This window comes from Sphingobium sp. VMM, from assembly GCF_056790315.1.
Map to the genome: position 1 here is coordinate 57,672 of NZ_JBXGSI010000005.1, position 114,425 is coordinate 172,096.

Annotated in this window: 100 protein-coding genes, 2 tRNA genes and 1 pseudogene (1 of these 103 only partly in view); 40 read left to right on the forward strand and 63 right to left on the reverse strand. The window is 65.9% G+C overall.

The genetic code is table 11. The features are described 5' to 3' along the window. Positions 1-50: 50 nt before the first annotated feature. Together ACUCV3_RS08270 and ACUCV3_RS08275 are read right to left on the reverse strand one after the other, a co-directional pair. A complete protein-coding gene (locus ACUCV3_RS08270; RefSeq protein WP_279728367.1) occupies positions 51-818 on the reverse strand; it encodes an enoyl-CoA hydratase/isomerase family protein in 768 nt (255 codons plus the stop codon). Beyond that, the gene (locus ACUCV3_RS08275) at positions 815-2,260 is read right to left on the reverse strand and encodes a carboxylesterase/lipase family protein (protein ID WP_482240541.1); all 1,446 of its coding nucleotides are present in this window, start codon (positions 2,258-2,260) and stop codon (positions 815-817) included. The genes ACUCV3_RS08270 and ACUCV3_RS08275 overlap by 4 nt, the downstream gene beginning before the upstream one ends. A 247-nt stretch (positions 2,261-2,507) precedes the next feature. Between ACUCV3_RS08275 and ACUCV3_RS08280 the strand changes: the two genes are divergently transcribed. The 8 genes from ACUCV3_RS08280 to ACUCV3_RS08315 all read left to right on the forward strand — a co-directional run bounded on the left by ACUCV3_RS08280 (position 2,508) and on the right by ACUCV3_RS08315 (position 12,264). After that, a complete protein-coding gene (locus ACUCV3_RS08280; RefSeq protein ID WP_482240542.1) occupies positions 2,508-4,553 on the forward strand; it encodes a PQQ-dependent dehydrogenase, methanol/ethanol family in 2,046 nt (681 codons plus the stop codon). 202 nt (positions 4,554-4,755) lie between these two features. Then, positions 4,756-5,493, forward strand: a complete 738-nt coding sequence (locus ACUCV3_RS08285) for a TetR/AcrR family transcriptional regulator (RefSeq protein WP_097382884.1) — start codon at positions 4,756-4,758, stop codon at positions 5,491-5,493. A gap of 94 nt (positions 5,494-5,587) precedes the next feature. Then, positions 5,588-6,409, forward strand: coding sequence for an enoyl-CoA hydratase/isomerase family protein (locus tag ACUCV3_RS08290; protein WP_069338646.1), 822 nt, complete (start codon positions 5,588-5,590; stop codon positions 6,407-6,409). Between the two features lie 3 nt (positions 6,410-6,412). Next, entirely contained in the window at positions 6,413-7,054 is a 642-nt protein-coding gene (locus ACUCV3_RS08295; RefSeq protein WP_136187091.1) for a flavin reductase family protein, read from the forward strand. Positions 7,055-7,195: 141 nt separating this feature from the next. After that, complete coding sequence (locus ACUCV3_RS08300; RefSeq protein WP_279728364.1) at positions 7,196-9,595, forward strand: CaiB/BaiF CoA-transferase family protein; 2,400 nt, start codon at positions 7,196-7,198, stop codon at positions 9,593-9,595. Positions 9,596-9,631: 36 nt separating this feature from the next. After that, complete coding sequence (locus ACUCV3_RS08305; protein ID WP_279728363.1) at positions 9,632-10,639, forward strand: LLM class flavin-dependent oxidoreductase; 1,008 nt, start codon at positions 9,632-9,634, stop codon at positions 10,637-10,639. 2 nt (positions 10,640-10,641) lie between these two features. Then, positions 10,642-11,283 carry a nuclear transport factor 2 family protein gene (locus ACUCV3_RS08310; protein ID WP_279728362.1) on the forward strand — a complete coding sequence of 214 codons (642 nt, stop codon included), beginning with the start codon at positions 10,642-10,644 and terminating at the stop codon, positions 11,281-11,283. A gap of 3 nt (positions 11,284-11,286) precedes the next feature. Further along, positions 11,287-12,264 carry an NADPH:quinone oxidoreductase family protein gene (locus ACUCV3_RS08315; protein WP_279776157.1) on the forward strand — a complete coding sequence of 326 codons (978 nt, stop codon included), beginning with the start codon at positions 11,287-11,289 and terminating at the stop codon, positions 12,262-12,264. 255 nt (positions 12,265-12,519) lie between these two features. Here ACUCV3_RS08315 and ACUCV3_RS08320 read toward each other — a convergent pair. From ACUCV3_RS08320 to ACUCV3_RS08365, 10 genes and pseudogenes are all read right to left on the reverse strand, one after another. Continuing rightward, positions 12,520-13,659, reverse strand: a pseudogene (locus ACUCV3_RS08320) (SMP-30/gluconolactonase/LRE family protein). Continuing rightward, on the reverse strand, positions 13,562-13,978 hold the full coding sequence (locus tag ACUCV3_RS08325) for a Zn-ribbon domain-containing OB-fold protein (protein ID WP_048936623.1): 417 nt from the start codon (positions 13,976-13,978) through the stop codon (positions 13,562-13,564). The pseudogene ACUCV3_RS08320 and the gene ACUCV3_RS08325 overlap by 98 nt, the downstream one beginning before the upstream one ends. A gap of 2 nt (positions 13,979-13,980) precedes the next feature. Further along, positions 13,981-15,132: a thiolase family protein gene (locus ACUCV3_RS08330; protein ID WP_279728586.1), complete on the reverse strand. Its 1,152-nt coding sequence runs from the start codon at positions 15,130-15,132 to the stop codon at positions 13,981-13,983. Continuing rightward, positions 15,129-17,204 carry a 3-hydroxyacyl-CoA dehydrogenase NAD-binding domain-containing protein gene (locus tag ACUCV3_RS08335; protein ID WP_279728585.1) on the reverse strand — a complete coding sequence of 692 codons (2,076 nt, stop codon included), beginning with the start codon at positions 17,202-17,204 and terminating at the stop codon, positions 15,129-15,131. The genes ACUCV3_RS08330 and ACUCV3_RS08335 overlap by 4 nt, the downstream gene beginning before the upstream one ends. Next, positions 17,191-19,278 carry a PQQ-dependent dehydrogenase, methanol/ethanol family gene (locus tag ACUCV3_RS08340; RefSeq protein ID WP_279728584.1) on the reverse strand — a complete coding sequence of 696 codons (2,088 nt, stop codon included), beginning with the start codon at positions 19,276-19,278 and terminating at the stop codon, positions 17,191-17,193. The genes ACUCV3_RS08335 and ACUCV3_RS08340 overlap by 14 nt, the downstream gene beginning before the upstream one ends. A gap of 5 nt (positions 19,279-19,283) precedes the next feature. Next, a complete protein-coding gene (locus ACUCV3_RS08345) occupies positions 19,284-20,819 on the reverse strand; it encodes an AMP-binding protein (RefSeq protein WP_279728583.1) in 1,536 nt (511 codons plus the stop codon). 11 nt (positions 20,820-20,830) lie between these two features. Continuing rightward, complete coding sequence (locus ACUCV3_RS08350) at positions 20,831-22,177, reverse strand: MFS transporter (protein ID WP_279776155.1); 1,347 nt, start codon at positions 22,175-22,177, stop codon at positions 20,831-20,833. A 34-nt stretch (positions 22,178-22,211) separates the two neighbouring features. Then, positions 22,212-23,441 (reverse strand): acyl-CoA dehydrogenase family protein, encoded by a 1,230-nt coding sequence (locus ACUCV3_RS08355; RefSeq protein ID WP_279728580.1) that lies wholly within the window; start codon positions 23,439-23,441, stop codon positions 22,212-22,214. A gap of 42 nt (positions 23,442-23,483) precedes the next feature. After that, positions 23,484-24,224, reverse strand: a complete 741-nt coding sequence (locus tag ACUCV3_RS08360) for an SDR family NAD(P)-dependent oxidoreductase (RefSeq protein WP_482240543.1) — start codon at positions 24,222-24,224, stop codon at positions 23,484-23,486. 22 nt (positions 24,225-24,246) lie between these two features. Further along, positions 24,247-25,269 carry a phosphotransferase family protein gene (locus ACUCV3_RS08365; RefSeq protein WP_279728578.1) on the reverse strand — a complete coding sequence of 341 codons (1,023 nt, stop codon included), beginning with the start codon at positions 25,267-25,269 and terminating at the stop codon, positions 24,247-24,249. A gap of 95 nt (positions 25,270-25,364) precedes the next feature. On the opposite strand from ACUCV3_RS08365, the gene ACUCV3_RS08370 reads away from it, so the two are divergent. The 7 genes from ACUCV3_RS08370 to ACUCV3_RS08400 all read left to right on the forward strand — a co-directional run bounded on the left by ACUCV3_RS08370 (position 25,365) and on the right by ACUCV3_RS08400 (position 32,752). Then, on the forward strand, positions 25,365-26,084 hold the full coding sequence (locus ACUCV3_RS08370; RefSeq protein WP_482240544.1) for a TetR/AcrR family transcriptional regulator: 720 nt from the start codon (positions 25,365-25,367) through the stop codon (positions 26,082-26,084). 51 nt (positions 26,085-26,135) lie between these two features. Then, the gene (cofH, locus tag ACUCV3_RS08375; RefSeq protein WP_482240545.1) at positions 26,136-28,556 is read left to right on the forward strand and encodes a 5-amino-6-(D-ribitylamino)uracil--L-tyrosine 4-hydroxyphenyl transferase CofH; all 2,421 of its coding nucleotides are present in this window, start codon (positions 26,136-26,138) and stop codon (positions 28,554-28,556) included. Next, the gene (npdG, locus tag ACUCV3_RS08380; RefSeq protein ID WP_279728574.1) at positions 28,546-29,211 is read left to right on the forward strand and encodes an NADPH-dependent F420 reductase; all 666 of its coding nucleotides are present in this window, start codon (positions 28,546-28,548) and stop codon (positions 29,209-29,211) included. Before cofH ends, npdG begins: the two co-directional genes overlap by 11 nt. Before the next feature lie 9 nt (positions 29,212-29,220). Further along, the gene (gene cofE, locus ACUCV3_RS08385; protein ID WP_432215150.1) at positions 29,221-29,994 is read left to right on the forward strand and encodes a coenzyme F420-0:L-glutamate ligase; all 774 of its coding nucleotides are present in this window, start codon (positions 29,221-29,223) and stop codon (positions 29,992-29,994) included. Then, positions 29,991-30,932, forward strand: a complete 942-nt coding sequence (gene cofD / locus ACUCV3_RS08390) for a 2-phospho-L-lactate transferase (protein ID WP_279728571.1) — start codon at positions 29,991-29,993, stop codon at positions 30,930-30,932. The genes cofE and cofD overlap by 4 nt, the downstream gene beginning before the upstream one ends. Beyond that, a complete protein-coding gene (gene cofC / locus ACUCV3_RS08395) occupies positions 30,929-31,507 on the forward strand; it encodes a 2-phospho-L-lactate guanylyltransferase (protein WP_279728569.1) in 579 nt (192 codons plus the stop codon). The genes cofD and cofC overlap by 4 nt, the downstream gene beginning before the upstream one ends. Before the next feature lie 72 nt (positions 31,508-31,579). After that, positions 31,580-32,752, forward strand: coding sequence for an acetyl-CoA C-acetyltransferase (locus ACUCV3_RS08400; protein ID WP_482240546.1), 1,173 nt, complete (start codon positions 31,580-31,582; stop codon positions 32,750-32,752). Positions 32,753-32,798: 46 nt separating this feature from the next. On the opposite strand, the gene ACUCV3_RS08405 is transcribed toward ACUCV3_RS08400, so the two are convergent. From ACUCV3_RS08405 to ACUCV3_RS08425, 5 genes are all read right to left on the reverse strand, one after another. Further along, a complete protein-coding gene (locus ACUCV3_RS08405) occupies positions 32,799-34,481 on the reverse strand; it encodes an acyl-CoA dehydrogenase family protein (RefSeq protein WP_279728566.1) in 1,683 nt (560 codons plus the stop codon). After that, the gene (locus ACUCV3_RS08410; RefSeq protein ID WP_007707227.1) at positions 34,478-35,344 is read right to left on the reverse strand and encodes an enoyl-CoA hydratase; all 867 of its coding nucleotides are present in this window, start codon (positions 35,342-35,344) and stop codon (positions 34,478-34,480) included. The genes ACUCV3_RS08405 and ACUCV3_RS08410 overlap by 4 nt, the downstream gene beginning before the upstream one ends. Positions 35,345-35,356: 12 nt before the next feature. Further along, entirely contained in the window at positions 35,357-36,139 is a 783-nt protein-coding gene (locus ACUCV3_RS08415) for an SDR family NAD(P)-dependent oxidoreductase (RefSeq protein WP_279728565.1), read from the reverse strand. Then, a complete protein-coding gene (locus ACUCV3_RS08420) occupies positions 36,136-37,389 on the reverse strand; it encodes a CaiB/BaiF CoA transferase family protein (protein WP_279728564.1) in 1,254 nt (417 codons plus the stop codon). The genes ACUCV3_RS08415 and ACUCV3_RS08420 overlap by 4 nt, the downstream gene beginning before the upstream one ends. 141 nt (positions 37,390-37,530) lie before the next feature. Next, positions 37,531-37,917 carry a c-type cytochrome gene (locus ACUCV3_RS08425; protein ID WP_097382909.1) on the reverse strand — a complete coding sequence of 129 codons (387 nt, stop codon included), beginning with the start codon at positions 37,915-37,917 and terminating at the stop codon, positions 37,531-37,533. Between the two features lie 107 nt (positions 37,918-38,024). On the opposite strand from ACUCV3_RS08425, the gene ACUCV3_RS08430 reads away from it, so the two are divergent. Further along, entirely contained in the window at positions 38,025-38,921 is an 897-nt protein-coding gene (locus ACUCV3_RS08430) for a DMT family transporter (RefSeq protein ID WP_279776154.1), read from the forward strand. A 67-nt stretch (positions 38,922-38,988) separates the two neighbouring features. Here ACUCV3_RS08430 and ACUCV3_RS08435 read toward each other — a convergent pair whose 3' ends face one another. The 7 genes from ACUCV3_RS08435 to ACUCV3_RS08465 are packed head-to-tail and all read right to left on the reverse strand — an operon-like array spanning position 38,989 to position 46,831. Next, entirely contained in the window at positions 38,989-40,188 is a 1,200-nt protein-coding gene (locus ACUCV3_RS08435) for an acetyl-CoA C-acetyltransferase (RefSeq protein WP_482240547.1), read from the reverse strand. 28 nt (positions 40,189-40,216) lie between these two features. Beyond that, the gene (locus ACUCV3_RS08440; protein ID WP_169860590.1) at positions 40,217-41,371 is read right to left on the reverse strand and encodes an acyl-CoA dehydrogenase family protein; all 1,155 of its coding nucleotides are present in this window, start codon (positions 41,369-41,371) and stop codon (positions 40,217-40,219) included. 13 nt (positions 41,372-41,384) lie between these two features. Then, positions 41,385-42,209 (reverse strand): HTD2 family dehydratase, encoded by an 825-nt coding sequence (locus tag ACUCV3_RS08445; RefSeq protein WP_279728561.1) that lies wholly within the window; start codon positions 42,207-42,209, stop codon positions 41,385-41,387. Next, on the reverse strand, positions 42,206-43,414 hold the full coding sequence (locus ACUCV3_RS08450; RefSeq protein ID WP_279728560.1) for a CoA transferase: 1,209 nt from the start codon (positions 43,412-43,414) through the stop codon (positions 42,206-42,208). The genes ACUCV3_RS08445 and ACUCV3_RS08450 overlap by 4 nt, the downstream gene beginning before the upstream one ends. Before the next feature lie 10 nt (positions 43,415-43,424). Further along, positions 43,425-44,444 (reverse strand): NADP-dependent oxidoreductase, encoded by a 1,020-nt coding sequence (locus ACUCV3_RS08455; protein ID WP_482240548.1) that lies wholly within the window; start codon positions 44,442-44,444, stop codon positions 43,425-43,427. A gap of 7 nt (positions 44,445-44,451) precedes the next feature. Next, positions 44,452-45,603 carry an acyl-CoA dehydrogenase family protein gene (locus ACUCV3_RS08460; RefSeq protein WP_279728558.1) on the reverse strand — a complete coding sequence of 384 codons (1,152 nt, stop codon included), beginning with the start codon at positions 45,601-45,603 and terminating at the stop codon, positions 44,452-44,454. Between the two features lie 46 nt (positions 45,604-45,649). Beyond that, positions 45,650-46,831 (reverse strand): acyl-CoA dehydrogenase family protein, encoded by a 1,182-nt coding sequence (locus tag ACUCV3_RS08465; RefSeq protein ID WP_279728557.1) that lies wholly within the window; start codon positions 46,829-46,831, stop codon positions 45,650-45,652. 370 nt (positions 46,832-47,201) lie between these two features. Here ACUCV3_RS08465 and ACUCV3_RS08470 point away from each other — a divergent pair, with 370 nt between their 5' ends. Genes ACUCV3_RS08470 through ACUCV3_RS08480 form a run of 3 tightly spaced genes read left to right on the forward strand, consistent with a single transcriptional unit; the run spans position 47,202 to position 50,034 of the window. Next, complete coding sequence (locus ACUCV3_RS08470) at positions 47,202-48,443, forward strand: cytochrome P450 (RefSeq protein WP_482240549.1); 1,242 nt, start codon at positions 47,202-47,204, stop codon at positions 48,441-48,443. Then, a complete protein-coding gene (locus ACUCV3_RS08475) occupies positions 48,440-48,631 on the forward strand; it encodes a ferredoxin (protein ID WP_004212347.1) in 192 nt (63 codons plus the stop codon). Before ACUCV3_RS08470 ends, ACUCV3_RS08475 begins: the two co-directional genes overlap by 4 nt. Then, positions 48,628-50,034, forward strand: a complete 1,407-nt coding sequence (locus ACUCV3_RS08480; protein ID WP_279728556.1) for a M20/M25/M40 family metallo-hydrolase — start codon at positions 48,628-48,630, stop codon at positions 50,032-50,034. Before ACUCV3_RS08475 ends, ACUCV3_RS08480 begins: the two co-directional genes overlap by 4 nt. Before the next feature lie 22 nt (positions 50,035-50,056). Here the strand turns inward: ACUCV3_RS08480 and ACUCV3_RS08485 are convergent, their stop codons facing one another. Both ACUCV3_RS08485 and ACUCV3_RS08490 read right to left on the reverse strand, forming a co-directional pair. After that, entirely contained in the window at positions 50,057-51,532 is a 1,476-nt protein-coding gene (locus tag ACUCV3_RS08485; protein ID WP_482240550.1) for an aldehyde dehydrogenase family protein, read from the reverse strand. Between the two features lie 25 nt (positions 51,533-51,557). Further along, on the reverse strand, positions 51,558-52,940 hold the full coding sequence (locus ACUCV3_RS08490) for an MFS transporter (protein WP_279728554.1): 1,383 nt from the start codon (positions 52,938-52,940) through the stop codon (positions 51,558-51,560). 364 nt (positions 52,941-53,304) lie between these two features. Between ACUCV3_RS08490 and ACUCV3_RS08495 the strand changes: the two genes are divergently transcribed. Further along, the gene (locus ACUCV3_RS08495; RefSeq protein ID WP_482240551.1) at positions 53,305-56,310 is read left to right on the forward strand and encodes a TonB-dependent receptor domain-containing protein; all 3,006 of its coding nucleotides are present in this window, start codon (positions 53,305-53,307) and stop codon (positions 56,308-56,310) included. Between the two features lie 176 nt (positions 56,311-56,486). Here the strand turns inward: ACUCV3_RS08495 and ACUCV3_RS08500 are convergent. From ACUCV3_RS08500 to ACUCV3_RS08530, 7 genes are all read right to left on the reverse strand, one after another. Further along, a tRNA-Lys gene (locus ACUCV3_RS08500) sits at positions 56,487-56,562 on the reverse strand. Between the two features lie 59 nt (positions 56,563-56,621). Then, positions 56,622-56,697: transfer RNA gene (locus ACUCV3_RS08505), tRNA-Lys, on the reverse strand. A gap of 121 nt (positions 56,698-56,818) precedes the next feature. Beyond that, positions 56,819-57,931: a rod shape-determining protein RodA gene (gene rodA / locus ACUCV3_RS08510; protein WP_037522449.1), complete on the reverse strand. Its 1,113-nt coding sequence runs from the start codon at positions 57,929-57,931 to the stop codon at positions 56,819-56,821. Further along, positions 57,931-60,030, reverse strand: coding sequence for a penicillin-binding protein 2 (gene mrdA, locus ACUCV3_RS08515; RefSeq protein WP_279728483.1), 2,100 nt, complete (start codon positions 60,028-60,030; stop codon positions 57,931-57,933). The genes rodA and mrdA overlap by 1 nt, the downstream gene beginning before the upstream one ends. Further along, positions 60,027-60,554 (reverse strand): rod shape-determining protein MreD, encoded by a 528-nt coding sequence (gene mreD, locus ACUCV3_RS08520; protein ID WP_482240552.1) that lies wholly within the window; start codon positions 60,552-60,554, stop codon positions 60,027-60,029. Before mreD ends, mrdA begins: the two co-directional genes overlap by 4 nt. Next, positions 60,551-61,471, reverse strand: a complete 921-nt coding sequence (gene mreC, locus ACUCV3_RS08525; protein WP_279728484.1) for a rod shape-determining protein MreC — start codon at positions 61,469-61,471, stop codon at positions 60,551-60,553. The genes mreD and mreC overlap by 4 nt, the downstream gene beginning before the upstream one ends. Before the next feature lie 17 nt (positions 61,472-61,488). Next, on the reverse strand, positions 61,489-62,535 hold the full coding sequence (locus ACUCV3_RS08530) for a rod shape-determining protein (protein WP_004212359.1): 1,047 nt from the start codon (positions 62,533-62,535) through the stop codon (positions 61,489-61,491). Positions 62,536-62,669: 134 nt separating this feature from the next. On the opposite strand from ACUCV3_RS08530, the gene mutL reads away from it, so the two are divergent. Further along, complete coding sequence (gene mutL / locus ACUCV3_RS08535; protein ID WP_279728485.1) at positions 62,670-64,484, forward strand: DNA mismatch repair endonuclease MutL; 1,815 nt, start codon at positions 62,670-62,672, stop codon at positions 64,482-64,484. Between the two features lie 10 nt (positions 64,485-64,494). Here the strand turns inward: mutL and sppA are convergent, their stop codons facing one another. After that, the gene (sppA, locus tag ACUCV3_RS08540) at positions 64,495-66,378 is read right to left on the reverse strand and encodes a signal peptide peptidase SppA (protein ID WP_279728486.1); all 1,884 of its coding nucleotides are present in this window, start codon (positions 66,376-66,378) and stop codon (positions 64,495-64,497) included. Between the two features lie 154 nt (positions 66,379-66,532). Between sppA and gpmA the strand changes: the two genes are divergently transcribed. The 8 genes from gpmA (at position 66,533) to ACUCV3_RS08580 (ending at position 74,588) form a co-directional block, all read left to right on the forward strand. Next, positions 66,533-67,219, forward strand: a complete 687-nt coding sequence (gpmA, locus tag ACUCV3_RS08545) for a 2,3-diphosphoglycerate-dependent phosphoglycerate mutase (RefSeq protein ID WP_017499252.1) — start codon at positions 66,533-66,535, stop codon at positions 67,217-67,219. A 252-nt stretch (positions 67,220-67,471) separates the two neighbouring features. Continuing rightward, on the forward strand, positions 67,472-67,960 hold the full coding sequence (gene purE / locus ACUCV3_RS08550) for a 5-(carboxyamino)imidazole ribonucleotide mutase (protein WP_010339039.1): 489 nt from the start codon (positions 67,472-67,474) through the stop codon (positions 67,958-67,960). 8 nt (positions 67,961-67,968) lie between these two features. Further along, the gene (locus ACUCV3_RS08555; RefSeq protein WP_482240553.1) at positions 67,969-69,039 is read left to right on the forward strand and encodes a 5-(carboxyamino)imidazole ribonucleotide synthase; all 1,071 of its coding nucleotides are present in this window, start codon (positions 67,969-67,971) and stop codon (positions 69,037-69,039) included. Between the two features lie 124 nt (positions 69,040-69,163). Next, the gene (locus tag ACUCV3_RS08560; protein WP_279728489.1) at positions 69,164-69,652 is read left to right on the forward strand and encodes a dihydrofolate reductase; all 489 of its coding nucleotides are present in this window, start codon (positions 69,164-69,166) and stop codon (positions 69,650-69,652) included. Between the two features lie 53 nt (positions 69,653-69,705). Beyond that, a complete protein-coding gene (locus tag ACUCV3_RS08565; protein WP_279728490.1) occupies positions 69,706-70,623 on the forward strand; it encodes a bifunctional riboflavin kinase/FAD synthetase in 918 nt (305 codons plus the stop codon). Positions 70,624-70,783: 160 nt separating this feature from the next. Then, complete coding sequence (ileS, locus tag ACUCV3_RS08570) at positions 70,784-73,645, forward strand: isoleucine--tRNA ligase (RefSeq protein WP_279728491.1); 2,862 nt, start codon at positions 70,784-70,786, stop codon at positions 73,643-73,645. Next, complete coding sequence (gene lspA, locus ACUCV3_RS08575; protein WP_004212370.1) at positions 73,642-74,154, forward strand: signal peptidase II; 513 nt, start codon at positions 73,642-73,644, stop codon at positions 74,152-74,154. Before ileS ends, lspA begins: the two co-directional genes overlap by 4 nt. After that, a complete protein-coding gene (locus ACUCV3_RS08580) occupies positions 74,154-74,588 on the forward strand; it encodes a DUF3035 domain-containing protein (RefSeq protein WP_004212371.1) in 435 nt (144 codons plus the stop codon). Before lspA ends, ACUCV3_RS08580 begins: the two co-directional genes overlap by 1 nt. Before the next feature lies 1 nt (position 74,589). Here ACUCV3_RS08580 and ACUCV3_RS08585 read toward each other — a convergent pair whose 3' ends face one another. The 11 genes from ACUCV3_RS08585 to ACUCV3_RS08635 all read right to left on the reverse strand — a co-directional run bounded on the left by ACUCV3_RS08585 (position 74,590) and on the right by ACUCV3_RS08635 (position 84,672). Further along, positions 74,590-74,922 carry an ArsR/SmtB family transcription factor gene (locus ACUCV3_RS08585; protein WP_279728493.1) on the reverse strand — a complete coding sequence of 111 codons (333 nt, stop codon included), beginning with the start codon at positions 74,920-74,922 and terminating at the stop codon, positions 74,590-74,592. Further along, entirely contained in the window at positions 74,909-75,364 is a 456-nt protein-coding gene (locus ACUCV3_RS08590) for an SRPBCC family protein (RefSeq protein WP_279728494.1), read from the reverse strand. Before ACUCV3_RS08590 ends, ACUCV3_RS08585 begins: the two co-directional genes overlap by 14 nt. A gap of 64 nt (positions 75,365-75,428) precedes the next feature. Beyond that, on the reverse strand, positions 75,429-76,916 hold the full coding sequence (locus ACUCV3_RS08595; protein WP_279728495.1) for a DUF4403 family protein: 1,488 nt from the start codon (positions 76,914-76,916) through the stop codon (positions 75,429-75,431). A gap of 72 nt (positions 76,917-76,988) precedes the next feature. Continuing rightward, entirely contained in the window at positions 76,989-78,908 is a 1,920-nt protein-coding gene (gene dxs / locus ACUCV3_RS08600) for a 1-deoxy-D-xylulose-5-phosphate synthase (RefSeq protein ID WP_279728496.1), read from the reverse strand. A 10-nt stretch (positions 78,909-78,918) separates the two neighbouring features. Further along, positions 78,919-79,941, reverse strand: coding sequence for an AAA family ATPase (locus tag ACUCV3_RS08605; protein WP_482240554.1), 1,023 nt, complete (start codon positions 79,939-79,941; stop codon positions 78,919-78,921). Beyond that, a complete protein-coding gene (gene pnuC / locus ACUCV3_RS08610; protein WP_482240555.1) occupies positions 79,938-80,507 on the reverse strand; it encodes a nicotinamide riboside transporter PnuC in 570 nt (189 codons plus the stop codon). Before pnuC ends, ACUCV3_RS08605 begins: the two co-directional genes overlap by 4 nt. Positions 80,508-80,517: 10 nt before the next feature. Further along, positions 80,518-80,985 carry a Fur family transcriptional regulator gene (locus tag ACUCV3_RS08615; protein ID WP_004212378.1) on the reverse strand — a complete coding sequence of 156 codons (468 nt, stop codon included), beginning with the start codon at positions 80,983-80,985 and terminating at the stop codon, positions 80,518-80,520. A 44-nt stretch (positions 80,986-81,029) separates the two neighbouring features. Then, positions 81,030-81,359, reverse strand: coding sequence for a DUF423 domain-containing protein (locus ACUCV3_RS08620; protein ID WP_004212379.1), 330 nt, complete (start codon positions 81,357-81,359; stop codon positions 81,030-81,032). After that, on the reverse strand, positions 81,356-83,158 hold the full coding sequence (locus ACUCV3_RS08625; protein WP_482240556.1) for a cation:proton antiporter domain-containing protein: 1,803 nt from the start codon (positions 83,156-83,158) through the stop codon (positions 81,356-81,358). Before ACUCV3_RS08625 ends, ACUCV3_RS08620 begins: the two co-directional genes overlap by 4 nt. Then, positions 83,158-83,580, reverse strand: a complete 423-nt coding sequence (locus tag ACUCV3_RS08630) for an iron-sulfur cluster assembly scaffold protein (protein ID WP_278986872.1) — start codon at positions 83,578-83,580, stop codon at positions 83,158-83,160. Before ACUCV3_RS08630 ends, ACUCV3_RS08625 begins: the two co-directional genes overlap by 1 nt. Positions 83,581-83,775: 195 nt before the next feature. Then, positions 83,776-84,672: a LysR family transcriptional regulator gene (locus ACUCV3_RS08635; RefSeq protein ID WP_279728500.1), complete on the reverse strand. Its 897-nt coding sequence runs from the start codon at positions 84,670-84,672 to the stop codon at positions 83,776-83,778. Positions 84,673-84,771: 99 nt separating this feature from the next. Between ACUCV3_RS08635 and ACUCV3_RS08640 the strand changes: the two genes are divergently transcribed. The 3 genes from ACUCV3_RS08640 (at position 84,772) to ACUCV3_RS08650 (ending at position 87,483) form a co-directional block, all read left to right on the forward strand. Beyond that, positions 84,772-85,758 carry an aldo/keto reductase gene (locus ACUCV3_RS08640; protein WP_482240557.1) on the forward strand — a complete coding sequence of 329 codons (987 nt, stop codon included), beginning with the start codon at positions 84,772-84,774 and terminating at the stop codon, positions 85,756-85,758. 97 nt (positions 85,759-85,855) lie between these two features. Continuing rightward, entirely contained in the window at positions 85,856-86,311 is a 456-nt protein-coding gene (locus ACUCV3_RS08645) for a YaiI/YqxD family protein (protein WP_279776128.1), read from the forward strand. After that, positions 86,311-87,483, forward strand: coding sequence for a BaiN/RdsA family NAD(P)/FAD-dependent oxidoreductase (locus ACUCV3_RS08650; protein WP_279731881.1), 1,173 nt, complete (start codon positions 86,311-86,313; stop codon positions 87,481-87,483). The genes ACUCV3_RS08645 and ACUCV3_RS08650 overlap by 1 nt, the downstream gene beginning before the upstream one ends. A gap of 140 nt (positions 87,484-87,623) precedes the next feature. Here the strand turns inward: ACUCV3_RS08650 and ACUCV3_RS08655 are convergent, their stop codons facing one another. Together ACUCV3_RS08655 and ACUCV3_RS08660 are read right to left on the reverse strand one after the other, a co-directional pair. Continuing rightward, the gene (locus ACUCV3_RS08655; protein WP_279731880.1) at positions 87,624-89,342 is read right to left on the reverse strand and encodes an ATP-binding protein; all 1,719 of its coding nucleotides are present in this window, start codon (positions 89,340-89,342) and stop codon (positions 87,624-87,626) included. Positions 89,343-89,512: 170 nt separating this feature from the next. Continuing rightward, positions 89,513-91,588: a transglycosylase domain-containing protein gene (locus ACUCV3_RS08660; protein ID WP_279776129.1), complete on the reverse strand. Its 2,076-nt coding sequence runs from the start codon at positions 91,586-91,588 to the stop codon at positions 89,513-89,515. Positions 91,589-91,695: 107 nt separating this feature from the next. Here ACUCV3_RS08660 and ACUCV3_RS08665 point away from each other — a divergent pair, with 107 nt between their 5' ends. Then, entirely contained in the window at positions 91,696-91,905 is a 210-nt protein-coding gene (locus ACUCV3_RS08665) for a hypothetical protein (RefSeq protein ID WP_004212393.1), read from the forward strand. Here ACUCV3_RS08665 and ACUCV3_RS08670 read toward each other — a convergent pair. Continuing rightward, entirely contained in the window at positions 91,902-93,221 is a 1,320-nt protein-coding gene (locus ACUCV3_RS08670; protein ID WP_097382938.1) for an MFS transporter, read from the reverse strand. The two genes, ACUCV3_RS08665 and ACUCV3_RS08670, sit on opposite strands and share 4 nt — an antisense overlap. Positions 93,222-93,352: 131 nt before the next feature. Between ACUCV3_RS08670 and pgsA the strand changes: the two genes are divergently transcribed. From pgsA to ACUCV3_RS08685, 3 genes are read left to right on the forward strand one after another with little or no spacing between them, the layout of a single operon-like run. Then, positions 93,353-93,916: a CDP-diacylglycerol--glycerol-3-phosphate 3-phosphatidyltransferase gene (gene pgsA / locus ACUCV3_RS08675; protein WP_004212395.1), complete on the forward strand. Its 564-nt coding sequence runs from the start codon at positions 93,353-93,355 to the stop codon at positions 93,914-93,916. A gap of 5 nt (positions 93,917-93,921) precedes the next feature. Further along, a complete protein-coding gene (gene moaD, locus ACUCV3_RS08680; protein ID WP_279731067.1) occupies positions 93,922-94,182 on the forward strand; it encodes a molybdopterin converting factor subunit 1 in 261 nt (86 codons plus the stop codon). After that, complete coding sequence (locus ACUCV3_RS08685; protein WP_279731068.1) at positions 94,179-94,622, forward strand: molybdenum cofactor biosynthesis protein MoaE; 444 nt, start codon at positions 94,179-94,181, stop codon at positions 94,620-94,622. Before moaD ends, ACUCV3_RS08685 begins: the two co-directional genes overlap by 4 nt. A 4-nt stretch (positions 94,623-94,626) precedes the next feature. On the opposite strand, the gene ACUCV3_RS08690 is transcribed toward ACUCV3_RS08685, so the two are convergent. Together ACUCV3_RS08690 and ACUCV3_RS08695 are read right to left on the reverse strand one after the other, a co-directional pair. Continuing rightward, positions 94,627-95,556: a hydrogen peroxide-inducible genes activator gene (locus ACUCV3_RS08690; protein WP_004212401.1), complete on the reverse strand. Its 930-nt coding sequence runs from the start codon at positions 95,554-95,556 to the stop codon at positions 94,627-94,629. A gap of 39 nt (positions 95,557-95,595) precedes the next feature. Continuing rightward, positions 95,596-96,369, reverse strand: a complete 774-nt coding sequence (locus ACUCV3_RS08695; RefSeq protein WP_279731069.1) for a sulfite exporter TauE/SafE family protein — start codon at positions 96,367-96,369, stop codon at positions 95,596-95,598. A gap of 188 nt (positions 96,370-96,557) precedes the next feature. Here ACUCV3_RS08695 and epsC point away from each other — a divergent pair, with 188 nt between their 5' ends. From epsC to ACUCV3_RS08715, 4 genes are all read left to right on the forward strand, one after another. Then, positions 96,558-97,274, forward strand: a complete 717-nt coding sequence (gene epsC, locus ACUCV3_RS08700; protein WP_010339066.1) for a serine O-acetyltransferase EpsC — start codon at positions 96,558-96,560, stop codon at positions 97,272-97,274. Continuing rightward, entirely contained in the window at positions 97,274-97,621 is a 348-nt protein-coding gene (locus ACUCV3_RS08705) for a DUF2794 domain-containing protein (protein WP_069338373.1), read from the forward strand. The genes epsC and ACUCV3_RS08705 overlap by 1 nt, the downstream gene beginning before the upstream one ends. A 321-nt stretch (positions 97,622-97,942) precedes the next feature. Further along, positions 97,943-99,286 carry a UDP-glucose dehydrogenase family protein gene (locus tag ACUCV3_RS08710; protein WP_004212408.1) on the forward strand — a complete coding sequence of 448 codons (1,344 nt, stop codon included), beginning with the start codon at positions 97,943-97,945 and terminating at the stop codon, positions 99,284-99,286. Positions 99,287-99,400: 114 nt separating this feature from the next. Next, positions 99,401-100,795, forward strand: a complete 1,395-nt coding sequence (locus ACUCV3_RS08715; RefSeq protein ID WP_482240558.1) for a glycoside hydrolase family 16 protein — start codon at positions 99,401-99,403, stop codon at positions 100,793-100,795. Here the strand turns inward: ACUCV3_RS08715 and ACUCV3_RS08720 are convergent. The 13 genes in view from ACUCV3_RS08720 to ACUCV3_RS08780 are tightly spaced (at most 5 nt apart) and all read right to left on the reverse strand, a layout consistent with a single transcriptional unit that may run on beyond the window. Then, complete coding sequence (locus ACUCV3_RS08720) at positions 100,780-101,715, reverse strand: glycosyltransferase family 2 protein (RefSeq protein ID WP_279731070.1); 936 nt, start codon at positions 101,713-101,715, stop codon at positions 100,780-100,782. The genes ACUCV3_RS08715 and ACUCV3_RS08720 overlap by 16 nt on opposite strands. Beyond that, the gene (locus ACUCV3_RS08725) at positions 101,715-102,800 is read right to left on the reverse strand and encodes an acyltransferase family protein (protein WP_279731071.1); all 1,086 of its coding nucleotides are present in this window, start codon (positions 102,798-102,800) and stop codon (positions 101,715-101,717) included. The genes ACUCV3_RS08720 and ACUCV3_RS08725 overlap by 1 nt, the downstream gene beginning before the upstream one ends. Continuing rightward, a complete protein-coding gene (locus ACUCV3_RS08730) occupies positions 102,797-103,918 on the reverse strand; it encodes an endo-1,4-beta-xylanase (RefSeq protein WP_279731072.1) in 1,122 nt (373 codons plus the stop codon). Before ACUCV3_RS08730 ends, ACUCV3_RS08725 begins: the two co-directional genes overlap by 4 nt. Next, positions 103,915-104,880 (reverse strand): glycosyltransferase family 2 protein, encoded by a 966-nt coding sequence (locus tag ACUCV3_RS08735; RefSeq protein WP_279731079.1) that lies wholly within the window; start codon positions 104,878-104,880, stop codon positions 103,915-103,917. Before ACUCV3_RS08735 ends, ACUCV3_RS08730 begins: the two co-directional genes overlap by 4 nt. Continuing rightward, positions 104,880-105,821, reverse strand: a complete 942-nt coding sequence (locus ACUCV3_RS08740) for a glycosyltransferase family 2 protein (RefSeq protein ID WP_279731073.1) — start codon at positions 105,819-105,821, stop codon at positions 104,880-104,882. The genes ACUCV3_RS08735 and ACUCV3_RS08740 overlap by 1 nt, the downstream gene beginning before the upstream one ends. Further along, the gene (locus ACUCV3_RS08745) at positions 105,818-106,747 is read right to left on the reverse strand and encodes a glycosyltransferase family 2 protein (RefSeq protein WP_279731074.1); all 930 of its coding nucleotides are present in this window, start codon (positions 106,745-106,747) and stop codon (positions 105,818-105,820) included. The genes ACUCV3_RS08740 and ACUCV3_RS08745 overlap by 4 nt, the downstream gene beginning before the upstream one ends. Next, a complete protein-coding gene (locus ACUCV3_RS08750) occupies positions 106,740-108,122 on the reverse strand; it encodes an O-antigen ligase family protein (RefSeq protein WP_279731075.1) in 1,383 nt (460 codons plus the stop codon). Before ACUCV3_RS08750 ends, ACUCV3_RS08745 begins: the two co-directional genes overlap by 8 nt. Positions 108,123-108,125: 3 nt before the next feature. Beyond that, a complete protein-coding gene (locus tag ACUCV3_RS08755) occupies positions 108,126-109,400 on the reverse strand; it encodes a polysaccharide biosynthesis protein (protein WP_279731076.1) in 1,275 nt (424 codons plus the stop codon). Further along, positions 109,393-110,199, reverse strand: a complete 807-nt coding sequence (locus ACUCV3_RS08760; RefSeq protein ID WP_136187152.1) for a WecB/TagA/CpsF family glycosyltransferase — start codon at positions 110,197-110,199, stop codon at positions 109,393-109,395. The genes ACUCV3_RS08755 and ACUCV3_RS08760 overlap by 8 nt, the downstream gene beginning before the upstream one ends. Then, positions 110,196-111,101: a P-loop NTPase family protein gene (locus ACUCV3_RS08765; protein WP_099232688.1), complete on the reverse strand. Its 906-nt coding sequence runs from the start codon at positions 111,099-111,101 to the stop codon at positions 110,196-110,198. Before ACUCV3_RS08765 ends, ACUCV3_RS08760 begins: the two co-directional genes overlap by 4 nt. Next, the gene (locus tag ACUCV3_RS08770) at positions 111,098-112,453 is read right to left on the reverse strand and encodes a GNVR domain-containing protein (protein ID WP_017499212.1); all 1,356 of its coding nucleotides are present in this window, start codon (positions 112,451-112,453) and stop codon (positions 111,098-111,100) included. The genes ACUCV3_RS08765 and ACUCV3_RS08770 overlap by 4 nt, the downstream gene beginning before the upstream one ends. Next, positions 112,450-113,862, reverse strand: coding sequence for an AAA family ATPase (locus tag ACUCV3_RS08775; protein ID WP_482240582.1), 1,413 nt, complete (start codon positions 113,860-113,862; stop codon positions 112,450-112,452). Before ACUCV3_RS08775 ends, ACUCV3_RS08770 begins: the two co-directional genes overlap by 4 nt. A 5-nt stretch (positions 113,863-113,867) precedes the next feature. Next, a protein-coding gene (locus ACUCV3_RS08780) for a polysaccharide biosynthesis/export family protein (RefSeq protein WP_279731112.1) crosses the window boundary here: on the reverse strand, positions 113,868-114,425 show its 3' portion. It continues 282 nt past the right edge of the window; the window shows 558 of its 840 coding nt (coding positions 283-840); its start codon lies beyond the right edge, outside the window; its stop codon occupies positions 113,868-113,870.

The following is a 114,425-nucleotide window of genomic DNA, read 5'->3' on the forward strand; positions in this document are numbered from 1 at the left end:
GTGCTGCACCGTTCCCCATGGAGATCATGATGGCAAGGCTGATGAAGGGATTATCGGCCGATGAAGTTCGGGGTGCGCTTGTCTCGCGCGGCGGCCAGCCCCTCGCGATGATCGGCGGTGGTGGCGAGCAAGGGCTGGACCATGAACTCGCGGTCGAGGAACTGGTCGAAGGATAGCGTGGTCGCTTCGAACAATTGCTTGCTCATCGCCTGCGCGACAGGCGGCCCCTTCGCAATGCGGGTGGCGAGGTCGATCGCCGCGTCTCGGACCGGTCGTTCCGCCTCGATCGAGAGGATGAGGCCGAGCTGCAAGGCTTCATCGGCGGTCAGCGTCCGGCCGCTATATACGATTTCCTTGGCGCGCATCGGGCCGACCAGCCGGGTCAATTGCCAGATGGCGCCAGCGTCCGGCGCGTAGCCGATCCGGCCGAAGAGTTGGGCAAAGCTGGCATTCGGGCTGGCGAGGATCAGATCGCAGGCGAGCGCCAGGCTCCAGCCGGCACCGACGCAGACACCGTCGACCGCTGCGATGACGGGCTTGGGCGTGGCCATGATGGCGCGGATCATGCGGTGGAGCGCGCGCATCCGCTTGAGGAAAGCAGCACTGTCGGCGGCGCCCATCTCGCCGGTATCGGCGCCCGAGCAGAAATGACCGCCTGCACCGGTCAGGACGACCGCGCGAACCCCGTCATCCTGCGCCAGATTGTCGAACAGCGTGGCGATCTCGCCGCGCATCGCCATGGTGAAGGCATTGCGCCGGTCGGGGCGATCGAGCGTCACGATCGCCACTGCGCCGTCATGCTCCAGCCGCAGGCTCATGGCGTGGGCGTCCAGCCGAAGGACTGGCTGCTTTCCCGCTGCCATTTGTCGAACCAGGGGGCGAGCTGGCGGGCGCGGAAGTCGGGGGTGGCGGCGATATGCTGGCCGATGACCAGCGGGTTGGTGCGACCGTCCTGGCTGGCGGGCCATGGCGGCAGGCCGGGGCCGTTGGGATCGCCGTTCCGCACATAGTTCATCATCCAGCCTGACATGGTCCTGGCGAGCGCCCGGCTTTCCGTATCAGCCGAGGGAGACTGGCCGAGCCAGAACAGGCGGTCGGCGCAATGGTCCGCGCCGGGCTTCGAACTGCGCTGGTCGGGCGGCACGAAATCGAACTGATAGGCGCGTGTCGGCAGGCCGGCGCGGGCCGCCAGCTGGGTCATGCCGAGCGCCGCCGAGGTGAACAGGAAGTCGGTCTGAACCTGGCGCAGCAATTCCGCCTCGTCGGTCAGGCCATAGCTGGCGGACACGGCCGACAGATCGATGCCGAAGCGCCGTGCCATTTCCGCCCGGCCAAAGCCCATCAGGCCAAAGACGCTGGCTTCGTTGCTGGTCGATCCGCTGATCAACGGGACATGCGCGATCTGGCCCCTTGCGAACAGGGTGGAAAGGGGAGCGGGTAGCCAGCTGCCGTCGACGGTTGCGCCAAAGTCCGGCGCGCCGCTGTCACCGGCCAGCACCTGCGCGACACTGAGCCTGCGCAGGGCAGCGAGCGATGGCGCGCCATCGCCGGTCACGCCGGTGCGCTGGGCAAAGGCCAGTCCCTGTTCCTGCGCCTGGGGCAGGGGGCGGTTGGCGTTGAACAGGCCGCCGGCCGAATGGGCGCTGGCGCGGGCTAACAGGCCCCTGGCCATCGGCGTCGCCATCAGCGCATTGATGCTGGAGCCGCCCGCCGAACAGCCGATGATGGTCACATTGTCGGGATCGCCGCCGAAGCGGGCGATGTTCTGCCTGACCCAGCGCAGCGCTGCGACCTGGTCCATCAGCCAGAAATTGGCCGTCGCCTTGGGCGCCTCGGCGGTCAGGGCGGGATGGGCGAAGAAGCCGAGCCGCCCGATGCGGTAATTGGGGGCGACAAGGACGACACCCTGCTTGACCAGCGGCGGCATACCGTTGCGGAACGGCTCCCGACCCGAGCCGACGAAATAGGCGCCGCCATGGACGACGAACAGCACCGGCAATTTGCGGGCGCTAAGGTCAGGCGAGGCGACGTTGAGGGTCAGGCAATTTTCATCCTGGGGGAAGGCGGCGTCCTCTTTGCGCTGTGGCTGGGGGCAATCGGCCGCAAAGCCTGTAGCGTCACGCTCGGTCTTCCAGGCGCGGACCGGTTGCGGTGCGCGCCAGCGATTGGCGCCGACCGGGGGGACGGCATAGGGAATGCCGCCGAAGAAGCGGACATCGTCGCGCACCACGCCGCGGATCGGACCGGACGCGGTGGACAATCGGGGCGGTGCCGAAGAAGGGGCGGCATTTCCAAGGCTTGCCCATAAAGCGACGGCCGTAGCCGCGCAGGCGACAGGACGCTGCACCATCTCCATCATCCCCTCACCAATTTTGCTCTATGGTGCATAATAATGTTGGAGAGGATTATCGCTGTCAAGCGCGCAGGCGCGTTGACAGGGTCATGAATCTGCACCAATGTGCAATATAAAGAGGCGCGAACAGGGGCGCACGGAGAAGGATGAGAACATGAAGGGAAGAGTGTCGACGGCCGTGGCGATCCTGGCCCTGGCAAGCGGGCTGGTCGCCTGCGGCGCGGACAGCGCAGCGCCGGGCGGTCCGACCGCCAACTGGTCCAGCTTTGGCGGCGACGACAAGGAGCAGCATTATAGCGCGCTCGACCAGATCGGCGCCGACAATGTCGGCAAGCTTGGCCTCGCCTGGTCCTATGATATTGACACCTATGACAGCTATACCCAGCCGTTGGCGATAGATGGCGTCCTCTATTTTGCGGTGGGCCTGTCGGTCGTCCATGCGCTCGACGCCAAGACCGGCAAGCTGTTGTGGCAATATGATCCCGACGTGGCGAGCCAGCCCGAGGCGAAATGGCGGATGCGCGCCGGCTGGGGTACGCGCGGCATCGCCTATAAGGACGGGCTGATCTATACCGCCACGCGCGAAGGCCGGCTGATCGCGGTCGACGCCAAGACCGGCAAGCCGCGCTGGTCGGTCCAGACGCTCGACGAGGCGGAAAATGGCTATATCACCGGCCCGCCATGGGTCGCCGGCGACAAGGTCGTGGTCGGCTTTGGCGGCGCGGATTACAGCCCCACCCGCGGCTATGTGACCGCCTATGATGCCAAGACCGGCAAGAAGGCGTGGCGCTGGTTCGTGGTGCCGGGCGATCCGGCCAAGGGCTTCGAGAACAAGGCGATGGAGGCGGCGGCCAAGACCTGGACCGGTGAATGGTGGAAGTTCGGCGGGGGCGGCACGGTGTGGCATGCCATGGCCTATGACGCCAAATATGACCGCATCTACCTCGGCACCGGCAATGGCTGGCCGTGGAATCAGAAGATCCGTTCGCCCGGCGGCGGCGACAATCTCTATCTCGCCTCGATCGTGGCGATCGACGTGAAGACCGGCGAATATGCCTGGCACTATCAGGTGAACCCGGAAAACAGCCACGATTTCAACGATGCGATGGATATCGAGCTGGCCGATATCGAGATTGGCGGCAAGATGCGGTCGGTGCTGATGCACGCGCCCAAGAATGGCTTCTTCTATGCGCTGGACCGCGAGACCGGAAAGTTCATCTCGGCCGGCGAGTTCGCCAAGCAGAATTGGGCCAAGCGGATCGATCCGGTCACCGGCCGGCCCGAGATCAATCCCGAGGCGCAATATCCGAATGGCAAGCCGTTCATGATGTATCCCTTCCCCAATGGCGCGCATGGCGTCCAGGCGATGGCGTTCAGTCCCAAGACGAACCTCAGCTATATTCCGGTGATGGAGGGCGGCCGCGTGTTCGTCGATCCGGCCAATGTGAAGGACTGGACCTACAAGCCGGGGATGATGGTCAATACCGGGCTGGGCGCGCCGCCGCCCAATCTGGTGCCGCCCGCTGCGGTGAGCAAGCTGGTCGCCTTTGACGTCGCCAACAACAAGGTCGCCTGGTCGGTGCCGCAACCTGGCGTGTTCAACGGCGGCATCATGGCGACGGGTGGCGGCCTGCTGTTCCAGGGCACGAATGACGGCAATTTCAACGCCTATTCGGCCGCCGACGGGCGCAAGCTCTGGTCCTTCCCGGCGCAGAACGGGATATTGTCCGCGCCGATCAGCTATACGGTCGGCGGCAAGCAATATGTGTCGGTGATCACCGGTTTCCGCAGCAGCTTCCCCAATGTGCCCAACTGGGATTATCGCCAGCAGCAGCGCCGGGTGCTGACCTTCGCGATCGGCGGCACCAAGGCGCTGCCCAAGTTCGAGCCGGTGGACGAGCCGATCCAGGATGATCCGGGCTTCACCGTCGACGCCGCCAAGGCCAAGGTCGGCGGCGGCATCTACAATAGCAGCTGCGTCATCTGTCATGGCGCGGGCATGATGGCGGGCGGCGCCGCGCCCGACCTGCGCAAGTCGGCGGTGCCGCTGGACGCCGAGACGTTCAAGTCGGTGGTGCATGACGGGGCGCTGATGGCGCGCGGCATGGGCGCCTTCGAGCAGTTGAGCGACGCCGATCTGGAAGGGCTGCGCCACTATATCCGCCAGCGCGCGCGGGAAACCGCGCCCAAGGCGAACTGACCTCCCATGGCATCCGTCCCCTTGTGGCGGATGCTGCTTCGCCCCGCTTCCTTTCATCGGGAGGCGGGGCTCCTTGTCTGCGCCGAGCGGGGGCTTGCACAAAGTCCAGCTGTGCGGCATCAAATTTGCACGTTCATGCAATTGCGTTATGATCGTCGGTTACGTGCCCCCGCCGGGCGCGCCTCGGGGAGGATGAGCGAATTTGACGACGGACAAGGACATGGCTGACCTCAAGGAAAATGGCGATCGGCCGCAGACCTATTCCAGTCCGGCGATCATCGAACGCCGTCGCCGGATATTGGAGGAAACGCGCAAGGTGATCGCCGAACAGGGGATCGCGGCGCTGAGCATGAACGAGATTGGCCAGCGCGCGGGCGTCGCCAAGCGGACGCTCTACAACGCCTTCCAGACCCGCGAGCGGATGATCGCCACCGCGATCCAGGAATATTTCGACGAATATGTCAGCCGCATCGTCTATTCGAGCCCGCCCGGCACGATGCAGCATAATCTGGAGCGGATGATCTCGGTCGTCCAGCGCAACCGGAAGATCCGTAATTATATCAAGGCGATCATGGCGCTCTATTTCAGTTCGGATGTCGACCGCGACATCTGGACCGCGATGCACTCGCCGGCCATCCATCATAACAAGCAGTGGATCGAGGCGCTCGACGCCACGAAGCAGTTGCAGCCCTGGGTGCAGGTCGACAAGCTGGTCGATGATCTGGTGCGCTTCGAATATGCGACCATCAACGATTGGGCGCAGGGCCGCATTCCCGATGACGAGGTGATCGTCCGGCTGGTCAGCAGCTATCTGTCCTGCCTGCTCGGTTCGCTGAAGGGCGCGGCGCGCAAGGAAGTCGAGGCGCTGATCAAGGATATTGCCGAGCGCGGGATGGACGCGCTGCCGATGTCGCCCAAGACCAAGACGAAAGCGACTTGAATCTGCACCATGATGCAAATTTTCTTGCATCATGGTGTGCGCCTCGTCTAGGCATGCCCCAGGCCCGACATGGGTATCAGCATGGGAGAGTGAGATGAGCGCGCCGAGCGAAGACCCCGAACTGTTGTTCGAACTGCGCGCGGATGGCGTGGCCGTCATCACCCTCAACCGGCCGCGTGCGAAGAACACCGTCTCCTTCACCATGTGGGAGCAGTTTTCCGCTGCGCTCGACCGGCTGGAAAATGCGACGCCGGCGCGGATGCTGCTGCTCTGCGGGGCAGAAGGCTATTTCAGCAATGGCGGCGACGTGAAGCTGCCGCCGGCGCGGGGCGAGGGCGCGTTGCGGCTCGCCGCTCGGCTGGAGATGGGGCAGCGGATCATCCGCCGGTTGCGCGCGCTGCCGATCCCGACCGTGGCAGCAGTGGAGGGGGGCGCCTATGGCGTGTCCTGGAGCCTGGCGATGGCCTGCGACATGATCTTCGCTGCCGAGGATGCGCGGTTCGGTGCGCCATTTCTGGATTTCGGGCTGGTACCCGATGGCGGCGCGGCCTGGTTCCTGACCCGGCAACTGGGGCGGGCACGCGCGGCCGAGATCATCTTTTCGGGGCGGACATTGGAGGCGGCCGAGGCATTGAGCCTGGGGTTGGTCAGCCGGCTGGTCCCGCCGGGCGAGGCGGTCGCGCAGGCGCTGGCGCTGGGCGCGACGATCGGTGGTGGCAATGCCCATGCGGTCGAACTGACCAAGCGGCTGCTGGATCAGGCGGAAAGCGGCGACCTGTCGGCCAATCATGCGCTGGAACTGGTCTATTGCCACACCTGTCAGGCGGGGGAGGAAGTGCCCCGCGCCCGCGAGGCGTTCAAGGCACGCGCAGCGGCAAAGGCTGCCGCGAAGGTCGCAACTGGGGCGAAGGAATAAGTCATGCAGTTCGACATGCGCAGCCTGCCGATGGCGACCCGCTACAAGATCGTCAATTCGACCATCACCCCGCGCCCGATCGCGTGGATCACCACCCGCTCCGAAGCGGGCGTGGTCAATGCCGCGCCCTACAGCTTCTTCAACTGCGTCGGCACCGAGCCGCCGCTGGTCGCGCTGGGCCTGCTGAAGGAGCCGGTATCGCGCGGCCTGAAGAACACTGCGACCAACATCATCGCCACCGGCGAGTTCGTTGTGAACCTGGTGTGCGAGGATGATGCCGAGAAGATGAACCATTGCAGCGTCGATGCGCCGGCCGATGTCAGCGAGATCGACTATGCCGGGATCGAGACCGCGCCGTCGGTGCTGGTCGCACCGCCGCTGATAGCCAGCAGCCCGGTCAGTTTCGAGTGTCGCAAGGTCGCGGCGATGGACATCGGCACGATGCAGACGGTGATCATCGGCGAGATACTGATGGCGCATATCCGCGACGAGTTCATCACCGATCGCGAGCGGGTCTATTTCGACACGCCGGCGATGAAATTGATCGGCCGCACCCATGGCAGCGGCTGGTATGTGCGCAACGGCGACAGTTTTCAGATGGACCGGCCACGCTATGATCCGGCACGGCTGACGAGCAAGGAATGAATTTGAACCTATAGTGCAATATTACTTGCACTGCCGGGAAAAAGCGTGTCTGTTTCAAGGGAAAGGTCGGAGGCGCGATTCCGCGCACTACCGGCCAGATCCGAACAAGAGGCGGCGCAGACCGCCAAACAGGAGTGCGTGATGCCCGGCCCTCTGGACCATCTTGTCGTTATCGAGCTGTCGACCGAAATGCCGGTCGCGATTGCGGGCATGCTGCTCGCCGACCATGGCGCCGATGTGCTGAAGGTCGAGCCCAGGGGCGGCGCCTATTTCGCCCATGAGCTGACCCGCAAGAGCTGGGACCGGTCCAAGCGCAGTGTCGAGCTGGACATCGCCGATGCGGACGACCGGGCGGCGCTGCGCGGACTGCTCGGCGGAGCGGACATCTTCATCCATGCACTGGAGGAGGGAGAAGCCAAGGCACTTGGCCTGGACGGTGAGAGCCTGGCGCGCGACTATCCGGAACTGATCGTGTCGGCGCTGACCGCCTATGGCGCGGACACGCCCTTTGCCGACCGGCCGCGCGGCGAGGGGCTGGCGGCCGCGCTGCTGGGCACGATGATCGACAAGTCCAGCCCGTTCCGCGAAGGGCCGGTCTATCTGGGGCATCCCGCGCTTCATTATGGTCAGGCGTTTCTGGGCGTGATCGGCGCGCTGACGGCGATCCGTGCGCGACGATCGAGCGGCAAGGGGCAGAAGGTCGAATCCTCGCTGCTCGACGCGATGCTGGCCCAGTCTCCGATGAACAACTGGTGGCAGGAAGAGGGTATTTCCTACATCAAGGCGGGGGATTCCGGCGCGGTCGACCGCTTTGGCCGGACCCGGCTGGTGACCGGCATGTTCGAATGCGGCGACGGCCTGTTCCTGCAGATCCATACCGGCGGCCAGGGCGGTTTCAAGGCGGCGATGGACCAGCTGGGCTTTGGCGACCGGGTCTCGGTGGTCAAGGGCGCGGCGGAAATGTCGGTACCGCTGAGCGATGACGAATATCATATCGCCCGCGTCGAGATTTTCGATGCGTTCAAGGCGCGGCCGCGCGCCGAATGGATCGCGCTGTTCCAGGCGGCCGATGTGGCGGCTCTGCCGGTGCTGGAACCGGCCGAAGTGCTGCTGGACGAGCAGGTGGAGTTTGTCGGGCAGCGGATTGCGCTGCCGGACGCGGAATTCGGCACCATCTATCAGGCGGCGCCTGCCGTGCGGTTCGATCGCACGCCCTGCGCCGCGCCGCGACCGGCGCCGATGATCGGCGCCGACAATGGCTTGCTGGCCGATCTGATCGCGCGCAAGCGGGGCGAACTGGCGGCGGCGGGCAAGCCGATCGACCGGCCGCTTGAAGGCATCAGGGTGGTGGACTTCTCCTCCTTCTTCGCGGTGGGCTTTGGCGGGCGGCTGCTGTCGGACCTGGGCGCCGACGTCATCAAGGTGGAGACGCCCGACGGCGACCAGATGCGCCCGCTGCCCGACTGTTTCGACGCAGCGCAGCGCGGCAAGCGCGACATCGTGCTGAACCTGAAGCAGCCCGAGGCGCTGGAGGCGGCGCTGAAGCTGGTGGCGCAGGCCGATGTCGTCACCCATAATCTGCGCCCCGGCAAGGCTGACAAGCTGGGCATCGGCTATGAGGCGCTGTCGAAGATCAATCCGCGCCTGCTCTATGTCTATCTGCCCGGCTATGGCTCCAGGGGGCCAAAGTCGCTGCTCAAGAGCTTTGCGCCGTTGGTATCGGGCTGGACCGGCCTGCTCTACGAAGGCGGCGGCGCGGGCAATCCGCCGACCCGATCGGTGTTCGGCAATGAGGATTATAATAACGGCTTCCTGGGCGCGGCGGGCATATTGATGGGGCTGGAGCGGCGCGCGATCAGCGGCGTCGGCGACTATATGGAGATACCCCAGCTCCATTCGAGCCTGTGGACCACGTCCGAGCATTTCCTGGATGCCGACAAGCAGGTCGTCTACGGCTTCCGCCTCGACAAGGATCAGGCCGGCTATAATGCGCTCGACCGGCTCTATCGCACCAGCGACGGCTGGATCTGCATTGCGTGTCGGCAGGATGATCGCTTCGCGGCGCTGGCGCGGGCGGTGGGGCAGGCCGGGCTGATCGACGATCCGCGCTTTGCTTCGCCAAAGGAACGGTCGCTGCATGACGCGGCGCTGCTGGCGGCGCTGGAGCCCTGGTTTGCCGACAAGACGAGCGCGGAGGCCTTCGCCCTGCTCGATGCGGCGGGTGTGCCGTGCGAGATACCCGCGGCGAAGAGCTGGGTGCGCGAGGCGCTGTGGCAGGACTGGGCGGTGGCCAGCAACCGGGTGATCGAGAATTTCGATTCCATGTATGGCCATGTCCGCCAGTTCGGTAGCTTCATCCATCTGAGCGACACGCCGGGCCATGCGCGCAAGTCCGCGCCGCGCCTGGGCGAGCATACGCGGCAGATATTGGCCGAGATCGGCTATGCGCCGGACGCGATCGACGCGCTGATCGACAGCGGCAAGGCGATGCAGGCGGCGGACGTGACCGGCCGCATCCAGTCGCGCGTCTCGGCCGCCTGAACCAACAGCCAATAATCGGGAAGAGGAACCCAAAGGGTGCAGTTGAACCTTCGTTACGACATGAACCGGCCGGATTTCGGTGCGCCGCATCCCGTGCTTTACCGCACCGCGATCGAGCAGGCGCAATGGGCCGACAAGCTGGGCTTCACCCAGGTGTTCCTGGCCGAGCATCATGGCGCGGAGGGCGGCTATTGCCCGTCCTCCATGGTGCAGGCGGCGTCTATTCTGGGGGCGACGGACAACATCGTCGCGCATCTTTCGGCGCTGGTCGTCACCATGCATGATCCGCTGCGGCTGGCCGAGGATCTGGCGGTGCTGGACAATATTGCGCCCGGCCGGGTGTGGCTGACCGCCGGCATGGGCTATCGCCCGCATGAGTTCGAGATGTTCGGCAAGGACATCAGCAAGCGGCTGGCGATCATGAACGAGGCGATGGCCACTCTGAAGCAGGCCTGGACCGGCGAGCCGTTCGAGTTTCGCGAGCGCACCGTGCGGGTGACGCCGGCGCCGGCGACGCCGGGCGGCCCCAAAATCTACATGGGCGGGTCGACCGACAAGTCGGCGATCCGCGCGGCCAAGGGCGGCTATCAATATTTTCCCGGTCATCCCGACCTGTTCACCCTCTACAAGGAGGAGCGGGAAAAGGCCGGCTTCCCGCCGCCCGAGGAACTGCGCACGCCGGCGGCGAGCTTCCTCTATGTCTCCGACGATCCCGACCGCGACTGGCCGCTGGTGGCGCCGCATGTCGCCTATGCGACCAACGCCTATGCCGAATGGGCCAAGGAGCGGGGCACCGGCCAGACCCGCTATCAGCCCGCCGAGACGATCGAGGGGCTGAAGGCGATGCCGAACATCAAGGTGCTGACGCCCGACGAATGTTTCGAATATCTCAAGGGGCTGGGCCGGGGCACCGCCGTCACCTTCCACGCGCTGCTGGGTGGGCTCGACCCCGAAGTATCGTGGCGCAGCCTGCGCCTGTTCGAAAAGGAAGTGCTGCCGCGCCTGCGCGCCGAGCCGGGCCTGCTGGAAAATCCGGGAGAATGAGCATGGAAGAACGCAATCGTCGCGGCACGCTGGCCGCCATGCTGGCGCTGCCGATCGGCATGGCCGCCGCCGCCGAAGCATCGGCCGCCGCGCCCAGGGGAAAGGGGAGCGGCATGGACATGGCCCAGCGGCTGGACATCATCGAGTCCAAGCAGGCGATCACCGAACTCCTCTATGCCTATGCGCGGGCCAATGATCGGGCGGACGAGGCGCTGCTGCGGTCGCTCTTCTGGCCGGAATCGACGCACAAGCATGGCAAGTTCGAAGGCAAGTCGTCCGATTTCGTCGGCTTCGCCTTCAAGATCGTGTCGACGCTCAAATATGCCTGCCACCACATCACCAATGTCTCGGTCGAGGTGAAGGGGGACAAGGCTTTTTCCGAATGCTATTATTTTGCGCAGCATCGGCGCGACCGCAAGGAAGGCGGGGGTGAGGAGGATGTGTTCTTCCAGGGCCGCTATCTCGACGATCTGGAGCGGCGAAACGGGGTGTGGAAGATCATCCGCCGCCGGGGCCTGTCCGACTATACCTCGCCGCCCGAACCGGCGCTGACGCCCTATGCCGACTGGCCGGCGGGACAGCATAGCGAGAAATATCCGAGCGACGATTATTACAAGATGCGCCAGCAGTTTCTGGGCAGCTGATCCGTGCGGGCGCTGATGTGCGAGGCGCATGGCGCGCCCGAGCAACTGGCGTTCCGCGACGTGCCCGTGCCCCAGCCGGGGCCGGGCGAGATCAGGCTGGCGGTGCGGGCGGCGAGCGTCAATTTCCCCGACGCGCTGATGATCCAGAATCTCTACCAGACCAAGCCGCCCTTGCCCTTCATCCCCGGCGGTGAGGCGGCCGGGGTGGTCGATGCGATCGGCGAGGGCGTCAGCGGTTTTCGGATCGGCGACCGGGTGGCGGCGATCCCGTTCCAGGGCGCCTTTGCCGAGCAGGCGGTGGCGCCGGCTTTCCGCACCAGCATCATTCCCGATGCGATGGGCTTCGACGTCGCGGCCGGCTTCACCATGGTCTATGCGACGGCGCTGCACGGGCTGCGCCAGCGCGGGCGGTTGCAGGCCGGCGAGACGCTGCTGGTGCTGGGCGCGGCGGGCGGCGTGGGACTGGCGGCGGTGGAGATCGGCAAGCGCATGGGCGCGCGGGTGATCGCGGCGGCCTCCAGCGCGGAAAAGCTGGATCTGGCGCGGGCGCATGGCGCGGACGAGACGGTCAATTATGCTGAGGTTGACATCAAGCAGGCGGTGAAGGCGCTGGCCGGGGAGCGCGGCGTCGATGTGATCTTCGATCCGGTCGGTGGCGATCTGGCCGAGCCGGCCTTTCGCACCATGGGCTGGGACGGGCGCTATCTGGTGGTCGGCTTTGCCGCCGGGACCATTCCCGCGATCCCGTTGAACCTGCCGCTGGTGAAGACGGCGTCGATCGTCGGCGTGACATGGGGGATGCACAGCCGGCGCGAGCCGGACATCCATGCCGCCAATATGGCGCAGCTTTATGACTGGTATGAACAAGGCGGATTGCGGCCGGCGATCGGCGCGCGGTTCGCCTTTGACGAGAGCCGGGAAGCGATCCGCTGGATCATGGATCGCAAGGCGCAGGGCAAGGTGGTGATCGAAATGGCCTGATCGGGTCATTACAGGGTCATGCTCAGGTCATCGTCGCGAAGTTCACACCGTTGATCATCGAAAATCTGGGCGGTTTGCGGCGCAAACGCGCCGCCAAAGTCATGCCAACGCGACAGCCACGCGACATTGGGGTCACGCCCGCGCGTCTGTGACGCGACACGAACGCGCCCCTTGGGTCACGCCTGGCATTGAAGCAGATCGGCAATTCCATCGCGGAGTATGGAGCAGAAAAGCGCCATGTAGGAAAGTGGTGCGTCAGCCGGTCGGCCAGTTGGCGAGCGGGGCGCCGGCGATCGTAGTCCGCGCCTGGACGATCATGCCCTTGCCGCGCGAGACCACATAGAGGGTGCGGCGATCGGGGCCGCCCCAGCAGAGATTGGTGGGCATCGCGATCTTTTCGCCGGCGGGATCGTGGAGGATGTCGATCTGGCGGCCCTGCGGCGTCAGCGCGACCAGCCGGTTGGAAAAGGGCAGGGTGATCCAGAGATTGTCGGCCATGTCGAAGGCGATGCCGTCACAATAGCCCAGCGCCGCCTTGTCCTGCGGGGACAGGGTCAAGATCGCCTTGACCGTCTGGTCGGGGACGACGGTGCCCAGTTACGGGCCGAAATCCTGCGGGTCGGCAAGGGTGCCGTCGGCGTTGCGGCGCCAGCGGCGGATGCGCCCTTCGGCGGTCAGCGAGGCATAGAGATGGCGCTCATCGCGGTCGAGGCAGAGGCCGTTGACCCCGCGCAGGTCGCGCGCGACGATCGCGGCGCTGCCGTCGGGCCGGACCATGTAGATGAAGCCGGCCGGCGTGGTGGTTCCGATATTGGCGACCGGCCCCCAACTGCTGTGGGTGCAATAGATGCTGCCATCACGCGCGGTGGCGGGACCGTTGGAGGCGACAAGTTGGCGTCCCTCCAGTTCCGAGACGAGCGTTTCGACTGCGCCGGTTTCGAGGGTGATGCGCTGGAGCGGGCCGGGCTGCTGCTTGAGCAGGCCCATATTCGCGACGATCACGCGGCCCTGCGCATCGACGGCGACGCCATTGGCGGCGAGCGGGGCGCCGACCTGCCGCAGCGACTGGCCGGGCGTCAGGACACCGATTGCGCCGCCGCTGTTGGACAGGAACAGGCGGCCGTCGGGGGCGCTGGCGACACCCTCGGCATGGTCGAGGCCGTCGATGACCAGGCTGAAATCGGCCGGGGTCAGGGGCGCCGGGGCCGTAGATGCGCGCGGCGTGCCGGCGCGGGTGCAGCCGGCGAGCGCGAGCGCCGCGCCGCCAAGCATGGCCGTGCGCCGGTCCACCCGCATGTCAGCGAACCGGCGCAAAGCCGGCGATGCGATGATCGCCCGCCTCGACCGGGCGGAAGCGCAGGCGCATGTCGCAGGCCGGATCGACGCCGTCGTCATCGACCAATATGCCCGCGATCCGCACGCCCGGCGCATCGTCGGGTTCGAACAGGATGACGGTGTAGGGGACTTCGGCCTTGTGGTCGCCGGGCAGCAGGCTGCGGATCACGGTGGTGAAGCTATAGGCCTTGCCCTCCGGCGAGACCGGGCGCCATTCCAGCACGGCATCGGGCTTTCCGGGGACGACCTCGGGCGGATACCAGACCCATTCGCCGGTTTCGGCGTCGGCGGTGATGCGCAGTTCGCCGGCGTCGAGGCCGTCGTAGAAGCCCTGGAACAGCGGGTCTTCCAGATGGACGGGATAGATGGGAATACCCATGGTCAGTCCCTCGCAAGGATGGTGGTGGAATGATTATTGCCGCCCAGGCCCGCGACCGCGCAGAGGCGGGCGTCGGGCACCTGGCGATCGCCTTCCTGCCCGCGCAGCTGGCGCACCGCCTCGATCAGCAGGTTGATGCCGGGGACATAGCCGCCCGACATATGGCCGCCGCTGGTGTTGACCGGCATCCGGCCGCCCGGTTTTGCATGGCCGGCGGCGTAGAAGCGCGCGCCTTCGCCGCGATCGCACAGGCCCAGCATCTCGGTCTGGACGATCGCCGAAATGGAGAAGCCGTCATAGACCTGAGCCAGGTTCAGATCCTTGGGATCGACGCCGGCCATGGCATAGGCCTGCGTCGCCGAGTCCCAGCCGGGATAGTCGAAGGTGCAGGGCTTCTGCGTGAACAGCACGCCATGGGGGTAATTATTGTAGCCGATGCCGACGCCCTGCACCGATATGACCGGATGGGGCAGGTTGCGGGCGGCCTCCACCGCGCTCACCACATAGGCGCCGCCGCCATCGGTGGTGAGGCAGCAGTCGGCGACCCGCAGCGGGGTCGAGATCATCGGCGTCTGGCGATAGGCGTCGAGGTCCATCGGATCGCGCTTCTGCGCGCTCGGCGTCAGCGCCGCCCAGGCACGGTAGGTCATCGAGACGGAGGCCAGTTCCGCCTCGCTCATGCCGAATTCATGGGCGTAGCGATTGGCCATGGTGGCGAAATAGGTGGGCTGGCCGAAGAAGCCGGCGGGCATTTCCAGCCCGGCCTTCTGCGGCTCGCGCGCGTGGAAGCCGTAGACGCCGCCCGGCTTGGTCGAGCGGATTGCATAGGGGACGAGGACATGGCGGGCGAGCCCGGCCTCGATCGCCAGTTGCGCCAGCCGCAGCGCGTCACCGGTGGTGGCGGTGCCGCCCGCCGTGTCGGCAACGGCAGTGAAGCGCCGGGTGGCGGCGCCGATCGCATGGGCGACCTCCTCCGAGGGGTGGCCGACATATTTGTTGCTGACATGGCCGTCGATATCGGCGGGGGTAAGGCCCGCATCGGCGATCGCGGCCAGGCTGGCGCGGGTCATCATCTGCATCACCGTTTCCTCGCCCTTGCGCAGGAACGCGGTTTCGCCAATGCCGGTGATGGCGATTTTATTGCCCTTCATCATGCGTCCTTGAACCCCTTGCCCTGTGCCACAAGTCGCTCGATCAGCGGCGACGGGGTGAAGGCGGCGCCATGCGCGGCCTCCAGCGCCTTCAATCGGTCGAGGACGGTGGGAAGCCCCTGGAGATCGGCCCAGAACATCGGGCCGCCGCGATATTTGGGCCAGCCATAGCCGGTGATCCAGACGATATCGACGTCGGACGCGCGCGAGGCGATGCCTTCGTCGAGGATGCGGGCGCCTTCATTCACCATGGCGAAGAGGATGCGGTCCTGGATTTCCGCGTCGCTGACATCGCGGCGGACGATGCCCTGCTTCGCGGCGAAATCCTCGATCACCTGCATCGCGACCGGCGAGGGGGTCTGTTTGCGGTTCTCGTCATAATCGTAGAAGCCGCCCTTCGTCTTTTGCCCATGGCGGCCCATTTCGTTGAGGATTTCGCGGACATTGGCGGAGCTGGTCGTCTTGGGATTCCAGCCGACATCGAGCCCGACCAGGTCGCGCATCTGGAAATGGCCCATGGCAAAGCCGAAGTCATAGAGCACCTTGTCGACCGCCCAGGGCGTGGCCCCTTCGAGGATCAGCTGGTCCGCTTGCGTATTGCGGGCGGCGAGGATGCGGTTGCCGACGAAACCATAGCCATTGCCGACCAGCACGCCGATCTTGCCGATCGTCTTGGCGAGCTTCATGGCGGTGGCGATGATTTCCGGCTTCGTGTCTTTGGTGCGGACCACCTCCAGCAGCTTCATGACATTGGCGGGCGAGAAGAAATGGAGGCCGACGACGCTGTCGGGCCGGCTGGTGGCGGCGGCGATGTCGTCAATGTCGAGATAGGAGGTGTTGGTGGCGAGGATGGCGCCCGGCTTGGCGATCTTGTCCAATTTGCCGAAGACTTCGCGCTTCACGTCGATCTGCTCGAACACCGCTTCGATGATGAGGTCGCAATCGGCCAGATCCTCCATCGCGATCGACCCGGTGAGCAGGCCCATGCGGGTGTCGACATCCTCGGGCTTCATCTTGCCCTTCTTGGCGGTCGTATCATAATTGCCGCGGATGATGCGCAGGCCGCGGAACAGCGCCTCCTCGTTGGTTTCGACCAGGGTGACGGGGATGCCGGCATTGGCGAAGTTCATCGCGATGCCGCCGCCCATGGTGCCGGCGCCGATGACGCCGACCTTGGCGATCGGCAGGACGGCGGTGTCGGCGGGCAGGCTGTCGACCTTGGCGGCCTGACGCTCGGCGAAGAAGACATGGCGCTGGGCGGCGGACTGGCTGTCGGCCTGAAGCTCGTTGAACAATTGGCGCTCGAAGGTCATGCCTTCGTCAAAGGGCAGTTCGAGGGACGCCTCGACGCAGCGGATGATCGCTTCGGGGGCGTTGAAACCACGGAATTTGCGGGCATTGGCCTTGCGAAAATCGGCGAAGATTTCGGGCTTGCCGCGTGCCTCGTCCAGCTTCTCGGTGCGGTCGCGGACCTTGAGCAGCGGGCGGCCTTCGTCGAGCACGCGCTGGGCAAGGGCGATGGCGTCGGCGCGCAACTGGCCTTCGGCGGCGAGTTCGTCGATCAGGCCCATATCCTTGGCGGCCTTGGCCGAGACCGGGCTGCCGGCGGTCATGAGGTCCAGCGCCTTTTCGACGCCGACGATGCGGGGCAGGCGCTGGGTGCCGCCAGCGCCGGGCAGCAGGCCCAGATTGACTTCGGGCAGGCCGCATTTGGCCGAGGGAACGGCGATGCGATAATGGGCGACGAGCGCGAGTTCCAGGCCCCCGCCCAGCGCCGTGCCGTGGATGGCGGCTATCACCGGCTTGGTGGCATTCTCCACCACCAGCTGCAGGTTGCGCAGCGTGGGTTCGACCGGCGGCTTGCCAAATTCGGTGATGTCCGCGCCGGCGAAGAAGGTGCGGCCTTCGCAGATCAGCACCATGGCGCCGACCGCCGGATCGCCGATGGCGGTCTCGACCGCGCTGGCGACGCCCTGGCGCACGGCGTTGGAGAGGGCGTTCACCGGCGGCGAGTTGACCGTGATGACCGCGATGGAGCCTTCCACCGCATAGGTGACGACGTCATTGACCTTCATTCAAGCCTCTGTGCGTTTGGGCGCCCGGCTGGCCGGCGGATTGCGCGGCCAGCACCTGACGGGCGCGTTGGCGGAAATAATGCTGGAGCCCGGCGATCTCTTCGTCGGTCAGTTCCTGGAAGCGCGGCATGGCCCGTTCGCGCAGGATGCCGTTGTGCAGCACATCCTTCATGCTGGCGGTGTCGAGCGGGACGCCCGACTGGAGCAGGTCCGGCGCGGCGCCGCCCGATACGGCGTTGGCGCCATGGCAGATGGAGCAGCGCTGGCCAAAGACGGTGGCGCCGATGGCGGCCTTTGCCGGATCGACGGCGAAGGCGGGATCGTCGATCACCGGCATGTCGACGGGATCGACCCTGGGCAGCGCCGCCTTGCCATCGAGGGCGAAGGTCAGGACGCGCCATTGCTGGGTGCGGTAATTCCATTCGCGCGGCAGGCCGATGGCGCTGGGGAAGCGGGAGCCGGCGATCACCGTCACATATTGCCGGCCGCGCGCGCGATAGCTGATCGGCTGGGCCATCACCGCGGTCTGGGCGTCGAACGACCAGAGCGGCTTGCCGCTGGTGGCGGCATAGGCGACGAACTTGCCGCCGGCATTGCCCTGGAACAGCAGGTTGCCGGCCGTGGTCGCGGTGCCGCCGCCGCCGCGCAGGCCGGGCATGGGAATGCGCCAGGCTTCGCTCTGCGTCACCGGGTTCCAGGCGAGCAGGAAGCTGGTGGCGGGGCGATCGGGCGTCACGCCGGGCGGCGGCGCGCCGGTGCCGACGCTGAGACGCTGACCATCGAGATGCTTCCAGCCCTTTAGTGGTTCGGCCGGGTCGATATAGACGCGGCCCTGATCCATCGTCGGGATATAGACGAGGCCGCTGTCCGGATTGAAGGACATCGCCTCGATATTATGGGCGCCGAAGGGCGAGGGGTAGACGACCGCCGCCTTGCCGCCGGGATAGCGGGCGGCGGGGTTCTCGATCGGCCGGCCGCTCTTCACGTCGATGCCGCTGGCCCAGTTGACCGGGACGATGTTGCGGGCGGAGATCAGCTTTCCTGTGGCGCGGTCGATGACGTAGAAGAAGCCGTTCTTGGGCGCGTGCATCAGCACGTCGCGCTCCTGTCCGTCGATCTTCAGCCGGGCGAGTTCCATGTCCATCGCCGAGTTGAAGTCCCAGGTTTCGCCGGGATTGGTCTGATAATGCCAGACATATTCGCCGGTGTCGGCGTCGAGCGCGACAATCGAGCAGAGGAAGAGATTGTCGCCGCCGCCCGGACTGCGGATCTTCTGGTTCCAGGGCGAGCCATTGCCGACGCCGATATAGATGCGGTTATATTTGGGGTCATAGGCCATGGCATTCCAGGCGGTGCCGCCGCCGCCATATTTCCACCATTCGCCGGTCCAGGTCTTGGCGGCCATCGCCATCGCCTTGTTCTCGAAGCCGAGCTTCGGGTCACCGGGCACGGTGTAGAAGCGCCAGAGCTGCTTGCCGGTCTTCTGGTCATAGGCGGTGACATAGCCGCGGATCGGGGCGAAATCGGCGCCGCCATGGCCGATCAGCACCTTGCCGTTGAACACCCAGGGCGCACCGCTGATATAGCGTTCGTCATCCTTGCCGATGGTCTGGGTCGACCAGAGCTTGTGCCCGGTGCGGGCATTGATGGCGATCAGCCGGCCGTCGATCGTGCCGACATAGACGGCGCCATTGTCATAGGCGATGCCGCGACTGCCCCAGGCGCCGCGCATCTTCTGGTCGGCGACCTTCCAGCTTTGCGGGTCATAGGTCCATAGTTCATGGCCGGTGGCAGCGTCGACCGCATGAACGACGCTGTAGCCCGAGGCATAATAAAGGATGCCGTCGACCGCGATCGGCGCGGTCAGGCTGGAGCCGCCGCCGTCGATATCCTGATACCAGGCGAGGCCGAGCCGGCCGACATTATGGTCGTTGATGTCCTTCAGCGGGCTGTAGTGATTTTCGTCGATGCCGCCATAGCCGGGCCAGTCGGTGCCGTCGCGCCGGGCCTGGCCGGAGGGCGCGCAGGCGGCGAGCAGGGCGAGAAACGGCAGAGTGAGGGACGCAAGACGCATGAAGATCAGCCCCCGATCGTCCGGTCGGACGGCCAGAAACGCTGGCGCAGCGCCTTCTTGTTGACCTTGCCCATGATTGTGCGGCCGATATCGTCGACCATTTCGTAGCCGCGCGGGCATTTATAACCGGCAAGGCTGGCGCGGCAGAAGGCGTTGAGTTCGTCGGCGCTCGGCGGATCGGCCGGATCGCGCGGGATCACCAGCGCGCGGGCTTCCTCGCCCATTTCCGCATTGGGGGCAGCGACCACGGCGATGTCGGCCACCTTGGGATGGCGCAGCAGCACATGTTCGGATTCCGCCGGATAGATGTTGACGCCGCCCGACACGATCATGTCGGACACGCGATCGGTGATGAAGAGATAGCCCGCATCATCGACATAGCCCATCTCCCCCAGGGTGAAGATGCCCGGCGCGATATGGGCGGCGGCGGTCTTTTCCGGGTCGCCGCGATAGACGATGCCATGGCCGCTGGTGTCGCGGAAATAGACCTGGCCAACCTCGTGGGCGCCCAGCACCGCGCCGTCGTCGCCATAGATAACGGTTTCGAACGGGGCCAAGGCGCGGCCGACCGATCCGGGACGCTCCAGCCATTCGGGCGAGGTGATGAAGGTGGTGGAGCCGGCCTCGGTGCCGCCATAGGCCTCCACCAGCACCGGGCCGAACCAGTCGATCATCGCCTGCTTGACGGCGCGCGGGCAGGCCGCGCCGGTATGGGCGAGGCGCTGGATGCTGGAGACGTCATATTTTGCGCGCACCTCTTCCGGCAGGGCGAGCATGCGCTGGAAATGGGTGGGAACCATGACCGATCCGGCGACCCGATATTTCTCGATCAGGGCCAGCGCCCTTTCCGCGTCGAAATGCTCGACCGTGATGAGGCTCATGCCGCCGAAGACGTTGCGGGCCATGCCGAGCGGGCCGGTATGGTAGAGCGGACCGACGGCGATGCCCGGCGAGGGCGTGATGCGGGCGCGCACCGTTTCCGCCAGCGCCTGCACCGTGGCGACGCGCGGGAAATATTGCGGTGGGGTCTCGGTCGCCTTGGGCCGGCCGGTGGTGCCGGAGGTATAATGGAGATGGGGCAGCGGTGGCACGCTGGGGTCCGGCTCCGCGGTCGAGGCGGCGGCGAGCCACGCTTCCCAATGGATCACCCCTTCGCGATCGGGGCAGCGCCAGCCGATGACGGTGGCGACGCCGGCTTCGGTCGCAGCGGCGAGGCCCGCCTCCATCGTTTCCGGGCCGACCAGCAGGGCGACGGCGCCGCTGTCCTTGAGGATATAGGCGGCCTCCGACGGGGTGAGGTGGAAGCTGACCGGGACGCTGGAAATGCCGGCCTCCAGACAGGCGACATAGGCGATCACGGTTTCGGCGCTGTTGGGCGCGAAGACGGCGACCCGGCGTTCGCGCAGGTCAAGACCGTTCAAGGCATTGGCAGCGCGGTTCAGCAGGTCATCCAGTTGCAGCCAGTCGAGCGAGACACGCTCGTCCGTCAGCGCCATGTCGGTGCGACGGTCAGGCGCGACAGCCTGGAGGGTGAGAGACATGCAGCGTCCTTTCAGGCGGCCGGCGCGTGGACGGCACGCGCGGCGATGGTGGGGGCGAGGTAGCGCAGGGCCATGCGGAAGGAGAGGAGGGCGACGACCGAGCAGACGGTGACGACCACGGCCAGCGACTGGCCCAGCGCGGCTTCGGACCGGAAGACATATTGGGTGAGCGCGGCGACGATCGCCGGGCCGGCGCCCAGGCCCAATATGGTGAAGACGAACAGGAAGAAGGCCAGCATCCGTGCGCGGATCGTGGCCGGCGCGATCAGCCCCATGATCGAGGAGACATAGACCATGAAGGGCACGGTGATGAACTGCGCCACGCAGTAGCAGACCAGGAAGACATAGACGTTGGTGGCGAAGAACATATAGGCGATCACCGGCAGGAAGCCGAGGATCAGCCAGCTGTAGAAACGCAGATGCGCGTCCGTCATGCCGCGCGTGAACAGGCGGTCGACGATCCAGCCATTGATGACCAGCGACACGGCCGAAACGATGTTCATCAGGCTCAACGCCACGCCATATTGCACCGGCTTCCAGCCGAAATGCCGTTCGATATAGGCGGGCACCCAGTTGGTCATCGAATAGCCGCACATGGCAAGGCAGGAGGTGCCGACCAGCATCAGCGCCAGCAGCCGCCAGTTCTGGCGCACGAAACCGGCGATCGCGCCCTTTTCCGCGACCGGGCGCGCGGCCCTGGTCGCGCCGCGGCGGCCGGGTTCGGGGAAGGTGAAGACCAGCAGGGCGATGAGCAGGCCGGGCACGCCGACCATCATCATCACCAGTTGCCAGGGCTGGGCGGGGCCATGGAAGGGAATATGGATGCCGCTATGCGCGGCGGCGAAGGCGATCGCGACGCCGCCCAGTGCGAAGGCGGTGGCCGACCCCACTTTGCCGGCCATCTGGAAGGTGGAGGTGGCGCGGGTCAGCAGGCGCGGCGGGAAGGCGTCGGCAATCAGCGAATAGGCGGCGGGCAGCAGCGCCGCCTCCCCCACGCCGACGAAGATGCGGCCGACCAGCAGCGCCTCATAGCTTTGCGCGAAGCCGCAGGCGGTGGTGGCGACGGCCCAGAGCGCGACGCCGCCGAAGATGATCCAGCGGCGCGAATAACGGTCCGCAGCCCAGCCGAGCGGCAGGCCGAAAATGGCATAGAAGATGGCGAAGGAGGTCGAGGTGATCATGCTGACCTGGACATCGCTGAGCAGCAGATGCGCCTTGATCGGCGTGACCAGCATCGACACGATCAGCCGGTCGACCCAGGACAGGACATAGAGGCCGAACAGCACCGCCACCATCCACCAGGCGGTGCCCAGTTGCTGGGTGTCGCCACCGTCCGGGGCTTTCTCCTGGCTGGTCATCAGCATGATCCTTCCCTTCGCCCTCTTGCGTCTCTCAGCGTTGCGGCAATGCGTTGAGTTCGGCGATCTTGAGCTTGCCAAGCTGGGCCATGTGCACCTCGTCCGGCCCGTCGGCGAGGCGCAGATAGCGCGCATTCATGAAGGCGGCGGCAGGCGGGAAGTCGCTGGCCATGCCGATGCCGCCGAACACCTGCATCGCCCGGTCGGCGACCGTCTGGGTCATGCGCGGCGCGACGATCTTGATCGCGGCGATCAGATCCTTGGCGACCTTGTTGCCGTGGCGGTCCATCGCGTCGGCGGCCTTGAGCGTCAGCAGCCGGGCCTGCTCGATCTCGCAGAAGGACAAGGCGATATCCTGGCGGATGCTGCCCTGGTCGGCGAGCTTGCGGCCGAAGGCGACCCGGCTGTCGACGCGGCGGGCCATATATTCGAGCGCGCGCTGGGCCTGGCCGATGAGGCGCATGCAATGGTGGATGCGGCCCGGCCCCAGGCGCCCCTGGGCGATCTCGAACCCGCGTCCTTCGCCCAGGATCAGATTTTCCCTGGGCACGCGCACATCCTTGAAGACCATCTCGGCATGGCCGCCGGGCGAGTGGACGGCGTTCATCACGTCGAGCGGGCGGACGATCTCTATCCCCGGCGTGTCGGCCGGGACCAAGATCTGCGAATGCTGCTGGTGGCGCGGCCGATCCGCATTAGGGGTGCGGCCGAGCAGGATATAGACTTTGGTCAGCGGGTCGAGCGCGCCCGAAATCCACCATTTGCGGCCATTGATGACATAGTCGTCGCCATCCGCGACGATCGTCGTCTCGACATTGGTGGCGTCGGACGAGGCGACGCCCGGCTCGGTCATGACATAGCAGGAGCGGATATCGCCGGCGAGCAGGGGCTTGAGCCACTTCTCCTGCTGCTCGGGCGTGCCGTAGCGGGCGAGCACTTCCATATTGCCGGTGTCGGGCGCGGAGCAGTTATAATATTCGGACGATCCGATCACCCGGCCCATCAGCTCGGCCAGCGGCGCATATTCTAGGTTGGTGAGGCCGGGGCTCCATGCCCCATATTCATGCGGCAGGAACAGGTTCCACAGGCCCGCTTCCTTCGCCTTGGCCTTGATCGTCTCGGTGCCCGGCCAGCGCTGCCACAGATGGGCGGGATCATGGTGGAAATGATCCCGTTCCTTCTCGATCGGATAGACATGGGCGTCCATGAAATCGGTGAGCTGCGCCCGCAGCGCCTGCACCTTGTCGGAATATTCGAAATCCATGCGATCGGTCCTTTTGGGAAATGGGCGAAGGCGGGCAGGGGATCAGGTCAGCGTGAGGCCGCCGTCCACGATCAGCGTCTGCCCGCAGATGTAGGTGGAGAGGGGGGAGGCGAGGAACAGGGCGACGCCAGCCATCTCCTCCACTGAGCCGAAGCGGCCGAGCGGGATGCGCGACAGCGCACGGTCGCGCCGCTCGTCATTGTCCATCGTCACCTTGGTCATCTTGGTATCGACCAGGCTGGGGGCGATGCCGTTGACGCGGATGCCCTCGCCCGCCCAGGCGATGGCGAGCGCGCGGACCAGATTGACGGCGCCGGCCTTCGACGCGGCATAGGCGGGGTTGCCGAAGGTCGCCTTGAACCCGCCGATCGAGCTGACGACGATGACGGCGCCTTTCGTGGCGGCCAGCGCATCCTTGAAGCGGTTGGAGATGTGGAGGATGGAGTCGAGATTGACCGCCATCACCTTGTTCCAGCCGTCGACCTCGAACTCCTGGCGGCGATAGAGGACGGCGCCCTGCGAATGGATGAGGACGTCCAGCGCATCGAACGGCGCGGGTGCGGCGGCGATCGCGGCGGGATCGCGGACATCGACCTGGGTATAGCCGATGCCGTCCAGATCCGATCCTTCCTCGCCGGCATAGTCGGCGGCGCTGGCGCGGGTACCCCAGACATGGACGCGGGCGCCGCGTTTCAGGAAGGCCTGGGCCATGCCATTGCCGATGCCGCTCGATCCGCCGACCACCAGCACCGTCTTTCCGGTGAAGTCCAGTTCATTGCCCAAGGGGGAACATCCTTCCTGCATGTCAGCGGATCAGCGCCTGGGCGCGGTCGAAAAGGTGGATGGCGCGGCTGTGCAGCCGGTCGCCGGTGTCGCGGGGTGCCTTGCCGGCGCAGGCGCGGGCATGGGTGCCCTCCAGCAGAATGCCGAGCTTGTAGCAGGCGAGGACATGATACCAGTCGACCGCCGACAGATCGCGCGCGGAGCCGGCGCCATAGCGCGCGACCAGTTCGGCGGGCGTCGGGAAACCCTCCCACGGGGTGACCGACACGGTGCTGGCGCCGCTGCCGTCGGGCCAGGTTGCCAGCACCCAGCCCAGGTCGAGCAGTGGATCGCCGATCGTCGCCAGTTCCCAGTCGATGATCGCGGCAAGATCGCCGCTGTCGGGGCGGTACATGACATTGGCGAGATGATAGTCGCCATGCATGATGCCGGGCGTGAAATCGGCTGGGCGGTGCCGTTCCAGCCAGGCGGCGATGGCGTCGACGCTGGGCAGCGCCTGCGGCCCGGTCCAGTCGGCAAATTCGCCATAGCCGGCAAGCTGACTGCGCCAGCGATCGACCTGGCGGCCGAGGAAATTGTCGGGCCGGCCGAAATCGGCGAGGCCCAGCGCCTGATGATCGAGCGCGCCCAATGCGGCGATGCCGTCGACCAGGGCCAGGCCCATGGCGTGACGCATCGTGGGCGAACCGGCATGGGGCATGGGCAGCTTGCCGACCGGATTGAAGCCGTCGACCGGCTCCATCAGGTAGAAGGCGACGCCCAGCACGCTTTCGTCGCCGCAATCGGCGATCAGCGCGGGATGGGGGACATTGGTGTCGGCGATGGCGCGCAGCAGCCGCGCCTCGCGCCGCATGGTTTCATTGCTGTTGGGGCGGGGGTGTGCCGGCGGGCGACGGAAGATATAGTCGCGGCCGTCGCGGGTCAGGCGCAGCAGGATATTCTGCGTCCCCCCGGCAAGCGGCGTCACGTTATCGATCGGACCGGAGCCAAGCCCCTGATCCGTCATCCACGCCGCCAGCGACTCGATGTCGACCGCTGATTCCACTTAGGCATCCCTCGCTTTTTTCGACTGTTAGCCGTCGATTAGGTCAATTGGATAATGCACTTGACGAACCATCATTGCAATGAGAAATTGCACTCATGGTCAGACTTCAACTCGCCAAGGCCGACGATGCCAGCCGCGGATCTGCTGCCGAGCAGATCAAGCAGGTGGCGTTGCGCCTGTTCGCCGAGAAGGGCGTGGATGGCGTGACCGTGCGCGAAATCGCGGCGGCGGCGGGGCAGAAGAATCACGGTGCCGTCAGTTACTATTTCGGATCGAAGGAGGCGCTGGTCCGGGCGCTGGTGATGGATGGGGCGATGGCGCTGGAGCGGGAGCGCAATGCGGCGCTCGACGGGCTGGAGGCGCAGGGCGGGCCGCGCTCGATCCGCGAAGTGGTGGAGATATTGGTGCGGCCGGTGCTGGCGCTGCCCGACAGCCATTATGTCCAGTTCATCGTCATCTTTGCCATGACCCATCGCGACATGATGCTGGATGCGATCGATCCGGCCTGGAACAATGCCTATGGCCGGTGCCTGGACCATTTGCGGGGGATGATGGCGGACCTGCCGGTGGCGTTGCAGAACCAGCGCTTCGTGTTCATGGGGGCGTATCTGAGCGCCGTGCTGTCGGCCCGGCAGCGCGCGCTGGCCGACGAGAGCCGGGCGCATCCGATGTGGGGCAGCGAGGCGAGCGTCGAGCATTTCCTGCAGACGCTGGTGGCGTTGCTGGAAGCGCCGGCGGACCTGCCGGCGGAGATGCTCAGGCAATTGGGACAACGCGGCGGCGCTATTCCGGATCGACCTGGCCCTGTCGGTTGAACCGGGGCGCAATCACAATCAGAACATAGAAGACGAAACAAGCGGAGCGGGATGATGGCAGTTACGGAAAGGATCGGCGAAGCGGAGCACGCGCGCACGGCAGAGCTGCTGGCGATGCCGCTGGCCGAACTGATGGCGCAGGCGGCGGCGCTGCGCGACGAAGGCCATGGCCGGGTGCAGAGCTGGTCGCGCAAGATCTTCATCCCGCTGACCCAGCTATGCCGCAATCTCTGCCATTATTGCACCTTCTCGCAGCCGCCCCGGCCGGGCGAGAATGCCTATATGACGCGCGAGGAAGTGCTGGCGGTGGCACGCGCCGGCAAGGCGGCGGGCTGCACCGAAGCGCTGTTCACGCTGGGCGACAAACCGGAATTGCGCTTTGCTGCCGCGCGCGAGGAACTGGCGCGGCTGGGCCATGACAGCACCCTGTCCTATCTGGCGGAGATGGCGGCGCTGGTGCGCGACGAGACCGGGCTGCTGCCGCACATCAATGCCGGGGTCATGACCCGCGAGGAAATGGCCGGTCTGCGCCGGGTTTCGGTGTCGCAGGGGCTGATGCTGGAGTCGGTGTCCGACCGGCTGTGCCGCAAGGGCGGCGCCCATTATCGCTCGCCCGACAAGGAACCGGCGGCGCGGCTGGAGACGATCCGGCTGGCGGGGGAACTCGCCATCCCCTTCACCACCGGCATCCTGATCGGCATCGGCGAGACGCGCGAGGAACGGATCGAGGCGCTGGAGGCGATCCGCGACCTGCAGGATGGCTATGGCCATATCCAGGAGGTGATCGTCCAGAATTTCCGGGCCAAGGAACGGACGGTGATGGCCAACGCGCCCGAACCGGACATGGACGACCTGCTGTGGACGATCGCGGTGGCGCGGCTGATCCTGGGGCCGGAGATGAATATCCAGGCACCGCCCAACCTGTCGGCGGCGGACTTCCCCCGGCTGATGGCGGCGGGGATCAATGATTGGGGCGGCGTGTCGCCGGTGACGCCCGACCATGTGAACCCGGAAGCCCCCTGGCCGGCGGTCGAGCGGCTGCGCGCCGCGACGGAAGGCGAAGGGCGGATGCTGGTCGCCCGGCTGCCGGTCTATCCCGCCTATGCGCAGGATAATGACCGCTGGCAGGACCAGGCGATGGTCCGCCATGTGCTGGCCCATGCCGATGCGATGGGCTTTGCGCGCGAGGATGACTGGTCGCCGGGCATCGCACTGGAGCCGCGCATCACGCGCCCGTCGGCGCTGCCGGTCGATCCGGTGATCGCGGCGATCGTCGATCGGGCGATGGCCGGGGCGCTGCTGGAAGAAGCCGAAATCGAGGCACTGTTCACCGCGCGCGAGACCGACCTGGAGCATGTCTGCGCCAGCGCGGACGCGCTGCGGATGCAGGAGGTGGGCGACACGATCAGCTATGTCGTCAACCGCAACATCAACTACACCAATATCTGCGCCTATAAATGCAGCTTCTGCGCCTTTTCCAAGGGCGACAAGGCGGAGGCGCTGCGCGGCAAGCCCTATGACCTGGACCTGGAGGAAGTGGTCCGTCGCACCCGCGAGGCGTGGGAGCGGGGCGGCACCGAAGTCTGCCTGCAGGGTGGCATCCACCCCCATTATACCGGCGACATCTATCTGAACCTGGCCCGCGCGGTGAAGGCGGCGGTGCCCGAAATGCACATCCACGCCTTTTCCCCGCTGGAAGTGTGGCAGGGGGCGGCGACGCTGGGCCTGCCGGTCGAGGATTTCCTGCGCCGGCTGAAGGCGGTGGGCCTCGACACGCTGCCCGGCACGGCGGCCGAGATACTGGATGACGAGGTGCGGGCGATCATCTGCCCCGACAAGCTGGACACGGCGCAATGGCTGGAGGTGATCGAGACCGCGCATCGCGTCGGCTTCACCACCACCGCGACGATCATGTTCGGCCATGTCGACACGCCGCGCCACTGGGCAAGGCACCTGATCCGCATCCGTGACCTGCAGCGGCGGACCGGCGGCTTCACCGAATTCGTGCCCTTGCCCTTCGTCCATATGGAGGCGCCGATGGGCGTGCGCGGCCAGTCGCGCCATGGCCCGACCTTCCGCGAGGTGCGGCTGATGCATGCGGTCGCGCGGCTGGCGCTGCACCCGCACATCCGGTCGATCCAGACCAGCTGGGTCAAGCTGGGGCCGGAAGGGGTGAAGGCCTGCCTGGAGGGCGGCGCCAATGACCTGGGCGGCACGCTGATGAACGAGAGCATCTCGCGCGCGGCCGGCACCCAGCATGGCCAGGAAATGCCGCCCGCCGCGATGGAGGCGCTGATCCGGTCGATCGACCGCACGCCCCGGCAGCGCAGCACCGCCTATGGCGGCGTGAGCGAAGACATACATGCACGCGGAATGACCGCGGCGGAACTGACACCCATGGTCCTGACGCCCCCGCGCAAGCGGCGGCGCGAGGCCGATACGAACCAGGAGAGGTTTGAATATGCAGAATGAGGCTTTGGCGACGATCGCCGTGCTTGGCGGGACCGGCAAGGAAGGTGGCGGCCTGGCGCTGCGCTGGGCGCACAAGGGGCACAAGGTCATCATCGGCAGCCGCACCGCCGAGCGGGCGCAGGAAGCGGCCGATGCCATGAACGCGACGCTGGGCGGGAGTTCGGTCGTCGGCGCGGCCAATCCCGATGCCGCAGCGCAGGCCGACATCATCGTGCTGGCCGTGCCCTATGCTGCGCAGCAATCGACGGTGAAGGATGTCGCCGACGCGCTGGCCGGCAAGATATTGATCGACGTGACCGTGCCGCTGGTGCCGCCCAAGGTCAGCCGGGTGCAGTTGCCCGATGGCGGATCGGCGGTCGAGGCGGTGCAGAAGATGCTAGGCGAGGGGGTCCGCGTCGTCTCCGCCTTCCAGAATATCAGCGCGCATCACCTGACCAAGCTGGACGAGGAGATCGAGTGCGACGTGCTGGTCTGTGCCGACGACAGCGAGGCGGCGGATCAGGTGGTGGAACTGGCGCAGGAAATCGGCCTGCGCGCCTGGAATGCCGGGCCGCTGTGCAATTCGGTTGTTGCAGAAGGACTTACGTCGGTCTTGATTGCGCTCAATCGCCGGTACAAGGTACCCGGATCGGGTATTCGCATCACCGGAGTGTAAGCTGCATCCATGATAGTCGCACCGGCCGCCGTCACATTATCGGCCCTGAACGGGGTTCCCATGGTTGCGCCGGGCGACGATCTGTCGGCCATGCTGCTGTCGGCCTGCCATGCCAATGGCCTGTCGTTGCAGGATGGCGACATCGTCGTGCTGGCGCAGAAGATCATATCCAAGGCGGAGGGACGCGCGGTGCCGCTGGCCAGCGTGTCGCCCTCGGCCGAGGCGATCGATCTGGCAGCGCAATGCCACAAGGATCCCCGGCTGGTCGAACTGATCCTGTCGGAGAGCGAGAAGCTGATGCGGGTCCGGCCGGGCGTGCTGATCGTGCGCCATCGGCTGGGTCTGGTGCTGGCCAATGCCGGGATCGACCAGTCCAACATCGCGCAGGATGGGGATGGCGTCGCGCTGCTGCTGCCGCTCGATCCCGATGGCAGCGCTGCGGCGCTGCGGCAGGCAGTGCGTGATGCGCTGGGCATCGATATCGCAGTGGTCATCATCGACAGTCTGGGCCGGGCCTGGCGCAAGGGCACCTGTGGCGTGGCGATCGGCGTCGCGGGCATGAGCGGCCTGCTCGACCTGCGCGGCGAACCGGATCTGCATGGCCGGCCGTTGCAGACCAGCGAACTGGGCCTGGCCGACGAGGTGGCGGCCGCCGCCTCGTTGATCATGGGGCAGGCCGGGGAAGGCCGGCCGATCGTCGTGGCGCGAGGCATTGCGCGGGGCCGCAATGAGGGCAGTGCGGCCGAACTGATCCGCGAGCCGGCGATGGACCTGTTCCCATGAGCGTGCTGGCCCTGGCCGGGGGCGTCGGCGGCGCCAAGCTGGCCAATGGCCTGGCCGGCGTCGTGCCGCCCGGCGCACTGACCATTGCCGTCAACACCGGCGACGATTTCGTCCATATGGGCCTGCATATCTCGCCCGACATCGACAGCGTCACCTATGCGCTCGCCGGCATGAACGATAGCGTGCGTGGCTGGGGCGTGGCCGATGAAAGCTGGGCCTTCATGGACGCGACAAGGCGGCTGGGCGGCGAAAGCTGGTTCAACCTGGGCGATCGTGACCTGGCGACCCATGTGCTGCGCACCGCCTTGCTGCGCGAGGGCACCCTGTCTTCGGTCACGGCGAACATCGCCGCGCGGCTGGGCATCGGGCCGGTGATCGTGCCGATGAGCGACGATCCGGTCCGGTCGATGATCGATACCGACCAGGGCGAAATGGCCTTCCAGGATTATTTCGTGCGCCATCAATGCGGGCCGCGCTTCCGGTCGATCCGGTTCGACGGGGCGGCGGCCGCGCGGCCGAGCGCCGGGCTGCTGGCGGCGCTGGATGATCCCGCGCTGGAGGCGATCATCCTTTGTCCGTCCAACCCGATCCTGTCGATCGACCCGATCCTGGCGGTGCCGGGTGTGCGCGATAGGCTGGTGGCGCGGCGCGTGCCGTGCGTGGCGCTGTCGCCCTTCATCGCCGGGCAGGCGGTCAAGGGGCCGGCGGCCAAGATCATGACCGAACTGGGCCTGCCGACGACGCCGGCGACGATCGCCCGCCATTATGACGGGCTGATCGACGGGCTGATGGTGGACGGTGCCGATGCGGCGGGCTGGTCCGACGATGGACTGGCGGTGCGCAGTGCCGACATATTGATGCGCAATGTCGATCAGCAGCGGGTACTGGCCGCTCAGATGATCGATTTCGCGGCAGCCTTGCGGCGCGCGGTTCCATGACCCTGTCCATCCTGATCCCGGCCAAGAGCTTCGCGCAGGGCAAGAGCCGGCTGGCGGAGGTTCTGGGGCCACGGGATCGGGCGGCGCTGTGCCGACAATTATTGGGGCATGTGCTGGCAGTGGCGCGCGATGCGATCCCGGATGCGGCCGTGCATGTCGTCAGCGCCTGCCCGGAGGTGCGCGGTTTCGCGACCGAGCGGGGCGCGAGGGTTCTGGCCGAGCGGGAGCCCGGCCATGTGCCGGCGCTGATGGCGGCGACGCAGGCGTTGCCGGTCGATCGCCCGGTGCTGATCCTGAGCGCGGACCTGCCGATGCTGGCGGCTGCGGACCTGCACGCGATGGTGCAGGAACCCGCCGATGTGGTGATCGCCACCGACCGAGAGGGGCAGGGAACGAATGCGCTGTTGCTGAAGCGGCCCGGCCTCATCTCGCTGCGTTTCGGGCCGGGCAGCCGTGCCGCCCATGTCGGCGAAGCGGAACGAGACGGACATCGCGTATCGGTCATCCGGCGGCCCGGTCTCGCCGACGATGTCGACCTGCCCGAGCATCTCCAAATATTTTCCGTTGGTGCATAATTGCCTTGGTCCTGCCGAACGGGCGGGGTAAGGCAATAAAATTGCATCTAGGTATATAATTGGAGGAGTCGGATGGCGGAGGCATATATTGCGGCCGTGGCGCGCAGCGCCGGTGGAAAGCGGGGCGGCAGGCTGGCAGGGGTGCATCCCGCGGATCTGGCCGGGCGCGTGCTGGCGGGACTGGTGGGCCGCAGCGGGATTGATCCGGCCGCGATCGAGGATGTCATCATGGGCTGCGCCTGTCCCGGCGGCGAGCAGGGCGCGAACATCGCCCGCAACGCCGTGCTGGCCAGCGGCCTGCCCGAATCCGTGCCCGGCACCCATGTCGACCGCCAGTGCGGTTCGTCGCAGCAGGCGCTGCATTTCGCCGCTGCGACGGTGATGGCGGGCGTGCAGGACGTGGTGATCGCCGCCGGTGTCGAGAGCATGACGCGCGTGCCGATGGGCCTGCCCTGGACGCTGGCGGCCAAACATGGGTTCGGCACCTATCGCAGTCCGGGAATCGAGGCGCGCTATCCCGACACGCCGTTCAGCCAGTTTGGCGGGGCCGAGATGATGGCCCGCAAATATGGCTTCGACCGTGCGGCGCTCGATGCCTATGCGCTGGAAAGCCATCATCGCGCGGCGGCGGCGACGCAGGCCGGCAAGTTCGATGCGGAGATCGTGCCGCTGGAGGTCGAGATCGCCGAGGGCGAAAAGCTGGTCCACAAGGTGGATGAGGGCATCCGCTTCGACGCCAGCCTAGAGAAGATTGCCAGCGTCAAGCTGTTGCAGGAGGGCGGGGTGATATCCGCCGCCAATGCCAGTCAGATTTGCGACGGCGCCGCTGCGCTGCTGATCGTCAATGAGCGGGGCCTCAAGGCCCATGGCCTGACGCCGCTGGCGCGGGTGCATGAAATGACCGTGCTGGGGCATGATCCGGTCATCATGCTGGAGGCGCCGATCCCGGCGACCGAGCGGGCGCTGGCGCGAGCAGGCATGACGCTGGGCGATATCGATCTCTACGAAGTGAATGAGGCGTTCGCGCCGGTGCCGCTGGCCTGGGCCAAGGCGCTGGGCGCCGATCCGGCGCGGCTCAACGTGCATGGCGGGGCGATTTCGCTGGGCCATCCGCTGGGGGGATCGGGCGCCAAGCTGATGGCGACGCTGGTCAGTGCCCTGCACGATCGTGACGCGCGCTATGGCCTCCAGACCATGTGCGAGGCCGGCGGCATGGCCAATGTGACGATCGTGGAACGGCTCTGAGGGGAAAGGATCGGCCCTTCCCCGGTGGCGGGGAAGGGCCGATCCCTTAATTGGCTTCGTCGAGCAGGCGGCGGGCGATGACCTGGGCCTGGATTTCGCCGGCGCCCTCGAAAATGTTGAGAATGCGCGCGTCAGCCAGCAGGCGGCTGACCTGATATTCGGTGGCGAAGCCGTTGCCGCCATGGATCTGCAGCGCATTGTCGGCGGCCGCCCAGGCGACCCGCGCGCCGATCAGCTTGGCCATGCCGGCCTCCAGATCGCAGCGCTTGTCCTCATCCTTGCGCCGGGCGGCAAAATAGGTGAGCTGGCGCGCGCCCATGATCTCCGCCGCCATCATCGCCAGCTTGTTGGCGACGCGCGGGAAGTCGAAGATCGGCCGGCCGAACTGCTTGCGGTCGAGCGCATAGGAAAGGCCGATGTCGAGCGCTGCCTGAGCGACACCGATGGCGCGGGCGGCGGTCTGGATACGGGCGCTTTCGAAGGTCGCCATCAACTGCTTGAAGCCCTGGCCCTCGACCCCGCCGAGCAGATTGGCGGCGGGCACGCGGAAATCGTCGAAGCCGATCTCATATTCCTTCATGCCGCGATAGCCGATCACCTCGATCTCGCCGCCGCTCATGCCGGGCGTGGGGAAGGGGACGTCGACGGTGCCGCGCTGCTTGGGCGCGATCAGCATCGACAGGCCGCTATAGTTGCGGGTGTCGGGATCGGTGCGGACCAGCAGGGTCATCACGTCGGCGCGGGCCGCATGGGTGATCCAGGTCTTGTTGCCGCTGACCCGATATTCGTCGCCGGCAAGCGTCGCGCGGGTGCGCAGTGCGCCAAGGTCGGAACCGGTGTCAGGCTCGGTAAAGACGGCGGTGGGCAGGATCGCGGCATTGGCGATCTGCGGCAACCAATGGGCCTTCTGCTCGGCGGTGCCGCCGGTCAGGATCAGTTCTGCCGCGATTTCCGACCGGGTGGCGAGGCTGCCGACGCCGATCCAGCCGCGCGACAATTCTTCCGACACCACGCACATCGCGGTCTTGCCCATGCCAAGCCCGCCAAACTCCTCCGGAATGGTCATGCCGAACACGCCCATTTCGCCCAGTTCCTGGACCAGCGGCAACGGGATCAGTTCGTCCTTGAGATGCCATTCATGAGCGAAGGGCGCGACCTTCTCGTTCGACAGAGCGAAAAACTGGTCGCGCACCATGTCGAACATCTCGTCGAGGCCGCAATTTTCCAGCGTCGCCCGGCCGCGTGCATCGACCAGATGGCCGGCAATCGCGCTCTTCACCGCCTGGTCGCCCCCGCTGCGGATGAGGGTGCGTAGGGCCGGTGCGTCGAGCGCGGACAGATCGTCGGTAAGGTCGGTAGGGCGGATCACCTCGCCCTGGTTCATCGGGATGCCGCCCAGCATCTGCGCGCCATATTCGGCGAAGAGCAACTGGGCGAGCAGTGCCTCGATCTCGCCAAAGCTGCCCTGGGCGTCGAGACTGGCCGCCCAGCTGGCGACTTCGCGCAGCATTTCGGCATAGGCGGCGAACCAGCCAAAGCCGTGGACGACATGCTGCTCGACATCGGCGAGGACGCGATCGACCTTGCCGCCGTCATTGCTGATCCGCGCCTTCACATGCGGCCGGGCGGCCGCGACAAAGGCATGCGCGGCATCGGCTGCGCCCGACAGCAGTACCGGCAGATCAGGCAGGACCAGGATATTCTTGTCCATCTCCATGGTCGCGCTCATCCTTCCCCCGCCTGCTTCTTGTTGGCCGATGCCATTGCCTTGGCATCCAGTCCGCCGACCAGATTGCCGGTCATCAACTGATTATGGGCATGGGCGAGATGGTGCATGTGGAACACGCTATCCATCACCTGCCGCTTGCCGCGCGCATCCTCGACGAAGTTGAACGCCTGCTTGGTCAGCGCCAGACCGAACCGTTCATGCTGGGCGATTTCGGCGGCGATTTTGGCCACTTCCTCGCGCAGTGTCTCACGCGGGAAAATCTCGTTCACCATGCCGAAATTATAGGCGCGCTGGGCCGGCATGCGGCGGCCGAGCAGCAGCAGTTCGCGCGCGACGCGGGTCGGCAGTTCGAAGGCATGGGCGAAATATTCGACCCCCGGCTGGGCCATGCGCTGCACCGGATCCTGGAAGAAGGCGTCTTCCGATGCGATGATGAGGTCGCAGACCCAGGCCAGCATCAGCCCGCCGGCGATGCACGCGCCCTGCACCATGGCGATCATCGGCTTGGGAATGTCGGCCCAGCGCCGGCACAGGCCCAGATAGCCGTCCTGTTCCAGCACATATTGGCGCTCTGCGCCGCCCTTGTTCAGATGGTCCCACCACATGCTGGTGCGTGTGCGCGGCATGTGGCTGTCCTTGTCCGGGGTGCCGATGTCATGGCCGGCGGAGAAATGCTTGCCCTCACCACCGAGCACGATCACCTTGACCCCGTCATCCTCGACCGCGCGCTTGAAGGCGTCGTCGAGTTGGCCGAGCAGGCGGTAATTCTGGGCATTGCCATATTGGGGGCGGTTCAGCATCACCCAGGCGACGCCGTCCACCACATTGTAGGTCACGAATTCGGGCTGCGCTTCTTCGGACATCGTCCTTCTCCCTCAGCGCGGCGGCATGCGCAGGCCACCGTCGAGCCGCACATATTCGCCGTTCCAATAGTCATTCTCGATCATCGCCAGCGCCATCGCGGCAAACTCCTGAGGCTTGCCGAAACGCTTGGGGAAGGGAACGGTGGCCGACAGGGCATCGCGCACCTTGTCGCTGGCCCGCGCCATCAGCGGCGTGTCGAAAATGCCGGGCAGGATCGCGTTGACGCGGATGCCTTCGCCCATCAGGTCACGCGCCATCGGCAAGGTCAGGCTGACGATGCCGCCCTTCGACGCGGAATAGGCCGCCTGGCCGATCTGGCCGTCGACCGCCGCCGCGCTGGAGGTGTTGATGATGACGCCGCGCGCCTTGTCCTCCAGCGGGTCGAGGCTGAGCATGCCGGCAGCCGACTTGGCACAGCAGCGGAAGGTGCCGATCAGGTTGATCTGGATGATCCGTTCGAACTGGTCGGTCGGGAAGGCCTTGATCTCGCCGGTCTCGCGGTCGCGGCTGACGGTCTTGATGACATTGCCGGTCCCCGCGCAATTGACCAGGATACGTTCCTGGCCATGCGCGGCGCGCGCCTTGGCAAAGCCGGCATCGACCGAGGCCTCGTCGGTGACATCGACCTTGCAGAAGGTGCCGCCGATGTCCGCCGCGACCTTCGTCCCGGTTTCCTCGTTGAAGTCGAACAGCGCGACCTTTGCGCCCTGCGCCGCGATGGCGCGGGCCGTCGCCTCGCCCAGACCCGATGCCCCGCCGGTGACGATGGCGGCTACCCCCTGGTCGATCTTCATGCCTGTGTCCTCTCCTTCACGGGGCGTTGGGCGATCGCGCCGTCGTTCGTCAGCGCGTCGAGCGCGCCGTCGTCGAGGCCGAGCCATTCCCCCAATATTTCGCGGCTATGTTCGCCCACGCGCGGTGGGCAGTGACGATAATCGGCCGGTGTCGCCGACAGTTTGCCGGGATAGGCGACGGTCGGTATCTCGACCCCATCCTCTTCCCGGCGATAGCGATGGACGGTCTGGCGGGCGTCGATGAACGGATCCTCGAACACATCCTGGATGCTGTTGACCGGGCCGGCGGGGACGCCCGCGGCGACGAAGCGCGCCATCAGGTCGTCGCGGGCGAAGGGGCGGACGATCTCCTGCACTTTTGCCTCGATCGCGTCGCGGTTGATGAGGCGCTGGGCGCTGGTGGCGTAGAGCGGATCGGTGCCCAGTTCCGCATGACCCATTTCCGTGCAGAAGGCGCGGAACTGGCGGTCATTGCCGATCGCGATGATCATCATGCCGTCGGCGACCTCGAACGTCTTGTAGGGGACGACGGTGGGATGGCGATTGCCCAGGCGCCCGGGCACGATGCCGCCGACCAGCCAGTTCATTCCCTGATTGGCGAGCATCGCGATCTGGGTATCGAGCAGCGACACGTCGATCTGTTGCCCCTCGCCCGTGCGTTCGGCATGGCGCAGGGCGGCGAGGATGGAAACGGTGGCAAACATGCCGGTCGACAGGTCGGCCATGGCGACGCCGGCGCGTAGCGGGCCGCCATCCTCTTCGCCGGTGATGCTCATGAAGCCGCCCATGCCCTGGGCAACGAAATCATAGCCGCCCCGGTCGGCATAGGGGCCGGTCTGGCCGAAGCCGGTGATCGAGCAATAGACGAGGCGGGGGTTGATCGCCTTCAGGCTGGCATAGTCGAGGCCGTATTTGCTGAGGCCCCCGACCTTGAAATTCTCGACCAATATGTCGGCTTCCGCCGCCAGCCGGCGGATCAGCTCGGCGCCCTGCGGCGTCGCCAGGTTGATCGCGGCGGAGCGCTTGTTGCGGTTGCAGGAGAGATAATAGGCGCTGGTGCCGATTTCCGGCTGGCCATCGGCGTCGGTTAGAAAGGGCGGGCCCCAGGCGCGGGTATCGTCGCCATGGCCGGGCAGTTCGATCTTGATGACGTCGGCACCGAAGTCGGCGAGTATCTGGGTCGACCATGGCCCCGCGAGCACGCGCGACAGGTCGAGAACCTTGATCCCTTCAAGCGCGCGGCCGCTCATCGGCTGCCCGCCTTGTCCTTCATGACCGCTGTCATCGCCATCCGCTCCTGTCCCCGTCTATCTGCTGCATCGGTTGATGATTCTGATAGCGGGTGCAGGAATGGAGGGCAAGAATTATTGCACTATGGGATACTTTTGGAGCTATTTCTTGGTGGCGCTGGCGAGATAGGCGAGCAGGTTGGCGCGATCGGCCGGGTTGGGCAGGCCGGCAAAGACCATGCGGCTGCCGGGGACGGCGGCGCTGGGCTTGGCAAGGAAGCCGTCCAGCGACTTGGCATCCCAGCGGATCTTGGCCTTCTGCATCGCCGGGGAATAGGTAAAGCCCGGCACGGTGCCCGAGGTACGCCCGAATATGCCCGAGAGCGAAGGGCCAAGCTTCTTCACGCCCGGATCGACCGAATGGCAGACGGCGCAGCGGGCGAAGACCGCCTTGCCCTTGGTCGCATCGCCCGCCTGGGCCAGAGCCGGGCCGGTGGCCGCGACCGCCATAGCGAACATCATCACGCGCGAAACATGCTTCATCGACATCCTGATCCCTCTTCCCTTCTTCTCTGGCTAAAATCTATACCAGTGTGCATAAATAAGCCAATAGCCGTCTGAGTCTGAACGGCGGTTGAAGCGGGAAGGATGCGGAAATGGCCGATGGCGGACCCATGGCGAACCATCGGTTCGGGCCGGGCGGGATGGCGCTGGCGTTGCTGGTGAACATCATGTTCGCGCTGAATGTCATTGCGATGAAGGTGGTGGTGGATGCGACCGCGCCGTTGCTGTCGGTGGCGCTGCGGATGGGGACGGTCTTCCTGATCTGTGCGCCGGCATTGCGTCCGCTGCCGGGCCGGACCGGCTGGCTGATGCTCTATGGCTTCCTCAATGGCGGGCTGTTCCTGCTGCTGTTGAACCTGGCGCTGTTCATGGCGACCAATGTCGGGGCGCTGGCGATCGCCGGGCAACTCAGCGTGCCCTTCTCGCTGCTGCTGGGCGCCCTGCTGCTGGGCGAGCGGCTCAACCGGCGCAAGATTGTCGGCGTGCTGCTGGCCTTTGCCGGGGTCGCGGCGCTGGTGTTCGACCCGCATATCCTGGCGGAGGTGCCCGCGGTGCTAGTGATGGCCTGCGCGGCGATGGTGTGGGGCGGCGCGACCCTGGTGCAGCGCAAGCTGACCGGGGTGAGCGTGATGAACGGCCAGGCGTGGAACGGCCTGATGGGCGCGGCAGTGCTGGCGCCCTTTGCCCTGATTTTCGAGCGGCCGGCGATTGCGGGGCTGGCCCATGTCGGCTGGGTGCCGACCGGCTGGTTCGCCTTTTCCTGCCTGGGCGCGACGGTGCTGGGGCAGGGGACGCTGGCCTGGCTGCTTCAACGCTATCCGATCTCCACCATCATGCCGTTGATGCTGGCATCGCCGGTGATGTCGACGGTCTTTGCCTCGCTCTATTTCGGCACGCCGATCACGGTCGGCATGATCGCAGGCGGAACGGTGGCGCTGCTGGGCGTGACGATCATCGCCTTCTCGCCCGATCGCAGGCCGGTCGACTGACCATCAAAAAAATGGGCCGGCGTCGCATGCCTCGACGCCGGCCCAGGGGGCTTCCGAAAGGCGGTGGTCAGACCGCCCGTTCGAAGATGGCGGCCAGGCCCTGACCGCCGCCAATGCACATGGTTTCCAGGCCATAGCGGCCGTCGCGCCGCTGCAGCTCGCGCAGCAGATTGGCGAGTATGCGCCCGCCGGTCGCGCCGATCGGATGACCGAGCGAAATGCCCGATCCATTGACGTTGAGCTTGTCGCGATCGTCCCAGTTCCAGCCCTTGAGGCAGGCCAGCACCTGCGGCGCAAAGGCTTCGTTGAGTTCGACCAGATCGATGTCGTTCCAGCCAAGGCCATTGCGGGCGAACAGCTTTTCGACCGCCGGCACCGGGCCGATGCCCATGCGCAAGGGGGCGCAGCCCGCCGCCGCCCAGCTGTGCAGCCAGGCCATGGGTTCAAGGCCCAGTTCATCGAGCTTGTCCTCCGCGACCACCAGACAGGCGGCGGCGGCATCATTCTGCTGGCTGGCATTGCCGGCGGTGACCACGCCATCCTTCTCGATCGGTTTCAACAGGGCGAGCGATTCCGGCGTGGCGTCGGCACGAATGCCCTCATCCATGGCGAAGATCAGCGGATCGCCCTTGCGCTGCGGCACCGCGACCGGGACCAGTTCGTCGTCGAACTTGCCGGCGGCCCAGGCGGCTGCGGCGCGCTGATGGCTCATCGCGGCATATTCGTCGCAGGCCTCGCGGCTGATGTCATAATCCCTGGCGAGATTGTTCGCCGTCTCGATCATGCCACTGATGATGCCATAGCGGGCGATCGGCTGCGACATGACGCGGCCGCGGGTCAGGCGGTCATGGAACTGGGTCGATCCGGAACGGGCACCCCAGCGATGGTCCATCGAATAATATTCGACATTGGACATGCTCTCGACCCCGCCGGCGACGACGATGTCGGCGGCGCCGGTCTGGATCCGCATGGCCGCATCGATCACCGCCTGAAGCCCCGATCCGCAGCGTCGGTCGAGTTGGACGCCGGGGATGCTCTCGGGCAGGCCGGCGGCCAGCGCCGACCAGCGGCCGATGCAGGGCGCCTCGCCATTGCCATAGCCCTGGGAGAAGACGACATCGTCGATCCGTTCGGGATCGATCCTGGTCCGCTCCATCAAGGCCTTGATGATGACCGCGCCCAGATCGCCGGCGCTGAAGGATTTGAGCGAACCGCCATATTTGCCGACGGCGGTGCGGATTGGGGCGACGATGGCGGCTCTGCGCATGCGATGTCCTTTGCGGAAATGGGGAGGATCAGGCGGCCGCTTCGGCCTGGCGGATCATCTGCTTGGCGATGATGGTCTGCTGGATCTGGCTGGTGCCCTCATAGATGCGCAGCAGCCGGACATCGCGATAGAAGCGCTCGACCTTATACTCGGCCATATAGCCGGCACCGCCATAGATCTGGACGGCGCGGTCGGCGATCCGGCCGACGGCTTCGGAGGCGTAATATTTGAGCGCGGCGCATTCCAGGCTGACCGGCTCGCCGGCGTCGAACTTGGCGGCGACCGACTGCATCAGTGCTTCGGTGGTCAGCATGTCGACCTTCATGTCGGCAAGCATCGCCTGGACCAGCTGGAAATCGGCGATGCGCTGGCCGAACTGCTTGCGTTCCATCGCATATTGCAGGGCCATGTCGATCAGCCGCTGGCACATGCCGAGCGCGACGGCGGCGATATGGATGCGGCCGCGATCCAGCACCTTCATCGCGGTCTTGAAACCGCGACCGGGCACGCCACCAATGATGTTGGCGGCCGGCACGACGACATCGTCCAGGATCACGTCGGTGGTGATCGACCCCTTCTGACCCATTTTCTTGTCGGGCTTGCCGAAGCTGATGCCGGGCGTGCCGGCGGGCAGGATGAAGGCGGAAATGCCGGCCGCGCCCTTCACGTCCGGTTCGGTCCGGGCCATCAGTGTGAAGACGCTGGCGCGGGGCGCGTTGGTGATGAAGCGCTTGGTGCCGGTGATGCGGTAGGTGTCGCCGTCGCGGATGGCGACGGTGCGCAGCGAACCGGCGTCGGACCCAGCCTCCGGCTCGGTCAGGCCAAAGCTGGCGATCGCCTCACCGGTGGCGAATTTGGGCAGCCATTCGCGCTTCTGTTCCTCGGTCCCATCCATGACGATCCCCTGGCTGCCGATACCGACGGTGGTGCCGATGACCGAGCGGAAAACGACCGACGCGCGGGTGATCTCGCGGATGATCGCCGCTTCCTCCGCCATGGTGCAGCCGATGCCGCCAAATTCCTCCGGCACGGACAGGCCGAACAGGCCCATGTCGCGCATCTGCTGGATGATGGTTTCGGGAACCGCATCCGCTTCCTCGACGGCGTCCTCGGCCGGGATCAGCTTTTCACTGACGAAGCGGCGGACGGTGGTGCGGAACAGGTCGAACGTCTCGGCGTCCATGAAAAATCTCCTCTCAATATCCGATGTCGGCGACCATGGCGTCGCTGCCGTCGCAGCGGATCGCGCGGCAGCGGCCGGCTTCATCCTCGCGCAGCAATACCGGCTGGCCGGCAAAGACCGGCGCGACCGCGCGGAAGGCGAAGCGGGTCGGGCTGCGGCCCCCGCCGCGGGCATGGCCGAACAATCTGGCGGCGGTGAAGGGGCCGTGGATCACCAGGCCGGGATAGCCCTCCTCGTCGGTCGCATAGGGCAGGTCATAATGGATGCGGTGGCTGTTGAAAGTGACGGCCGAGAAGCGGAACAGGTCGACGCTGTTTGGCGCCCAGTTCACATCATCGGGGGCGCCATCGAAGGCGGCGGGGACGATCGCGGGCGTCGGTGCGCCGGTGTCGCGATAGACGATGGTCTGCACCTCGCTCACCCGTTCGCGATCGGCCTGGACTATGCTGTGGCCGACCTTCACGAGGACAAGCTCGCCGCTGCGGCCACTCTTGTGGGCGATGTCGAGCACGGTCGAGGTGCGGGTCGCTTCCCAATCGAGCATCAGGGGCGCGTGAAACTGCATCTCGGCGGCAGCGAACATGCGGCGGGGCAGGCTGATCGGCGGCAGGAAACCTCCGCGTTTGGGATGGCCGTCCGGGCCGATCTGGTCAGCGGCGGCAACCGGCAGGAAAAAGGCCCAATGGGCCAGCGAGGGCTGGACCGCCTCGACATCGAGCGGCTCGCCGATGGCGGCGGCGAAGCGGCGCAGCGCTTCCCGGTCGAGCATCTCGGTCCGGCTTTCGGTCCTGCCGACCCATGTCTGCCAACGGGCGATATCGGATGGGGAAAGGGTCATGCGACCAGTCCTTCGTCATGGAGGCGGCCGATCGCGCCGCTGTCGAGGCCCAGCAGCTCGCTCAATATCTGGTCGCTATGTTCGCCAAGGCGCGGGGCCGTACCGACGGCGCCGCGCGCCTCACCGGCCAGCGTGCCCGCCGGGCCGGATGTGGGGTAGGTGAGGCCGCTGGGATGGGCGATCGTCTCGAACAGCGGATTGGCGGTGAACAGCCGTTCGTCCTGCGTCACGGCCTGATGCAGCGACTGATATTCGCCCCAGGTGACGCCGCCCGCGTCGAAGGCGGGCTTTAGCGTGTCGCTGCTGCGCGCGGCGAAGGCGGCTTCGAACAGCGGGAAAAGCCGGGCGCGGTGGGTGAAGCGGGCGCCCTCATCCCTGGCGAAGTTGGCCCCCGTTTCGCCCTCGATCGCGGCGATCGCGTCGCCAAGGTCCAGCGTCTTGAGGAGGCCGGTCCATTGGCGCGGGGTGATGGCGACGACGATCAGCCTCTTGCCGTCGGCGGTCAGGAAATCCCGGCCGAAGGCGCCGAACAGGTCATTGCCCATGCGTGGCCGGTCGCCGGCTGACAGCACTTCGGCGACGGAGCCGAGATGCGACAGGGTTGAGGCCGCGAGGTCCGACAGGGGCACGCGGATTTCCGCGCCCTGGCCGGTCGCGCGCCGGCGCAGCAGGGCGGACGTCATGGCGAAGGCGGCATAGGCGCCGCCCAGCAGATCCCAGGCCGGCAGGACATGGTTGACCGGACGGTCATCGTCGGCCGGGCCGGTCATCATCGGCACGCCAGCGGCGGCGTTGATGGTGTAATCGACCGCCGGTGATCCATCGGCCCAGCCCATGACGCGGACGCTGATGATGTCGGCACGGCGTGCGGCCAGCGCCTCATGGCTGAGGAAGCCCTTCACCGGATAATTGGTGAGGAACAGGCCGGCATTGTCGCCCTGCGCGGTGGCGATGGCGACCGCCAGTTCGCGCCCTTCGGGGCGGCCAAGATCGATCGCGATCGATTTCTTGCCCTTGTTGAGCCCCTCCCAATAGAGGCTGGCCCCGGAGGTGGCGACCGGCCAGCGACGATAGTCAGGGCCGCCACCGATGGCGTCGAAGCGGATCACCTCCGCCCCCATCTGTGCCAGGTGCAGGCCGCAGGACGGGCCGGCGATGAAGGCGGCACCTTCGACCACGCGCAGGCCCTTGAGCATGTCGTACATGGAATTCCCCCTAGCCCAGCCTGACCATGGTGCGGCCGATATTGGCGCCCGAGAACAGGCCCCAGAAAGCGTCGAGCGCCTTGTCGATGCCATCATAGACGGTTTCGGCCGAGGCCATCTGGCCGGCCTGGCTCCAGGCGGTCATGCGTTCCAGCATCTCCGCCTCCAGATCCATATGGTCGAGCGCGATATAGCCCTGCATGCGGATGCGCTTGGTCATCAGCATGGTGAGGTTGCGCGGCACGGTCGGCGCGTCGGTGACATTATATTGCGAGATCATGCCGCAGATGGCGAAGCGCGCGAAATCATTGGCAAGCGACAGGGCGGCCTGAAGATGATCGCCGCCGACATTGTCGAAATAGACATCGATGCCGCTGGCGCCGATCGCCTTGACCTCGCGGGCGAGGGCCTTGGTCAGGTTCGGCTCCGCCTTGTAATCGATCGCGGCGTCGACCTTGAGCACATCGCGCAGGAAGGCGGTCTTGTCCGGGCCGCCGGCCGATCCGATCACCTTGCATCCCATGTTGCGGGCGATCTGGCAGGCGATCGATCCGACCGCGCCGGACGCGGCCGACACGAAGACGGTGTCGCCCGGCTGCAACTCCGCAATGCGGATGAGGCCGGCATAGGCGGTGAGGCCGGTCATGCCGGCGAAGCAGAGATAGGCCTGGGGCGGCAGTGCCTGGCGATCGCGATGCTGGAGCGCGGTGCCGGGGGCATTGAACTCCTCGCGCCAGCCAAGCCGGGAAAAGACCAGTTCGCCGGGCGTGAAGGCCGGATCGTTGGAGGCGATTACTTCGCCGATCGCCGGTCCCTCCATCGCCGCGTCGAGCGCGAAGGGGGGCACATAGCTTTTGGCGTCGCTCATCCGCCCGCGCATCGCCGGGTCGACTGCCATCCAGAGATTGCGCACTTGCACCTCGCCGGGGCCGGGCGGTGGCAGAGCCTGTTCGACGGTGGCGAAATCCTCCGCCACCGGGGCGCCGATCGGGCGGCGCTTCAGCTGTATTTCGCGCGATGGCATGATCATCGGCCCCTCAATAGCCATTGAGGCGTGCCCAGCGCTCGCGGTGCCAGGCGGTGCTGCCATGGCATTGCTCCGCGACGCGGGCGCGCTTCAGGTAAAGGCCGGCATCATGTTCATGGGTCATGCCGATGCCGCCATGCAACTGGACCATCTGCGAGGATATGCGGTGCAGCGTTTCGCCGGCGGTCGCCTTGGCGAGCGAGGCGAGGGCGGGGAGCGCAGGATCATCGGCATCGATCGCCGCCAGCGCGGTTTCGACCGCCGATCGCGTCAGCTGCAATTCGCCGAACAGTTCGGCGGCGCGATGCTGCAGCGCCTGGAAGGAGCCGATGATCGCGCCGAACTGGACGCGGGTCTTGAGATAATCGAGCGTGATGTCGAACGCCTGGGTCGCACTGCCCAGCATTTCGGCGGCGATGCCGATCGCGGCCCGATCGCGGATCGCGTCGATCAGGTCGGCGGCCTTGCCGATTTCGCCGAGAACATCGTTGACAGCGATGTTGACACTATCGAAGCGATATTGGGCGGGACGGCGGGCATCGATCTGGTCGAGCGCCAGCCGCTCCAGCCCGGCGCTGTCGGTCGGTACCAGGAACAGGGTCAGGCCATCGCGATCGCCCGGCGCGCCGCTGGTGCGCGCGGCAACGATGGCGAGGTCGGCGATCATGCCGTCCTGCACCGGGCGCTTGGTGCCGGACAGCTGCCAGTCATCGCCTGAGGCTGTGGCCGCCAGCGCGGTGCGCTCGGGAGCATGATGCGGCCCTTCGTCGAGCGCCAGCGTGCCGATCAGCGATCCGTCAGCGATGCCCGGCAGCCAGCGGGCCTGTTGCTCCTGCGTGCCCGCGAGGCGCAGCGCAGACGCAGCGACCAGCGCGGAGCTGATGAGCGGTGAGGCGGCCAGGGTGCGCCCCAGCTCCTCGATCACCAGGCCAAGGCTGAGATAGCCGAAATCGGCGCCGCCATGGGCTTCCGGCACGATGATGCCGCACCAGCCCATCTGCGCCATTTCGGCCCATGCCTCGGCATCATAGCCGTCCGATCCGCTGCGGCCGCCGCCGCCATGGTCGTACAGGCCGCGCAGCGCGGTCACGGGCAGGCGGTCGCGCACCCATTGTGACGCCATGTCCTTCAGCATCGTCTGTTCTTCGTTCAGCACCGCCACGGCGCGTCCTCCCGCATCCTGTCTTTTCTCTCGTCCTTGCTCATGCTCAGCCCGGCAGGCCCAGCGTGCGCTTGGCGGTGATATTGTTCTGCACCTCGTAGCTGCCGCCGTAGATGGAGAAGGCCTTGCTGTGCAGCCAGGCGCGCGTCGCCTCCGTCTCGGCCGCGCTATAGGGATCGCCGGCCCAGCCCAGGCCGTCGGCGCCCATGATCTCGACCAGCAGCTCGGCCCGTTCCTGGATGATGCCGGACCACAAATTCTTGAGCGCTGACACCCCATGGCTGGGACCGCCATTCTTGGCTTCGGCGGCGAGCCGGCGGACGGTCGCCATATAGGCTTCATGCCGCATCGCATTGCGCACCAGCCGGGCGCGCAGGTCCGGGCTGTCGATCCGCCCGAGCGCGTCCGTGCCCAGATAGTCATGGGCCAGCGGGGCGAGGGGGGTGATGTCGGCCTTCACCTCCGACAGGCTGTTGCGTTCGAACTGCAGCAGCCGCTTGGCGATGGTCCAGCCTTGGTTGACCTCGCCCACCAGATTGCCCTTGGGCACCTTCACATCGTTGAAGAAGACCTCGCAGAAATGGGTCGATCCGCTGATAAGCACGATCGGTCGCGCCTCGATCCCTTCGGATTGCATGTCGACCAGCAGGAAGCTGATGCCGCCCTGCTTGCGTTCGGTATCGGTGCGGACGAGGACGAAGCACCAGTCGGCCTGGTCGGCGCCCGATGTCCAGATCTTCTGCCCGCTGACCAGCCAATGGTCACCCATGTCGATGCATTTGGTCTGGAGCGCGGCCAGGTCCGATCCCGCGCCGGGTTCGGAAAAGCCCTGGCACCAGCGCCGTTCATGGCTGGCGATGAACGGCAGATGTTCCAGCTTCTGCGCTTCGTCGCCATATTCCAGCAAGGTCGGGCCAAGCATCATCGTGCCATAGCTGCGGATCGGGTTGAAACCGCCGATCGCGGCCAGTTCCTCGCCGATGATCTTGCCATGGGCTTCGGTGAGGCCGGCGCCACCATAGCGCGGCGCCCATGTGGGCACGCCCCATCCCTTGTCGGTCATGCGCTGGCGCCAGAGCTGATAATCGTCATTGGCAGCGGCGGCATGGGCGTCGCCCTGGAAGAGGAGGCCGGGCACATTGGTCAGCGAGGGCGGAAAATTCGCCTTCAGCCAGGCGCGCGCCTCCAGCCGAAATTCTTCTCTATCGATGGGCTCCATTTCCGCCATCCACTCACATCCCTGTTCTGCTCGAAAGGCGAACGCGCCGTCCGGGTGTTACCCGTCGGGCTGCTCGCGGCTTTCGGATGGCCGCTTGCGATCCATGTCCGATTCCTTAGGTCAATATTGCACAGGTGGCTAGTTATATTTTGCACTCAAGGATAATTTTCATCCGCAACGGAAATCGCGAATTTTGCGCAATGTGGCGGAAAAGCGTGGAAATGCGGCGGCGCCCTTGCGCTGTGCGCGGGAAAATATCGTAACGACGATTGTCCGATTGACAGCCGGCGGCGTGCCCATAAACTATACCATAATGCAAAATTGATAAGGCCGGTCCGTCTTGGCACGAGAACTGGCTACCGCTGCAGGAGAGCGTAGTATGGAAATCATGGCCGCCCGTCCGATCCCGGCGCATGTGCCGCCCGACATGATCGGCAATTTCAGCCTGTTCAGTTCGCCGGGGCTGGAGCCGACGCCCAATGGCGATCCGCAGGCGGCGAGCGCGGTGGTGCATGATGGGCCGCGCATCTTCTATTCGCCGGTCAACACTCGCGACGGCAAGGGCACATGGGTCATCACCCGTGCGCAGGACCAGCGGCGGGTGCTGCAGGATCCCGAAACCTTTTCCAGCCATCGCAGCATCTTTGCCTCGGCGCTGGGCGAGAGCTGGCCGATGATCCCGCTGGAGCTGGACCCGCCCGAACATGGCAAGTTCCGCTCGTTGCTCAATCCGCTGCTGTCGCCCAAGCGGGTGATGGCGCTGGAAACGGCGGTGCGCGAAAGGGCGAGCGTGCTGATCGACCGGATCGCGGCGTCGGGCACCAGTTGCGACGTGATGACCGATTTCGCCTTCCCTTTCGCGGTCAATATCTTCCTGCGCTTCCTGGGCCTGTCGGACGATCGGCTCGACGAATTTGTCGGCTGGGCCAATGACCTGCTGCATGGCGACAATGTGAAGCGGCCGGCGGCGGCGCGCACCATCGTCGCGTTCATTGACGAGCTTTCGGCCGATCGGCGTCGGCAGCCGGTCGATGATTTCATGTCCTTCCTGGTGCAGTCGCGGATCGACGACCGGCCGCTGACCGACATGGAGATCAGGGGCACGGGCGTGCTGCTGTTCATCGCCGGGCTGGACACGGTGGCGGCCGCGATCGGCTTTGACCTCAATTACCTGGCGCGGCATCAGGCGGACCAGCAATGGCTGCGCGACGATCCCAAGCGGATCGTGCTGGCGGCGGAGGAATTGCTGCGCGCCTATCCCACGGTGCAGATGATCCGGGTGGCCACGAAGGACGTGGATTTCGAAGGCGCACCGATCCGCAAGGGCGACTATGTGTCCTGCGCGACGATGATCGCCAATCGCGATCCGCTGGAATTTGCCGATCCCGCGCGCATCGACCTGGCCCGCGAGGATAATCGTCACACCGCCTTTGCCTATGGGCCGCATCGCTGCCTGGGGTCGCATCTGGCGCGGCGCGAGATCGTCGTGGGGCTGGAGGAATGGCTGAAGCGCATCCCGACCTTCCGCATCAAGTCCGGCACCGCGCCGGTCACCTATGGCGGCCATGTGTTCGGGATCGAAAACCTGATCCTCGACTGGTCGCAGGAGGATGCGGCATGAAGATCATCGTGCATCGCGAGAAATGCCAGGGCCATGCCCGTTGCTGGGCGATGGCGCCCGACATCTTCGAGCTGGATGACGAGGGCTATATCATGCCCGGCGATATCGATGTGCCGGAAGAGCAGGAAAGGCTGGCCTGGATGGGCGCCAAATCCTGCCCCGAACGCGCGCTCGACATCCAGAAATGAGAGGCTCCCTGCTGGCCCTTGGTGGCCTTGTCGCGCTGGCATCCGGCCCGGCTATGGCGGCGGAACTGCGCCCCGACCAGATCGCCTTTCGCGATATCTATCGCGAACTGGTGGAGACCGATACCAGCGCCCCGACCGGCAGTTGCACCGTCGCGGCAGGCCGGATGCTCGATCGGCTGCGCAAGGCCGGATTCGGGCCGGATCGCGCCGAGGTCTTCGTGCCGGAGGGGCATGAGAAGGATGGCGGCCTGATCGCCCGGATCGAGGGGAGTGATCCGCGCGCGGCGCCGATGCTGCTGGTCGACCATATCGATGTGGTCGCCGCCCGGCGCGAGGATTGGCCGCGCGATCCGTTCCGCCTGACCGAGGAGAAGGGCTATTTTATCGGGCGCGGGGTGATCGACGACAAGGCGCTGTCGGCGATCTGGGTCGACAGCCTGATCCGGATGCAGGCGGCGGGCTTTCGTCCCCGGCGCACGATCAAGGTTGCGCTGACCTGTGGCGAGGAAAGCAGCGATGCGGTGAACGGCGTCGACTGGCTGCTGCGCAACCGGCGCGATGCGGTGCAGGCGGGCTTTGCCCTGAACGAGGGCGGCTATGGCATCAGCGACAAGGATGGCCGGCCGATCGCCCTCTATCTGGCGGTGGGCGAGAAATATGCGCAGAGCTTCACGATCGAAGCGCGCAACAGTGGCGGCCATAGCAGCCGGCCGCGTCCCGACAATGCGATCTATGAGCTGGCCGATGCGCTGGCGGCGGTGCGGCGGTTGTCATTCCCGATCCAGCTCAATCCAACCAATCGCGGCTATTTTACCCGGATGGGGTCGATCGTCGGCGGCGCGATGGGGCAGGCGATGGAGCGGCTGGGCCAGGGGCAGGACGACGCAGCAACGGTCGCCACGGTGACGGGGGACGTCACCTATAATGCGATGTTGCGCACCACCTGTGTCGCGACGCAGGTGGAGGCGGGCCATGCCGAAAACGCGCTGCCGCAGCGGGCGCAGGCGACGATCCAGTGCCGGCTGTTTCCGGGCGATAAGGTGGTGGATGTCGAGGCGCGGCTGCGCGCGGCGCTGCCGTCCGGGATCGCGCTGACCCGCAAGGGCGACAAGGGCGCGCCGGCCGTGCCGCCGCCGCTCGATCCCCGGATCATGGGGCCGGCCGAAAAGCTGGCGCAGCGGCATTTCCCCGGCATTCCGGTGGTGCCCAACCTGCTGACCGCCGGCACCGATGGCCGCTATCTCAGCGCTGCGGGTATTCCGACCTATGGCGTGCCGGGCATCGTCCTCGATCCCGACGGCAATGGCGCCCATGGGGTGGACGAGCGCATCCGGGTGAAGAGCGTCTATGATGGGCGCGACTATCTCTATGCGCTGATCCGCGCCTATGCCGAGGGGCGCTGACCGGCCCCTCGGTTGGCGGCGCTCAGGTACGGATCCACACGCCCTTGGTCTGGAGATAGGCGTCGATATGCTCGGCGCCGCCCTCCCGGCCATATCCGCTCATCTTGTAGCCGCCGAACGGGACCGACGGGTCCATGGCGAAATAATGGTTCACCCAGATGGAGCCGGCGCGGATGCGCTTGACCGCGGTCATGGCCTTGCCGATGTCGCGGGTCCACACCCCGCCGGCGAGGCCGAAGCGGGTCGCGTTGGCGCGGCCGATCACCTCGTCCAGGCTGTCGAAGGGCAGGATGCAGGAGACGGGTCCGAAAATCTCCTCGCGCGCGATCCGCATCTCGTCGGTCACATCGGCGAAGATGGTCGGCGCGACCCAATGGCCCTTGTCGAGCGCGCCGCCGGTGACGCGATGGCCGCCGGTGACGAGCCGGGCGCCCTCCTGCGGGCCAAGATCGAGATAGGAGGAGACGCGGGCGAACTGCTTGGCCGAGACCAGCGGGCCGATCACGGTTTCGGGATCGAGACTGGGGCCGATCTTGAGATTGGCGGCGAAGGCAGCGATGCGCTGCACCATTTCCTCATAGACTGGCCGTTCGACGAACAGGCGGGTGCCGGCGGCGCAGACCTGACCCGAATTGTTGAACACGCCCATCGCGGCCGCCGGGGTGGCGGCGTCGAGATCGGCATCGGCAAAGATGATGTTGGGGGACTTGCCGCCCAGTTCCATCGTCACCTTCTTCACCGATCCGGCCGAAGCGGCGATGATCCGCTGGCCGGTCTCGCAGGAGCCGGTAAAGGCGATCTTGTCGACGTCGGGATGGGCGGAAAGGGCAGCGCCGGTCTCGCCCGCGCCGGTGACGACATTGACGACTCCGGGCGGCACGCCGGCCTCCAGGCAGAGGTCGGCGAAGCGCAGCGGGCTGAGCGAGGCATCCTCGGCCGGCTTCAGCACGATGGTGCAGCCGGTGGCGAGAACCGGGCCGATCTTCCACGCGGCGCTGAACAGCGGCCCGTTCCAGGGGATGATCGCGCCGACGACGCCGACCGGCTCCTTCAACGTGTAGGAGAGAAGGTCGACGGGGAAGCTGTTGGACAGGGTCTCGCCATGGATGGCGGTAGCGGTGCCGGCAAAATGGCGCAACGATCGCTGCAACATGCCGCGCAGCCCCATGGCGGCGGTGATCGGCCGGCCCATCTCGATCACGTCGAGCAGGGCGAGATCCTGAAACTCGGCATCGACCAGATCGGCGAGGCGCAGCAGCACCGCCTGGCGCTCGGCCGGCTTGAACCGGCTCCATGGCCCTTCGAAGGCGGCGCGCGCGGCGCGTACGGCGCGGTCGACATCCTCGGCGCCGGCCAGCGCCAGATCGGCGACCAGTTCGCCAGTGGAGGCGCTGAAGCTCTGGAATGTCTTGCCCGACAGCGCGTCGACATGCTGGCCGTCGATCAGCAACTGCTTGGGCTTGCTGTCGATGAAGGCGGGGCGGCGGGTTTCGATCATCTTTATGTCCTTTCGGGAAGGCCGGTCAGACCGGCTCCCCTTCATGGGCGCGGCGCATCGAGGCGCGGCCGAGGGCGAAGAGAAGGGCGGCGGGCAGCAGCACGCAGAAGACGCTGGTGATGAGCGAGAGGCCCACCTTCATCTCGTCGCCCCACAGCTTGTCGGTGACGAGGCCGATGAAGGCCGGGCCGCCGGCCATGGCGATGAGGCCGGATGCCAGCACATAGAGCGCCGAAACCCGGCCGCGCAGATAGGCCGGGGTGACGACTTGGACCGTGGCCGGCCCCATGCTGGCGGTCGAGAGGATCAGCGCCATGAAGCACCAGTAGCAGGCGACCGTGGCCCAGGGGCTGGCGACCAGGAAGGCGGCGATGCCGAAGGGGGCGGCGGCCAGCACGGTCATCAGACACCAGAAGAGATGCGCGTCCTTGCGCCCCCGGCGATAGAGGCGATCGACGGTCCAGCCATGGAGCGGAATCAGCGCGGCGGCGGCGATCTGGGCGATGCCGATCACCGGGCCGATCTGTGCCGGCTGCCAGCCATGGACGCGGGCGAGATAGACCGGGGTCCAGAGCTGGAAGCCGATGGTGGCGGCATAGGCGAGGCCGAAGCCGACAAAGGCGGCGATGTAGAGCGGCTTGTGCCGGCGGATATAGGCCCATGCCTCGCCATAGCCCGCGCCCGCGCTCACGGCCTTGCGCCGGGGCGGTTCGCGGAACAGGAAGACGAGGAAGGCGAGCAGGATGCCGGGCGCGCCGGTCATGATAAACACCTGTTGCCAGGGCTGGAGCGTGCCGAAGAGTGGCCATGTGGCGGGGCCGGCCTTCATCGCCGCGCCGACGATCGGGCCGCCCAGCAGGAAGACGATGCCCGCGCCCATGACGCCGCCCATGATGAAGACCGACATGGCGAGCGAGACGCGGTGCGGCGGGAAGCTGTCGCCGACGACCGAATAGCTGCCGGTGCCAAAGCCCGACTCGCCCGCGCCCACCCCGGCCCGCGCCATGGCAAGGCCGATGAAGCTGCCGGCAAGGCCACAGGAGGCGGCGGCGATGCTCCATACCGTGACCGACAGATAGAGTACGATGCGGCGGCTGAACCGGTCGAGCGCCATGCCGAGCGGGATGGCGCACAGGCAGAAGAGGACGGCGAAGGCCGGCCCCTGGAGCAGGCTGATCTGCAGGTCGGAGAGACCCAGATCCTGTTTGATCGGGCCGACCATCAGCGCCATGATGTTCCGGTCGGTCAGCGACAGGATATAGAGCAGGAACAGGATCGCGACCGTCAGCCAGCCCATGAAGGGGCTGGGATAATCGGCGGAGGCCGGGGCAGGCTGCGGCGGCGTAGGGCTGTCGATCGGCGCTGAGGGTGACGGCGAAGCTGACAGGGACAAGGCAGGTTCGCTCATCGGTGGAACGCCCTGATTATTACCGATTCTCTGTTGCGCAGGCTCGACACCGACCTTCTCCATGCTGATCGCCGTGCCTGGTCCGCGGAGCGGCACGATCTGTTGCCGGCATAACGCACATTTTTGCACCATAGGTCAATATATGATGCGCCGCTTTTCGCGGCTTTATCCCCTGTCCTTAATAAGAAGGCCGGATTTCCGTTGCGGCAAGGGGGCAAATTCTTTTCGATCAAACATTTACCACTGGTGCAAAATTAGTTGACATCCACCGCTGGGGCGATAGAAATAAAAATGCACACCGGGATAATAATGACAGGTGTGGGCCAACGAGCCGACACATTGCGTCCAGGGAGAGGAAAGACCAATGTCCAAGCACAAGATTTTTGCGTCGTCGCTGGCGATCGGCGCCAGCATCGTCGCGATGACGGGCAGCGCACTGGCGCAGGACGCGGCGCCGCCCGCACCGGCACCGGAGCAGGCCGCCGAGCAGGGTAGTGCCGCACCGGTCAGCACATCCGACATCGTCGTGACCGGCTCGCGCATCGTGCGCGACGGCTATACCGCGCCGACCCCGGTGACGGTCGCCACGACCGAGGAATTGTCGCGCACGACGCCGTCGAGCATTCCGGACGCCCTCAACAAGCTGCCGCAATTCTCCAATTCGCTGAGCCCGTCCAAGTCGGCGTCGAACTTCTCGAACGCGCCGATCCACGGCAATGTGCTCAACCTGCGCGGCCTGGGCACGCCCAGCGCCAATCCCAAGGGGCCGCTGCGCACGCTGATCCTGTTCGACGGCATGCGCGTGTCGCCGACCGAATATATCGGCACGATCGACACCAATGTGCTGCCGCAGCTGCTGATGCAGCGGGTCGATGTGGTGACCGGCGGTGCCTCCGCCCAATGGGGCTCCGACGCGGTCGCGGGTGTCGTCAACTTCGTGCTCGACAAGAAATTCACCGGCATCAAGGGCGTCGCCCAGGCGGGCATTTCCGACGAGGGCGACAATGCCAACCAGCGCCTCGGCCTGGCGGTCGGCCAGGATTTTGCCGGCGGACGCGGCCATATCCTGCTGAGCGGCGAATATTCCAACAATGAAGGCATGCTACGCAGCGATCGCGACTATGCGACCAAGGGCTATAGCTATGTCGGCAGCGTCGTGGGTTGCACCCGGCCGGCGGGCGAGCCGGCGTCGGTCTGTGCGCCGGGCGGCGCGCGCAATCCCTATACGATCGGGTCGAACATCCTGATTTCGGCGCTGGCGCCCAATGGCCGCATCACCGCCTCCAGCGTGGCGGGCAATCCCTATGTCGGGCAGGTCATCAACAATGATGGCACGACGCGCCCGTTCAACACCGGCACGGCGGTCGGCACGACCGGTTTCCAGTCGGGCGGCGACGGCTATCAGATCCCGGATACTGGCGCGGCGGTCATCCCGCTGACCACCTATCAGGCATTCGGACGGCTGAGCTATGACCTGACCGACGACATCAACGCCTTCGTCCAGGGCAGCTGGTCACGCTCGGACCTGGAATATTCGACCCAGGTGAATGCGCTCGTCCCGGCGTCGCAGGGTGTCACCATCTACAAGGGCAATCCCTATCTGTCGTCCGCGCTGAATTCGGCGCTGACGTCCGCGACCGACAGCTACACCGTGGGCCAATATGATGCCGGTCAGCCGACCGCCATCGCCAAGGAACGGACCGACTATTGGATGGTTAATGCGGGCTTCACTGCCAAGCTCGGCGGGCTCGATTGGAGCGCCACCTACTCGCATGGCGACTCCAAACATACGATGGCCAATTCCGGCCTCTATGACAGCAAGAAGCTCTATGCGGCGGCCGACGCCGTGGTCGATCCCAGCACTGGCCAGATCACCTGCCGCGTGCTGCTCGATCCGACCTATGCCAGCCAATATGCGGGCTGCAAGCCGATCGACGTGCTGCATGGTGATCCGTCCAAGTCGACGCCCGAAGGCTATGCCTATGCCACCGGCACGTCGCGTTACCGCGCGAGCATCCGCCAGGACAGCTTTGCGGTGAACCTCAGCGGCAGCCTGTTCGACCTGCCGGCCGGGCCGGTCGACTTCGCGGTCGGCGCGGAATATCGCAAGCAGACGCTGAACCTCACCAGCAATGCCGATCCCTCGCTGCTCGACACGGCGGCCGAACGCAGCGCCTATTTCGCCGGCCTGCGCGGGGTGCCGGCCACCACCAACTTCTACTGGCTGACCAATGTCGGCACCGCGCATGGCAGCCTGAACGTCAAGGAAGCCTATGCCGAACTGGCGGTGCCGATCCTGAAGGACAAGCCCTTCTTCCGGGAACTGAGCATCAACGGCGCGGGCCGCATCACCGACTATTCGACGTCCGGCACGGTCGAAACCTGGAAGGTCGGCGCAACCTGGAAGCCGGTCGACGACCTGCTGCTGCGTGCCACCCTGTCGCGCGACATCCGTGCGCCCAACCTGTTCGAACTTTATTCGGGCGCGCAGAGCGGCATCGGCATCGTCAACGATCTGCAGACCGCCGATGGCAGCTATGGCAGCGGCCTCAACCAGAATGTGAACACGGTCACCAGCGGCAACGCCAATCTGAAGCCGGAAAAGGCCAAGACGCTGACGATCGGCGGCGTGCTCACCCCGTCCTTCTTCCCCGGCTTCTCGCTGTCGGTCGATTATTACAAGATCAAGGTCACCGGCCTGATCGACACGCTTTCGTCGCAGCAGATCATCACCAACTGCTATAATGCGGGCGGATCGGGCGTAGCCGAATGCGGCCTGATCGATCGCGCTACGCCGACCAGCCTGCCCTCGCTGGTGCATATCGTGCCGGCCAACATCGCCTTCCTGAAGACCGCCGGAATCGATTTCGACGCCAGCTATCGCACGGCGCTGGGCGACGGGGCGCTCAGCTTGCGCCTCTACATGAACTATCTCGACAAGTTCGATGCCCAGCAATATGCGGGCGCGCCGATCGCCCATTATGCGGGCGTCAGCGTGGTCGGGAGCAACCCGGCCGGCTTCCCGCGCTGGCGCGGCAATTTCTCGATCGACTACAGCAACGGGCCGTTCGGCATCACCCTGTCCGAACAATATATTCACAAGATGCGGCTGGATATTCCCGGTGGGCCGGTGCCGATCGAGTTCGTCGACGATAAGGTGAAGGCGGTCTGGTATACCGACCTGGCCATGCGCTTCACCGTGCCCCAGGGGAATGGCAATTTCGAGCTGTTCGCCAACGTCAACAATCTGTTCGACAAGCAGCCGCCGATCATTCCGGGCACCGTGCCGGGCGTGAACCTCCCCACCAATATCGCGGTCTACGACTTTATCGGCCGGGCCTTCACGGCGGGCGTCCGCTTCAAATTCTGATAAAGGCCGAAGAGCCATTCGGGGCGAGCCGCTGGAGGCCGGATCATCCGGTTTCCAGCGGCTTTTTTCGTGTCGGGGCGGTAGCGCGCCGACCTAGATGGACTGGCGCTAACAGCCGCTAAAAACGCCCGATGTGGGATCTGCGTTTGGCTGTCACATCTGGTGATGGAAGGGGGTGGTGGACGCACTTGGGCTCGAACCAAGGACCCGCTGATTAAGAGTCAGCTGCTCTACCAACTGAGCTATGCGTCCACACTGGCCTATAAGCGATCCGCTGGGGGATCGAACCTGCATCAGGCCGATGCAGGATTTGGTGGACGCACTTGGGCTCGAACCAAGGACCCGCTGATTAAGAGTCAGCTGCTCTACCAACTGAGCTATGCGTCCATTCCGTTGCCGGTCAGTCTTGGTGGCTGATCGCTTCGGTGTGGGCGGGCTGTTAGCAGGCACATTTGATTCTGCAAACAGTAAATTGCGTTATCGCACAATTTTTTCGCAAGAGGTTCGCTCAGGCCCAGTTGTCGATGCGCGTGGTGCGCTTGGTCGAGCGGTCGATCGACATGATGATGCCCACGCACAGCATGACGGTCAGCATCGACGAACCGCCATAGGACATGAAGGGCAGGGGGATGCCGACCACCGGCGCAAGGCCCATGACCATCATCAGGTTGATCGCCATGTAGAAGAAGATGGTGGTGGTGAGGCCGGCTGCGACCAGACGCGCGAACTTGTCGGGCGTGCGCAGCGACACGCGGATGCCCCAGCGGAACAGCAGCATGAAGGCGCCGATCAGGAACACGCCACCGGCCATGCCCCATTCCTCTGCCATGGTGGCGAAGACGAAGTCGGTATGGCCTTCGGGCAGATATTGGAGATGACTCTGCGTGCCCTGGAGGAAGCCCTTGCCCCAGATGCCGCCGGAGCCGATCGCGATCTTCGACTGGCTGATATGATAGCCCGCGCCCAGCGGATCGCTTTCCGGGTCCATGAAGATCAGGACGCGCTTCTTCTGATAGTCATGCAGGAAGCTGAAGGCGATCGGGATGATCGCGGCGACGGTGAGGCCGGAGCCGATGAACAGGCGCAGCGGCAGGCCAGCCAGGAACATGACGGTGATGCCGCCCGCCAGGATCATCGTGGCAGTGCCCAGATCCGGCTGTACCAGCACGAGCGCCCAGGGAACGCCGATCAGCACCAGCGCGGGCCAGATGGCGTTCCAGCGGCGGATTTCCCCCACTGGCAGCATCGCATAGAAGCGGGCGACCGCCAGCACGATGATCGGCTTCATGAATTCCGACGGCTGCAACTGCATGAAGCCCAGGTTGATCCAGCGCTGGCTACCGCCGGCAACGCCGCCGATCAGTTCCACCAGCACCAGCGAAACCAGCACCGCGCCATAGGCGGGGAAGGCAAAGCGGGCGAACAGTTCCAGCGGGATGCGGCTCAGCACCAGCGCCATGACGGCGAAGATGACGAAGCGCACCCCCTGGTTGATTGCCCAGGGGGTGATGCTGCCGCCTGCGGCGCTGTAGAGCACCAGCGTGCCGAACAGGGCGATGGCGGCAAGCAGGCCCAGCACGCGCCAGGGAAATTCGGTGACGGACTGGGGTATGATGCTCATTACGGGTTTCCAGGGCCGGGGGGCGCGGGCAGGTCGTCGCCATCATCGGGCTCAGCCGATGACGGGGCCGGTGGTGGCGGGCTGGCGGCTGGCGTGCTGGCGGTGGGCGCGGACGCATTGGCCGCCTCGCTGCCATTGGCTGCGGCGGCTGGTGGCGGCGCCTGTCCCTTCTCGATCGCCTTGGCCAGGCGGAAGGCGGCCATCTGCCGGGCCTGGCGTTCGGCCGGGGTGCCGCCCCAGCCCTTTTCCAGCGTGACCAGCTTCTCCATCGCCTTCTGCGGATCGAACAGATAGGACATGGTGTCGCTGGCGATCATCGGCGCATCCTCGTTGCGGATGGTGTGGCCGCCATGTTCGATGATGCAGGCGATGGCATAACGAGGATTGTCGAACGGCGCGAAGCCCTGGAACAGGGCGTGGTCGCGCAGCTTGAAGGGCAGGCCGGCATTGCCGCGCACGCCGCCCGCGCGCTCCGCCATGGTGATGCGACGCACCTGCGCGGTGCCGGTCTTGCCGGCGATCAGCACGTCGGGGATGCTCATCCGTGCCGCGCCGCCGGTGCCGCCGCCATTGACCACCGCGCTCATCGCGTCGCGGATCGTCACCAGATGCTCCTCGGGCACGCCGACCAGCGCCGGCTCGGGCCGGGCCGCACCATGCAGGAAATTGGGCATCAACTGCCGTCCGGTCGCCAGCCGCGCTGCCATCACCGCCATCTGCAGCGGGTTGATCAGCATATAGCCCTGGCCGATGGTCGCGTTGACGGTGTCGTACACCTGCCATTTCTGGTTGTATTTCTTGAGCTTCCACGCCGGGTCTGGGACCGTGCCATAGCTCTGGCTGGGGAAGGGCAGGTCGAAGCGCTGGCCCATGCCCACGCGCCGGGCCATGCTGGCGATGCGGTCCATGCCGATCCGCTGGGCCATCTGGTAGAAATAGATGTCGCAGCTCTGGGCGATCGCGCCGCGCATGTTGAGCGGACCGTGGCCGCGCTTCTTGTGGCAGTGGAACAATGTGTTGCCGACGCGGATCGCGCCGCCGCAACTGACCGTTTCGGCCGGCGATACGCCCGCCTCCAGCAGCGCCAGCGCCACCATCGGCTTGACCGTCGATCCGGGCGGATAGAGGCCCTGCAGCACCTTGTTGCGCAGCGGGACATGGTCGTCCTTCGACAGCATTTCCCATTCCAGATGACTGATGCCGTCGGAAAAGCTGTTGGGGTCGAAGCTGGGCATAGATGCGCAGGCCAGCACGTCGCCATTGTGGCAGTCGATCACCACCACCGCGCCGCTCTGGGTGGCGAGGCGCCGGCCGGCATATTCCTGCAGGCCCGCGTCGATCGTCAGCTTGATCGGGTTGCCGGGCGTGTCCGGGCGGGTGGTCAGTTCCCGCACGATCTTGCCGCGCGCGGTGACTTCCACCCGCTTGGCGCCGGGCTTGCCGGTCAGATGCTCGTCATAGGCGCGCTCCAGCCCGTCCTTGCCGACCTTGAAGCCCGGCGTGATGAGCAGCGGATCCTTGCGCTTCTTATAGTCTTCCGCGGTCGCCGCGCCGACATAGCCGAGCAGATGGCCGACCGTGGCACCGGCCGGATAATGGCGCGAAAAGCCCTGGCTCGGCGCGACGCCGGGCAGGTCGGTCAGGCGGACGGAAACGGCGGCGAACTGGTCATAGGTCAGCTTGTCGGCGACCTGGACCGGGCGGAAGCCGGCCGACTTGTCCAGTTCCTCCCTGATCCGATCGACATCGTCGGGCTGGAGCGAGAGGAGTTGCGCCAGATGGCCCACCGTCGCTTCGGCATCGACGATCCGCTGCGGGATCAGGTCGACGCGGAAATCGGTGCGGTTATTGGCCAGCGGACGGCCGTTGCGATCAACGATCCAGCCGCGCCGGGGCGGAATCAGCGTCAGGTTTACGCGATTGCTTTCCGACAGGAGCTGATATTTCTCGTTCTCGGCAATGCTGATCCAGCCCATGCGGCCGACCAGCAATGCGCCGATCGCGCCCTGCAGCCCGCCGACCACCATGGCCCGGCGGCTGAAGGTGAAACTCTGGGTGGCTTCGGTGACGATCTTGCGCTTGGGCGTCGGGAATTTCATGCCATCACGCGCCAGCGGTCGATCCGGGCGCATTGCCGGACGACGAAGGGAAAGATCAATATCGTCCAGAGCATTTGGGGCGCGACCAGCAACAGTTTCACAGGACCTCCGCCGGTAATCCGCGCGAAGAAGACGCCGCCGGCGAGGCAGAAGATAATCGCCATGGTCGCGATTAACCAGTCCTGACGATAGCTGCGCCAGACGAGCCGATGCTCGATCGCGTCGATGCCGATCAGCATCACGGTCCACAGGAACATCGCCGAGCCGATCGGCTGGCCGCTCATCATGTCGTCGAACAGGCCAAGCGGCAGGCCGACCCAGGCGCGCCACAATTCCGGGCGCAGCAACCGCCAGGCCAGCAGGACCAGCAGGCCGAAGGGCGGCATCGCCGGCGACTGGGCGATGACGGGCAGGATCGTCAGCATCGACCCCAGCATCACGGTCACCACCGGCGTTCCCGCCAGGCGCCAGCGCGACGGATGGCGGCCCAGGCGGGGAACCGGCGGCAGATTGCGATCGATCATGGCGTCGCGGCGTTCCCGGCGGCCAGGCCATTGGGGTCGCTGATCGCGGCCACGCCCGGATCGGGGCGGGTCACGATCTGCTCGAAGGCGCGCTCCACCACCACGGCATCGACCTTGGTCGGGTTGGCGAGCGGCACGCCATAGGCGATCTCGCCCTGGACGCGGACGACCACGGCGACCGGGATATTGGGCTGGAAGATGCCGCCAATGCCCGACGTCACCAGCAGATCGCCCGGCTTGAACGGATTGCGACCGGCCGCCAGTGCGCGGATCTCCAGCGATCCGTCGCCGCCGCCGGTGGAAATGGCCGGGACATTGTCGTTGGCGCGGCGCACCGGCACGATATTGCTCGTGTCGGTCAGCAGCAGCACTTCGGCGGTGTTGGGCGTGGTGGTATGGACGCGGCCGATCAGCCCCTCGGCTGCGCGGACCGGCATGCCCGGACGCACGCCCTGCCAGCTGCCGGCGTTGAGCCGGGCGAAGCGACGCGCGCTGCTGGCGGACGAACTGATGAGGCGCGCCGACAGCAGCGCGCTGCTGTCGACATCGACCAGCTTCAACAGCTTCTTGAGCCGCGCATTTTCCTGCGCGATGCCCTTTGCCTCGATGATCCGGTTGCGATCGGCCTCGACCTGACGGCGCAGGCCGACATTCTGGGAACCGGCGCGCCAATAGGCGGCCAGAACCTCGTCGATCGAGCTGACGCCGCTCACCGTCCGCTTCATGCCGGTGGACAGGGGGCGGGTGATTTCCGCCGTCCCTGTCCGGATCGCGGCAAAGCCGGTCGGATCGAAGATGGCGACAACGATCAGCAGCAGCGCGATCGCTGCCCCGGCCATTGCCACCACATAGCTGGCGAAGAGGCTATATTGCGCCTTCCGGTTATGACCGGGGCGTCGGCTGGGTGGCCGCGCCATCGTCTATGTCCCCCGGATCAGGCAGTCTGCAACACGCCCCGGAAGATCGGATCCTCCATCGCGCGGCCGGTGCCGATCGCGACGCAGGTCAGCGGATCTTCCGCGATGGTGACCGGCAGGCCGGTCTCGTCGCGCAGTTCATCGTCCAGCCCCTTGAGCAGCGCGCCGCCGCCGGTCAGGACGATGCCCTGATCGACAATGTCGGCCGCCAGTTCGGGCGCGGTGTTTTCGAGCGCGATGCGCACGCCTTCGACGATCGTGCTGATCGGCTCGGCCAGTGCGTCGGCGATCTGGCCCTGGTTGATGCTGATTTCCTTGGGCACGCCGTTGACGAGGTCGCGACCCTTGATGTGGATCGTCTCGCCGACGCCGTCCTCGGGGGGCTGGGCGACGCCGAACTGCTTCTTGATGCGTTCGGCCGTGGCTTCGCCGATCAGCAGATTATGGTGGCGACGCACGAAGCTCACGATCGCCTCGTCCATCTTGTCGCCGCCGACGCGGACCGAGGTGGTGTAGGCCAGGCCGCGCAGCGACAGCACCGCGACTTCGGTGGTGCCACCGCCAATGTCGACGACCATCGAGCCGATCGGCTCGGTCACCGGCATGTCGGCGCCGATTGCGGCGGCCATCGGTTCCTCGATCAGGAACACCTGGCTGGCACCGGCATTGCTGGCGGCGTCGCGGATGGCGCGGCGCTCGACGCTGGTCGAACCCGACGGCACGCAGATCACGATCTCGGGCGCGCGCCAGGGGCTGTGCTTGCCGCCGTGCACCTTGTTGATGAAGTGCTTGATCATCTGCTCGGCCACGTCGATGTCGGCGATGACGCCGTCGCGCAGCGGGCGGATCGCCTCGATCGAATCCGGGGTCTTGCCCATCATCAGCTTGGCATCGTCGCCGACCGCCTTGACGCGCTTGACGCCGTTCAGCGTCTCGACCGCGACCACGGAAGGTTCATTGAGGACGATGCCGCGGCCACGGACATAGACCACGGTGTTGGCGGTGCCCAGGTCGATGGCCATGTCCTGGGAGGAAAATTTGAAGAGGCGCGAGAAGATCGACATGCTTCATCCTGTTTCGCCCGGTTGCGCCGGGACGGCAGTGTTCGTGTCCGCGCTCCGTCCCGCCCAAATCTATGCTGGAATATTTTTGGGGTCGCGGCTCGCGGAAAGCGCTCGCTTGGGCTAGTCACTAATCAATGTCAATACGCCGTCTGCCCGAACATCTGGTCAATCGCATTGCCGCAGGCGAAGTGGTCGAAAGACCCGCCAGCGCGCTCAAGGAAATCGTCGAAAACGCGCTGGATGCCGGCGCGACGCGCATCGCCGTGCGCCTGTCGAGCGGCGGGCTCGACCGGATCGAGGTCAGCGATGACGGCTGCGGCATGGATTCGCAGGACATGGCCCTGGCGCTGGAGCGCCATGCCACATCCAAGATGCCCGACGACGCGATCGAGAATGTCGCGACGCTGGGGTTCCGGGGCGAGGCGCTGCCCTCGATCGCCTCGGTCGCGCGCCTGTCGATCGACAGCCGGCCGCGCGGCGCCGATGGCTGGAACCGCACCGTCGACAATGGCGTGCTGGTGGCCGAAGGGCCGGCGGCACTGCCGCCGGGCACCCGCGTAACCGTCGACCAGCTCTTCGCCAGGGTGCCCGCGCGGCGCAAATTCCTGCGCTCGGCCAAGTCGGAATATGCCGCCTGCCTCGACGTCATGCGTCGCCTGGCCATGGCCCATCCGTCGGTCGCCTTCTCGGTCGAGCATGATGGCCGCCGCGTGCTGGGCGTGCAGGCGGGCGAGGCGCGGGAAGAGCGGGTCGCCGCGCTCACCGACCGGCAATTGGCCGACAATCATGTGATCGTCAGTCTGGAGCGGGACGGGGTGCAGCTTTCCGGCGTTGCCTCGCTGCCGACCTACAATCGCGGCGTGGGCGATCATCAATATCTGTTCGTCAATGGCCGCCCGGTACGCGACCGGCTGCTGATCGGCGCGCTGCGCGGCGCCTATGCCGACATGCTGGCGCGCGATCGCCATCCGGTGGTTGCCCTGTTTCTCGATGTTCCGCCGCTGGAGGTGGACGTCAATGTCCACCCCGCCAAGACCGAGGTGCGTTTCCGCGATCCGGCGCTGATTCGCGGCATGATCGTCTCGGGCCTGCGTCGCGCGCTCGATGCGGAGGGCTTTCGCGCCGTGCAGCATGCCGATCCCGCCGCGCTCAACGCCTGGCGGCCCGAGCCGCTGTCGCCCACACCGATCGGCGCCATGCCGATCTTCGAGGCAGCGGCCACGCCCTATGCGTCGCCCAGCTACAGCCAGTTCGCGCCATCCTCGCCCGCCAGCTATCAGGGGGTAGGGGATCGGCGGCCGAATTTCCTGACCCCGCCGCCCCAAGCGCGCGCGGAACCCGCTGCGGCGCCCGCACCCGAAGGGCACAGCTTCCCGCTGGGCGTCGCGCGCGGCCAGGTTGCCCGCACCTATATCGTCGCCGAGGCCGAGGATGGTCTGGTCATCGTCGACCAGCATGCGGCGCATGAGCGGCTGACCCTGGAACGGATGCGCCGCGCGATGGAGGGGCAGGGCGTGGCGTCGCAGGCGCTGCTGCTGCCCGAGGTGGTCGAACTGGACGAGCCGGCCTGTGACCGGCTGGAGGCGCGGGTCGCCGAACTCAAGGAATTCGGCCTGGAGCTGGAGCGCTTCGGCCCCTCGGCCATGCTGGTGCGGGCAACCCCGGCGATGCTGGGACAGGGCGATGTGCAGGGGCTGGTCTCCGATCTGGCCGACGATCTTGCCGCCTATGACAGCGCGCTGTCGCTCAAGGAGCGGCTCGATCTGGTCGCCGCGACCATGGCCTGCCACGGCTCGGTCCGCGCAGGCCGTATCCTCAGCGTCGCGGAAATGAACGCCCTGCTGCGCGAAATGGAAGTGACCCCGCGCTCGGGCCAATGCAACCATGGCCGGCCCACCTGGGTGAAGCTCGGCCATGGCGATATCGAGAAATTGTTCGGGCGAAAGTGAGGGCCTGGCGTCAGTGCCAGGCTGTCCCCAGTAACGCCAGCCATCCACGCGCATCCGCCTGGCTTGCAGGCCTGGGCGCGCCATAGCCGCGGCATTCCAGGCAGTCGGCGCGCACGCCCGCACCGCTCACCAGTCCGCGCACATCGGCGACGGCCTGCAGCGCCCAGCGCTGCTGCAGCTTCGCCTCGCGGCCGATCATGTCGCGCGGCGCGCCGGCATCATCCTTCTCGCGGTCGGCGATCGACTGGATGAACTCGGCGAATTTGTCCGGCTGCTTCTCGATCCAGTAGGGCTTGGCCTTGGCCGGATCGATCTTGGCACGGCGCGCCGCCTCGGCGATCGCGTCGTTGAGGTCGCCGAACCGGTCAATGAGGCCGATCTGGCGGGCGGTGCCGCCATCCCAGACGCGGCCCTGGGCGATGGTGTCGATCTGTGCCGGCGTCTTGTGCCGGGCCTGCGCAACCAGGCCGACGAACCGGCGATAGATATCCTCGACCCCCATCTGCATGATCTGGTCGAATTGCGGGGTGGTGCCGCCGGCGATGTCGGGCTGGCCTGACAAAGGCGTGGTGCGCACGCCGTCGGTGGTGATGCCCATCTTGGCCAGCGTGCCCTCGAAGCTCGGAATGATGCCGAACACGCCGATCGATCCGGTGATGGTGTCGGGCTCGGCAAAGACGATATCGGCCGGGGTCGAGACCCAATAGCCGCCGCTTGCCGCGACATTGCCCATCGACACGACGATCGGCAGGCCGCCGGACTTGGCCTCCATGATGGCGCGGCGTATCTTCTCCGACGCCTGCACCGATCCGCCCGGAGAATCGACGCGTACGACCAGGGCCTTCAAGTCCTTCTCGTCCAGCGCCTTCAGCAGCAAGTCGGAAATCGTGTCGCCTGCCGCCGTGCCGGGGCCGGCCTCGCCATCGACAATATCGCCGGCCACGGTCAGCACGCCGATCTGCCCGTCATTGGCGGGCTTCCTGGCCTTCACATAGGCGGCATAGTCGATCGCGGCATAATCGGTCTCGTCCTTGTCGGACGGATCGCCTGCAACCTTGGCGACGCGCTCTTCAAAGGCGTCCTGATCGCCCAGATGGTCGACCAGCCCGGCGGTCAGCGCAGCCTTGGCCATGTCGCCGCCGGCAGCGCTGGCGGCGGCGGCGGGATCGGCGGCGTAGGCCGCAATCTTTGCCTTGGGCCGCGCCTTGGTCACGTCATCCTGCCAGTTCTGCCACAGCGCGCCGGCCAGTTCCTGATTGGCCTGCTTGGCGGCGGGCGACTGGTCGGCGCGGATATAGGGTTCGACGAAGCTCTTGTAGGTGCCGACGCGATAGACATGGGTGTTGACGCCCAGCTTGTCGATCAGCCCCTTGTAGTAGAGGCCCGATCCGCCGCGTCCGGCGATGGCGACGCCGCCCATCGGATCGATCCAGGCTTCGCTGGCATGGGCGGCGAGCTGGTAACTGTCGTCGCTGTAGAGGGTGGCGAAGGCAAAGACCGGCTTCTTGGCGGCGCGCACCGCGTCCAGCGCCTTGCCGACGCGGGCGATCGCGACCTGGCCGCCGCCGGTGAAATCGTCGAGGTCGAGCACAACCGCCTTCACCTTGTCGTCGGTGCGGGCGGCGTCGAGCGCGGTCAATATGTCGGACAGGCGATATTCCTTCGCCTGGTCGCCCGAGCCCGACAGGATGGCGGTGGCGCTGACCTCGGCCGGCTGTTCGACGATGCTGCCGTCCAGGTCCAGCAGCAGCGCGCCGCTGCCGATCGGCTTGGCCGGCTTGGGTGAGAAGGACAGGGCGGCATAGAGCAGCCCGAAGAAGAGCAGGAGGAACAGGAGCACCAGTCCGTCCTTGATCGCGACCAGGATGCGCCACGCGCCCTTCACAAATGCCAAATCGCCGTTCCTTTTCCGTTGGTCGTCCCGAGCTATCGCATCGCCGGTTTGACTGCAATGTGGGCTTGTCCTGACCCGCGACAAGCTTGCGCGCATAATTTTGCCCGCTATGGCAGGCGCATCTTTCGCCCCTATCGTGCAGGAGACACGCCCGATGCCCACGCTCGTCCTCATCCGCCATGGTCAGTCGACCTGGAACCTGGAAAACCGCTTCACCGGCTGGTGGGATGTCGACGTAACCGAAAAGGGCGTGGAAGAGGCACGCGCCGCCGGTCGCCTGCTCAAGGAAAAGGGGCTGGATTTCGACCAATGCTATACCTCGGTCCAGAGCCGCGCGATCAAGACGTTGAACCTGGTGCTGGAGGAAATGGGGCGGCTGTGGCTGCCGGTCGAGAAGGACTGGCGCCTGAATGAACGCCATTATGGCGGCCTGACCGGCCTCAACAAGGCCGAGACCGCGGCCAAGCATGGCGATGCGCAGGTGAAGATCTGGCGCCGCAGCTTCGACGTTCCGCCGCCGGTACTGGAAGCCGGCAGCGAGTTCGACCTGTCGAAGGACCGCCGCTATGACGGCATCGCCATCCCGTCGACCGAAAGCCTGAAGGACACGATCGCCCGCGTGCTGCCCTATTGGGAATCGGTCATTGCGCCCGACCTGAAGGCCGGGAAGCGCGTCGTCATCTCCGCCCATGGCAATTCGCTGCGCGCGCTGGTCAAGCATCTGTCGAACATCCCCGATGACGAGATCACCGAACTGGAAATCCCGACCGGCCAGCCGATCGTCTATGAACTGGCCGACGATCTGACCGCGACCGATCGCTATTATCTGTCGGAACGGTAAGGGCGCCGTTCGTCCTGAGCGAAGTCGAAGGACTGGCTGAGCTTGGCGAAGCCACTTCACTTCGTTCAGTGCCGGGCTTCGACTTCACCTTTGGTGAAGTTTATCCTGAGCGCCTGCTGCAAGCAGGCAGTCGAAGGACTCAGCCCGAACGGAATTTTAATGTCCATAACAATTGCCCCCTGGCGGCCCGGCCGCTAAGGGGCTTTGCTTTCCGGGCAGGCCGGTGGGCCGCCCCATCAGGGGAAGCAAATTATGAGCGGGGCAGTGGAAGTCGGCATCATCATGGGCTCGCGCTCCGACTGGGAGACGATGCGTCATGCCGCCGAGACGCTGGAAGCGCTGGGCGTTGCCCATGAGTGCAAGGTCGTGTCCGCCCATCGCACCCCGCAGCGCCTCTATGATTATGCCACCAGCGCCGCTGGCCGCGGCCTCAAGGTCATCATCGCCGGTGCTGGCGGGGCCGCCCATCTGCCCGGCATGGCCGCATCGATGACCCGCCTGCCGGTGCTGGGCGTGCCGGTGGAGTCCAAGGCATTGAAGGGCATGGATTCGCTGCTCTCCATCGTTCAGATGCCCGGCGGCATTCCGGTCGGCACGCTGGCCATCGGCAAGCCCGGCGCGATCAATGCCGGCCTGCTCGCCGCATCGATCCTGGCGACGCATGACGATGCGCTGGCGCAGCGGCTGGACGCTTGGCGCGCGCGCCAGACCGACGCCGTCGCCGAAACCGTCGAGGACTGATCCCGATCATGACGACCATTGCCCCCGGCGCCACCATCGGCATCCTTGGCGGCGGCCAGCTCGGCCGGATGATCGCCATGGCCGCGGCCCAGCTTGGCTATCGCACCCATATCTACGCGCCCGAGGAAAGCGGCCCGGCCGCCGATGTCTCGCCGAGCTGGACCCAGGGCGCCTATGAGGATGCCGCCGCGCTCGCCGCCTTTGCCGAGGGCGTGGACGTCGTCACCTATGAGTTCGAGAATATCGATCCGTCGGCGGTCGAGGTGCTGGCGAGCCATGGGCTGGTCCGTCCCGGCGCCGGCGCGTTGCGCATCGCGCAGGATCGCCTGGCCGAAAAGCGCTTCGTCGCCGATCTGGGCGGCCTGACCGCGCCGTTCGCGCCGGTCGACAGCCTGGACGATCTGGAAACCGCGATCGAGACGATCGGCAGCCGCGCCATCCTCAAGACCAACCGCATGGGCTATGACGGCAAGGGTCAGGCCCGGATCAGCGAGCCCGGCGATGCCGTCGGCGCGTGGAATGCGATCGGCCGGCAGCCCGCCATCCTCGAAGGCTTCGTGACCTTCGATCAGGAATATTCGGTGATCCTGGTGCGCGGCGCCGACGGCGCGGTGCGCTTCTGGGATTCGGCCGCCAACGTCCATGTCGACGGCATCCTCGCCACGTCGACCGTGCCGGCCGGATCGCTGATCGAGGGGCAGTTGCCCGCCGCCCGCGCGCTCGCCAAGCAGGTCGCCGACGCGCTCGACTATGTCGGCGTGCTGACGCTGGAATTCTTCGCCAGTGCCGACGGCCCGGTGTTCAACGAAATGGCGCCGCGCGTCCATAATAGCGGTCACTGGACGACCGAGGGCGCGCTCACCAGCCAGTTCGAGAACCATGTCCGCGCGATCTGCGGGCTGCCGCTCGGCGATACGGGGCTGGCCGCCCAGCGGGTCGAGATGCGCAACCTGATCGGTGACGATGCGGCGGAATGGCTGGCGATCCTGTCCGATCCGGAAAATCATCTCCACCTCTATGGCAAGCATGAGGCGCGTCCGGGCCGCAAGATGGGGCATGTGACGCGGCTCAGCCTGTGAGGGCCACTTGCTTTCTTTTCGCCGTCATCCCCGCGAAGGCGGGGATCCATCTCCTGAGCCATGTTCATTCGCAAGCTTGCGAGGTGGATTCCCGCCTTCGCGGGAATGACGGGAGTGTTGACGGATGAGTCGACCCGACATCGTCCTGATCCTGGCCCGCGCCGACAATGGGGTGATCGGCCGGGATGGCGACCTGCCCTGGCGGCTGCCGGCCGACCTCAGGCATTTCAAGGGGCTGACCGCCGGCCATCCGATGCTGATGGGGCGCAAGACGTTCGACAGCCTGCCGGGCCTGCTGCCCGGCCGTCGCCATATAGTGCTGACCCGCGACCGGGACTGGGCGGGCGAGGGGGCGGAGGTCGCCCATGATGTCGACGCCGCGATCGCGCTGGCCGACGCGCCGGTGCTGATGGTGATCGGCGGCGCGGAAATCTATCGCCTGTTCCTCGACCGGGCCGACCGGATCGAACTGACCGAGGTGCATGTTGACGCCGAAGGCGACACCCATATCGCCTATCCCGATCCGGCGGACTGGCGCGAGACAGCCCGCGCGGATCATCCCGCGCTGGACGGGCGCCCGGCCTACAGCTTCGTGACGTTCGTACGGGTCTGAAAGCGGGGCGTGATCCATTGCCACGCCCTGTGTGTCACCCTATAGCCCCGGCCATGGAGCGGCTTACCAGCAATGCCCCGATCCCTGCGCATCTGCGCGGCGGCGTCATGGCGCTTGGCAATTTCGACGGCTTTCATGCCGGCCATCAGGCGGTGGTCGGCCGCGCGATCGCGCGTGCGCGGGCGGAGGGACGGCCGGCGATCGTCGCCACTTTCGATCCGCATCCCATGCGCCTGTTCCAGCCCGATACGCCGCCCTTTCGCCTGACCACGCTGGACCAGCGCCAGGCGCTGTTCGCCGCCGCCGGGGCCGACGCGATGCTGGTGTTCGACTTCACCCGTGAACTCGCCGCGCTCGACCCGGCCGGCTATGTCCGCCTGCTGATGGAGCAACTGGGCGTCGCCGCCGTCGTTACCGGCGAGGATTTCACCTTCGGCAAGGGTCGCAGCGGCACGATCGCCAGCTTCGCCGAACTGGGCCTGGCGGCCGAAGCGGTCGCGCCGATCACGGACGCGGAAGGGGTGATCAGCTCCAGCCGCATCCGCGCCGCATTGCAGGCCGGTGATTGCGCCACCGCCACCCGCCTGCTGACGCGCCCCTTCACGATCCAGGGCATGGTCCAGCATGGCGACAAGCTGGGGCGCACCATCGGCTTCCCGACCGCCAATGTCGATCTTGGCCCTTATCTGCGCCCGGCGTTCGGCATCTATGCCGTGCGCGGGCTGCTGGCCGATGGCCGGGTGCTGGACGGCGCCGCCAATCTGGGCATCCGCCCGACCTTCGATCCGCCCAAGCTGCTGCTGGAACCGCATTTCTTCGATTTCGCCGAAAGCCTCTACGACCAGAGCATCGAAGTGCAGTTGATCCACTATCTCCGGCCGGAGGCGAAATATGACGGCCTCGACCCGCTGATCGCGCAGATCGCACGCGACTGCGACGACGCACGGCAAATCCTTGCGGGAACGCCTTAGCTCGCGTAGGGCGACGCTTCCACTTTTCCCGTTCGTGTCGAGCGAAGTCGAGACACGCGGCCGAGCGGAGCCGAGGCCCGGTTAGAGCCCTCGCTTCCCTCGGGCCGGCCCTTCGACTTCGCGCAGGGCGAACGGATTCATAAACTTGCACGGACATTCGATGACCGACCAGCCCGATTACAAAAGCACCGTCTTCCTTCCCGTCACCGACTTCCCGATGAAGGCCGGCCTCGCGCAGAAGGAACCGGCGATTGCCGCGCGCTGGGCGGCGATGGACCTTTACGGCAAGCTGCGCGAGAAGCGCGCCGGCCGCGAACGCTTCATCCTGCATGATGGCCCGCCCTACGCCAATGGCGACATCCATATGGGCCATGCGATGAACAAGGTGCTGAAGGACATCATCGTCCGCAGCCAGTCCTTGCTGGGCAAGGATGCGCCCTATGTCCCCGGCTGGGATTGCCACGGCCTTCCGATCGAATGGAAGATCGAGGAGGAATATCGCAAAAAGAAGATGAACAAGGACGAGGTGCCCGCGTCCGAGTTCCGCGCCCAGTGCCGCGCCTATGCCGACAAATGGGTCGATGTGCAGAAGGAGCAGTTCAAGCGCCTGGGCGTGATGGGCGACTGGGCCGATCCCTATCTGACCATGAAGTTCGATGCGGAAGCCACGATCGTGGGCGAACTGCTGAAGTTCGCGGAAAGCGGCCAGCTCTATCGCGGCGCCAAGCCCGTCATGTGGTCGCCGGTCGAAAAGACCGCGCTGGCCGAGGCGGAAGTGGAATATGAGGACATCACCTCGACCCAGATTGACGTGGCGTTCGAGATCGTCGAAGCGCCGAACGCGCCGGAACTGGTCGGTGCCAATGCGGTGATCTGGACCACCACGCCCTGGACGATCCCGGTGAACCAGGCTTTGGCTTATGGGCCTGAGGTTGAATATGGCGTTTATTCGCTGCGCTGGTGGCCGGACGGTAATACGCGTTTTATCATAGCGACGTCGCTGTTCGAGGCATTTCAGCGGCGTGCTGAATGGCTTCAGGCGGACTTTGATTTTCAGCCAGAGGCTATCATCAAGGGCTCGCAACTCGCCGGCGCGATCGCGCGTCACCCGATGCACGCGCTCGGCGGCTTCTTCGCCAAGCCGCGTCCGTTCCTCGCGGGCGATTTCGTCACCACCGATGCGGGCACCGGCCTTGTCCACATGGCGCCCGACCATGGCGAGGACGACTTTGCGCTGTGCAAGGCGAACGGCCTGAACCCCGTCTTCGCGGTCGAGGGTGACGGCAAATATCGCGCCGACTGGCTGTGGCTGGGCGGGCAGGGCTCGGTCATTAACCCGAAATTCGTCGGCAAGGATGGCCCGATCTGTACCGACCTGCGCGAAGCGGGCGGGCTGCTCGCCGCGTCGGACGACTTCAAGCACAGCTATCCGCATAGCTGGCGCTCCAAGGCGAAGATCATCTTCCGCTGCACGCCGCAATGGTTCATCCCGATGGACAAGCCGCAGGAAGGCGTGGTGGCCGATGTCGATGGCGGCGTGATGCCGACCCCGATCGTCACCGGCAACGGCCCGACCCTGCGCGAGATCGCGCTCGATGCGATCGAGCATACGCGCTGGGTGCCCGAGCGTTCGACCAACCGCATCCGTTCGATGGTGGAAGGGCGCCCCGACTGGGTGATCAGCCGCCAGCGCGCCTGGGGCGTGCCGATCGCGCTCTATGTTCATCGCAAGACTGGCGACTATCTTGTTGATCCGGCAGTCAATGCCCGCATCATCGAAGCGTTCAAGGGTGCCGGTGCGGATGCCTGGTTCGGCGCCGATCATCAGGCGCTGCTCGGCTCCGATTATGACCTCAATGACTATGAGGTCGTGAACGACATTCTCGACGTCTGGTTCGACAGCGGCTCGACCCACAGTTTCGTGGTCGAGGGCCGCTATGGCGAGGGCACCCGCGCCGATCTCTATATCGAAGGGTCGGACCAGCATCGCGGCTGGTTCCAGTCCTCGCTGCTGGAAAGCTGCGGCACCCGTGGCCAGGCGCCCTACAAGGCGGTGCTGACCCATGGCTTCGCGCTCGACGGTTCGGGCAAGAAGATGTCCAAGAGTCTTGGCAATGTCGTCGATCCGCTCAAGATCATGGCCGAAAGCGGCGCCGATATCCTGCGCGTCTGGGTCGCCAGCACCGACTATTTCGATGACGTCCGCATCGGCAAGGAAGTGCTGGCCGGTTCGTCCGACGCCTATCGCAAGCTGCGCAACACCTTCCGCTACATGCTCGGCGCCCTGTCCGACTATGATGAGAGCGAGGCGGTGTCCTACGCCGAGATGCCGGAGCTGGAGCGCTACATGCTCCACCGCCTGGCCCAGCTCGACGCGGAGCTGCGCGCGGTGGTCGACAAGGCGGCGAAGAGCGAGAACTGGCTGGAATTTTCCCGCTACACCCGCGCCATCTTCGACTTCGCGAACAGCGACCTGTCGGCCTTCTTCTTCGATATCCGCAAGGACTGCCTCTATTGCGATGCGAAGTCGGACCCCAAGCGTCGCGCCTATCGCACCTTGCTCGATACTTTGTTCCACGCGCTGGTCCGCTATGTCGCGCCGATCATCCCCTTCACTGCTGAGGAAGTATGGCAGAGCCGCTTCCCAAGTGACGAGGATAGCGTCCATTTCCTGGAATGGCCGGAGGTCGACCATCGCTGGATCGACAGCCATCTGAACGACAAATGGGCGGAGCTGCGCGACCAGCGCGAGCAGGTCAACGAGGCGATCGAACCCTTCCGCCGCGAGAAGGTGATCCGCTCCAGCCTGGAGGCCGATGTCACCATGGGCGAAATGCTGCCCAGCGACGGTGTGAACTTCGCCGAAATCGCCATCGTCGCCCGGATCGAGATGGGCGTGGGCGACGGCATCATCGTCAAGCCCAGCGAGTGGCACAAGTGCGGCCGCTGCTGGCGCCTGCTGCCCGAGGTCGAGGAAGATGGCACGCTGTGCCACCGCTGTGACGAGGTGTTGAAGGCATGAGTGCCATCAACCATCGCCCGCTGGGGCTGACGGTCGCGATCGTCACCCTCGCGCTCGACCAGCTGGTCAAATACACCGTCACCTATCCGCTCGCGTTGCAGAGCCGGGCGGATGCGGGGATCGAGATATTGCCCTTCTTCCGCCTGCGCTGGCTGGAAAATCGCGGTGTCTCGATGGGCTTCTTCCATGCCGACAATGACACGATGCGCTGGATGCTGGTTGGCATGACCATGTTGATCGCCGGCTTCGTGGGCGTGTGGATGTGGCGCGAAAAGGCGCGGTCGGACGTCGCGGCGCTCGGCCTGGTGCTGGGCGGCGCGATCGGCAATATCGTCGACCGGATGCGGCTGGGCTATGTCGTCGACTATGCCGACCTGCATTTCGGCGAATGGCGACCCTTCTTGATTTTCAACCTGGCCGACGCGGCCATCACGTTCGGCGTGCTGATCCTGCTTGCGCGGGCGCTGCTGCTGCGCGAGAAGGGCGCAAAGACGGAGACCCTGAAGTAATGCGTAAACTGATCCTCGCCGCCGGCCTTGTTGCAACCCTGTCGGCGTGCGGCGGCGGTGGTAACGGCCTGCTCAATCGTGGCCGTCCCGACGAGTTCGCTGTGACGCGCCAGGCGCCGCTGGTCGTGCCGCCCGATTTCGCGCTGGTTCCGCCCGCGCCGGGCACCCCGGCTGCTGCCACGGTCGATTCGAGCCGCGCCGCACAGGAAGCGCTGTTCGGCGGTCCGGCCCCGCGCAGCGCATCGGAAAGCGCGGCGCTGAATTCGGCTGGCCGTGGCACCGCCGCCGCTGGCATCCGCTCGCAGGCGGGGGATCCGGGCACCGAAGTGGTCGACAAGGGCGCCACCACCCGCGACATCATCGCTGCGCCCGAAGGCGACGGCCAGGACGCCCGCGCCGCCACCGGCACGCAGACGACCCCGCCGCAGCAATAATCTATGGGACAGGGGGCGTCTGATCGTCCCCTTCCGCAAAGGCCTTGAGCCGGGCGAGCCTGCCATCCCATTGCGCGCCGACCCGGCCGAGCCAGTCCTGCGCGGCCGCAACCGCCTCCCGGCGTAGCGCGAAATGCACTTCCCGCCCTTGCTTGCGCCTGCGCACCAGTCCGGCGCCGTGCAGTACCTCCAGATGTTTGGCCACCGCCTGACGGCTGATCGGCAGGCCTTCGCCTAGTTGCACGATCGACCGGCCATTGCCGTCGCCCAGCCGCGCGATGAGCCCCAGGCGCGTGGGATCGCCCAGCGCCGCGAAAATCTCAGCCGGTGACATGGTCGCGGATATTCTTCACCTGTTCCGCCCAGCCGCCGTCATTGTCGCGCATGACATTGGTCCGGCGCGGTTCGGGCACCGCATCGAACCCGCTTTCGGTGACGGTCAGGCGGGTGCCGCCGTCGATCGGCTCCAGCACGAACTCCACCAGCGTCCATTCGGGGACCGACACGCCGCTGTCCATCAGTGCCTTGTCGCCGCCGGTCGCGGGCCACTCATAGGCAAAACGGGTCATCGGCTCGATCGCCACGACCCGCGCCTGCCAGCGATACGCCTCATAGCCCGGATAGGTCATGTGTCCGGTCGAGGGCTGGCCGATGGCGAAGGGCTGGTCGAGCGCGACGCGGAACCAGGTGCCGAATTGCGCATGGTCGGTCAGGGCGTCCCATACCCGCTCCACTGGTGCGGCGATGTCGATCGTCTTGATGATGCTGTCGGTCATGATAGGCAACCTCCTGATTGCCTATATGCGCCTCATGGCAGGGATATGCAACTATATGGTTGCTTTACAATGGCCCTCCGGCGTAGCGGATCGCGGCCCGTCCGGTTGCCCGCACCGGCAGATACAGACCCTGACCGTGGGCACTAATCTGGCCGATTTCCGTGTTGTCCAAATTGGTGCGGATACGGAAATGCGCGGTTTTGCGGTCGCCGATGGCGCGCCGGATCTTGCCCTTCAATTCATCCAGATCATGGGTGAAATTCTGGCTGAGCGCGCCAGCGATGGCGGCGGAAAAGCTGGGGCTTCCCGCCAGCGCGATCAGGATGTCGCCGCCAATCCCGTCGCTGCTGCCGGTCACCTGCAGATCCTCGAAATGGACCAATGCAGAATTGGGCTGGTTGACGGGACGCGCGGTCAGCCAGACGGTGCCATGGGTATCGCCGAGCTTGCTGTCCGCCGGCCGCGCCGCGAGCGTGACGCCCACCGCAATGCGGTTGCCCGTCGTGCCATAGGCGACCAGCTTGTCGAACCGCGCGATGATCGAGCCCAGCTTGGGCAGTTCGAACGGACGCGCGGCGCGCTTGTGCAGGGCGCGCAGGATGACCGGCTCCAGCTGCGCATAATCGGCCCGCACCGGCAGGAAGAAATGCAGCGCGTCGTCGATCGGCGCACGCGCGGGCGGTGGCAGTCCGGTCGGCTGCGGATCGACCGGCCGGTCACCGACCACGGTTTCGGTCAGCGCCTCGATCCCCAGCCGGAAGCGCAGTTGGGAGCCGCTGTTGCCATAGCCGTCGAACAGGAAGCGTTGCGGCGTGATGCGCATCCATACCGGCGGATTATGGTCGTTGAGCGAAAGGCTGGTAAAGGCTGCGCGCCATAGGCGCTCGATCTTGCTGCGCAGGTCGAGCTTGGCCAGTTCGCGCGGCAATTGCCGTTCGAGGTCGCGGATGACCGGTGCGATCTTGCGATCCACCTTGTCGGCAAAGGTGATGCGTTGGCCCAGAAAGTCGATGCCGGGCGTCTGGGTCCAGTCATAGCTGAGCTTCAGCGTGCCATGGGGGCGCCACTGGTCATCGATGCCGAGCTGAATCCGGCCATGGGCCATGGCATCGCCGGTGGCGGTCTCGCCTTTCAGCAGCCCGGCAATGTCGCGCGCGCTGACCTGCGCATGGATCGGGATATCAGCGATCAGGTCGCGCCCATTGCCGCGCAGGCGGATCGGCCCGCGTGTGACTTCGCCGATGATGTGGCAGTCGATCGGCGGCGTCACCCTGATCTGCTTGCCGAACAATTTGACCCGCTTGGGCTGGACGCAGCGCGTGCCTGGCCGGTCGATGCGCCAGAGTTGGCGCGGCATGGCCCGCTCGATCGCCTGGGCAATCCGGGCGCGATCGATCTCCACCGGGACACTGATGATCGAAGATGCGCTGGTCGCCGGCACCGGATCATTGGCGCGCGGCGGCGGCTCCACCGCCTGTTTCTCCGAACAGGCGGCGAGCAGCGGCAGGAGCAGCAGCCAGCGATGATGTCGACCCGGCAATGCTCTGCCCAACCGCCTTCTCCCGGACATGGTCCAGCGAAAGGCAGGCTAGGGCAGTTGGGTGAGGAGGTCCAGCGCGGACCTTCAGGCCCGCGCTTCCTCCACGCCGGCGCTGTTGTGGCGCAGCGCCGTCAGCACCGTGTCGACGATCGCATCGGCATCCAGCCGCGCGTCGGCATATTGCTGTTCGGGCTTGTCCTGATCCTGGAAGATGTCAGGCAGGCGCATGGTGCGGATCTTGAGGCCATTGTCGGTCAGGCCAAGATCGCTCGCCAGCGTCAGGACATGGGCGCCAAGGCCGCCGATCGACCCTTCCTCGATCGTCACCGCCACCTCATGGGTGGTCAGCATCCGGCGGATCAGCGCCTCGTCCAGCGGCTTGGCGAAGCGCAGGTCGACGACGGAGGCGGACAGACCCTTTGCCTCCAGCGTGTCGGCCGCCTTGAGTGCTTCCTCCAGTCGGGTGCCGAGCGACAGGATCGCGACCTGGCGCCCTTCGCGCACGACGCGGCCCTTGCCGATCTCCAGCGCTTCGGGAACCTCGGGCATGGCGACGCCGGTGCCGTTGCCGCGCGGATAGCGGACCGCGATCGGCCCGCTGTCATGCACGGCGCAGGTATGGACCATGTGCGTCAGCTCCGCCTCGTCGGCGGCGGCCATCACCACGAAATTCGGCAGGCTGGCGAGATAGGTGACGTCGAAGCTGCCGGCATGGGTGGAGCCGTCGGCGCCGACCAGACCGGCGCGGTCGATGGCGAAGCGCACGGGCAGATTCTGGATCGCGACATCATGCACCACCTGATCATAGGCGCGCTGCAGGAAGGTCGAATAGATGGCGCAGAAAGGTCGCATCCCCTGCGCCGCGAGGCCGGCGGCGAAGGTGACGGCATGCTGTTCGGCGATCCCGACGTCGAAGGTCCGGTCGGGGAAGGCCAGCTCGAACTTGTCGAGCCCCGTGCCCGACGGCATGGCGGCGGTGATCGCGCAGACGCGCGGATCGCGCTCGGCCTCGGCGATCAGCGCCTGGGCAAAGACATTGGTATAGCTGGGCGGACCCGGAGGCGCCTTCGCCTGGGTGCCGGTGATGACGTCGAACTTCTGCACGCCATGATATTTGTCGGCGGCCGCTTCGGCCGGGCCATAGCCCTTGCCCTTCTGGGTCACGACATGGATCAGGCACGGACCTTCGGCCGCATCGCGGACATTTTCCAGCACCGGGATCAGATGTTCGAGATTATGGCCGTCGATCGGGCCGACATAATAGAAGCCCAGTTCCTCGAACAGGGTGCCGCCGGTCGCCATGCCGCGCGCGAACTCGTCGGTCTTCTTGGCCGCCTTGTGCAGCGGGCGGGGCAGCTTGCGCGCCAGCTTCTTGGCCATGTCGCGCAGGCCCAGAAACTCGCGGCTCGACACCAGTCGGGCGAGATAGGCGGACAGGCCACCGACGGGAGGGGCTATCGACATGTCATTGTCGTTGAGGATAACGACCAGACGATTGCCGGCCTCGCGTGCGTTGTTCATCGCCTCATAGGCCATGCCAGCCGACATGGCGCCATCGCCGATCACGGCGATGCCCTTGCCCGGCTTGTCCTGCATCTTGTTGGCGACGGCAAAGCCGAGCGCCGCGCTGATCGAGGTCGAGCTGTGCGCTGCGCCGAACGGGTCATATTCGGATTCGGCGCGCTTGGTGAAGCCGCTGAGGCCGCCGCCCTGGCGCAGGGTGCGGATGCGATCGCGCCGGCCGGTCAATATCTTGTGCGGATAGCATTGATGGCCCACGTCCCAGACCAGCTTGTCGTTGGGCGTGTCGAACACATAATGGATGGCGGTGGTCAGTTCCACGACACCCAGGCCCGACCCCAGATGGCCACCGGTCACGCCGACGGCGGCGATGGTTTCGGCGCGCAGTTCATCGGCCAGCTGGCGGAGCTGGTCGGGCTGCAGCTTGCGCAGGTCGGCGGGGATCTTGACGGTGTCGAGCAACGGCGTGGACGGATTGGACATGGGGAACTGCCTACTCGCTTTCCTGCGCCAAGTCGAACCCTGACGTCATGCAGGGGGGCGCCAAATCTTCAATCAGGGAAACGGCGCGGGTGAAACGACTGTCCCAATCCCCGCCGACCGAAGCCCAGTTAACGCCGCGGTCGATCAGCACGTTCCGGCTGATATCGGCAAATCGCGCCCGCACCGGATCGTCGCCATAGATGCGCGTGCCATCGTCGATCCAGGCGACATCGGGTTCCAGCAGCAGATAGAGGTCGGCCTTCGGGTGGGCTGGGAGCGCGTCGGGCACATGGCCGATCATCATCTCGGCCCAGGCCGCCGTCATCAGCGCGTCGGTGTCGGCGAACAGGCGACGGTTCGCCAGCCGCCGGCCGGCGGCGATCGTCGCGGACTGGGCCGCGCCGATCAGCAGCAGGTCGGCCTCGTCCATATCGACACTGTGAACTTCGGCCTGGGCACGGCCATATTCGGGCACCCAGATCGTGTCGAAATGCCGGGCGAGGCGTTCGGCCAGCACCGACTTGCCGGTGCTTTCGACGCCATGCAGCACGATCGTCCGGGTGAAATGCGCGCGGACCGGCGGCGCGATCCAGCGCCAATGGCTCCAGGGATCGGCACGCACGGCACTGGCGGACAGGCCGCCCAGTCCGTCCTGGTCCGCGTCCAAGATGCGGGCACCCAGCGGCACGAAGCGCCCGCCCACTTCCTGCGCCAGCCGTAGCCCATAGGCTTCGCCGGCAAACAGCAAGTCAATCGGCTCGGGATGAGCCTGTGCCACGATGGCGCGCCAGATCGGCCAGAAGTCGGCGGAGTCTTCAGGCGCCTGCGGCACGACGGCGTCATGGCCGATCACCCGGCACCCCGGCGCCAGTTCGCGCATCCATTGCAGCCGCAGTGGACCAGGGATCGGATCGCCCGGCAACCAGCAGACCAGGATGGTGAGTTCGTCCACCATCGCCCGCGCACTGTCGATCAGCATCTGATGGCCGGCATGGGGCGGCATGAACTTGCCGAGCAGGAAGCCGCGGGTCATGTCGGCGCCCGGTCCATCGTGCGGCGCCAGGCGATCAGGCCCCATAGCGCGATGAAGAAGAAGATGGCGTAGAGGATCGACGTCGCGATCAGGCCGCGGCTCCAGAACAGGCCGGTGGCAAGGGCATCGACCGCCACCCACAGAACCCAGCTTTCGACCTTGCGCTGCGACTGCAATATCTGCGCGGCGACGCTCATGCCGGCGATCATGGCGTCGGCGAAGGGCGCGGCGGCGTCGGTGAGGCGCGCCATGCCCAGGCCCCAGGCCAGGCTGGCGAGCGCAGTGCCCGCGATCCAGGCGAGGCGGGCCGGAACGCTAAGGCGCGCCACCGCTATGCCGCCGTCGGCGACCTTCTCGCTATGCACCCAGTTCCACCAGCCATAGGCGTTGATCACCAGGAAGAAGATTTGCAGCAGCGCGTCGCTGTAGAGCTTCGCCTCGAAAAAGACGAAGAAATAGAGCGCGACCATGGCGATGCCGAACGGATAGTTCCACAGCGAACGGCGCGCCACCAGCGCGACATTGACCAGGCCGAGCGCCGCTGCGACCCATTCGATGATCGTCATGAACCGCCCGTCAGTGGCAGGCGCTGCAGGTGCCGCGCACCTCGATCACTGGACGCACCGGCGCGAAGCCGGCCTTTTCCGCCACCGACCGCAGCGATCCGGTGATGGGATCATTGTCGATATGCGTCACCTGGCCGCAATTGTCGCAGACCAGGAAAATGCAGTCATGATGGCAACCGGGATGCGCGTTGGCGATATAGGCGTTCGCGCTTTCCACCCGCATCGCGATATTGTTCGCCACGAACAGGTCGAGGATGCGGTAGACGCTGTTGGGCGCAACCCGCTTGCCGCGCGCCTTGGACACAGTGTCGGCAATATCATAGGCCGATGCCGGCTTTTCCTCGGCCGCCAGCGCGTCGAAGATGGCGGCGCGCATCGGCGTCCACTGCTCATCCTTCGCCTCCAGCGTGGCCTGCGCCGCGTCGGCCAGCTTCTTGCCGGTGGGTTCCTGATGATGATGGTGCGAATGATCTGCCATGGCGATTATCTAGGCGTGTCCAACTGCGGCGGCAAGTGGCTGGCTCAGCCGCGCTGCCAATAGGCAAGGGCCGCCCAGAGCCAGCCGCCGATCATCATCGCGCCGCCGATCGGCGTCACCGCGCCCAGCCAGCGCGGGCAGCCCAGCGCCATGGCATAGAGGCTGACGGCAAAGATCGCCGCGCCGATCAGCAGCAACAGGGCGCCGCCGCGCGTGATGCCCATGATCGTCAGGACGGCGACGGCATGGATGAGCTGATAGAGGCCGCCGGTGCGCAGCCACTCCGCCGCCTGCGGGCTGGCGGCGCCATGGGCGCCAAAAGCGCCGGCAGCGATGGCAAGCGCTGCCGACAGGGCGGCCAGAATGGCGATCATGCTTCTTCTCCATCTCCGCGCGCGCGCAGGCGCATGCCCCGGCCGGGGCGGTACATCAGGTCCTTGGCCGCCAGCAAATTTCCATGCTCGATCTGCAGGGCGAGCCGCTGGCCGTCATTCTCGCGATATTGGCGTTCGACTTCCTCGACCTCTTCGGGCGGCACGCCCAGCGTCTGCATCGCCTGGACGCCCATGCAGATGGCCGATTCGAATACTTCCCGCACCACGCCGGCCAGTTCGATATCCTGCATCGCCAGGATCTGGCGACGATCGAACACGCGCGCCATCAGCGCGGCCTGGGGGAAGGCTTCGGCAATGGGCTGCAGCACACGGCCATCCAGCGAAGGATCGTCGATGCAGAAGGCGATCAGCCGGGCTTCGTCGGCACCGGCGCGGCGGAGCAGGTCGATCCGCGTGCCATCGCCATAATAGACCTTCATGTCGAAGCGGCTCGACACCTCGATCTGGGCGGGCTTCTTGTCGATCAGCACGACGCCGAAGCCATGGCCCATCAGCATCTGGGCCACGGTCTGGCCGAACCGGCCATAGCCCACGATGATGGCGCTGCCGCGCGGCGCATCCTCTGGCCCCGGCAGGTCGTCGCGATCCTTGGGCTGGGCGAATTCGAACCGGCGGGCGAACAGCATCAGGAAGGGCGTCGTCGCCATCGAGAAGGTGACGATCGCGCTGAACAGGCTCGCCGCCTGCGGTGCGATCAGATAGGCATTCTGCGCCTGGGCGAAGAGGACGAAGCCGAATTCACCGCCCTGGGACAGGAGCAGGCCGGCGCTCAATGCCTGTTGCCAGGCCATGCCGAACAGCCGGGCGAGCAGGGCGATGATCGCGGTCTTGGCGGCCACCAGCATCGCCGCCATGCCGATGACGAACAGGGGATTGGCGGCGACGGCGCGCAGGTCCAGCACCATGCCGACGGCCAGGAAGAAGAGGCCGAGCAGGATGGAGCGGAACGGCTCGACGTCGGATTCGATTTCGTGGCGATAGGGCGAGTCGGCCAGCATCACGCCCGCGACGAAGGCGCCAAGCGCGGTCGAGAGATGCAGGCTGTGCATCACAGATGCGGCGGCCAGCACGGTGAACAGGCCGACTGCAACGAACAGTTCGCGCTCGCCCTGCCGACCGACCAGATTGAGCAACGGTCGCAGGATGAAGCGGCCGGCCAGCACCAGCCCGGCGATCGCGGCGACGGTATAGCCGGCCAGCACCCATCCGGGCGGGCCGCCCGCGTCGGCCGGATTGCGGGACAGGGCGGCAACGATGGTAATCAGCGGAACGATTGAGAGATCCTGGAACAGCAGGATCGAGAAGACCTTCTCGCCAAAGGGCGAGTTGATGCGGCCACTGGATTTGAGGCTGGGCAGCACCTGTGCGGTCGAGGAGAGGGCGAGCGGCAAGCCGAGTGCGATCGCTGCGCCCCAGGTGAAGCCGGTCGAATAGAAGATGATGGTGGTGAGGGCGAGGCCGCACAGAACGACCTGTGCCAGGCCGAGCGCAAAGATGTCGCGCTTCAGTCGCCACAGGCGCGCGGGATGGAGTTCGAGGCCGACGAGAAAGAGCAGCAGGACGATGCCGATTTCGGCAATAGCCAGCTTCGATTCCGCGCCACCGACCAGACCAAGCCCCTGCGGGCCGACGAGGGCGCCGGCGACCAGATAGCCCAGCACCGCACCCAGGCCGAAGCGGCGGAACAGCAGGACGAAGGCCACGGCGACGCCGAGCAGGATCACGCCTTCGGACAGGAGGACGTCGGTGGCCGACATGGCGGTTTCGGCGACCGGCATCAGGCGTCCGCCATCCGTGCGGCTTCGGCGATCGCTTCGAAACCCAGCCGGATCGAGGGATGGCGCGCAGGATAGCCGCGGGCCGGCGCCAGCACGGCAAGGCCGGGCCAGAAATCCAGATCCTCGCTCTTGCCCGACAGATAGGCGGCCAGCTTGTCGCGCGCCTCTGCCAGTTCGTCAGCAGTGAGGCCGATCGCCTGCGCCGCCATCAGCGCGGCGGAGGCCTGGCCCAGCGCGCAGGCCTTCACGTCCAGGCCCATTTCGGCGAGCCTGCCGTCGGCCATGCGGACATCGGCGGTGATGCGCGAGCCGCAGGTCGGTGACCGCTTCTCCACGCTGGCCTGCGGATCGGCCAGCCGCTGGTGGTGCGGGATGCTCGCGGCGAGGCGAAGAATGTCGTTATTGTAGAGGGATGCGCTCATTGTCCCTCCATGTAGGACAGTTATGCCTGCGGGAGAAGGCGGCAAAATGGCCTAGGGTCAATCGACATTCAGCCCTGACGGCCTGCAAATGGCGGCCTTCCGCACTTCCGGTGCTCACGTACTTTAAGTACGCTGCGCTCCGGATTACGGAAAACCACCATTTTCGTCACATCATCATCTGAATGTCGATCGCCCCTAGCGACCGCGATAGCGCAGCGCGTCCACCAATATGCTGAAGGCCGCTGCGGGCTGGCGGCGGCTGGGATAATAGAGATGATAGCCGGCAAAGGGCGGGCACCAGTCCTCCAGCACCGGGATCAGCCGGCCTTCGTCGATATCCGCGCGCACCTGATCCTCCATCACGAAGGCGAGGCCGAAGCCGGCGAGGGCGGCGCGGCGGATCATCTCGATGCTGTTGAACGCCAGTTGCCCCTCCACCCGCACCCGGATTTCATGGCCGTCCTTTTCCAGTTCCCAGGCGTAAAGGCCGCCGGCGCTGCGCAGGCGCAGATTGATGCAGTCATGCGCGGCCAGATCCTGCGGCGTGCGCGGCACCGGGCGGCTGGCGAAATAGGCGGGCGCGCCGACCACGATCATGCGCAGGTCCGGGCCGATGCGCACGGCGACCATATCCTTGGCGATCGCCTCGCCCAGCCGCACGCCAGCATCGAAGCGTTCCTTGACGATGTCGACAAAGCCGGAATCGATGCTCAGTTCGACATGGATGTCGGGATAGCGCGGCAACAGCCGTTGCAATGCTGGCCAGACGACCGTGTTGCTGGCATGTTCGGCGGCGGTGATACGGATGGTGCCGGCCGGCCGTTCGCGCAGGTCGCCGAGCGAGGCGAGTTCGGTCGCGATGCTGTCGAGCGCCGGGCGTAGCGTGGCGGACAGGCGATCGCCTGCCTCGGTCAGGGACACGCTGCGGGTGGTGCGGGTCAGCAGGCGGACGCCCAGGCGCGTTTCCAGCCGCCTGATGGTATGGCTGAGCGCGGACTGCGACGTGCCGAGCAGCGCGGCCGCTCGGGTGAAATTGCCGGTGTCGGCGACCATCAGGAAGGCGTTGAGGTCGACCAGCTCTTCGCGCCGCATTCATGAACTCCGGATATAAAGTCTTGCCGCTTTTATGATCTAATCCGCCGCTTGGCGACAGCCTATCTTCCGTTCGGACATCAAATCGGAGTGACCGCTATGGAAAAGCGACTTTTGGGCAAGAGCGGGCTGGAGGTTTCGGCCATTGGCCTTGGCTGCATGGGCCTCAACTTCGGCTATGGCACCGCCGTCAGCCAGGATGAAGGGATCAAATTGATCCGTGCGGCTGTCGACTTCGGCGTCACCTTCTTCGACACGGCGGAGGTCTACGGCCCCTATACCAACGAGGAAATGGTCGGCGCCGCGCTGGCGCCGGTGCGCGACCAGGTGGTGATCGCCACCAAGTTCGGCTTCGACATCGGCGCCGGTCTTGGCGCGCTCAACAGCCGGCCGGACAATATCCGCGCGGTGGCGGACGCCTCGCTCAAGCGGCTGGGTGTAGAGGTGATCGATCTTTTCTACCAGCATCGCGTCGATCCGGCCGTGCCGATCGAGGATGTGGCAGGTGCCGTCAAGGATCTGATCGCCGAGGGCAAGGTCAGGCATTTCGGCCTGTCCGAGCCGTCGGCCGCGACGGTCCGCCGCGCCCATGCGGTGCAGCCGGTCGCCGCACTCCAGAATGAATATTCGCTCTGGACCCGTGGCCCGGAAACCAACGGCATCCTTGAAACCTGCGAGGAACTGGGCATCGGCTTCGTGCCCTACAGCCCGCTCGGCAAGGGGTTCCTGACCGGCGCGATCGGCAAGGATACGGCGCTGGCCGAAGGCGATTTCCGCAACAGCCTGCCGCGCTTTGCCGCCGAGGCGCGGGAGAAGAACCTGGCGCTGGTCGATCTGCTCAAGGGCATCGCGGCCGAGAAGGATGCGACCCCGGCGCAGATCGCGATCGCCTGGCTGCTGGCGCAAAAGCCCTGGATCGTGCCCATCCCCGGCACCACCAAGCTCCATCGGCTGGAGGAGAATCTGGGCGCGGCCCAGGTCGAACTGAGTGATGCCGACCTCACCCGGATCCGCGCGGCGACCGACGCCATCCCGGTCGAGGGCGAGCGCTACCCGCCGCATCTGCTCGAAATCGTCGGGCGTTGACGAACTGTGGGCCGGGGTGTTTCCCCGGCCCATTGCGCGTTTGTCCCTGTCCGCCTATCGCCGCCGCGAACGGCCGGAACGAAAGGACAGCGCGGCGATGCACATATTGGTCGATGCCGACGCCTGCCCGGTGAAGGAGGAAATCTACAAGGTTGCCTTCCGCCATGGCGTGCCGGTCACCATCGTCAGCAACAGCCCGATCCGCATTCCGGCGCATGAGTTGATCGACCGCGTGGTGGTGAGCGACGGGTTCGACGCCGCCGACGACTGGATCGCCGAACGCGCCGGTGCCGATACGCTGTGCATCACCGCCGATATCCTGCTCGCCGACCGTTGCCTCAAGGCCGGGGCGGGGGTGATCGCGCCCAATGGCAAGCCCTTCACCAGCGCTTCGATCGGCAGCGCGATCGCGGTGCGGGCGATCATGGCGGACCTGCGCGCCGGCGCCGTGGGCGATCCGGTCGGCGGGCCGCCGCCTTTCTCCAAGACGGATCGTTCGCGCTTCCTGTCCGCGCTGGACGAGGCGATCGTGCGGATCAAGCGGGGGCGGTGATGGGCGATTATGATGCGATAATCCTGGGTGCCGGCGCCGCCGGCATGATGTGCGCGGCGACTGCCGGCCAGCGCGGCCGCCGGGTGCTGCTGGCCGACCATGCCGATGCACCGGGCAAGAAGATCCTGATCTCCGGCGGCGGCCGCTGCAATTTCACCAATACCCATACCGCTGCCGATCGCTATCTGTCGGCCAATCCCCATTTCGCCAAATCGGCGCTGGGCCGCTACACGCCGCAGGATTTCCTTACCCTGATCGGCCGCTATGGCATTGCCTGGCATGAAAAGACGCTGGGGCAGCTGTTCTGCGACGGATCGGCGAAACAGGTCGTGGCGATGCTGGAAGAGGAATGCGCGGCCGGCGGCGTGACCATGGCGCTGGGCCAGCCGGTGACGGATATCAGCCATGGCGATGGCCTGTTTCGCGTCAAGCTGGGCGATCGCATCGTGTCGGCGCCGTCTTTGGTGCTGGCGACCGGTGGCCCGTCCATCCCGAAATTGGGCGCTACCGGCTTCGCCTATGAGGTCGCGCGCCAGTTCGATCTCAAGGTGGTGCAGCCCCGGCCGGCGCTGGTGCCCTTCACCTTGGGGCCGGATGACGCGCTGTTCCAGTCGCTGTCGGGCGTCTCGGCGGAGGTGGAGGTGCGCTGGAACAAGACCCGGTTCCGCGAGGCGGCGCTCTTCACCCATCGGGGCCTCTCCGGCCCGGCGATGCTGCAGATTTCCTCCTATTGGGAACATCGCACGCCGATCCACGTCAATTTCCTGCCCGATCTCGGCGTGGACTGGTTGCTGGCCGAAAAGCGCAATCGTCCGCGCACCGGCTTGCGGCGCGTGCTGGTCGAGCGCTTCCCCGAGCGCATGGCCGATGCCCTGCTCGAACGGATCGGCACGCAGGGTGACCTTGGCAATCTGCCCGACAAGACCCTGCGCCAGATTGGCGAGCGGCTGGCGGGCTGGTCCTTCATCCCGTCCGGCACCGAAGGCTATGCCAAGGCGGAGGTCACGGTTGGCGGCATCGCCACCGCCGGCCTGTCATCGCGGACGATGGAAGCCGCCAAGGTGCCGGGCCTCTACGCCATTGGCGAGGCGGTCGATGTCACTGGCTGGCTCGGCGGCTATAATTTCCAATGGGCCTGGGCCAGCGGCTGGGCGGCCGGGCAGGCGCTCTAGGGGCAATCGACATTCAGCCCTGACGGCCTGCAAATGGCGGTTCTCCGCGCTTCCGGTGCTCACGTACTTTGAGTACGCTGCGCTCCGGGTCACGGAAAACCACCATTTTCGTCACGTCATCATCTGAATGTCGATCGCCCCTAGGCACGCCCCACGGTCTGCGCCTGCGCGGCTGCGATGCTGGCCTGAAGATGCTGGCGGCGGAAGGGCTTGGAAAGGCGCGGAATATCCGGTGCGATCAGGTCGACGCCTTCATAGCCGGATATGATGAGCAACGCGATCTCGGGATGGTCGACGCGCAGCCGCAGCGCCAGTTCGGCGCCGGTCATGCCGGGCATGATATGGTCGGTGACGACGATGTCGGGCCGGAAATCGGCGGCGATCATGCTGAGCCCCAGTTCGGCATTGTCGATGTCGACCACGTCATAGCCTAGGTCGGTCAGCATTTCCCGCGTGCCATGGCGGACCAGGGCATTGTCGTCGATCAGCAGCACCTTGCCTTGCGTTGCTGCGATCTCGCCGCCATCGCCATCCGCCACGACGGCCACCGGCTTCTGCTTCTCGATCGGCAGCCAGAGCTGGATTTCCGTGCCCTGGCCCACTTCGCTGACGATTTCCAGCGCACCGCCCAACTGGCCGGCCAGACCATGGGCCATCGACAGGCCAAGACCGGTGCCATGGCCGACCGGCTTGGTCGTGAAGAAGGGCTCGGTTGCAGATGCCTTGACCGCTGGGGTCATGCCGATGCCGGTGTCGGTGATGCGCAGGCAGACAAATTGGCCGGGGATCAGTGGCACGGGGATGCGGCTCTTGCACCGTTCGGTGGAAATGATGACCTGCCCGCCGCTAGGCATGGCATCGCGGGCGTTGACCACCAGGTTGAGGATGGCCAGTTCCAGCTGATGTCGATCGGCCCGCACCGGCGGCACATCCGGCGCGGCGTCCACATGGAGAATGATCTGCGGGCCGACCGTGCTGACCAGCAAGGTCTGCATATTCTCCAGCGTCTCGGAAAGATTGACCGATGTCGGTTGCAACGGCTGGCGACGGCCAAAGGCGAGCAGCCGCTTGACCAGAGTCTGCGCGGTTTCCGCCGCCTGCATCGCGATATTGGCGGTGCGGGCGACCGCTTCGGGGGATCGGCCGCCGGCGATGATCTGGTCCAGTCCGCCGATGATCGGTGTCAGCAGATTGTTGAAGTCGTGCGCGACATGCCCGGTCAACTGGCCCAGCACGTCCATCTTCTGGATCTGTCGCAGCTTGTCCTGTGCACTTTCCAGTTCGCTCGTGCGCTCGCGCACGCGCTGGTCCAGATGATCGTTCAGGGACTCGAGCGCGCCGAAGAGCCGGCCATTTTCGAGTGCGGTGGACGCGGCCCGTGCCAGCGCTTCGAGCAGCGAAATCTCATTGTCGGTGGGCATCGCCGGTTCGGACCAATAGGCGCCCACGGCGGCGATCGGGTCGACCCGGCCGATCGGCACCATGATCATGCTGCGGACGAAGGTCTGGCTATAGGCATCCACCGGCACCCGCACATCGTCGAATATGTCGGCGATGACCGCGGTTTCCTGGTTCATCATCGCCCAGCCGGATACACATGTTTCCGCCGGAAATCGTTGCCCGGCCCATAAAGGCGCCTTGGCATCCTCCGCGATATAATAGCATTTTTCGCCTTCGCGCAGGACGATCGCAATGCCGTCGGCGCCGACGGCGCGTCGGGCAAAGGCGCGCAGGACGTTTACAACCGCATCCAAGGACCGTGCGCCGGCCAGAGCTTCCATGGCCTCGGCGGCTATGGTCCAGCGTGCCGCCAGCGCCTTCTGTGTCGAATGGTCTTCCCGGCCAAATGCTCCATTCATCGTGTGACCTCTGAAGTGGAAGGGAATCGCACTATATCATCGATCGGAAGGGCAGGGGAAATGGAGATTTGTCAGTAGGTTAAGACTAGGTGTGATTACATAATATACGAAATTTTACGGCCTGTTCGCGCAGCCGCGGAGCCATGAAATGCGGGGTGTCGAAATCGCCGTCATGGCTGTTGCGGTTCATTTTCCTGGGGCTGGGTCGGTGCGATCCGCGGTGGCGGCACGCCCTGCGGCGGCAGCGGCAAAGGCTGGTCGGACGGAAGGCGAAGCTGGTTGCCGTCGATCGTGACGGTCATTCCGCCCTGATCCATGCCGACGCCGACATTGCCGATGCCGGTTTCGACGCTGACATTGGCGATGGCGTTGACCAGGTCGGGATCCTGCTCTTCCTCGGGCACCTTCTCGACGGGTTCGTTGATGGCGCCGGCCATGAAATTGCGCCAAATACGTGCTGGCACACCGCCGCCAGCCGCGCCGCCGGGCAGCGGGGCATTGTCATCATTGCCGATCCACACCGCCGTCACCAGGCCGCCGGCATAGCCGACGAAAATCGCGTCGCGACTATCCTGGGTCGTGCCGGTCTTGCCAAAGGTGCTGGTGCGCAGCGCCGCGGCGCTGCCGGTGCCGCGATTGGCGGCGGATGACAGGAGGTCGCGGATCATTTCGAGCTGGTCGTCGCTGAAATGACGCTGGCGCTTCATCAGGCGATCGAACCAGCCCTGTTCCTCGGGCGGCAGGCCATGGGCCAGCACCGGATAGGCGCCGGCCGCCACCGACGCATAGGCTTCGGCCAGTTCCACCAGCGGGATTTCCGACGTGCCGAGCGCGAGGCTGAGATCCTCGGTCAGCGGCGCGGTAACGCCCAGATCACGGGCAACCTTGATGACATTGTCGACGCCGACCTTCTGGGTCAGGCGCACCGCCGCCACATTGCTCGACGCGGCAAAGGCCTGACGCAGCGTGATGCGGCCGCGATATTTGCCGCCATGATTGGCCGGGCGATAGGTGCCGGTGGTGATCGGCGTATCCTCGATCATGTCGTCGGGCGTCATGCCGGCGCGGAACGCGGCGAGATAGACGAACAGCTTGAAGGTCGAGCCGGGCTGGCGCTTCGCCTGCACGGCGCGGTTGAAGCTGCTCTTCTCGTAATTCTTGCCGCCGATCATGGCGACGACGCTGCCGTCGGGCTTCATCGCCACCAGCGCCACCTGTGCCCCGCCCAGCGGCGCGCGGCGGATCGCGGCTTCGGCGAGGCGCTGGATGCGCCAGTCGAGCGTCGTCTTCACTTCCTGCGCGCCATAGACGGCGCCGGCCCGGTCGCGTGCTTCCGGCAGCACCCAGTCGGCAAAATAGGTGCCGCTGGTGGCATCCGGGGACTCGCGGACATCAAGGCGGGCAGGGGCGAGCTGATCGCGCTGGGCCTTGCTGATATAGCCGGCCTCGACCATCGCCTGCGTCACCAGTGCGGCGCGCGCGCGCGCGCCCTTCAGGTTGCTGGTTGGCGCGAGGCGCGAGGGCGCCTTCAGCAGGCCGGCCAGCATCGCGGCCTGAGGTATGGTCAGCCGTTCGGGCTGACGATCGAAATAATGGAGCGAGGCGGCCCGCAGGCCATAGACATTGTCGCCGAAATAGACGTTCGAGAGATAGCGTTCGAGGATCTGGTCCTTGGTCAGCCAGGCCTCCAGCCAGAAGGCGATCAGCGCTTCGCGCGCCTTGCGGCCCATGGTCCGGTCGCTGGACAGAAATACGCCCTTGGCCAGCTGCTGGGTGATGGTGCTGCCGCCCTGCGACGATCCGTCGGACCAGATATTGTGCCACATGGCGCGGGCGATGCCGCGCGGATCGACACCCCAATGGTCATAGAAGCGGCGATCCTCGATCGCCATGAAGGCCTGGGGCACATGGGCGGGCAGCTTGGCCACCTCCACCGGCTTGTCGATGATGGCGCCGCGCCGCGCGACCAGATGGCCGTCGGCCGACATCAGGCTGATGCTGGGCGGGGCAATGGGCTGGAGCGAACGCGACATGGGCGCCGTCACCGCCAACCAGGCGATGATCAGCATCAACAGGGCCAGACCTGTCGCCACGATCCAGCCGAAAATCTGCAGCCGCCGCTTCCACGGGGTGGGCGGGGCAAAGGCGCTGGGCGGCCCGGCGCCGAACGGGCGCGCTTCGTCGGCGGCCGGGGCAGGCGTGCCGGTAGGGGCGGGGTTGGGCAATTCGGTCATCGGCACGGCCATGCTGTATTATGTTGTTGATACGGTCAAGTCTGTCCCGCGACGGGACATCCCGGATTTTACGAAATTTGCCATGGAACTAATGGTAAATATCGCGTTAACCAATCCTTATGAGAAACCGAGTCCTCGTCCTCACCAACGAAGCCGCCCGTCACCCCTTTCGGCAGCGGCTGCCCCGTCACATCTTCCAGCTGACGGACGATGCGTCGTCGCAGGCGCGTCGCCGCCGTGATGTGGCTGTCTCCGACGATAATGACTGGAAGCTGTTCGTGCTGAGCTTCTCGGCCTTCTTCACGGCGTTCTACAGCTTCATCTTCTAAAGCTCGCCGCTGCAGGCCGGGCCGTCACAGGCCTTGTGCAGCCGCCAGGCCAGCCAGGCGCAGGGCAGGCACATCGCCGCCACCAGCAGCAGCTGATAGACCACCTCCAGGCCGGCTAGGGTCAGGCCGATCGCGATCAGTGATCCGACCACCATGGCGCCGGAATTGACGATATTATTGGCCGCCACGGTGCGCGCCGCTTCGCACTTCTCGACCGTGGTCGTGAGGAAGGCGTAGAGCGGCACCACGAACATGCCGCCAAAGGTCGCCACGCCGAGCAGGCAGAGCGACAGCGGGATCGCCATCGGATGGGCGAGGAAGCCGGCGAGCGGCAGCATCTGGCCGCCCGGCGCCGGCGTCCACAGGTCACACACCACATGGAAGGCGATGATGCAGCAGCCCATGCCGATCACCGACGCGGGTGCATATTTGGCCGAGACATGGCCGGCGAGCAGCCGGTTGATCGCGATCGATCCGATCGCGATGCCGATCGAGAAGATCGCCAGGAACAGGCTGGCGACCGACTTGTCCGCGGTCAGGACATTCTTCACCAGCGGCGGGAACTGGATGAACAGCACCGATCCCACGGCCCAGAAGAAGCTGATCGACATGATCGCCAGATAGAGGCGCGGAATATGCATCGTGCCCCGCACCAGCGCGACCGAGGATCGGATGACGTGGAAGTCGATCGGCTGCTTGGCGAGCAGCGATGGGGCAGGGGGCACGGCCCGGCTGGCAAAATAGCCGATGAAGGCGGTCACCACCACGCCGATGGCCGCGGCCTCGATCGGGATGATGCCGGCGAGGATGGTGCCGGCCAGGATCGCGATATAGGTGCCGGCTTCCACCAGCCCGGTGCCGCCCAGAACCTCGTCATCGTGCAGATGTTGGGGCAGGATCGCATATTTGATCGGGCCGAAGAAGGTGGAGTGGATGCCCATCGCGAACAGCGCGGCGAGCAGCAGTGGGATCGCCAGGATATGGACGGCAATGCCGCTCCAGATCAGCGCCAGGCCGGTCGCGCCGACCGTCATGATGATGATTTCGGCTGCCTTCACCCAGCGGATGATGACGGCCTTGTCGCGCTGATCGGCCAATTGGCCCGACAGGGCGGACAGCAGGAAGAAGGGAATGATGAAGATGCCGGTGGCCAGCGCACTGAACCAGGTTTCGGACCGCTCGTCATTATAGACCTGATACACCACGAACAGCACCATGGCGTTCTTGAACAGGTTATCGTTGAAGGCGCCGAGAAGCTGGGTGATGAAAAGCGGCAGAAAACGGCGCTTTTTGAGGAGCCTGAGTGAGGCTTGCATGAGTGCGTTTGGCTTTTCGCTGTGGACGACCGGGGGGCGGTCTAGCCGCTGCAGGCGGGCCTGTCCAATTTCCTGTTCACTTCTTGCTGCCTTCGCTTGTGCCCGATGCGGGACTGTGGCAGGTCGCCCTGATGCTGACGCTGCCCAATTTGCTGACGCTTTCGCGCATCATCACCGTGCCCTTGCTGGTGGCCCTGTTGTGGCCCGGCGAGATGGGCGCGCGCTGGACCACGGGCTATGGCCTTGCCTTCGGTCTCTACTGCCTGATGGGCATCACCGACTATTTCGACGGCTACCTCGCCCGTGCGCAGGGTGCGGTGTCGAAGCTCGGCGTGTTCCTTGATCCGATCGCGGACAAGATCATGGTTGGCGCGGTCATCCTGATGCTCGCCGCGACGCGCGACATCGCCGGCATCCATATCGCAGCCGCGATGATCATTCTGCTGCGCGAGATCGCCGTGTCGGGGCTGCGGGAATTTCTGGCCGGCCTTCAGGTGTCGGTCCCGGTGTCGCGCCTGGCCAAGTGGAAGACGACGTTCCAGTTGATCGCGCTGGGCGCCCTGATCCTGGCCGGTGCCGTGCCGCAATTCCCCTTCGTGCAGAGCGTCGGCATCCTGACCCTGTGGGCGGCCGCGATCCTGACGCTGATTACCGGCTGGGATTATCTGCGCGTCGGCATCAAGCATATGGACTGACCGGCATGGCCGCTGTGACCCTCGTCTATTTTGCCTGGGTGCGCGAAGCCATTGGCCGCGATGAGGAGCGGGTCGAACTGGCTTCGCCGGATGAGACCATAGCGGAACTGGTGGCGCGACTGGCTGCGCGGGGCGATGGCTATGCCGAGGCGCTGGCCGATCCCGATCGGTTGCGCGCGGCGCTGGACCAGCAATTTGTCGGTTTCGATCAGGCAATCGGCACGGCGCGGGAACTGGCGCTGTTCCCGCCGGTCACGGGTGGATGAAACGGGTCGCCATCCAGGCGGATGATTTCGATATTTCGGCCGAACTTGCCGCGCTCGAAGCGCTGGGCGGCGGCGGGGTGGCCAGTTTCACCGGTATCGTCCGCGGCGAAGAGGGGCTGGTGGCGCTGGAACTGGAACATTATCCGGCGATGACGCAGCGCCAGGCCGAACGGATCGCGGAGGAAGCGATGGCGCGCTGGCCGCTGCTGGGCCTGTCGATCATCCATCGTCATGGTCGGCTGCAGCCGGGCGATCGGATCGTGTTCGTCGGCACGGCATCACGGCATCGCGCGGCGGCGCTGGAAAGCTGCGCCTTCCTGATCGACTGGCTGAAATCGCGCGCGCCCTTCTGGAAAAAGGCGCATTATGCCGATGGCGCAGGCGCCTGGGTCGCGCCCCGCGCCGAGGATGAGGCCAAGGCGCAGGGCTGGGATCGCTGATCGATCAGGCCGCGTTGGCGCGGATCGCGGGATGGTCCGCCGCGTCGCGCAATATCTCGGCGAGCAGATGGAATTCCTTTTCGCGCGGGCTGTTCTTGCGCCAGACCAGGGCAATGTCGCGCCAGGCATGATCGGACTGCAGCGGGCGCGCGGTGATATTGGTATGTTCCAATATGCCGCCGGCCAGCGCCATTTCCGGCAGCATGGTGACGCCCAGGCCATTGTCGACCATCTGGATAAGCGTGTGGAGCGAGGTGCCCATCATCGTCGCGCTGGCGCGCAGGTCGGGGCGATTGCAGGCCGCCAGCGCATGGTCCTTCAGGCAATGCCCGTCTTCCAGCAGCAGCAGCTTGTTCTCGTCGATCATGTCCGGCTTGATCCAGTCCGGCGGATTGGTCGGATCGTCGCGCGGGAAGGCGACATAGAGCGGATCCTGGAACAATATTTCGCTGTCCAGTTCGCCGGTCGGATAGGGCAGCGCCATCAGCACGCAGTCGACATTGCCATGGCGCAGCGAATCGATCGCCGCCTGGGTCGTTTCCTCGCGTAGATAGAGTTTCAATTCCGGCCGGTCGGCGCGCAGGCGGGGCAGTAGGCGCGGCAGCAGGAAGGGCGCGATCGTCGGGATGACGCTCATCCGCAATTCGCCGGTCAGCGGCTTGCCCGATGCCTCGGCGATGGCGGCCAGCTCCTCCGCCTCGCGCAGGACGCGGTGCGCCTTTTCGACGATGCGATCGCCCAGCGCCGTGAAGCGCACGACGCGGCGCGTTCGCTCGACCAGCGTGACGCCGATCAGGGACTCCAGTTCGCGGATGCCGGCCGACAGGGTGGACTGGGTCACATAGCAGCTGTCGGCCGCCTTGCCGAAATGGCCATGTTCCTTCAGCGCAACCAGATATTGCAGCTGCTTGAGCGTGGGCATGTAGTTCGACATTTATCGGATTCCTGAATTAGAAATCCGAATATAAGCGAATTATCCGATATAACCAAGATATTTGGCGATGCCGAAGGCCGACGTCAGGGTCAGGATGATGCCGACGGCCACGAACAGCACTTTTGGCGCGACATGGCGGGCCAGCATGGCGCCAAAGGGGGCTGCCACCACGCCGCCGATCAACAGGCCGATCGTGTAGGTGGTGAAGCTTTCCCAGCCCAGATGGAACAGGAAGGTCAGGCTGATCGACAGGGTCAGGATGAATTCGACGCTGTTGACCGTGCCGATGGTGTGGCGCGGGCTCGATCCCTGGATCAGCAGGTTGGACGTCACGACCGGACCCCAGCCGCCGCCGCCCGACGCATCCATGAAGCCACCGACCAGGCCCAGCGGCGCGACCCATTTCGGGCTCTTGCTGTGCGGGGGGAAATGGAAGCCGCGCCAGATCAGGTAGATGCCGATCGCTGCCAGATAGAATTGGACGAAGGGCTTGATGATCGCGCCGTCGATATTGGACAGCAGATAGGCGCCCGCCACGCCGCCGATCACGCCGGGAATGACGAGCCGGGCGAACAGGGCCCAGTCGACATTGCGGTGCAGGATATGGCTGATCGCGGACACACCGGTGGTGAAGGTTTCGGCGGCATGGACGCTGGCGGACGCGCGGCTGGGCGGCACGCCCATGGCCAGCAGCAGGGTGCTGGAAATCACGCCATAGGCCATGCCAAGGGCGCCATCGATAATCTGCGCGCCGAAGCCGATCAGGATGAAGGGCAGTATTTCGCCAAAATGGGCGATAAATGTGTCGATCATCCAAACACCTTCGTTCTAATTGTCTACCTCAATGATTGGTATATCTTGAGGCGCCAAGCAAGTTTCTGTTTTGGGCCGGGAAGGCGAATTAGGGCGCGCTCTGGAAAAATTGCCGCTTAATCTCTATGTTGCTGGCAACAGGGTAAAAGGGGCGCGCCAGCAGGGCGGGTCCGTTCAGGGACGTTTCGATGCTGCGTAATCTCATCGCCTATCTGGATTCGGTCAAGTCGCGCGACCCTGCGCCGCGATCGCGGGCGGAAATCCTGCTCTATCCCGGTATCTGGTCGCTGGCCTTCCATCGCGTGGCGCATCGTCTCTATCGGGCGCGGCTCTATTTCCTGGCGCGGGCGGTCAATCATCTGTCGCGCTTCCTGACCGGCAATGACATTCATCCCGGCGCGAAGATCGGCAAGCGCTTCTTCATCGATCATGGCTTCACCGTGATCGGCGAGACGGCGGAGATTGGCGACGACGTCACTCTCTATCAGAATGTGACGCTGGGCGGGACCGATCCCGCCAACGGAATCGCCGGCAAGCGCCATCCGACGCTGGAAAATGGCGTGATCGTGGGGTCGGGCGCGCAGGTGCTGGGCCCGGTCCGTGTCGGCGCCCGTGCCCGTGTCGGCGCCAATGCGGTGGTGACCAAGGATGTTGCGGAGGCCGCGACCATGGTCGGCATCCCCGCGCGCGCGATGCTGGTCGATGTCACCGCTTATCAGCGCGACTTCCTGCCCTATGGCACGCCCTGCTCCGATTGTTTCGATCCCGAAAAGCAGAAGCTGGAATTGCTGCAGTGCGAAGTGGAGCAGTTGCAGAAGCGGCTGGCTGAGTTGCTGGCGCAGAAGCAGGTGCCCGAACTGCCTGCCGATGACGTCGCCCTGTTCAAGGAGCGTGGCCGGGCCTGATGTCCAATGTGACGCCGTTCCCAGCACCCAACGGCCAGCAACAGGGGCAGGTCGGGTTCGATCGCCTGGAGTTGCAGCGGATCATGGATCTCTATGGCCGCATGGTCGCTGCCGGACACTGGCGCGACTATGCCATGGACCTGGGGCGTGAGGCGGCGATTTTCTCCGCTTTTCGGCGCTCTGCCGAGCGTCCTGAATATCGGATCGAGAAGCGGCCGGCGTTGCGCAATCGCCAGGGCATGTGGACGCTGGTGGGGGAAGCGGGTCATGTGCTCAAGCGCGGGCAGGAGTTGCAGGGCATATTGGCGCCTGTCGAACGCAAATTGATGCGCATCGTCGAGGATTGACCCGCAGATCCGGTTAATTGCGCCCGCGCGCTGCGGCAGTTCGGCGCATTTTCCATTCGCCCCACGTCCACATGTGCCCGCGTAGCGCCAAGTCGCGTTGCAACAGCGTCATGACCCGACTTATGCTGCATCGCGTCAACAGGTGGCTGGTTCCACTGACGCGGCAACTGTCCGAGCAGGCCGGGGGCCTCGATCTTTGTCAGGGCGAGAGGTGCGCGCATCCGGATTTTCCGGAGCGCTCTGTCGCGTCCTGTCCGGATCGGGGCGATCGGTTGCGGGCATATTGTCGATTAGCTTGCACATTGGACAAGGAGAATTGTCATGCGGATCGTGATGACCGGATCTGGTTATGTTGGTCTGGTATCGGGCGCCTGCCTCGCGGATTTCGGCCACGAAATCATCTGCGTCGACAAGGATGAGCGCAAGATCGCCAAGTTGCGCGAAGGCGGCGTGCCGATCTATGAGCCGGGCCTGGCCGATCTCATTGCGCGCAACGTCAAGGCGGGCCGATTGAGCTTCACGACCGATCTGGCAACGTCCGTGGCAGACGCCGATGTCGTCTTCATTGCGGTCGGTACGCCGGCGCGTCGGGGCGATGGCCATGCCGACCTCAGCTATGTCTATGATGCCGCGCGCGAGATCGCCGGGGCGCTCAAGGGCTTTACCGTTGTGGTTACGAAGTCGACCGTGCCGGTCGGCACCGGCGACGAGGTCGAACGGATCATTCGCGAAACCAATCCCGACGCCCAGTTCGCGGTCGCCTCCAATCCCGAATTCCTGCGCGAGGGCGCCGCGATTGAGGATTTCAAGCGTCCGGATCGCATCGTCGTCGGCATCGAGGACGAGCGTGCTCGTCCGGTGATGGAGGAGGTCTATCGCCCGCTCTACCTCAACCAGGCGCCGCTGCTGTTCACCGGTCGCCGTACCAGCGAACTGATCAAATATGCCGCCAACGCCTTCCTGGCGATGAAGATCACCTATATCAACGAGATGGCCGAACTGTGCGAACGGGTCGGCGCGGATGTGCAGCAGGTGGCGCGCGGCATTGGCCTGGATAACCGGATCGGTTCGAAATTCCTGCATGCCGGCCCCGGCTATGGTGGCTCCTGCTTCCCCAAGGACACGCTGGCGCTGGTCAAGACGGCGGAAGATTCCGGCGCGCCCATTCGCCTGATCGAAACCACCGTCGCGATCAACGAAAGCCGCAAGCGCGCCATGGCGCGCAAGGTGATCGGCGTGTGCAACGGATCGGTGCGGGGCAAGACGATTGCGGTGCTGGGCCTGACCTTCAAGCCCAATACCGACGATATGCGCGATGCGCCGTCGCTGTCGATCATCCAGGCACTGCAGGACGGCGGTGCGCAGATCCGTGCCTTCGACCCCGAAGGGATCGAGGCGGCCCAGCCGCTGCTGCAGAATGTCGATTTCTTCCACGATCCCTATGCGGCGGCGCAGGGAGCCTCGGCCGTCGTACTGGTCACCGAATGGGATGCGCTGCGCGCGCTCGACCTGTCGCGCCTGCGCGGCGTGATGGCTGGCAATGGCCTGGTCGACCTGCGCAACATCTATCGGCCCGAAGTCGCTGAAGCGGCTGGATTTATCTATGACAGCGTTGGCCGTGGCATGGCGCCGGAGCCCGAAATGCTGGTTGAAGCTGCCGAGTAAAAGTTCCTCGCCTCGTCGCAAAAATAGCTGATTTGCGACGAGGCGAGCTTGTCTGGAAGCAATTGTTAACCCTCGTGGCGGACCCTTTAGGGACACCAAAACGGGGGTTGCATTATGCGCAGCAAATCGGCCGGTTCCATGATCGGAGCCGGAGCAATCATTACGTCTGTCTTCGCGGCAGGCGCCGCCACGATCCTGTCGGGCGGAACCAGCACGACCAGCAGCTCATCGACCAGCACGGCCGATAGCGGCACGGTCACCATCTCCAGCAGCAGTGCGAGCAGTGCGACGACGACCAGCACGGCGACGACCAGCAGCACCAGCAACAGCTTTGCCGACTTCGACTTCGCCAACGGCACGGTATTGCCGGGCAAGGCGACGCTCTGGATCGGCAACGCGACCTACAAGCCGGGCAGCAGCACCGCCTATGTCCCGGTCTATCTCGATCGGGCGACGCCCAATACGGTGATCGCGCGGATCACCACGCTGAACGGCACGGGCGCGCTGAAGGCGACGTCGGGCACCAATTACAAGACGGTCGATACCGTCGTCATCTTCCGGCCGGGCGATCCGCTGGAACAGACGGTGGAAGTGCCGGTCATTAGCGCCAGCGAAGGCCAGCAGTTCAGCGTGAAGCTGCGTGAGGCGCCCTGGGGCGCACTGCAGGGGCAGTCGACGGCAACCGTCACGGCCAAGGCCTATGTCGCGGCCACCGAGAAGGCGACCGGCACCTTTCGCGAAGCGCGGACCTTCGCGGCCTCGGGCACGCTGCAGTTCGAACTGCTCAAGGACACGCACAAGCGGTCGGTCGATGGCGGCTGGGACCGTTGGGCCACGACCCTGTCGCATGGCCGGGCGCAGACCGGCAATGGCGAGACCGGCCTCTATGTTGACACCACCACCTATCCGGGGATCGAAGGGCCGGTCTACTGGAGCAACAAGGGCCTGGTGCTGCACAGCCAGGTGCTCAAGACGCCGATCAGCTATCAGGGCGTAACCTATAATTATGGCGCGTCGATCCTGGATGGCCGCAACTTCCTCGCCTCGCAGATCGGCTATGGCCAATATGAGTGGGAAGCGAAGATGCCCAATCGACGTGGTTCCTGGCCCGCTTTCTGGCTGATCTCGACCAGTGGCTGGCCGCCGGAAATCGATGTCTATGAAGGCTTTGGCTATCAGAGCTATTGGGATTTCGATCGCCATGTAGGCCAGACGATCCATGTCGGTGCCAACAGCACCCGCTATGACCAGCGCGGCATCGTCATCCAGACCGAACAGGCCTATGGCCTGTCGGGCTATTCGCAGGATTTCCACAAGTTCGCGGTCGATATCCAGCGTGACTACATCACCTGGTTCGTCGACGGCAAGGAAACCTACCAGTCGGTCAACCCGTTCAAGGGCTTCCGCTTCTATCCGCTGATGAATGTCGCGGTGAAGACGACGGGCGCCTATGATGATGGCAGTGGTGACATGACCATCCGTAGCTTCAAGGTCTATTCGGCGCCATAATAGGCCCGGCTGCCCCGGCCTGTCAGGGCATAGAGGCGGCCCCAGCATTTGATCCACTGCCCGGCGATGTCGACCCGTCGCGCGCCGGGCAGCAACAGGGCGAGGAGCCCGGCGGTGCGCATCGCGAACACCGCCAGCGTCCGGCCGAACAGGGTGAGGGTGCCGACCATACCGGGCCGATGCTTCCGGCGGGTCAGCGTCTCGGTAAAGCCGATCCGCCACATGCGGGACAGTATCCAGCCGAGCCGGACCCGTTCGGGTGGTACCCATTCGCTGACCCGCGCATCCGTCGCCCAGCCGAAGCTGAGGCCGGTATCATATAGCCGGGTGAGGTAATCCAGATCCTCGCCGCCGCTGCGATTGAAGCGCGGATCGAACCAAGGGGCGGGCAGCGTCTCCAGCGCCTTGCGGCTGAGCAGCAGATTGTTGCTGGCCCATAGCATGTCAGTGGCGCCTGAAGGCCGTTCCTCAGCCCGGAACACCAGCGCTTCGCGTGCCCAGTGTGGCGGTGGACGCAGGAAATGGGCGTCGACGGGGCCGCCAACCACATCGGCGCCACACATTTCTCGGGCCGCAAGGAGTGCGTCAAGCCAACCGGGCTGTGGCCATTCGTCATCATCGATCATCGCCAGATACTGCATAGCCGGAGCCGCGAGCGCGGTGGCGACGATCGCGTTGCGGACCGAGCAAAGGCCCGGCTCGGGCACATGCAGGATATGGATCGGCAGAGGATAATCGGGATCGTCCTGCATCTCGTGCGCGACCATCGCCCCTTCCTGCCCGACGGGGTCGTTGTCGGCGACCAGCAACTGGACATCGTCATGCGGCACGACGGCGGCCAGGCTTTCGAGCAGGTGGCGCAACTGGCCCGGCCGGCGGAACGTCGGGATGGCGATCCAGATGGTCGGGGCGGCGGGCATCAGGCAGCAACCTTGACCGGGGTCGGGCGGGCGCGCCCGCCGCGTTGCAGCCATTTGATGATCTTGTGGCCCGGCAGTTCGATCAGCCGATAGCTGGCCCAGCAGAGCAGCCAGGTGGCGATCAGCATGGCGGCGATGAAGATCCAGTCATGGCCGATAAAGCCATGGCGATGGGCGATGCCCATGACGCGGGCCATGATGTCGCGGACCAGTGGATGCCACAGATAGATGGAGTAGCTGATCAGGCCCAGATGATAGCTGACCGGGTTGGCCATCACCGCGCGGGCGGCGGCGCCGTCATAATAGCAGGTGAGGACCAGCGCAGGCATCAGGCACACGACCATCACGTCGGCGGCTCGGGGCAGCATCAAGGCGACAGCGATGATGACACATATGGCGGCAAATCGGCCGGGGCCATCGAGCAGGCTGCGGGTCAGCGCCATGTCACGGATGCGATAGGTCAGGACGCCCAGGGCAAAGCCGGCAAGGCAGCGCAGCAGCGTCAGCACTGTGTCATAATCGTTGACATCCAGGGGACCACTGGCGCCCCGGCCGGAACTGGCGACCAGCACCAGAATGCCGACGCACAGCGCCAGCTGCGCCCAGGCCCAGCGGGAAAAGGCCATGATCGCGATCAGCGGGTAAAGGAGATAGGCCGCGACCTCCGTGCTGACCGACCAGCTGTTGCCGGCGATCGGCTGGGTGCCCCATCCCCAGCTCTGGATCATCAGCAGGTTGGTGAGGATATTGGGCAGGTCGAGCGGGATCGCCTGCGTCCCCGAGACATTGACCAGGATGCGGGCCATGAACACCAGCGTCACGATCAGGTGCAACGGCCAGACGCGGGCGGTGCGGTTGATCAGGAAGTCCATGTAACTGGACCGCCCCAGATTGTGCATCAGCCGGTCATAATAGCCGTAGGAAATGACGAAGCCACTGAGAATGAAGAATAAATCGACCGCCAGATAGGCGCGCGAGAAAAGCGGGATCGCGAAGGCCTGAAAGGCCGGCGCATGGGGAATATGGTAGAGCAGGACCGAAACGGCGGCGATGCCGCGCAGGCCCGTGAGCGAGGAAATTCTCATGCGGCATGTCTCCCGGCCGGCGGCGCGTCGTCGAAGGCGGCGGCGATGGCGTCCCACAGCGGCTTGCGGCGCAGGGAACCGTCCAGCGGCAATCCGCGCGACAACTGGCCATCGGGCCATTTATAATCCTTGTAGTTGGACAGCCAGGAATAGCGGTCCGACAGGCCCCAGCAGAGCACCGCCTGCATCGCCGGATTGTCCAGCGCGACATCGATGAAGGCGCGGCCGACACTGGCAACTTCGCTGTCACGTTTGGCCGGGTTGGGTGGGCCGCCAATGTCGGCAATGTCGAACTCGGTAATCTCCAGCTTCAGGTCATAGCCGCGCAACTGGTCGAGGAAATCGGCGAAGCGGCGCTCGTCGAACCCCTCCTTATAGGGTTTGAGATGACCCTGGATGCCGATCGCGTCGATCGGCACATCGCGCGCTTTAAGCCGGTCGAGCAGCTTCAGCATCGCGGTCCGGCGCCGTTCGCAGCGGGGCGAGTCATGTTCGATGCCATAATCGGTCAGGAACAGGGTCGCCTTGGGATCGGTCTCGCGCGCGGTGTGGAAGGCGATGTCGATATAATGTTCGCCCAGCGCCTGCATCCACATGCTGTCGGCGCGCATCCCGTCGGCACGGCCGTCATTGGGCTCCAGCGCCTCGTTCACCACGTCCCATTCCTGAATGCGGCCGGCATAGCGGGGCATGGCCGTGGTGATATAGCTGGTCATCAGCTTCTGGCGGCCGCGATCGCTGGCGGCCTGCAGTGCGGGTTCCAGCCATTTGGGCTGGGCGGCATACCAGACCAGGGCATGGCCGCGCGCGCGCATGTCATGCTTCTGGGCGAAATCGATGATCTGGTCGGCACCGCTGAAATCATATTGGCCCGGCTTGGGCTCGGTCGTGCCGCGCTTCAGCTCATATTCCTGCACCAGGATATTGCATTCCTGCGCCACCGCCTGGGTAAAGCCGGCATCCTCGCGCAACTGGCGCGACTTGACCGCCGCGCCGAAATAGCGGCCCTTGGCACGGGCATGAGTGGCGAGGCCGGGCGGCATGGCGGCCGCCGCCACGCCAGCGGGCAGCGTCGCCGCCAGCGCCATGCCGCCGGCCAGAAATTCGCGACGCTTCACAGGCGCGGCCTCCCGCCCACCATCTGGGCCATGTCGATCCAGCGATCGGAAATCCGGCGATAGACCGGGTCTGGCAGGATGATCTGCATCAGCACGGTCGCAGCCAGCCGCGGGCCGAAGGCGCCGCGCAGCACCGCGCCGACATAATAGCGCATCGCCTGAAACCGGCTGGTCGGCCAGATGCTCTTCGCCGCATGCCAGCCCATATAGGCGGAAAAGGCGCGGGCCGAGATATGGGGGCGCAGGTCGCGCAGCCAGATGAGGCTGCCGACGCTGCCGCGCACCGCCGACAGCCGATGTTCGGCATCGCGGTCGGCCCAGATCGTGCCGGGCCGCGCGGTCATCTGGAACTGACCGCCGGCCAGCGCCAGACGGACGGCAAAGTCGGTATCGTCGCCGAACTTCACATCCTCGCGATAGCGGACCTTGTTGGCGAGGCCGCGACTGAGCGCCAGGCTGCTGGTCTGGATGAAGCCGCGATCGCACATGAGATAGCGGTCGATCGTCTCGCCGGTCGCGATCGCGCGCGGGGGCTTCAGGAAATTGCGGCCCTGGCCGCGATCGACCAGCACCTGGCCGTAGGCGACCACATTCTCGTCCTGTTGCAGCAGGGGCAGCAGGTCGGCCAGATGATGGGGCAGGAAGCGGTCATCGCAGTCGAGGAAGGCGATATAGCGCCCGCGCGCCTGCACGATCCCGGTGTTGCGCGCCGCCGATGCGCCGCGATTGGGCTGGACGATGATGCGCAGGCGCGGATCTGCGATCCCGGCCAGCACCTGTTCGGTGTCGTCGGTCGATCCGTCGATCACGACGATCACCTCGATCAGCGCGATTGTCTGGTCGAGCGCGGATAGCACCGCGTCGACCACCTTGTCGCGTCGCTGATAGGTCGGGATGACCACGGAAAAGAGCGGCGAGGCCGCCTGTTCCTGCAGCGCGGACGGAGGTTGCCAGGCCGCCATCACGAACGGGCGCCGCTACTGAGGGCATCGGCCTTGCCGAAGCGCAGGACGAAGCCGTTGACGAGCGAACGATAGAGCGACTTTGGCATGTAGGAGCGCAGCACCTGGCGCGCGATCACCCGTGGCGGCACGCCGCCGGCGGTCAGGCCGATGGCGAGGTCGCGGATCGCCGCGACCGGGCGGATCGGCGCCATATGATAGGCGAGCACGGTGGCACGATAGCCGCGCCGCGCCCGGTTGGTCAGCATATGGCCGCAGCGATCGAGCCAGTCGAGCGAGGTTTCATAGCCGCGCACATAGGAGGTGCGGCCTACCTCTGTGGCGTCCAGCCAGATGGTGAGCGGTCGGTCGATCATGCGGAAGCGCGCGCCGGCGCCCTGAAGCCGGACGCAGAAGTCGAGATCCTGCCCCTTCTTGAGCGCGGGGTCGAACAGCACCTGCTGGGCCATCCGGGTTGGCACGACCATCGTCGAGGTCTGCATGAACTGGTTGGCGCAGAAGAGATATTCGCCGACATCCTCATCTTCCCGAATGCCGCGGTCGGGGCGGATCCAGTAGCGATCGACGCCTCGATCGACTTTCATCCGCGAATAGAGAACCGTGCGGCCGCCGTCGCCCGCCAGCGCTTCCGCCATGGTCGACAGCTTGCCGGGTAGGAACAGGTCGTCGGAATCGAGGAAGGCGATGTAGCGCCCCTCGGCGGCGAGGATGCCCCGATTGCGCGCCGCACCACCACCGGCATTGTCCTGCCGGATGTAACGCAGGCGCGGGTCGCCGATCGCCTCGATCACCGGGCTGGGATTGTCATGCGAGCCGTCATCGACGACCACGATCTCGAAATCGGTCCAGTCCTGCGCCAGTACCGACCGGATCGTGTCGGTGACCACGTTGGCGCGGTTGTAGAGCGGGATGACGACGGAGAAGAAGGGGATGTTGGTCATGCGCCATGGACCTTTCGATATTCTTCATAATGGACGCCGGTGAGGCCGGCGATCTTGCCCGCGGCGCGATAGAGCTTGCCGAGGCGCTCCACCCGCTTGCCGCGGTCCAATGTGGTGAGGGGGCCGACAGCGCCGACCAGGAAGCCGACCGCGATGCGGGGGCTTTCGCTGAGCGCCGCACGAAGGGCGCCGCCATGGGTGCGGGCGACGATCATGTCGGTCATGCCGACGCGATAACCGCGCATCAGCAGCCATTTGGTGGTGACCCGGCTGGCCGGGATGAGCTCGGTGACCAGCGCTTCCTCCGACCAGGCAAAGCGGAAACCGGCGCGCTGCATCCGGGTGAAGAGCTGCTTGTCCGACCCGCCGGTGAGCGCCATGCGCTCGTCGAACGGGCGGGCGCCGATGCGGCGCAATGCGTTGGCCGACATCAGGACATTGGCGGTGCTGTCGACCAGCGAGACCGGGCCGGATTTGTCGCGGCGCTTGGGCTGGAGCAGCGGATGACGCGAGGCCCAGGCGGGCAGCGGGCTGTCCATTTCGCGCAGCACCGCGCCGCCGACGACATCGGCGTCCCAGCGATCGGCAGCCGTCACCAGCGCGTCGATCCAGCCGGGACATGCCGCCTCGTCATCGTCCATCATCGCCACATGGGTGACGCCGGGCCGGGCAAGAGCCGCCTCGACCAGCGCATTGCGGACCAGAGGGATGCCGCGTTCACGCACCAGCAGCGCCTCGATCGGCCAGCGATAGCCCGATGTCGCCAGCGCCTCCGCCACGGCCAGCCCCTGCTGCTCCCTGGCGTCATTGTCGGCGACCAGCACATCGATTCGGTGCCGGGTTTCCAGCGCGGCGAGCGAGGCAAGCGTGCGCCGCACCCCCTGAGGGCGATTGCAGGTCGCGATGCAGATGACGACATTAGCCATGGGTAGCCTCCGGGCGGGCGAGAAAGCGGCGGCGCCACTGCGGAAGCGGGCGCGCCTTGTAGGTGGCGTGGGCAGCGGCGATGGCCGCCAGGAAGATCACCCAGACCTGCCGATCCTTGTCGAAGAACGAGGTTTCCAGCAGATTCTGGTAAAGGACGAAGACCCAGATCGCGAAGCAGGGCACCATGATCGGCCGGTTCTGCGGCGTCGCCCCGGTCAGGAACCAGATGGCGGGCAGCGCCAGGAAGGTGAGCAGCAACATGATGAGGCCGAGCGGTCCGGTGGTCACCAGGATTTCCAGATAGCCATTGTGCGAATGGGCGGTCAGCGTCTGGAACGCCTGGTTGAGATAATCGAGCGAGGGGCTGCGATCACCGACCTGCCAGAAGCCGCCGAAACCCGCACCCAGGAAGGGGTGATCCTTGAGATAGGCGAGGTCGACTTCCCAGATAGACACGCGGCCAGTGAAGGAGGTGGGATCGGCGAAGATCCGCTCCACCACCGGCTGGAAGGCGACATAGAGCCACAGCACCCCGACCATGCCGAGCGCGACCATGATCAGCAGTACCGCGCGTTTCTGGGTGGAATCGCTCAGTGCCCGATAGACGGCGCAGACGCCCAGGATGGCGAAGGACAAGGCGAGCGAGGTCTTGCTCTTGGTGCCGATCACGAAGACGAAGGCCATCACCGAGAAGAGGGCATAATACCATTTCTTGGTATCGACCCAGGCATTGGCCGCGACCATGAAGGTGAGCGCCATGACCGCGCCGGCAATATTCTTGTGGAAGAAGAAGCCGCGCCAGGCGCCGATCAGCGCCTTGTCGCTCTCGGTCGGCGGATGGACCGCCGCCGAGGTCAAGGGCAGCGAGACCCAGCAGATGATGAGGGACAGGATCAGGGCGTAGCGCAGTGCCTGGAGCAGCCTTTCGGGCCCGATCAGGCTGAGCGCGCTGAAAGTGATGTAGATCACGATCAGCTGCTGCATCGCCCGCTTGAACGACACGAACGGATCGACACCCCAGCTGCAGGTGATGAAGAACCAGGCGAGCATGATGGCCAGCGGCCAGAGCGTGAAGCGATAGCGTGGCGGATAGCGGCGGATCAGTTGCACACCGGTCAGCAGCAGGGCAAAGCCGATGAACAGCGCCTGCTTGAACAGGTCCGACCCGTTATTTTCCTGCGCCATGGCGACCAGTTCATCCTGGGTGCGCGAGGCGAAGGGCTGCTGGCCGATGAAGACCAGCATCAGGAAGGTGAAATAGAAGATTTGGGCGACCAGGATCAGCCGGGCGCTTTCGGTCTTCTTGATGGCGGCGACGCCCGGCCGGGTCAGGACCGGGGCGGGAATGTCACGATGCCAGGGGGTGCTTGCCATCGCTCAAACCTCCGCCTGGTTGCGGCGCCAGCTGCGGTCGAGCTGCCAGATGCCGAGCATCATGACGAGCTGCGACAGCACGACGCCGGCGATCGAGAAGACGGGCGCGACCAGCAGGGTCAGCAGCGTGACGGCGGCAATGCCGACGCCGCAGCTACGCAGGCTCTGGGCGGCGAGCGGACGGAACGCCTTGCGGGCCTGGGTCATGACGCTCATCGGCGTCTGTACGCACTGGACCAGCGAGAGCAGGGCGCAGAGCGCCACGGCAGTGATCACCAGCTGATGGTCGAGCGTGGGCTTGAGGATCAGGCCGGGAAAGAAATAGAGCGCACCGGCCGCGACGACGCAGGTGCCGAGCCACAGGAAGACAAGGGCGCCCATGAAGATGCGTTCCGACTGGATCGCCGCCTGATGATCGCCGCGCGCGACGGCACGGGTCATGCGCGGGCGTTCCAGCTGGGTGAGGGCGGTGATGCAGACATTGACCGGGCGGAAAAACAGCATGCCAACGGCGATCGGCGCGAAGGCGGTCGGCCCCGCGAGCAGGGTCACGGCATAGCTGTGGGCGTTCGACGTCGCCTCGGTCGACAGCACGCCGACCAGCGTCCATGCTGACTGTTCCTTCCACACCGGGCGATAGGCGCGCAGGGCGGCCAGCGGCGACATGGCGACATGGCGGCGCAGATAGGGACTGCCGAAGGGCAGCAGGCCGGCGAGGCTCGCGGCGACGAGCATGGTGCCGATGCCGGTGAGGTCCGCGCCGGTGCGCATCGCGACCAGCAGGCCGATGAGGATGGTCGCGGCATAGGCGATGTCGGATCGGGCCGCCTGCATCGGCGCATGATGGGCATAGGCGTTGGACCGGCCGAACCAGCGGATCAGCGACAAGGTGCCGGCCAGGCCGAAGACCAGGGCGGCCTGCGGCGTCGCGGTGGTCCAGGCGATGGCGGCGCAGATCAGCCCCTGGCTGAGCGAGAGCAGCAGGTTGACCGGAAAGAAGAAGCCATGCGCCGCGCGATCGACATCCTCGCCCTGATTGACGGCGATCGTATAGGGCGTCGACACCAGCGCGTTGGACAGGCTGTAGCCGAACTGGATGATGACCAGCAGGAAGGCGAGCACGCCGATGCCCGTGGTGGCGAGATGGTGGATCGAGAAAAGCTGGACCAGCAGATGGCTGACCGAGACGATCGCCGAGGAAAAGCTGGCGAGGCCGAAGCGGCCGAAGATGGTGCCCAGGCGCTGGGTACGGCCGGAAGCCGCCTGCGCCTCAGCCATGGCGGTGCTTCCAGATCAGCCACAGGGCATGGGGATTGGTGGTGATATAGCGCCAGGCCAGTTCCTTGGGCCGGGTGCCCATGCGGTGCAGCCATTCCAGGCCATTGCGCTGCATCCACATCGGCGCGCGCGGATAGTCGCCGGTGATATAGTTGAACAGGCCGCCGCAGGTGACGATCCAGCCGGCCTTGATCCGGTCGCGATTGCGCACGCAAAAGGCCTGCTCGCGCGGCTTGCCGGTGCCGACCCAGAGGACGTCGGGCGCGGCCGCGTTGATCGCGTCGATCACCGCATCTTCCTCTTCCGGCTTCCAGAAGCCGTTGCGGCGTCCCGCGACGGTGAGGCCGGGTGCCATCTCGACGATCCGATCGGCGCAGGCGGCGTTCACCTTTTCCTCGCCGCCGAGCAGATAGTAGCTGACCCCCGCCTTCGCTGCAGGCACCAGGCTGTCGATGAACATGTCGGTGGTGCTGGATCGATCGGCGATCGGCGGCTGGCCGACCCAGCGCGAGGCGGCGACGACGATCTGGCCATCGGCATGGATCAGGTCCGCCTGGGCCAGATTGTCGCGAAACCCCTTGTCCGTGGCGTTCATCGACAGGCCCTGACCATTGCAGTCGAAGATCAGCAGCGGGCGCTGGTCGAGCGCGCGGCGCAGCGGCGCTTCGCCCAGCATCCGGTCGATCAGCGCGTCGAGCGACAGGGTCGACACCGGAATGCCGCCGACCAGGGCGACCTCTTCCGGCGTGGACACGGGCTGTTGCAGCGGTTGGCGGGGAATGGCCTGCTCCAGGCTCATGCGATCACGCTCCCTGCGATTGCGACGCCGTGGCGGTCCAGATCGTCGATCACGCGGCGCATGTCGGCGATCGCGGTCTCACCGCGCCGGGCGACAATGGTGACGGCATCGAAGCCCGCGAGGATGGAGCCGAATGGTGTCTGCTCGCCGCGCCGCTGGGCGAGATAGAAGAGCATCGACGTGTCGTGCAGGCCCCAGCCGGCGGCGGTGTCCGCCAGCGGCCCCTTGGTCACCAGGCTCGATGCGCTGCCCGATGCCCGGCCGGCGGTCATCAGCCAGAGGCCATCGACCGCCGTGCGTGCGGCAGGCAGAAGCGCGGCGCTGCCCAGCAATTGTTCGGCCAGACCCGCCTTGTTGGCAACGCGGAACAGCCGGTCGAGCGAGGGGCGGTCGATATCGACATCGACCAGCATCGTTTGTCCGTCCATCTGTGCCATCACGACGGCCAGATTGGCGGCAAGGATCGCGGCCTCATCACCCGCATCGATCGACAGGATGGCAAGGCGCAGGGCTGCGCCGTCGCTGTCCTTTGCCGCCGCGCGCATCTTGGCGCGGATGGTGCGGACCTTGGCGGCATAGGCGTCCGCCGGGTCGAAGGCGCTGACCACCAACGGATCGACCCGCTGGTCGCCGGCCGCCAGCAGCGGGAAGCCGCCCTGCATGGCGAGGATGATGCCCGCTGTTTCAGGATCGAGCAGGCCAAGGTCGATCGCCGCCTGCTGGAAGGGCTGGCCGGCGGCATGGCCATGGGCTTCGATCCGGCCGATGTCGGTTTCGGCGAGGAAGCCATGTTCGACCGCGAGCTGCGCGAAATCCTTGGTATCGCGGGCGCGGGGCTTGAGGCCGGTCGTGGCGCCGGCGGTCAGATGGGGATGGGCACTAGCCGTGGAACGCAGTCTCATGCGGCCTCCTGTCGCTTGGGGAGCCAGCCGCCCCGCGCGGGGGCAGGCAGCAATTCGGTGATGACTTCGACCTCGGTCGCGCGAGCGACGCCGGCGGCGGAGCGGACGCGGGGTTGGGCGATTTCGATCAGGACGACCGCCGCGATGCCGCCGACCAGGCCAAGGGCGATGCCGCCCACCAGCCAGAGCAGCAGGTTGGGCTTGGCCGGCAGCAGCGGTACGGTCGCCTCGTCGAGCAGGCTGGCATTGGGCTGCGAGATCTGGCTCTTGAGGGCCGCTTCGTTGAAGCGCTGGCGCACCGTGTCATAGGTCTGGCGGGCCGCATCGACGTCGCGCTGCATGACCATCAACTGGTCCTGCACGTCCGACATGCGGATCATGCGGTCTTCCTGCGAAGCCATGTTCGACTTGAGATCGCCCTCGCGGCGGCTGGCGGCGACGCTGTTGGCGCTGACCGCACCGGCCTGGCTGGCGCGCGCGGCGCCAAGCTTGGTCTGGAGTTCGGACAATTGCGCCGAAGCGGCCGCCATGGTCGGATGGTTCGGACCAAGCGTCTTGCCCAGTTCCTGCACCTTGGCCGACTGGGCCGCGACCTGTTCCTGCAAATTCTGGACGATCAGCGACCCTTCGATGTCGGACACCGAACCGGCGCCGGCCTTGCCGCGCGCGGCGGCGGCTTCGGCCTGGGCCTGGGTCAGCTGATAGGACATGTTCTTCAGCTTCTCGGCCTCAAGATCCATGCGGTTGATGCCGATGATGTCATGGGCGCGCTGGAAGTCGGACAGGCGCTTCTGCGCATCCTCATAGCGGCGACGCACGTCGGCGGTCTGTTCGTTGAACCATTTGGCCGAGGTGCGCGCCGGTGAGGCGCGCAGTTCCACCTGCTCGCGCATGTAGATCTGCGCGGCGAGGTTGGCGACGCGGGCGGCGACCTGCGGATCGGGATCGAGATACTGGATTTGCAGCACGTTGCTCTGGCGGCCGGTGGTCACCAGCAGCCCGGCGCGCACGCGCGCGGCGGCCTGTTGCAGGCGGGCATCGGCCGGCATGTCCGCGGGCAGTGCGTCGATGAAGCCCGCTTCCTTGGCGACCGCATTGATCACCTTGGCGCTGCGGATGATGTCGGTCTGGGTGCCCAGGATCGAGTCCACCTCGACCCGGCCCTGATTCTGGGTCGTGTCGGTCGGATCGGTCTGCGACAGGTCGAGCATCAGCGAGGTCGTCGCCATATATTGGCGCGATTGCATGAAGGCTGCGACCGCGATCAGCAGGAACAGGGCGCCGCCGATCATCGCGGCGACCCGCCAGCGCGCCTTGACGGCGGCGGCAAGGTCCAGGGGGTTCATCGTCATAGTCCGTCCACTCCTCGGAGCATGGCGCGCATTTCCTCGGCCGGCGTCGGCGCGACGGTGCGCGGCGCGGGCTGCTTGGCCATCAGCAGCAGAAATTGCGGCGCCAGCGTATCTTCAAACATCCACAATTCGCCGCCCGGCGTGGGCGTAAGGGCAGGCTCCAACCGGGCCAGTGCATCGCTGGCATCGGCCTCCATGCCCGGATATTCGCCCAATATGTCGCTGCCGACGCGCAGCAGCCGCTCCAGCGAAATCGCCGACATCTGCGATGCGACGATGCCGGCCAGCGCGATCATCCGGCGCCCGGATGCGCTGTCGCGCAGGGCGCGGGTGAACAGGCCATGGCTGGCGCTGCTCATTTCCGCCCAGTCGTCCAGCGCGCTGGCCAGCCCCTGTTCGACATCGCTGGCGGTCACCTGCTCGCGGCCGCCGGCCTCGGTAACAAGCGCCGCCTGCATGCCGAACAGCCGGGCATGATAGGGCGACCCCATTGCCGCGCCGGCCAGTGCCTCGACGGCTTCGGGCGTAATCGACAATCCGGCCTTCTCGCCGCAGCTTGCCAGCAGCAGTTCCAGTTCGGGGCGGGCGATCGGGCTGACCCGCTGGGGCGCGATATGGCGGCGAAGCGAGGGATGGGCGGCGATCAGGCCGTCGACATCGCCGGCGATGCCGACCAGCACCACCTGCACCGGCGAATGGATATCGGTCAGCAGCTTGAGCAGCGTTGCGACATCCTGCTTGGCGGTGTCGGAGCGGACCCGGTCATATTCGTCGAGGATCAGGATGGAGCGCTGGCGCACCTCCTCGACCAGCAGGGTGGCAAGGCCATTCACGTCGAGCGGGCCGGTGGCAAGCTTGCGGGCCCGTTCCTGGCCCGCGCCGCTCATCGGCAGTTCGGTCAGGAAGGGACGGAACAGCGAGTCGAAATCGGCCTCGCCGCTCGCGGACCCGTAAAGGGCGACGCAGCCCGCCTCGTCCGCCAGATCGCCGAAGACGCGCGCAAGCGAGGTCTTGCCCGATCCGCGTGTGCCGAAGATGATCGCATGCTTGCGCTGGACCACGATCGCCTCGACCAGCTTTTCCAGCTCATTGTTGCGGCCGGCCAGACCATGACGGTCGGTCACCGGCATGGCGGTGTTGAAGGCGCTGTAGATCGAATCCCGGCGCAGGCTGATGGGCTTGAGCGGCGTTGCCATCGCGCCCATCGCCAGCGGTCGCGGGGTGTCGTCGGGCGCCGGTTCGGGCTCGGCCGTCCGGTGGAAACTCGGTGCGACCGGTTCCTCCAGCAGCAACGGAGCCTGATCGGGGATGACGCGGGCGGAGGGGCTGGACCCGCCGGCCAGTCGGCGCGGCAGGGACCAGAGCCAGTCGAGCGTGCCCGACGAGCGGGCGCCGAAATCATGTTCCATCGCGGTCAAAACAGCTTCTCCCGGATGATGAGGACGTCTTCGGGCTTGACCGGATCATCCAGCTTGGCCTGGACCTCCTGGCCGCCGCGCTTCACCTTGATGCTGCGGGTCGAACCGGCGAGGGTCGGACCACCGGCCAGGGCAAGCGCCTGGCGGAAGGTCTGGCCCGCAACATAGGAGAAGGCGCCGGGCTGCTGGACCTGGCCATAGACATAGACCTTCTCGGCCGGCGGCACGAACAGGATGTCGCCGGCCTGGAGCGGCCGTCCGGCGCCCGCGCTCATGTCGGTGAGCGAGATGCGTACCGCGCCGCTGCCATCGGCCGGGGTCAGGATGACGGCATTGGCGCCGGCCGTGGTCGCGCCGCCGGCCTTGGCCAGCATCGACGCCACGGTATAGTTGCGGTCGAGCGGATAATTGCCGGCCTGGGGCACATTGCCCAGCACCGTGACCGAGCGGCTGACATAGTCGCTTACCTCGACACTGACCGAGGGTTTGGTCAGATAACCGCCACCGGCATAGCTCGCCGCGATGTCGGATGCGAGCTGGGACGTGGTCTTGCC

Bases quoted from the DNA above. Each gene is read 5' to 3' on its own strand.
- ACUCV3_RS08270 (WP_279728367.1), bottom strand. From the start codon at position 818: ATGAGCCTGCGGCTGGAGCATGACGGCGCAGTGGCGATCGTGACGCTC.
- ACUCV3_RS08280 (WP_482240542.1), top strand. From the start codon at position 2,508: ATGAAGGGAAGAGTGTCGACGGCCGTGGCGATCCTGGCCCTGGCAAGC.
- ACUCV3_RS08290 (WP_069338646.1), top strand. From the start codon at position 5,588: ATGAGCGCGCCGAGCGAAGACCCCGAACTGTTGTTCGAACTGCGCGCG.
- ACUCV3_RS08295 (WP_136187091.1), top strand. From the start codon at position 6,413: ATGCAGTTCGACATGCGCAGCCTGCCGATGGCGACCCGCTACAAGATC.
- ACUCV3_RS08300 (WP_279728364.1), top strand. From the start codon at position 7,196: ATGCCCGGCCCTCTGGACCATCTTGTCGTTATCGAGCTGTCGACCGAA.
- ACUCV3_RS08310 (WP_279728362.1), top strand. From the start codon at position 10,642: ATGGAAGAACGCAATCGTCGCGGCACGCTGGCCGCCATGCTGGCGCTG.
- ACUCV3_RS08325 (WP_048936623.1), bottom strand. From the start codon at position 13,978: ATGGGTATTCCCATCTATCCCGTCCATCTGGAAGACCCGCTGTTCCAG.
- ACUCV3_RS08330 (WP_279728586.1), bottom strand. From the start codon at position 15,132: ATGATGAAGGGCAATAAAATCGCCATCACCGGCATTGGCGAAACCGCG.
- ACUCV3_RS08335 (WP_279728585.1), bottom strand. From the start codon at position 17,204: ATGAAGGTCAATGACGTCGTCACCTATGCGGTGGAAGGCTCCATCGCG.
- ACUCV3_RS08340 (WP_279728584.1), bottom strand. From the start codon at position 19,278: ATGCGTCTTGCGTCCCTCACTCTGCCGTTTCTCGCCCTGCTCGCCGCC.
- ACUCV3_RS08345 (WP_279728583.1), bottom strand. From the start codon at position 20,819: ATGTCTCTCACCCTCCAGGCTGTCGCGCCTGACCGTCGCACCGACATG.
- ACUCV3_RS08350 (WP_279776155.1), bottom strand. From the start codon at position 22,177: ATGACCAGCCAGGAGAAAGCCCCGGACGGTGGCGACACCCAGCAACTG.
- ACUCV3_RS08355 (WP_279728580.1), bottom strand. From the start codon at position 23,441: ATGGATTTCGAATATTCCGACAAGGTGCAGGCGCTGCGGGCGCAGCTC.
- ACUCV3_RS08370 (WP_482240544.1), top strand. From the start codon at position 25,365: ATGGTCAGACTTCAACTCGCCAAGGCCGACGATGCCAGCCGCGGATCT.
- cofH (WP_482240545.1), top strand. From the start codon at position 26,136: ATGATGGCAGTTACGGAAAGGATCGGCGAAGCGGAGCACGCGCGCACG.
- npdG (WP_279728574.1), top strand. From the start codon at position 28,546: ATGCAGAATGAGGCTTTGGCGACGATCGCCGTGCTTGGCGGGACCGGC.
- cofE (WP_432215150.1), top strand. From the start codon at position 29,221: ATGATAGTCGCACCGGCCGCCGTCACATTATCGGCCCTGAACGGGGTT.
- cofD (WP_279728571.1), top strand. From the start codon at position 29,991: ATGAGCGTGCTGGCCCTGGCCGGGGGCGTCGGCGGCGCCAAGCTGGCC.
- cofC (WP_279728569.1), top strand. From the start codon at position 30,929: ATGACCCTGTCCATCCTGATCCCGGCCAAGAGCTTCGCGCAGGGCAAG.
- ACUCV3_RS08400 (WP_482240546.1), top strand. From the start codon at position 31,580: ATGGCGGAGGCATATATTGCGGCCGTGGCGCGCAGCGCCGGTGGAAAG.
- ACUCV3_RS08405 (WP_279728566.1), bottom strand. From the start codon at position 34,481: ATGAGCGCGACCATGGAGATGGACAAGAATATCCTGGTCCTGCCTGAT.
- ACUCV3_RS08410 (WP_007707227.1), bottom strand. From the start codon at position 35,344: ATGTCCGAAGAAGCGCAGCCCGAATTCGTGACCTACAATGTGGTGGAC.
- ACUCV3_RS08415 (WP_279728565.1), bottom strand. From the start codon at position 36,139: ATGAAGATCGACCAGGGGGTAGCCGCCATCGTCACCGGCGGGGCATCG.
- ACUCV3_RS08420 (WP_279728564.1), bottom strand. From the start codon at position 37,389: ATGAGCGGCCGCGCGCTTGAAGGGATCAAGGTTCTCGACCTGTCGCGC.
- ACUCV3_RS08425 (WP_097382909.1), bottom strand. From the start codon at position 37,917: ATGTCGATGAAGCATGTTTCGCGCGTGATGATGTTCGCTATGGCGGTC.
- ACUCV3_RS08430 (WP_279776154.1), top strand. From the start codon at position 38,025: ATGGCCGATGGCGGACCCATGGCGAACCATCGGTTCGGGCCGGGCGGG.
- ACUCV3_RS08435 (WP_482240547.1), bottom strand. From the start codon at position 40,188: ATGCGCAGAGCCGCCATCGTCGCCCCAATCCGCACCGCCGTCGGCAAA.
- ACUCV3_RS08440 (WP_169860590.1), bottom strand. From the start codon at position 41,371: ATGGACGCCGAGACGTTCGACCTGTTCCGCACCACCGTCCGCCGCTTC.
- ACUCV3_RS08445 (WP_279728561.1), bottom strand. From the start codon at position 42,209: ATGACCCTTTCCCCATCCGATATCGCCCGTTGGCAGACATGGGTCGGC.
- ACUCV3_RS08450 (WP_279728560.1), bottom strand. From the start codon at position 43,414: ATGTACGACATGCTCAAGGGCCTGCGCGTGGTCGAAGGTGCCGCCTTC.
- ACUCV3_RS08455 (WP_482240548.1), bottom strand. From the start codon at position 44,444: ATGATCATGCCATCGCGCGAAATACAGCTGAAGCGCCGCCCGATCGGC.
- ACUCV3_RS08465 (WP_279728557.1), bottom strand. From the start codon at position 46,831: ATGGCGGAAATGGAGCCCATCGATAGAGAAGAATTTCGGCTGGAGGCG.
- ACUCV3_RS08470 (WP_482240549.1), top strand. From the start codon at position 47,202: ATGGAAATCATGGCCGCCCGTCCGATCCCGGCGCATGTGCCGCCCGAC.
- ACUCV3_RS08475 (WP_004212347.1), top strand. From the start codon at position 48,440: ATGAAGATCATCGTGCATCGCGAGAAATGCCAGGGCCATGCCCGTTGC.
- ACUCV3_RS08480 (WP_279728556.1), top strand. From the start codon at position 48,628: ATGAGAGGCTCCCTGCTGGCCCTTGGTGGCCTTGTCGCGCTGGCATCC.
- ACUCV3_RS08485 (WP_482240550.1), bottom strand. From the start codon at position 51,532: ATGATCGAAACCCGCCGCCCCGCCTTCATCGACAGCAAGCCCAAGCAG.
- ACUCV3_RS08490 (WP_279728554.1), bottom strand. From the start codon at position 52,940: ATGAGCGAACCTGCCTTGTCCCTGTCAGCTTCGCCGTCACCCTCAGCG.
- ACUCV3_RS08495 (WP_482240551.1), top strand. From the start codon at position 53,305: ATGTCCAAGCACAAGATTTTTGCGTCGTCGCTGGCGATCGGCGCCAGC.
- rodA (WP_037522449.1), bottom strand. From the start codon at position 57,931: ATGAGCATCATACCCCAGTCCGTCACCGAATTTCCCTGGCGCGTGCTG.
- mrdA (WP_279728483.1), bottom strand. From the start codon at position 60,030: ATGAAATTCCCGACGCCCAAGCGCAAGATCGTCACCGAAGCCACCCAG.
- mreD (WP_482240552.1), bottom strand. From the start codon at position 60,554: ATGATCGATCGCAATCTGCCGCCGGTTCCCCGCCTGGGCCGCCATCCG.
- mreC (WP_279728484.1), bottom strand. From the start codon at position 61,471: ATGGCGCGGCCACCCAGCCGACGCCCCGGTCATAACCGGAAGGCGCAA.
- ACUCV3_RS08530 (WP_004212359.1), bottom strand. From the start codon at position 62,535: ATGTCGATCTTCTCGCGCCTCTTCAAATTTTCCTCCCAGGACATGGCC.
- mutL (WP_279728485.1), top strand. From the start codon at position 62,670: ATGTCAATACGCCGTCTGCCCGAACATCTGGTCAATCGCATTGCCGCA.
- gpmA (WP_017499252.1), top strand. From the start codon at position 66,533: ATGCCCACGCTCGTCCTCATCCGCCATGGTCAGTCGACCTGGAACCTG.
- purE (WP_010339039.1), top strand. From the start codon at position 67,472: ATGAGCGGGGCAGTGGAAGTCGGCATCATCATGGGCTCGCGCTCCGAC.
- ACUCV3_RS08555 (WP_482240553.1), top strand. From the start codon at position 67,969: ATGACGACCATTGCCCCCGGCGCCACCATCGGCATCCTTGGCGGCGGC.
- ACUCV3_RS08560 (WP_279728489.1), top strand. From the start codon at position 69,164: ATGAGTCGACCCGACATCGTCCTGATCCTGGCCCGCGCCGACAATGGG.
- ACUCV3_RS08565 (WP_279728490.1), top strand. From the start codon at position 69,706: ATGGAGCGGCTTACCAGCAATGCCCCGATCCCTGCGCATCTGCGCGGC.
- ileS (WP_279728491.1), top strand. From the start codon at position 70,784: ATGACCGACCAGCCCGATTACAAAAGCACCGTCTTCCTTCCCGTCACC.
- lspA (WP_004212370.1), top strand. From the start codon at position 73,642: ATGAGTGCCATCAACCATCGCCCGCTGGGGCTGACGGTCGCGATCGTC.
- ACUCV3_RS08580 (WP_004212371.1), top strand. From the start codon at position 74,154: ATGCGTAAACTGATCCTCGCCGCCGGCCTTGTTGCAACCCTGTCGGCG.
- ACUCV3_RS08585 (WP_279728493.1), bottom strand. From the start codon at position 74,922: ATGTCACCGGCTGAGATTTTCGCGGCGCTGGGCGATCCCACGCGCCTG.
- ACUCV3_RS08590 (WP_279728494.1), bottom strand. From the start codon at position 75,364: ATGACCGACAGCATCATCAAGACGATCGACATCGCCGCACCAGTGGAG.
- dxs (WP_279728496.1), bottom strand. From the start codon at position 78,908: ATGTCCAATCCGTCCACGCCGTTGCTCGACACCGTCAAGATCCCCGCC.
- ACUCV3_RS08605 (WP_482240554.1), bottom strand. From the start codon at position 79,941: ATGACCCGCGGCTTCCTGCTCGGCAAGTTCATGCCGCCCCATGCCGGC.
- pnuC (WP_482240555.1), bottom strand. From the start codon at position 80,507: ATGACGATCATCGAATGGGTCGCAGCGGCGCTCGGCCTGGTCAATGTC.
- ACUCV3_RS08615 (WP_004212378.1), bottom strand. From the start codon at position 80,985: ATGGCAGATCATTCGCACCATCATCATCAGGAACCCACCGGCAAGAAG.
- ACUCV3_RS08620 (WP_004212379.1), bottom strand. From the start codon at position 81,359: ATGATCGCCATTCTGGCCGCCCTGTCGGCAGCGCTTGCCATCGCTGCC.
- ACUCV3_RS08625 (WP_482240556.1), bottom strand. From the start codon at position 83,158: ATGCCGGTCGCCGAAACCGCCATGTCGGCCACCGACGTCCTCCTGTCC.
- ACUCV3_RS08630 (WP_278986872.1), bottom strand. From the start codon at position 83,580: ATGAGCGCATCCCTCTACAATAACGACATTCTTCGCCTCGCCGCGAGC.
- ACUCV3_RS08635 (WP_279728500.1), bottom strand. From the start codon at position 84,672: ATGCGGCGCGAAGAGCTGGTCGACCTCAACGCCTTCCTGATGGTCGCC.
- ACUCV3_RS08640 (WP_482240557.1), top strand. From the start codon at position 84,772: ATGGAAAAGCGACTTTTGGGCAAGAGCGGGCTGGAGGTTTCGGCCATT.
- ACUCV3_RS08645 (WP_279776128.1), top strand. From the start codon at position 85,856: ATGCACATATTGGTCGATGCCGACGCCTGCCCGGTGAAGGAGGAAATC.
- ACUCV3_RS08650 (WP_279731881.1), top strand. From the start codon at position 86,311: ATGGGCGATTATGATGCGATAATCCTGGGTGCCGGCGCCGCCGGCATG.
- ACUCV3_RS08655 (WP_279731880.1), bottom strand. From the start codon at position 89,342: ATGAATGGAGCATTTGGCCGGGAAGACCATTCGACACAGAAGGCGCTG.
- ACUCV3_RS08660 (WP_279776129.1), bottom strand. From the start codon at position 91,588: ATGGCCGTGCCGATGACCGAATTGCCCAACCCCGCCCCTACCGGCACG.
- ACUCV3_RS08665 (WP_004212393.1), top strand. From the start codon at position 91,696: ATGAGAAACCGAGTCCTCGTCCTCACCAACGAAGCCGCCCGTCACCCC.
- ACUCV3_RS08670 (WP_097382938.1), bottom strand. From the start codon at position 93,221: ATGCAAGCCTCACTCAGGCTCCTCAAAAAGCGCCGTTTTCTGCCGCTT.
- pgsA (WP_004212395.1), top strand. From the start codon at position 93,353: ATGCTGACGCTGCCCAATTTGCTGACGCTTTCGCGCATCATCACCGTG.
- moaD (WP_279731067.1), top strand. From the start codon at position 93,922: ATGGCCGCTGTGACCCTCGTCTATTTTGCCTGGGTGCGCGAAGCCATT.
- ACUCV3_RS08685 (WP_279731068.1), top strand. From the start codon at position 94,179: ATGAAACGGGTCGCCATCCAGGCGGATGATTTCGATATTTCGGCCGAA.
- ACUCV3_RS08690 (WP_004212401.1), bottom strand. From the start codon at position 95,556: ATGTCGAACTACATGCCCACGCTCAAGCAGCTGCAATATCTGGTTGCG.
- ACUCV3_RS08695 (WP_279731069.1), bottom strand. From the start codon at position 96,369: ATGATCGACACATTTATCGCCCATTTTGGCGAAATACTGCCCTTCATC.
- epsC (WP_010339066.1), top strand. From the start codon at position 96,558: ATGCTGCGTAATCTCATCGCCTATCTGGATTCGGTCAAGTCGCGCGAC.
- ACUCV3_RS08705 (WP_069338373.1), top strand. From the start codon at position 97,274: ATGTCCAATGTGACGCCGTTCCCAGCACCCAACGGCCAGCAACAGGGG.
- ACUCV3_RS08710 (WP_004212408.1), top strand. From the start codon at position 97,943: ATGCGGATCGTGATGACCGGATCTGGTTATGTTGGTCTGGTATCGGGC.
- ACUCV3_RS08715 (WP_482240558.1), top strand. From the start codon at position 99,401: ATGCGCAGCAAATCGGCCGGTTCCATGATCGGAGCCGGAGCAATCATT.
- ACUCV3_RS08720 (WP_279731070.1), bottom strand. From the start codon at position 101,715: ATGCCCGCCGCCCCGACCATCTGGATCGCCATCCCGACGTTCCGCCGG.
- ACUCV3_RS08725 (WP_279731071.1), bottom strand. From the start codon at position 102,800: ATGAGAATTTCCTCGCTCACGGGCCTGCGCGGCATCGCCGCCGTTTCG.
- ACUCV3_RS08735 (WP_279731079.1), bottom strand. From the start codon at position 104,880: ATGGCGGCCTGGCAACCTCCGTCCGCGCTGCAGGAACAGGCGGCCTCG.
- ACUCV3_RS08740 (WP_279731073.1), bottom strand. From the start codon at position 105,821: ATGACCAACATCCCCTTCTTCTCCGTCGTCATCCCGCTCTACAACCGC.
- ACUCV3_RS08745 (WP_279731074.1), bottom strand. From the start codon at position 106,747: ATGGCTAATGTCGTCATCTGCATCGCGACCTGCAATCGCCCTCAGGGG.
- ACUCV3_RS08750 (WP_279731075.1), bottom strand. From the start codon at position 108,122: ATGGCAAGCACCCCCTGGCATCGTGACATTCCCGCCCCGGTCCTGACC.
- ACUCV3_RS08755 (WP_279731076.1), bottom strand. From the start codon at position 109,400: ATGGCTGAGGCGCAGGCGGCTTCCGGCCGTACCCAGCGCCTGGGCACC.
- ACUCV3_RS08760 (WP_136187152.1), bottom strand. From the start codon at position 110,199: ATGAGCCTGGAGCAGGCCATTCCCCGCCAACCGCTGCAACAGCCCGTG.
- ACUCV3_RS08765 (WP_099232688.1), bottom strand. From the start codon at position 111,101: ATGAGACTGCGTTCCACGGCTAGTGCCCATCCCCATCTGACCGCCGGC.
- ACUCV3_RS08770 (WP_017499212.1), bottom strand. From the start codon at position 112,453: ATGACGATGAACCCCCTGGACCTTGCCGCCGCCGTCAAGGCGCGCTGG.
- ACUCV3_RS08775 (WP_482240582.1), bottom strand. From the start codon at position 113,862: ATGGAACATGATTTCGGCGCCCGCTCGTCGGGCACGCTCGACTGGCTC.